Annotated in this window: 88 protein-coding genes, 1 tRNA gene, 3 pseudogenes, 1 CRISPR repeat array and 1 riboswitch; of the genes and pseudogenes, 73 read left to right on the top strand and 19 right to left on the bottom strand. The window is 46.3% G+C overall.

Annotation, left to right across the window (positions count from 1 at the left end; genetic code table 11):
• The 7 genes from DWY63_RS14900 to DWY63_RS14865 all read left to right on the top strand — a co-directional run.
• A partial coding sequence (locus DWY63_RS14900) for a PucR family transcriptional regulator (protein WP_199607232.1) occupies positions 1-857 on the top strand: 857 nt, incomplete at its 5' end.
• Between the two features lie 439 nt (positions 858-1,296).
• Entirely contained in the window at positions 1,297-3,015 is a 1,719-nt protein-coding gene (locus DWY63_RS18520) for an Rrf2 family transcriptional regulator (RefSeq protein WP_243001901.1), read from the top strand.
• Positions 3,016-3,287: 272 nt separating this feature from the next.
• Positions 3,288-4,733: an Rrf2 family transcriptional regulator gene (locus DWY63_RS14885; protein WP_117802527.1), complete on the top strand. Its 1,446-nt coding sequence runs from the start codon at positions 3,288-3,290 to the stop codon at positions 4,731-4,733.
• A 36-nt stretch (positions 4,734-4,769) separates the two neighbouring features.
• Complete coding sequence (locus DWY63_RS14880; protein ID WP_117802526.1) at positions 4,770-12,893, top strand: Cna B-type domain-containing protein; 8,124 nt, start codon at positions 4,770-4,772, stop codon at positions 12,891-12,893.
• A gap of 33 nt (positions 12,894-12,926) precedes the next feature.
• The gene (locus DWY63_RS14875) at positions 12,927-14,504 is read left to right on the top strand and encodes a SpaH/EbpB family LPXTG-anchored major pilin (protein WP_117802525.1); all 1,578 of its coding nucleotides are present in this window, start codon (positions 12,927-12,929) and stop codon (positions 14,502-14,504) included.
• A 101-nt stretch (positions 14,505-14,605) separates the two neighbouring features.
• Positions 14,606-15,475 carry a class C sortase gene (locus tag DWY63_RS14870; protein ID WP_117802524.1) on the top strand — a complete coding sequence of 290 codons (870 nt, stop codon included), beginning with the start codon at positions 14,606-14,608 and terminating at the stop codon, positions 15,473-15,475.
• The gene (locus DWY63_RS14865) at positions 15,472-16,197 is read left to right on the top strand and encodes a hypothetical protein (protein WP_117802523.1); all 726 of its coding nucleotides are present in this window, start codon (positions 15,472-15,474) and stop codon (positions 16,195-16,197) included. Before DWY63_RS14870 ends, DWY63_RS14865 begins: the two co-directional genes overlap by 4 nt.
• Before the next feature lie 81 nt (positions 16,198-16,278).
• On the opposite strand, the gene DWY63_RS14860 is transcribed toward DWY63_RS14865, so the two are convergent.
• Together DWY63_RS14860 and DWY63_RS14855 are read right to left on the bottom strand one after the other, a co-directional pair.
• Positions 16,279-17,649, bottom strand: a complete 1,371-nt coding sequence (locus DWY63_RS14860; protein ID WP_117802522.1) for a relaxase/mobilization nuclease domain-containing protein — start codon at positions 17,647-17,649, stop codon at positions 16,279-16,281.
• Positions 17,616-17,939 (bottom strand): MobC family plasmid mobilization relaxosome protein, encoded by a 324-nt coding sequence (locus DWY63_RS14855; protein ID WP_117761217.1) that lies wholly within the window; start codon positions 17,937-17,939, stop codon positions 17,616-17,618. Before DWY63_RS14855 ends, DWY63_RS14860 begins: the two co-directional genes overlap by 34 nt.
• Before the next feature lie 356 nt (positions 17,940-18,295).
• Here DWY63_RS14855 and DWY63_RS14850 point away from each other — a divergent pair, with 356 nt between their 5' ends.
• The 9 genes from DWY63_RS14850 (at position 18,296) to DWY63_RS14815 (ending at position 26,630) form a co-directional block, all read left to right on the top strand.
• Positions 18,296-18,979 (top strand): 8-oxo-dGTP diphosphatase, encoded by a 684-nt coding sequence (locus tag DWY63_RS14850; RefSeq protein WP_243001900.1) that lies wholly within the window; start codon positions 18,296-18,298, stop codon positions 18,977-18,979.
• A gap of 23 nt (positions 18,980-19,002) precedes the next feature.
• Positions 19,003-19,176, top strand: a complete 174-nt coding sequence (locus DWY63_RS18060; protein ID WP_158565955.1) for a hypothetical protein — start codon at positions 19,003-19,005, stop codon at positions 19,174-19,176.
• Between the two features lie 139 nt (positions 19,177-19,315).
• Positions 19,316-19,699: an AlbA family DNA-binding domain-containing protein gene (locus DWY63_RS18515; protein ID WP_243001899.1), complete on the top strand. Its 384-nt coding sequence runs from the start codon at positions 19,316-19,318 to the stop codon at positions 19,697-19,699.
• Between the two features lie 30 nt (positions 19,700-19,729).
• Entirely contained in the window at positions 19,730-20,530 is an 801-nt protein-coding gene (locus tag DWY63_RS18510) for an ATP-binding protein (protein WP_243001903.1), read from the top strand.
• Positions 20,530-20,748, top strand: a complete 219-nt coding sequence (locus DWY63_RS18960) for a winged helix-turn-helix transcriptional regulator (RefSeq protein ID WP_243001898.1) — start codon at positions 20,530-20,532, stop codon at positions 20,746-20,748. Before DWY63_RS18510 ends, DWY63_RS18960 begins: the two co-directional genes overlap by 1 nt.
• Before the next feature lie 124 nt (positions 20,749-20,872).
• Complete coding sequence (locus tag DWY63_RS14830; protein ID WP_028086473.1) at positions 20,873-21,052, top strand: hypothetical protein; 180 nt, start codon at positions 20,873-20,875, stop codon at positions 21,050-21,052.
• A gap of 432 nt (positions 21,053-21,484) precedes the next feature.
• Positions 21,485-24,358: a response regulator gene (locus DWY63_RS14825; RefSeq protein ID WP_117802519.1), complete on the top strand. Its 2,874-nt coding sequence runs from the start codon at positions 21,485-21,487 to the stop codon at positions 24,356-24,358.
• Positions 24,351-24,629 (top strand): hypothetical protein, encoded by a 279-nt coding sequence (locus DWY63_RS14820; protein ID WP_117802518.1) that lies wholly within the window; start codon positions 24,351-24,353, stop codon positions 24,627-24,629. The genes DWY63_RS14825 and DWY63_RS14820 overlap by 8 nt, the downstream gene beginning before the upstream one ends.
• A gap of 78 nt (positions 24,630-24,707) precedes the next feature.
• Positions 24,708-26,630, top strand: a complete 1,923-nt coding sequence (locus tag DWY63_RS14815; RefSeq protein ID WP_055221365.1) for a hybrid sensor histidine kinase/response regulator — start codon at positions 24,708-24,710, stop codon at positions 26,628-26,630.
• 93 nt (positions 26,631-26,723) lie between these two features.
• Here the strand turns inward: DWY63_RS14815 and DWY63_RS14810 are convergent, their stop codons facing one another.
• Positions 26,724-27,779: a DUF4097 family beta strand repeat-containing protein gene (locus DWY63_RS14810; RefSeq protein WP_082424725.1), complete on the bottom strand. Its 1,056-nt coding sequence runs from the start codon at positions 27,777-27,779 to the stop codon at positions 26,724-26,726.
• A gap of 17 nt (positions 27,780-27,796) precedes the next feature.
• Entirely contained in the window at positions 27,797-28,114 is a 318-nt protein-coding gene (locus DWY63_RS14805) for a PadR family transcriptional regulator (protein ID WP_022463160.1), read from the bottom strand.
• Between the two features lie 213 nt (positions 28,115-28,327).
• On the opposite strand from DWY63_RS14805, the gene pflA reads away from it, so the two are divergent.
• The 3 genes from pflA to DWY63_RS14790 all read left to right on the top strand — a co-directional run bounded on the left by pflA (position 28,328) and on the right by DWY63_RS14790 (position 31,515).
• Positions 28,328-29,107 (top strand): pyruvate formate-lyase-activating protein, encoded by a 780-nt coding sequence (gene pflA, locus DWY63_RS14800; protein ID WP_330415499.1) that lies wholly within the window; start codon positions 28,328-28,330, stop codon positions 29,105-29,107.
• Between the two features lie 235 nt (positions 29,108-29,342).
• Positions 29,343-29,690, top strand: a complete 348-nt coding sequence (locus DWY63_RS14795) for a HEAT repeat domain-containing protein (protein WP_022463162.1) — start codon at positions 29,343-29,345, stop codon at positions 29,688-29,690.
• A gap of 247 nt (positions 29,691-29,937) precedes the next feature.
• Complete coding sequence (locus tag DWY63_RS14790; protein ID WP_226906392.1) at positions 29,938-31,515, top strand: flotillin family protein; 1,578 nt, start codon at positions 29,938-29,940, stop codon at positions 31,513-31,515.
• 93 nt (positions 31,516-31,608) lie between these two features.
• Here DWY63_RS14790 and DWY63_RS14785 read toward each other — a convergent pair whose 3' ends face one another.
• The 4 genes and pseudogenes from DWY63_RS14785 to DWY63_RS18490 all read right to left on the bottom strand — a co-directional run bounded on the left by DWY63_RS14785 (position 31,609) and on the right by DWY63_RS18490 (position 33,232).
• A complete protein-coding gene (locus tag DWY63_RS14785; RefSeq protein ID WP_022463164.1) occupies positions 31,609-32,499 on the bottom strand; it encodes a LysR family transcriptional regulator in 891 nt (296 codons plus the stop codon).
• 147 nt (positions 32,500-32,646) lie between these two features.
• Complete coding sequence (locus tag DWY63_RS18500) at positions 32,647-32,883, bottom strand: response regulator (RefSeq protein WP_242998512.1); 237 nt, start codon at positions 32,881-32,883, stop codon at positions 32,647-32,649.
• A gap of 51 nt (positions 32,884-32,934) precedes the next feature.
• Positions 32,935-33,096 (bottom strand): annotated as a pseudogene (locus tag DWY63_RS19160) (ATP-binding protein); the annotation flags it as partial.
• A complete protein-coding gene (locus tag DWY63_RS18490; protein WP_226906391.1) occupies positions 33,023-33,232 on the bottom strand; it encodes a hypothetical protein in 210 nt (69 codons plus the stop codon). The pseudogene DWY63_RS19160 and the gene DWY63_RS18490, both read right to left, overlap by 74 nt.
• 238 nt (positions 33,233-33,470) lie before the next feature.
• Between DWY63_RS18490 and DWY63_RS14775 the strand changes: the two genes are divergently transcribed.
• The 3 genes from DWY63_RS14775 to DWY63_RS14765 all read left to right on the top strand — a co-directional run bounded on the left by DWY63_RS14775 (position 33,471) and on the right by DWY63_RS14765 (position 39,773).
• The gene (locus tag DWY63_RS14775) at positions 33,471-35,342 is read left to right on the top strand and encodes a beta-N-acetylhexosaminidase (protein ID WP_117802545.1); all 1,872 of its coding nucleotides are present in this window, start codon (positions 33,471-33,473) and stop codon (positions 35,340-35,342) included.
• Positions 35,343-35,557: 215 nt separating this feature from the next.
• Complete coding sequence (locus tag DWY63_RS14770) at positions 35,558-36,547, top strand: glycoside hydrolase family 130 protein (protein WP_055221374.1); 990 nt, start codon at positions 35,558-35,560, stop codon at positions 36,545-36,547.
• A gap of 115 nt (positions 36,548-36,662) precedes the next feature.
• Positions 36,663-39,773 carry an alpha-mannosidase gene (locus DWY63_RS14765; RefSeq protein ID WP_117802517.1) on the top strand — a complete coding sequence of 1,037 codons (3,111 nt, stop codon included), beginning with the start codon at positions 36,663-36,665 and terminating at the stop codon, positions 39,771-39,773.
• Positions 39,774-39,905: 132 nt separating this feature from the next.
• Here DWY63_RS14765 and DWY63_RS14760 read toward each other — a convergent pair whose 3' ends face one another.
• Both DWY63_RS14760 and DWY63_RS14755 read right to left on the bottom strand, forming a co-directional pair.
• A complete protein-coding gene (locus tag DWY63_RS14760) occupies positions 39,906-40,928 on the bottom strand; it encodes a LacI family DNA-binding transcriptional regulator (protein ID WP_022463170.1) in 1,023 nt (340 codons plus the stop codon).
• A gap of 51 nt (positions 40,929-40,979) precedes the next feature.
• Positions 40,980-42,047 carry a carbohydrate-binding family 9-like protein gene (locus DWY63_RS14755; RefSeq protein WP_022463171.1) on the bottom strand — a complete coding sequence of 356 codons (1,068 nt, stop codon included), beginning with the start codon at positions 42,045-42,047 and terminating at the stop codon, positions 40,980-40,982.
• Positions 42,048-42,264: 217 nt separating this feature from the next.
• On the opposite strand from DWY63_RS14755, the gene DWY63_RS14750 reads away from it, so the two are divergent.
• From DWY63_RS14750 to DWY63_RS14715, 7 genes are all read left to right on the top strand, one after another.
• On the top strand, positions 42,265-44,505 hold the full coding sequence (locus tag DWY63_RS14750; RefSeq protein WP_022463172.1) for a glycoside hydrolase family 3 N-terminal domain-containing protein: 2,241 nt from the start codon (positions 42,265-42,267) through the stop codon (positions 44,503-44,505).
• A gap of 455 nt (positions 44,506-44,960) precedes the next feature.
• Positions 44,961-45,896 (top strand): ABC transporter permease, encoded by a 936-nt coding sequence (locus DWY63_RS14740; RefSeq protein ID WP_022463174.1) that lies wholly within the window; start codon positions 44,961-44,963, stop codon positions 45,894-45,896.
• A 14-nt stretch (positions 45,897-45,910) separates the two neighbouring features.
• Entirely contained in the window at positions 45,911-46,840 is a 930-nt protein-coding gene (locus tag DWY63_RS14735; protein WP_022463175.1) for a carbohydrate ABC transporter permease, read from the top strand.
• Positions 46,841-46,978: 138 nt separating this feature from the next.
• A complete protein-coding gene (locus DWY63_RS14730) occupies positions 46,979-48,619 on the top strand; it encodes an extracellular solute-binding protein (protein WP_055264780.1) in 1,641 nt (546 codons plus the stop codon).
• Between the two features lie 130 nt (positions 48,620-48,749).
• The gene (locus tag DWY63_RS14725; protein WP_330376962.1) at positions 48,750-50,102 is read left to right on the top strand and encodes an alpha-L-fucosidase; all 1,353 of its coding nucleotides are present in this window, start codon (positions 48,750-48,752) and stop codon (positions 50,100-50,102) included.
• A 27-nt stretch (positions 50,103-50,129) separates the two neighbouring features.
• Positions 50,130-51,143 carry a glycoside hydrolase family 18 protein gene (locus DWY63_RS14720; RefSeq protein WP_117510263.1) on the top strand — a complete coding sequence of 338 codons (1,014 nt, stop codon included), beginning with the start codon at positions 50,130-50,132 and terminating at the stop codon, positions 51,141-51,143.
• A gap of 153 nt (positions 51,144-51,296) precedes the next feature.
• Complete coding sequence (locus DWY63_RS14715) at positions 51,297-53,834, top strand: transglutaminase domain-containing protein (protein ID WP_117802544.1); 2,538 nt, start codon at positions 51,297-51,299, stop codon at positions 53,832-53,834.
• Between the two features lie 48 nt (positions 53,835-53,882).
• Here the strand turns inward: DWY63_RS14715 and DWY63_RS14710 are convergent, their stop codons facing one another.
• A complete protein-coding gene (locus DWY63_RS14710; RefSeq protein ID WP_117802516.1) occupies positions 53,883-54,485 on the bottom strand; it encodes an HAD family hydrolase in 603 nt (200 codons plus the stop codon).
• Complete coding sequence (locus DWY63_RS14705; protein ID WP_055264772.1) at positions 54,482-54,718, bottom strand: hypothetical protein; 237 nt, start codon at positions 54,716-54,718, stop codon at positions 54,482-54,484. Before DWY63_RS14705 ends, DWY63_RS14710 begins: the two co-directional genes overlap by 4 nt.
• Before the next feature lie 191 nt (positions 54,719-54,909).
• Between DWY63_RS14705 and DWY63_RS14700 the strand changes: the two genes are divergently transcribed.
• From DWY63_RS14700 to DWY63_RS18955, 14 genes and pseudogenes are all read left to right on the top strand, one after another.
• Complete coding sequence (locus DWY63_RS14700; RefSeq protein ID WP_022463182.1) at positions 54,910-55,311, top strand: hypothetical protein; 402 nt, start codon at positions 54,910-54,912, stop codon at positions 55,309-55,311.
• A gap of 21 nt (positions 55,312-55,332) precedes the next feature.
• On the top strand, positions 55,333-56,172 hold the full coding sequence (locus DWY63_RS14695; RefSeq protein WP_055228501.1) for a DUF5685 family protein: 840 nt from the start codon (positions 55,333-55,335) through the stop codon (positions 56,170-56,172).
• A gap of 6 nt (positions 56,173-56,178) precedes the next feature.
• Positions 56,179-56,886, top strand: a complete 708-nt coding sequence (locus DWY63_RS14690; RefSeq protein ID WP_117510260.1) for a DnaJ domain-containing protein — start codon at positions 56,179-56,181, stop codon at positions 56,884-56,886.
• Between the two features lie 305 nt (positions 56,887-57,191).
• Positions 57,192-58,571: an aminopeptidase gene (locus tag DWY63_RS14685; protein WP_117802515.1), complete on the top strand. Its 1,380-nt coding sequence runs from the start codon at positions 57,192-57,194 to the stop codon at positions 58,569-58,571.
• A gap of 25 nt (positions 58,572-58,596) precedes the next feature.
• Entirely contained in the window at positions 58,597-59,946 is a 1,350-nt protein-coding gene (locus tag DWY63_RS14680; RefSeq protein ID WP_022463186.1) for a hemolysin family protein, read from the top strand.
• Positions 59,947-59,954: 8 nt separating this feature from the next.
• A complete protein-coding gene (locus DWY63_RS14675; protein WP_055221452.1) occupies positions 59,955-60,431 on the top strand; it encodes an Lrp/AsnC family transcriptional regulator in 477 nt (158 codons plus the stop codon).
• A gap of 110 nt (positions 60,432-60,541) precedes the next feature.
• Positions 60,542-61,048, top strand: coding sequence for an SEC-C metal-binding domain-containing protein (locus tag DWY63_RS14670; RefSeq protein WP_055221393.1), 507 nt, complete (start codon positions 60,542-60,544; stop codon positions 61,046-61,048).
• An 82-nt stretch (positions 61,049-61,130) separates the two neighbouring features.
• Entirely contained in the window at positions 61,131-61,682 is a 552-nt protein-coding gene (locus DWY63_RS14665; RefSeq protein WP_117802514.1) for a 4'-phosphopantetheinyl transferase family protein, read from the top strand.
• A 57-nt stretch (positions 61,683-61,739) separates the two neighbouring features.
• On the top strand, positions 61,740-62,747 hold the full coding sequence (spoIIIAA, locus tag DWY63_RS14660; RefSeq protein ID WP_055228503.1) for a stage III sporulation protein AA: 1,008 nt from the start codon (positions 61,740-61,742) through the stop codon (positions 62,745-62,747).
• Complete coding sequence (locus DWY63_RS14655; RefSeq protein ID WP_055221399.1) at positions 62,747-63,262, top strand: stage III sporulation protein AB; 516 nt, start codon at positions 62,747-62,749, stop codon at positions 63,260-63,262. Before spoIIIAA ends, DWY63_RS14655 begins: the two co-directional genes overlap by 1 nt.
• A 27-nt stretch (positions 63,263-63,289) precedes the next feature.
• The gene (spoIIIAC, locus tag DWY63_RS14650; RefSeq protein WP_022463192.1) at positions 63,290-63,484 is read left to right on the top strand and encodes a stage III sporulation protein AC; all 195 of its coding nucleotides are present in this window, start codon (positions 63,290-63,292) and stop codon (positions 63,482-63,484) included.
• Positions 63,485-63,513: 29 nt separating this feature from the next.
• Positions 63,514-63,897 carry a SpoIIIAC/SpoIIIAD family protein gene (locus DWY63_RS14645; RefSeq protein WP_055221401.1) on the top strand — a complete coding sequence of 128 codons (384 nt, stop codon included), beginning with the start codon at positions 63,514-63,516 and terminating at the stop codon, positions 63,895-63,897.
• A complete protein-coding gene (locus DWY63_RS14640) occupies positions 63,884-65,050 on the top strand; it encodes a stage III sporulation protein AE (protein ID WP_055221402.1) in 1,167 nt (388 codons plus the stop codon). The genes DWY63_RS14645 and DWY63_RS14640 overlap by 14 nt, the downstream gene beginning before the upstream one ends.
• Positions 65,022-65,153: pseudogene (locus tag DWY63_RS18955) on the top strand (DUF6783 domain-containing protein); the annotation flags it as partial. The gene DWY63_RS14640 and the pseudogene DWY63_RS18955, both read left to right, overlap by 29 nt.
• Here DWY63_RS18955 and DWY63_RS18950 read toward each other — a convergent pair.
• Positions 65,103-65,231: pseudogene (locus DWY63_RS18950) on the bottom strand (DUF6783 domain-containing protein); the annotation flags it as partial. The pseudogenes DWY63_RS18955 and DWY63_RS18950 overlap by 51 nt on opposite strands.
• A gap of 14 nt (positions 65,232-65,245) precedes the next feature.
• Between DWY63_RS18950 and DWY63_RS14630 the strand changes: the two are divergent.
• From DWY63_RS14630 to DWY63_RS14620, 3 genes are read left to right on the top strand one after another with little or no spacing between them, the layout of a single operon-like run.
• Positions 65,246-65,800 (top strand): stage III sporulation protein AF, encoded by a 555-nt coding sequence (locus DWY63_RS14630; protein WP_022463195.1) that lies wholly within the window; start codon positions 65,246-65,248, stop codon positions 65,798-65,800.
• Positions 65,801-65,804: 4 nt separating this feature from the next.
• Entirely contained in the window at positions 65,805-66,374 is a 570-nt protein-coding gene (locus tag DWY63_RS14625; protein ID WP_055228505.1) for a hypothetical protein, read from the top strand.
• 13 nt (positions 66,375-66,387) lie between these two features.
• Positions 66,388-67,107, top strand: coding sequence for a SpoIIIAH-like family protein (locus tag DWY63_RS14620; RefSeq protein ID WP_238033485.1), 720 nt, complete (start codon positions 66,388-66,390; stop codon positions 67,105-67,107).
• Positions 67,108-67,178: 71 nt separating this feature from the next.
• Here the strand turns inward: DWY63_RS14620 and DWY63_RS14615 are convergent, their stop codons facing one another.
• Entirely contained in the window at positions 67,179-67,847 is a 669-nt protein-coding gene (locus DWY63_RS14615) for an energy-coupled thiamine transporter ThiT (RefSeq protein ID WP_055221407.1), read from the bottom strand.
• A gap of 65 nt (positions 67,848-67,912) precedes the next feature.
• A riboswitch (TPP riboswitch) is annotated at positions 67,913-68,022 on the bottom strand.
• 152 nt (positions 68,023-68,174) lie between these two features.
• On the opposite strand from DWY63_RS14615, the gene DWY63_RS14610 reads away from it, so the two are divergent.
• The 5 genes from DWY63_RS14610 to DWY63_RS14590 all read left to right on the top strand — a co-directional run bounded on the left by DWY63_RS14610 (position 68,175) and on the right by DWY63_RS14590 (position 73,267).
• Positions 68,175-68,792, top strand: coding sequence for a DUF4867 family protein (locus DWY63_RS14610; RefSeq protein ID WP_055221409.1), 618 nt, complete (start codon positions 68,175-68,177; stop codon positions 68,790-68,792).
• A 109-nt stretch (positions 68,793-68,901) separates the two neighbouring features.
• On the top strand, positions 68,902-70,368 hold the full coding sequence (locus DWY63_RS14605) for an L-fucose/L-arabinose isomerase family protein (protein ID WP_117802543.1): 1,467 nt from the start codon (positions 68,902-68,904) through the stop codon (positions 70,366-70,368).
• 124 nt (positions 70,369-70,492) lie between these two features.
• Positions 70,493-71,962 carry a xylulokinase gene (xylB, locus tag DWY63_RS14600; protein WP_117802512.1) on the top strand — a complete coding sequence of 490 codons (1,470 nt, stop codon included), beginning with the start codon at positions 70,493-70,495 and terminating at the stop codon, positions 71,960-71,962.
• Between the two features lie 21 nt (positions 71,963-71,983).
• On the top strand, positions 71,984-72,871 hold the full coding sequence (locus DWY63_RS14595; protein WP_117510257.1) for an AraC family transcriptional regulator: 888 nt from the start codon (positions 71,984-71,986) through the stop codon (positions 72,869-72,871).
• A gap of 96 nt (positions 72,872-72,967) precedes the next feature.
• Positions 72,968-73,267 carry a YerC/YecD family TrpR-related protein gene (locus DWY63_RS14590; RefSeq protein WP_022463203.1) on the top strand — a complete coding sequence of 100 codons (300 nt, stop codon included), beginning with the start codon at positions 72,968-72,970 and terminating at the stop codon, positions 73,265-73,267.
• A 60-nt stretch (positions 73,268-73,327) separates the two neighbouring features.
• Here the strand turns inward: DWY63_RS14590 and DWY63_RS14585 are convergent, their stop codons facing one another.
• A complete protein-coding gene (locus DWY63_RS14585; protein WP_117510256.1) occupies positions 73,328-73,948 on the bottom strand; it encodes a DUF1836 domain-containing protein in 621 nt (206 codons plus the stop codon).
• Between the two features lie 179 nt (positions 73,949-74,127).
• Between DWY63_RS14585 and pcrA the strand changes: the two genes are divergently transcribed.
• Positions 74,128-76,356: a DNA helicase PcrA gene (pcrA, locus tag DWY63_RS14580; RefSeq protein ID WP_117802511.1), complete on the top strand. Its 2,229-nt coding sequence runs from the start codon at positions 74,128-74,130 to the stop codon at positions 76,354-76,356.
• Between the two features lie 67 nt (positions 76,357-76,423).
• On the opposite strand, the gene DWY63_RS14575 is transcribed toward pcrA, so the two are convergent.
• Positions 76,424-77,308: an N-acetylmuramoyl-L-alanine amidase gene (locus DWY63_RS14575; RefSeq protein WP_117802510.1), complete on the bottom strand. Its 885-nt coding sequence runs from the start codon at positions 77,306-77,308 to the stop codon at positions 76,424-76,426.
• A gap of 190 nt (positions 77,309-77,498) precedes the next feature.
• On the opposite strand from DWY63_RS14575, the gene DWY63_RS14570 reads away from it, so the two are divergent.
• Both DWY63_RS14570 and DWY63_RS14565 read left to right on the top strand, forming a co-directional pair.
• Positions 77,499-78,155, top strand: a complete 657-nt coding sequence (locus DWY63_RS14570) for an NAD(P)-dependent oxidoreductase (protein ID WP_147343081.1) — start codon at positions 77,499-77,501, stop codon at positions 78,153-78,155.
• Between the two features lie 2 nt (positions 78,156-78,157).
• On the top strand, positions 78,158-78,679 hold the full coding sequence (locus DWY63_RS14565; RefSeq protein ID WP_055221420.1) for a phosphatase PAP2 family protein: 522 nt from the start codon (positions 78,158-78,160) through the stop codon (positions 78,677-78,679).
• On the opposite strand, the gene DWY63_RS14560 is transcribed toward DWY63_RS14565, so the two are convergent.
• Entirely contained in the window at positions 78,615-80,177 is a 1,563-nt protein-coding gene (locus DWY63_RS14560; RefSeq protein ID WP_117510252.1) for a PucR family transcriptional regulator, read from the bottom strand. The genes DWY63_RS14565 and DWY63_RS14560 overlap by 65 nt on opposite strands.
• A 335-nt stretch (positions 80,178-80,512) precedes the next feature.
• On the opposite strand from DWY63_RS14560, the gene DWY63_RS14555 reads away from it, so the two are divergent.
• From DWY63_RS14555 to DWY63_RS14530, 6 genes are all read left to right on the top strand, one after another.
• Positions 80,513-81,460 carry a diacylglycerol/lipid kinase family protein gene (locus DWY63_RS14555; RefSeq protein ID WP_158568382.1) on the top strand — a complete coding sequence of 316 codons (948 nt, stop codon included), beginning with the start codon at positions 80,513-80,515 and terminating at the stop codon, positions 81,458-81,460.
• Complete coding sequence (locus DWY63_RS14550; RefSeq protein WP_022463211.1) at positions 81,457-82,329, top strand: glycerophosphodiester phosphodiesterase family protein; 873 nt, start codon at positions 81,457-81,459, stop codon at positions 82,327-82,329. The genes DWY63_RS14555 and DWY63_RS14550 overlap by 4 nt, the downstream gene beginning before the upstream one ends.
• 72 nt (positions 82,330-82,401) lie before the next feature.
• The gene (locus DWY63_RS14545; RefSeq protein ID WP_117802507.1) at positions 82,402-83,073 is read left to right on the top strand and encodes a phosphatase PAP2 family protein; all 672 of its coding nucleotides are present in this window, start codon (positions 82,402-82,404) and stop codon (positions 83,071-83,073) included.
• Between the two features lie 246 nt (positions 83,074-83,319).
• On the top strand, positions 83,320-87,117 hold the full coding sequence (locus tag DWY63_RS14540) for a phosphoribosylformylglycinamidine synthase (protein ID WP_117802506.1): 3,798 nt from the start codon (positions 83,320-83,322) through the stop codon (positions 87,115-87,117).
• Positions 87,118-87,396: 279 nt separating this feature from the next.
• On the top strand, positions 87,397-87,924 hold the full coding sequence (locus DWY63_RS14535; protein WP_158568381.1) for an RNA polymerase sigma factor: 528 nt from the start codon (positions 87,397-87,399) through the stop codon (positions 87,922-87,924).
• Positions 87,925-88,147: 223 nt separating this feature from the next.
• Complete coding sequence (locus DWY63_RS14530; RefSeq protein ID WP_117802504.1) at positions 88,148-89,206, top strand: lactonase family protein; 1,059 nt, start codon at positions 88,148-88,150, stop codon at positions 89,204-89,206.
• A gap of 84 nt (positions 89,207-89,290) precedes the next feature.
• On the opposite strand, the gene aroC is transcribed toward DWY63_RS14530, so the two are convergent.
• Positions 89,291-90,397: a chorismate synthase gene (aroC, locus tag DWY63_RS14525; protein WP_117802503.1), complete on the bottom strand. Its 1,107-nt coding sequence runs from the start codon at positions 90,395-90,397 to the stop codon at positions 89,291-89,293.
• A gap of 218 nt (positions 90,398-90,615) precedes the next feature.
• Between aroC and DWY63_RS14520 the strand changes: the two genes are divergently transcribed.
• From DWY63_RS14520 to DWY63_RS14510, 3 genes are read left to right on the top strand one after another with little or no spacing between them, the layout of a single operon-like run.
• Positions 90,616-91,479 carry a hypothetical protein gene (locus DWY63_RS14520; protein ID WP_117802502.1) on the top strand — a complete coding sequence of 288 codons (864 nt, stop codon included), beginning with the start codon at positions 90,616-90,618 and terminating at the stop codon, positions 91,477-91,479.
• Positions 91,480-91,494: 15 nt separating this feature from the next.
• The gene (pyk, locus tag DWY63_RS14515) at positions 91,495-92,931 is read left to right on the top strand and encodes a pyruvate kinase (protein WP_117802501.1); all 1,437 of its coding nucleotides are present in this window, start codon (positions 91,495-91,497) and stop codon (positions 92,929-92,931) included.
• 23 nt (positions 92,932-92,954) lie between these two features.
• The gene (locus DWY63_RS14510) at positions 92,955-94,232 is read left to right on the top strand and encodes a diaminopimelate decarboxylase (protein WP_117510246.1); all 1,278 of its coding nucleotides are present in this window, start codon (positions 92,955-92,957) and stop codon (positions 94,230-94,232) included.
• A gap of 157 nt (positions 94,233-94,389) precedes the next feature.
• On the opposite strand, the gene DWY63_RS14505 is transcribed toward DWY63_RS14510, so the two are convergent.
• Positions 94,390-94,472: transfer RNA gene (locus DWY63_RS14505), tRNA-Leu, on the bottom strand.
• A gap of 413 nt (positions 94,473-94,885) precedes the next feature.
• On the opposite strand from DWY63_RS14505, the gene cas9 reads away from it, so the two are divergent.
• The 10 genes from cas9 (at position 94,886) to DWY63_RS18205 (ending at position 107,773) form a co-directional block, all read left to right on the top strand.
• Positions 94,886-98,863 carry a type II CRISPR RNA-guided endonuclease Cas9 gene (cas9, locus tag DWY63_RS14500; protein ID WP_117802500.1) on the top strand — a complete coding sequence of 1,326 codons (3,978 nt, stop codon included), beginning with the start codon at positions 94,886-94,888 and terminating at the stop codon, positions 98,861-98,863.
• Positions 98,864-98,874: 11 nt separating this feature from the next.
• Entirely contained in the window at positions 98,875-99,726 is an 852-nt protein-coding gene (gene cas1, locus DWY63_RS14495; RefSeq protein ID WP_243001897.1) for a type II CRISPR-associated endonuclease Cas1, read from the top strand.
• Positions 99,727-99,737: 11 nt separating this feature from the next.
• Positions 99,738-100,043: a CRISPR-associated endonuclease Cas2 gene (gene cas2, locus DWY63_RS14490; protein WP_117510243.1), complete on the top strand. Its 306-nt coding sequence runs from the start codon at positions 99,738-99,740 to the stop codon at positions 100,041-100,043.
• Positions 100,040-100,714, top strand: a complete 675-nt coding sequence (csn2, locus tag DWY63_RS14485) for a type II-A CRISPR-associated protein Csn2 (protein ID WP_117802498.1) — start codon at positions 100,040-100,042, stop codon at positions 100,712-100,714. The genes cas2 and csn2 overlap by 4 nt, the downstream gene beginning before the upstream one ends.
• A 63-nt stretch (positions 100,715-100,777) precedes the next feature.
• Positions 100,778-101,407: a CRISPR direct-repeat array (repeat unit 36 nt; unit sequence GTTTGAGAATGATGTAAAAATGTATGGTACTCAAAC).
• A 225-nt stretch (positions 101,408-101,632) separates the two neighbouring features.
• Positions 101,633-102,397 carry a type III pantothenate kinase gene (locus DWY63_RS14480; RefSeq protein WP_117510241.1) on the top strand — a complete coding sequence of 255 codons (765 nt, stop codon included), beginning with the start codon at positions 101,633-101,635 and terminating at the stop codon, positions 102,395-102,397.
• A gap of 79 nt (positions 102,398-102,476) precedes the next feature.
• Positions 102,477-102,863, top strand: a complete 387-nt coding sequence (locus DWY63_RS14475) for a GntR family transcriptional regulator (protein ID WP_117510240.1) — start codon at positions 102,477-102,479, stop codon at positions 102,861-102,863.
• 16 nt (positions 102,864-102,879) lie between these two features.
• Positions 102,880-105,354, top strand: coding sequence for an ATP-dependent Clp protease ATP-binding subunit (locus DWY63_RS14470; protein WP_117802497.1), 2,475 nt, complete (start codon positions 102,880-102,882; stop codon positions 105,352-105,354).
• A 103-nt stretch (positions 105,355-105,457) separates the two neighbouring features.
• Entirely contained in the window at positions 105,458-105,871 is a 414-nt protein-coding gene (locus DWY63_RS14465; RefSeq protein ID WP_055221437.1) for a hypothetical protein, read from the top strand.
• Positions 105,872-105,944: 73 nt separating this feature from the next.
• Positions 105,945-107,324 (top strand): DNA repair protein RadA, encoded by a 1,380-nt coding sequence (gene radA, locus DWY63_RS14460; RefSeq protein ID WP_117510238.1) that lies wholly within the window; start codon positions 105,945-105,947, stop codon positions 107,322-107,324.
• Positions 107,325-107,626: 302 nt separating this feature from the next.
• A complete protein-coding gene (locus tag DWY63_RS18205; RefSeq protein WP_199607231.1) occupies positions 107,627-107,773 on the top strand; it encodes a hypothetical protein in 147 nt (48 codons plus the stop codon).
• Positions 107,774-107,891: the final 118 nt, after the last annotated feature.

Here is a 107,891-nt window from a genome sequence, read left to right as displayed (position 1 = left end):
ATGGATTTTTGAGTGAATTTGCACAGGATGAAGTGAAAAAGAAGTATCAGAGAGATATTATCCATAATATTCTGAATGGATTACTGAGTTCGAAAGAAATGACTGAAGCGGCAGCACAGCTCGGCATGAAAGAAAGCGATACTTACAGGGTTGTTGATTTTCATACCATCAAAAAAAATGTACAAAGAAAATATACAAAAGAACAGCTTCATGAAGTAGGTGTTATCGTGGGTGAATTGACGTATCTTTTGCCGGATGCGCTTATTTACAGAAATATGGATCAGATTGTTATGATTCAACAGGTAGATTCCGATCAGACAGAACTGGAGTATCAGAAAGAGATGGAAGAAGTAAAGGATGTTATCCAGCGAAGCATCCTTTATAGAAAGAAAGATACAGACTTTCAGATTGGTATAGGAAAAAGTGTGGAAGGGTATCAACGATTGAAAGAATCTTATCACGAAGCAAGTCGGGCTATCAAGTATATAGACATTATCCGCCTGGTGACTGGTGATAAGAATAAGTCAGTAGTACATTATTCGAACCTCGGATTTTTCCAGATATTCGGCAAAGTTGATGATGTGACGGAACTGGAAAGATACATTCCGGAAACATTAAAGAAATTATATTTATATGATGAACATAAGGGAGAATTGATTACAACCTTGCAGATGTATCTTAGAAATAAGCAAAGTATCAGGAAAACTGCAAACGCAATGTTTGTTCATTATAGAACGATATCTTACAGGCTTGAAAAAATAAAACAAATTTCTGGAATAGATTTTGACAATGCAAATGAAGTACTGGCAGTCAGTAATGGTCTGATTATTTATAAAATGTTAAAAGAAATAGAATAGAAAAAGAAAGAGAAATCATGTTGAGGCATGGTTTCTTTTTTTGAACGAAGTTCATAAAAAAAGTATTATATGGAAGAGTATCGATACGATGGAACAGATTTTACAAAAAAATAAAAAAACTTTTCCTGTTTGGAACATTACAAAAAAATTAAAATGGTATACAATCTTGGAAATGGTGATGAGAAACAACATTATCTGATCCAAATAGACAATGAGAAAAAATTATATTGAAAACCCATCATCGCATTACTATATGTTGCGATATTATTATTTATAGAATTCTAAATCTTATATCTGATGATAGAGTAGAATGGCCCCCATATCTTGATGAAATTGATGGAAATTTTTGAATAATCAATTTCATCGTCCGACAGGAACCCACTATTTTTTTAAGACGAATTAATACTTAAAATAGTTTAGTTAAGGGAAGGGGAAAGCTATGCAGCTTACAAGTACAACGGATTATGCTATCAGAATCGTATGTTATCTGGCAGCACAAAGGCAGATGATCTCTACATCAGAATTATCTCAGAAACTAAGTGTTCCGTCCAGTTATATTCCCAAAATAACAAAAAAGTTAAAACAAGCAGGAATCATAGAAGCCTGTGAAGGGATAAATGGTGGATATCAGATTGCAAAACAGCCAGAGAAGATATCTTTAAGGGATGTAATATCGTGTACAGAATCCACCATGGCAATTAGCAGGTGCCGGGAAAAAGAGGGAGGCTGCTCCAGAAATTATATAGACTGCTGCAAAGTACATCAGATTCTGCTGGATCTGCAAAATATATACAATAACCGCTTGGAAACCGTAAAGATATCAGACATTATCCGTCCTGGTAAGGATGAATATTTTGGAAGATTTTATGTGGTTATAAAAGTTAATCTGAGAGAAAAAAATTATGAATGTATTTATTCTAATAATCATGATGTCTATGAACAAGTAAAAACAGCAGAATCATATGATGATTTTATAAAAAAATATGCAGAAAAATATATTTGTGAAGCAGACTGGGTGAATGTCCAGAAATGTTTTGCAGGTGAGAATTTAACAGAACGTCTTGTAGATGGATGTGTGGAAGAAGAAATTTTCTATCGCGGAATCATTGAAAATAACGGTACATCGTATGTATGGATGAAAGCTAGAAAGTATGTGGATGTAACGGAAAATACAGCAATTATTACATTTCATAATGCAAAAGTGATTCCGAATACGATTGTAACAATGGAACGGGAGCTAAGAAAAAAAGAGCAGGATGTTTGTATGGAAATCGAAAATGCGGCTATTAACTTGCAGCATAGATTTTTAAGTGAATTTGCACAGGATGAAGAGAAAAAGATGTATCAGAGAGATATTATCCATAATATTCTGAATGGATTACTGAGTTCGAAAGAAATGACTGAAGCGGCAGCACAACTCGGAATGAAAGAAAGCGATACTTACAGGGTTGTTGATTTTCATACCATCACAAAAAATGTACAAAGAAAATATACAAAAGAACAGCTTCACGAAGTAGGTGTTATCGAGGGTGAATTGATGCATCTTTTGCCGGATGCGCTTATTTACAGAAATATGGATCAGATTGTTATGATTCAACAGGTAGATTCCAATCAGACAGAACTGGAATATCAGAAAGAGATGGAAGAAATAGAGGAGGTTATCCAGCGAAGCATCCTTTATAGAAAGAAAGATACAGACTTTCAGATTGGTATAGGAAAAAGTGTGGAAGGGTATCAACGATTGAAAGAATCTTATTACGAAGCAAGTCAGGCTATCAAGTATATTGAGATTATCCGCCTGGTGACTGGTGATAAGAATAAGTCAGTAGTACATTATTCGAACCTCGGATTTTTCCAGATATTCGGCAAAGTTGATGATATGACGGAATTGGAAAGATGCATTCCGGAAACATTAAAGAAATTATATTTATATGATGATGAACATAAGGGAGAATTGATTACAACCTTGCAGATGTATCTTAGAAATAACCAAAGCATCAAGAAAACTGCAGGTGCAATGTTTGTTCATTATAGAACGATATCTTACAGGCTTGAAAAAATAAAACAAATTTCCGGAATTAATTTTGACAATGCAAATGAAGTGCTGGCAGTCAGTAATGGTCTGATTATTTATAAAATGTTAAAAGAAATAGAATAGAAAAAGAAAGAGAAATCGTGTTGAGGCATGGTTTCTTTTTTTTGAACGAAGTTCATAAAAAGATATTAATGGAGAATATCGATACAATGGAACAGATTTTACAAAAAAACGGATAAATATTTTCATTGATTGTACATTATATTAACCGGTTTCAATCTGTATAATTGAGAAACTGATGAGAAAATATTTCAGGAAAAGAATCACTGCTACAGAGGATAGTATTTTTTTGATATAAACTAAGACTTTGCAGGGCTTAGATTAGAGGGATAACGATGCAACTAAAAAATTCAACAGATTACGCAATTAGAATTGTGTGTTACTTAGCAGCACAGGAACGGATGGTATCTACATCAGAATTGTCAAGGAAGCTAAATGTTTCGGCTAATTATGTTCCTAAAATAGCGAAAAAACTGAAAAATGCAAAAATAGTCACTGCCTGTGAAGGTACAAATGGTGGCTATATGCTGGCAAAACAACCGGAGAACATTTCTTTAATGGATATCATATCGTGTGTAGAGGAAACAATGGCAATTAATCGTTGTTTGGAAGAAGATCGTTTTTGTTCCAGAAATTTAGAAGATACCTGCAAGATACATAAAATATTGTTGAGTCTGCAGAATACATACAATAATAAATTAGAGAGCGTAAAAGTTTCAGATGTTATCCGCCCTGGAGAAGATGAATATTTTGGACGATTTTATGTTGTATTAAAACTGAACTTGAAGGAAAAAAGCTACGAGTGTGTATATTCACATATCCGTGAAGTGTATGAGAAAGTAAGGAAAACAGAAAGCTATGAAGAGTTCATAAGCCAATATGTAGAAAGATACGTGTATGCTTCTGACCAAAAAATGGTTCATGACTTCTTATCAAGTGAAGGATTAGAAGAAAGACTAGTTGATGGATGTATGGAAAAAGATCTTCCATATCGCAGAATTACTGGAAAAGATAAGAATGCATATGTTTGGATGGAAGCAAAAAAATATATAGATGCAAATGAGAATACTGCAATTATCACCTTACATAATGAGAAGATTGTCCAGAACACGGTTATAAAGATGGAAAGAGAACTCATAAAAAAAGAACAGGATATGGCAAAGCAGTATTGGGATATGGTATCACTTTTAACCACTGTATTGAATCATAATCAGATAGTTGAATCAGGGTATCAAGATGATATCAGCTTCTATACAAAACAGGTATATCTTCAATTGCAGAAGAATTATCCGGAATATGGGATTACAGATGAAGAAATTTCGTCAGTAGCGCATTTAGCGCCGATTCATGATATTGGAAAGATAAAAGTGCCAATTGAAATTTTAAATAAGAATGGAAAATTGACAGATGAAGAAATGAATGTAGTAAAGCAACATCCATTAGTAGGTGCGGCGATGACCCAGAGATTCCCAAAGGGGGTAACAACGGAAAAGCTGAATCAATATAGCTATGAAATATGCAGACATCACCATGAAAGATATGATGGATCAGGATATCCGGATGGTTTGAAAGGAAATGCGATTCCAATGTGTGCACAGGTCGTTGGGATTGTTGATGCTTACGATGCATTGATCAATGATCGTCCATACAAAAGAAAATATGAACCGGAAGAAGCAATACGGATGATTTCAAATGGTGAATGCGGAGCGTTTTCCAATCAGCTGATGCAATGCTTTCAGGAGGCAGCAAAGCAGCAAAACTGGTTAAAAAGGCAAAATTAAAGTAACAAATGAAGGCAAAAGATTAGAGGTCCAGATATGAAGAAAAAAAGAAGGATAGAGAACAGAATTATCGCAGTAATATTATGTATAGCTATCTTATTTTCTCAAGTGAATATTGCGGATGCGGCAGATCTGAATCCATCAGGTACCAACACGAGTCAAGTGGCCCTTTCTGATGAAACCAATATGAGTAATGATGAAGCATCAACCGAATCCTCAGTTTCAGATGAAATAAATGGCACCACGGAGTCCGAATCTTCGATATCGGAGGAAACAAATGAAAACTCAAAGAATAACGAATCGGAATCTTCCGGTGGAAATGTTAAAGCAGAATCAACAGATAATATAGATGCTTATTATAAGGATAGTAAAATATGCATTTATAATTATGAACAGTTAAAACAGATTGGTTCAGATGCTTATGTTTACACGGGTGATAAGGACGGAAAGATTGGTTCTGGAGATGTAGTAAAGAGTGAAGGCACAGAGCTGAAATACGGTGCAGATGCTCAGTACATTTTGATGAATGACATCCAGATGAACTCGGAACAGATGTGGTTAGTACCGGATTCATTTACCGGAACTATCACAGGTACGGAAGTAGAAGAAAACGAAACACCAACGCTGTATGATAAGGAAACGGACACGATTTACATATATAATCCATATCAGTTAATGGTGCTTGCACAGGAAGAATCTGAAACAGAACCAGTTATGTCGATGGATTATGATGCACCACAGTTTGGTATGGGGCAGATGATTTATCCGGATGGAGAAGATCAGGAGTATCTGACTTATAGTAAGTCTCATAATTATGTGTTATCGCAGAAGTTTAATTCGGATAAGCCGGAACTGGTTGCAGATCAATTGACAGAAAAATCAGCGAATGGAGTTCAGTGGCTAGATGGTGAACATGCAGATGGAAGAACAAAACCAGGGCAGTTATATGTAGAAGTTTCTGGGAAGAAATATATTCTGATCGGAAATGAGTCACAGCTGCGGGCAATTGGAAGCAATAAGAGCGTAACTCCGAGACTGTATGTTTATTACAAACCGGGCTTGGTAAGTGGTCTGTTTGGTGGCGAGCCTTTTTACAGTCCTTATTATCCGGGAGATGCGGACCTTGGTCTGGATGCTGTAGCAAAAGAAGGTGCAACTACTCACGGTCTTATAAATCCAAAGCCGGACAATGTCAAAGGAGAAAACTCATATCTATATTATAAAGATAAAACAAACGGTGTAGAGAACGGTAAATACAAGCTGGCGAATGTAAACCTTTCCGATGATAACATTCTTGCAGGTTTGCTTAAAGGCGTAGGTGGTCTTTTAGGGACATTACTGGGCGGACTTACTGTTGGAACCGGTGAATTTTGTGGAGTCAATGAAAATGGTCTTCCTGATAAAAATATAGATAAATATAAATTAAGGAGTGAATACGGCAATCTTAAATATTCATCCAATGCAAATTACATCATTTTCCGAGATGTTGACTTATCAAAGGATGGTGTGAACTCAAATCAAGAAGATGATCTTTGGACACCGCTTATGGTATCGGGGGATATCAAAGGTGCAAAGTTAGCAGATGGACAGGCGACACTTACGGACGGAAATTCTATTTTGGCAACTGGAAAACCTGTAATTTCTAATGTGAATGTGAACCAGACAGAAGAAATGGATGGTTCTAAGTATATAGGAATTGGTTTTTTTGGAACAATTACGAATGAGGTTAATGTAAACAACATTGGTGTCAGTGCCGGAACGGTCTCTGTATCAAACCTGGAATTACAAAATGTAAATGTACAAAACAATACGAATACGCATAAAAATACACAGACTATAATAAGTGGACTCACATCAGGGCTTGGATGGCTTGTAGGTGGTGTGGTTGATTTATTAGTAGGAGTTTTAACATTTGGAAGCGTAAACCTGAATTTGAGAGATACATTATCAGCACTTTTAAATGCAAGAGCAAAGGATCCGACGATTTATGCAACAGGTGCATTTGCCGGAAGGCTAGTGGGAGATGTTTCCATTGAAAACTGTGATGTGACAGGAACAGTCAGTGTTTCGAATATTAATGATCGTACGGGTGGGTTTGTCGGTTATACAGAAGGTGTAACAGAGTATGACGGATTGTCAAAAGCTCTTGGAGTAACGGTGAATGCATTATCATCATTGTTAAATGCAATTCCGGGACTTGGGCTTGGAGATTTGATCACAATTCTTCTGGACAATGCATTGCCGGTTGGTAGTTTAATCCCTACTGGATACAAAAATGTAAATATCAAATACTGTCATGTAGAGAATCTGGCAGGAACTATCGGAGCTGCGGATAAAGATTATGCAGGTGGTTTTGTAGGACAGCAGGTAGGAACAAGAATCTTTGACTGCTCCGTGAAAAACAGTAGTTATTCTGTAACGGCAAAAGAATACGGCGGAGGATTTGCAGGAATCAGCAGAGATGCAGAAATCCGAGGTTTGTTAAGTGATGTAGGTGTTGAACTTATTCGAGTAATGCAGCCACAGAGTATCTTGTTAAATTGCAATCTGACAGGATGTAATGTCTCAGTATCTGGTGAAAATTATCAAGGTGGTATTGTAGGAGCACAGACAAACAGTTATGCGGTCAACTGCGGAGCGAATGGAAGCATCGCAGTTAAAGCAAGTGGAAGTTATGCCGGTGGTGTGAGTGGTATTTCAACAGTTGGATGGATTACAAACCTTGGAAATAAAGAAGTCAAGGATGCAAGCCTTTTAACAACAGTGAAAGACTTGTTGACAGGTCTTTTGTCGAGTGATCCAGAAAAATCAGGTATGCTCTTGTCACTTGTAGGAATTGCACCATCAGCAATCCTGGGATGTAATATGGATTGTTCATCAGTTTCAGTTGAGGCTGGTAAGAGTTATTCTGGTGGTATTCTTGGTGGCGGTGATGGCGTCTATATTGCAGAATCCAGTTCCGAATATTTAAATAAACTTCCGTATTGGAAACATGGCGGAGGAGATGCGAGCAGTGTAGCCCAAAGAGATAATGTGCTTACAGGATTGAAAACAGTTACGGCAGGTGAAAATCGTGCCGGAGGTATTGCCGGAAGTGTAACAACAGCAAATGTCACAGGACTTTTAAATAATACGCTTGGAATCGGAAACTTCCTTGGATTTACTGTGCATCATGTAACTGTGACAGGAGTAAATGATGGATATACAGTTGAAGCAAAAGAAAATTATGCCGGCGGAGCGCTTGGCGAGGCTGTTGGTGGAGATGTGGATACTGTAACATTAAATCAGGTAAAATCTGTTACAGCAAAAAACAGAGTAGGTGGTTTTGCCGGTTGTGCAGGTCCGGGAGATCTGGCAGGTGGAAACGGGCTGACTTTGAATCTGTTAGGACTGAACAACTTGCTGAAAGTTGAAAATCTGCTTTCTGTGGCAGAAGGTGTCAGAGTTAAAATCAACGAAGCTCATGTAAATGGCATCACAGGAGGCATGACTGTACAAGCAACAGGTACAAATTCCAACGGCGAAGTAGTGGATTATACAGCCGGTGGTTTCATCGGAAAGAGTAACAGCTGTGAGATCATTAAGTCCGATGTGAAAAATTTAAAAGAAGTAACAGCAAATGATACAGATGGTTTTGCAGGAGGATTTGTAGGTTCTTCACAGACCGGAGGGCTTGCAGATGTAGCTGGTGAAGCGGATGTCAAGGCTTTGCTAAATGCAAATAAGTTGTTAGGTGCTGTCAAGTACTTGCTTCCTTCTTATACAGAGTGCACGGTTACTTATGTTGATAAAGGCGGAGTTGCTGCAGATACAGCCGGTGGTTTTGCCGGAAACTTCCAGAGTGGAACGGTTAACAACCAGGATGCAGGAGAAGGTAACTATTATTCTGTGTATAATCTGGATCATGTAAACGGGCAATCTTATGCCGGAGGCTTTGGTGGAAATGTTTACTCCGGAGCATTGGCAGATGCTGGAGGTGGAATCAGCATTCTGGGCGGAATCACAGGTCTGAATATAAATGTTGGAGATCTGCTTAATCTGATCAATGCCTACATTCCATATGTGCAGTATGCCGGAGTTAAGTCAGACAACGGATTTACTGTTACTGCCAACAAAATGAAAACAGACGATAGCAATTCTGGAAGTGCCGGAGGATTTATCGGTTACGGAAGCGGTGTACAGATAAGCTACTGTGATGTTACGAATCTGAAGCATACTACTGTAAAGGAACCGAAGGATCTGGAAGCAAATGAAGCACCAGCATACTATGATGAAAATAAAAGCACATATGCAGTAACCGGTGTCAGATATGCAGGTGGATATATCGGATATATGGATATTGGTTCTGCAGCTTCCATCGGAAAAGGTTTGAGTGTACTTGGCAAGTCGATAGGAATCAATCATGTGCTGGATGCATTGAACGTCGTTGTTTCTACGATAGAACATTCTGATGTTACAGGAAATGTTGGAGGTTTTGCAGTAAAAGCGACCTGGAAAAATACAGCATCCGATGCATCAGCAAATGACATACTTGGTGATGCAGGTGGTTTCGTCGGAAAGATATCTGGTGGACATATTCAGGATTCAAATGCAAATAACTTCTCATATATCATTGGACAGATTACAGCCGGTGGTTATGTGGGAGACTTGCAGCCAGGAAATGTGGCAAATGTCCTTGGCGATACTGGTATCTTAGATGGTCTTGTTAATGTGTCAGATACATTGGCATCATTAGCGGAGGACTTTGTACCGACGATCAGAAACAGCTCTACGACTTGTATTCCTTGTGGTGGTGCAGTTCGTGCAGATGCTGATTCCACAACACAGGTACAACGAGGTATGGCCGGAGGTTATGCAGGACATAATGAAGGTGGTCACATCTGGGGAAACAATACAAAGAAATGGAAAGGTAAAGACTATACCGGACCAACAGGTACTTGTAAAGCAGTAAGAATCCGCTCGGTATACGGAGAAGAAATCGCTGGTGGCTTCACAGGACTTATGGAGTCAGCAGATACGGCAAGTACCGGAAACCTGTCCTTGTTGTGGGGACTGGTAAAAGTAGATAACATCCTGGGAGCACTCAGTGTTGTCTATCCGACGGAAGAAAATACGGCAGTTTACGGTCCACTTGCCTTGATGGATTATAAAACTTGGAATGATTGGGTAGAATTCGTTGGTAAATATAAAGGTTACGGAAGTGATCTTGCAAAGAATGGTAAAGTAAACAGTCAAGAAGAACTTGATGCGATTATTGGGAAATATATATATGGATACAATGTTGTCGCAGGAAGAGAAAATTACCGGGATGAAATAAAACTGGCGAATGGCGGTGCAGCCGGTGGCTATGTTGGTTCGATGCAGACTGGAACCATTACGAATGGACAGGCTTATCAGGCGAAGACAATTAAAGGGCTTCGCTGTGCCGGCGGTTTTGCAGGAGAAATGATAAACGGCGGAGCAGCAAATCTCGGAGGAGTTGATATCCTCGGTCTTAAACTGGAATTAGGACGAATGATAGATGTTCTTAATGTATTTGTACCAGTAATTAAGCAGTCTTCTGTGGAAGGTTATCAGAGTGGATTAATTGTTCAGTCAGAAGGAATCAATGCCAAGGATGCCTGTGGTTATGCAGGAGGTTATGTAGGAAAACTGATTGGTGGACAGATCTGGGGCGAAAATAATGCTCACTGCCAGGTTACAAAGCTGAGACGAGTTGACGGAAGAAGTTATGTCGGTGGATTCGTCGGAAGCTCTAGACCAGGAAGTGTAGCAACACTGAATCCAACTGCAGGAGAAGGATTACTTAGCCAGCTTCTGAATAAACTGTTAAGTACACCGGCAGATTTGATAAAAGTATTAAATGCCACAGTCGCAACGATCCGTTATGCGGATGTGGAATCCTGGGATGACTGGGGAATCATCGTAAATGGTGCTTATGCAAGTGGAAGTAATAACACTTCTTATGCAAAAGCAGCCGGAGGATTTGCCGGAAATCTGGAAGGAACTGTACTCGGTAAGAAGGATACGGAAGAGGCAGGAGTTTCTGTACAGAATATCCGTTCCGTAGTCGCAGGTGAATATGCCGGAGGATGCTTCGGTGTTGCTGACGTAGCCGGAGTTGCCAATATCAGTGCAGGAAATGAGACCTCGCTCCTTGATAAATTATTAAAGCTTGGAAGAACCGATGTGCTGGATGCGTTTAGAAGTTATGTATATTACGGAACTGTAAGCGGAAGCAAGGATGCTGGCTTAAGTGTCAGCGCAAACACGGCGATAAAATCCGGACAGAATAATCAGGTTACCTATAGTGGAACAGCCGGAGGTTTTGGCGGCTCACTGTTAAATGGTTCTGTGAAAAACAGTAAAGTAACAGAATTAAGTAATGTAAGAGGTTTAAATAGTGTCGGAGGATTTGTCGGCTATTCTGGAAAGAGTGGAGTAGTTAAGGCAGACAAGATAGATGTTATTGGAGACAATACAGGACAGTTACTTGGTGGAGCTCTTGGAGTTATGGACGTTTTTGGTTCTCACATTGATGACTGTGCAGTTACAGGAACTGATGAGGGTTACACTGTGCAGAGTACAAATGGAGAAGAGCAGATTGCCGGAGGATTTATCGGATATGCAAATCTTGCAAGAATGTCGAATTGTACAGCAGGTGACAAGACGAACCAGAAAATTGGACTGAAACAGGTAGCGTCAGGTGGGACAGCCGGAGGATTTGCAGGACGAACAAGTTTCGCTTATCTTGCAGATTTGAAGCTGGATTCTGGAGCAGTGAATGTAATATTCTCAGTTGTTAATCAACTTGTAAAAGCACTATATCTGGATAAAATCCAGGATTCCGATTTTCTGAAGATTAATCTTGGAATCATCAAAGTGGATGCGCTGTATGATGGCAAACTGCTTCATGTAAATCTGCTTGGATTGGATATTTCTGTAGGACTTTCAAAAAAGTCAACGGATAACAATCAACAGACAGACCTTGCAATTATTACGATTGGAGATTCATCCATCAAACTTCCATGCGATGAAAATGGACTTTTGAATGATAATGATGCCAAATCCAATATCAGTGTGAGTCTGATCAAGGCGAATCGAACAAAAATCACAGATAGTAATGTCTACGGTGTCAGTCAAGGATATGATGTCTATGCCGGTGGAGCCGGAAATAACAATGATGGTGATGCTAAAGACGGACGAAGTGGTGGCTTTGTTGGATTCAACGATGAAGGACTTTTGAAGAACAACAACATGTATTACTGTGATGTGGTTCGGGGAACAAAAGATCTTGTTGGACCATTTAGTGGAAAAAGTGAACTGGATACGGTATATGACTTCAATAGCCAGGAAAAGGTGGAAGGCGAAAAGAACAATTATCGTATTTATAGAAAACTGGATCAATCATTAGATCAAATTGAAAAGAATAACAGTATCTTGAACAGCAGTCATGAAAAGGATGATGCAAGCGGATGGGATATTTATACAATAGGACACATGAATCCGGTAAAGACCTTTGAGACTTTAAAGAATGCTGTTCTGGCAAGCAAGAGTGATTCAGTGAAAGCAGATCTTAATGCCTATGAATCACCAGCAAAAGCAGTATTGATGGCAGATACTAAAACAACATTGAACACGGGAGATAGTGATACACCGGAACCATCCGAGTCACAGGATCCATGTGATGAGAACATCAAGCTGACGATCAATAAAGTTTGGAAAGATTTAAACAATTTTGATCATTCAAGACCAAACAGTATTACGGTAACAATATCACGTACTTGGAAAGATAAGGCAGGAAATGAAACGACAGAACCAGTACCAGGTTACGAGAGTTACAAAATAGAAGGTTCTATCGATAAATCTAAATGGCAGGAGGTGATAAAGGAACTCCCGGCATACAAGACAGATGGAGATGAAATTTATTATTACACGTATTCCATCACAGAAGCAAAGGTGGATGGTTATACAACAACGATAGATAAATCGCCAGATGGATTTACCTTCACAATAACTAATAGACATTTCCCAGGTCTTCCGGATACCGGAGGATACGGAAGCTATTTGATTTACCTGATAGCTGTTCTGCTTTTCCTGATATATTTCGTAATGAGATATAAAAAATGCAAGGAAAATAAAAAAGCAGAAAAACTATAAAAGAAAAATTCTCAAGAAAAGGAGACAATAGTTATGAAGAGAATGAAAAAAATCATGGCATTAATGCTGGCAGCGATTATGATGATGGCTATGTCTGTCACAGCATTTGCCGCAGAAGGAGCAGCAGGAACACACACACTTACAGTTAATGTGAAAACAGGAGAGGGTGTTCCAGCACAGACACTTAAAGATCAGACAATTTATCTGTATAAATTGTTTGATGTGACAGAGTCTGGTACAACAGGAGCAAAGAACTATGCATATACAGTGAATACTGCAGCTGGTTATAAAGATGTATTGGTAGCTGCATTAAATACTGCAACAATTACAACATCTTCTACAGATGAGGACATTGCAAATGCTGTAAGAAATATTGGTAACAGTGATACTAAAGAAGTACAGGATTTTGCGAACGCTTTTACAACACAGGCATTAACTAAGAACCCTAAATTAGATGCTACAGCAAACTCTGGAAAACTTGAAGATGTAACATCTTATAAATTTACAGGCTTAGAGGCAGGTTACTACTTAGTATATGTAACTGGTGGAAAAGAGATTCAGTCTTCCTTAGTTACAGTAGACGCTGATACAACTCAAGTAAACTTAAAATCAGAAACACCAAGCATTGAGAAAAAAGCTGACAAAGAGACTGTAAGTATCGGACAGGTAGTGAAATATACCGTAACAGCTTCTATTCCGGATACAACAGGATATGCAGAATATGTATACAAAATCCACGATACATTGTCAACAGGTCTTGATTTTGTAAAGAATGCCGACGGAGATGCTCTTGATAATGCAACTGAAGCAAATGTTACAATTGCATTTAAAGATACAGGTGTTACAGCGGTAGGAACAACACCTACAACAGCAGCACTTTCCGGTGAAGGCAACAGAACAATGGCTCTTGACCTGTCTGCATGGGTAAGAGATAACCAGACAAACAAAGGAAAAGCATTCACCGTTACATATTATGCAAAAGTTAATGCTAACGCAGTTGTAACAGAAAAGAACAGTGCTACATTGGAATATGGTAATAAACCAAGTGAAACAACAAAAACAACACCAAGTGAAGCAAAGACACCTACATACCCACTTGATATCTTAAAGAAAAAAGCAGGTACGGGTACAGGAGAGGTTGCATTAGAAAAGTTAGCAGGTGCAAAATTTAAGTTATACAAAGATAGCGTTGATGATACAAATGTAATTAAGGTATCTGAGACAGCAGTTAAAGGGAGCTATGTTGTAGATCCAACCTCTGCTACTACAGAATTTGAATCAGTTGGAAATATTGAGGAACAAGGTTACAACCTCCGTGTCAATGGTCTTGCAGCAGGAACATACTATTTAGTAGAGACACAGGCTCCAGAAGGATTCAACAAGTTGACAGATCCAATTAAAGTTACAATTACAAAAGATGGCGATACAAATTGGACTGTTAAGAAAAACGATACAGCAGAAGATGACAAGATTATTGATGTTGAAAACAGCTCAGGTTCCCTCCTTCCATCCACTGGTGGACGTGGAGCAATCGCATTTGCTGTAATCGCAGCTATCCTTGTATTTGGTGTAGCAGTAAGCTTCATCCGTGATAAAAGAAAAGAAGCATAATAAATAATTTTACTAGAGATACAAGATAATATTTAAGGAATGGGCGGTTATCTTCCACGGAAGATAGCCGCAATTCCAAGTATAACAACAGGGAGAATGAAATGAAGAGTAAGAAGAAAAAAAAGAAGATAACAATAAAAGATATCATTCGTCTGATCGTGCTTTTGGTTGCATTCTCCGTATTGTTATATCCAACGTTTAGTAGTTATCTGAACGAAAAGAATGGTTCCAAAGTTGTATCCTATTATGATGAGGAAAGTGTAAAGTTGAGTAAGGCAGAAAAAGAGCAGATGTTGGAAGAGGCGAGAGCATATAATAAGGAAATGCTGGGAAATATTGATTTGATTGATCCATTTTCGCAAGAAGATGTGGAAATAGATGCTCGTTATGAGGGACTGTTAAACGTAGATGGTTCGGGAATGATGGGATATATCCGTATTCCTAAGATTAATATAGAACTTCCAATCTATCATGGAACAAGTGAAGCAGTTCTGCAGACAGGTGTCGGACATTTCTGGGGTACATCTCTTCCAGTAGGTGGAGAAAGTACACATACAGTTCTGACAGGACATAGAGGTCTTCCGACAAAAACACTATTTACCAATATGGATAAATTGGAAGTAGGAGATATTTTTTACATTAAAGTTTTAGATGAAACACTGGCATATCAGATTGATCAGATATTAACAGTTTTACCGGAAGAGACAGATGGGTTATCTATTGAACCAGGCAAGGATTATGCAACACTTGTTACTTGTACACCATTTGCAATTAATACACACAGACTTTTAGTTCGTGGAGAGAGAATACCTTATGAAGAGGCAACGAAGCAAGAGCCGGATACAAATATAAAACCGGAGTTATCTTTTACTGCTAAAGTGCTGATTGTAACAATTATAGTAATTTTCATAGGACTGATGATTGCTGTAATTTATAGTATACGAGATAGAAAAAGGAGGAAAGTAAGGTGAGAAAGAAGATAAGAAGTATTCACATTATTTTATTCGTTATGCTTTTTCTTGTCGGTAATTTTATAGATATTTCAACAATCCATGCTGAAGCAGGAAGCAGAACAGGAAGCATTCAAATCAGTTACAAGGGGAGAAATAGTTCGGATAAAGAAGTAACTCTTTCCGGAGCAAAGTTCTCGATAATTCCAATTCAATATATGAAAAATAATGAGCTGGTCTGGGAAGATGGTTTTAAAGATTCAGGTATATCATTACAAGATACCAGTGCAGAAGCAAGAGAAAAACAGGCAAAACGATTGTTTGCATTTGCGAAGGAAAATGATATTTCCGGCTTAATGCAAGAAACGGATAGTTCGGGACGCACGAGTTTTGGAGAATTGGATGAAGGAATTTATCTGATTGCACAGATTGGAAATGTGGAAAGTGGTACAGATAAATTTGAATCTGCTCCATTCCTTGTTAATATTCCATCTGAAATCAATGGGAATGTAGAATATAACGTAACGATAGAACCTAAAGCTGAATGGGTTTCACCAGAAATACCACCGAGCAATCCAGATAAGCCAAAGGATCCGACACCTTCAAAACCAGATAAGCCAAATACTATTCAGAAAATAATAAATACGGTAAAAACCGGAGATACAACAAATATAGTTGCATGGTTTTTAATAGCGATTGTTAGTCTTGGTTTGATTGTAGGACTCTATAAAAAGAGAAAATGAAGTAGCCATTATTTAAAGAAAACTGATCCATTGCGGTGGAATCAGTTTTCTTGTTTTATATGGTTTAAAACGTTTCTGATATTAATGTTGAAGTGGTGGTGCGACGGTACGATGGATATCGTTGTTTGAAATTTGAGGAGCATTGAGCAGTGCTGTGAAATTCTGTTGGATAATATCTAGTATCTTCTGTTTTTTCTGCAATTCCTGTTTTTCCCGGACAGTAGCTGCCTGTTCAGATTCAAGATTTTCAATCCGTTTCTGGATTTTATTAGAGCTTGGGATTTTGGTGACACCCAGATCCTGGAGCTCTTTTTTTAGTGAATCGTGGAGTTGGTATTCTGCCTGATGTTTGGTCCGGTATGCTTTTGGATTTTTAGCAGATTTGCAATCTTCAATCACTTTTCGGCAGAGACGGTAAGAATCACAGTGCTTTTGAATGATTTTTTGTGTGCTCAGCTCACTGTTGATTTGTGTTATTCTCTGATCAGCCGCTTTAACAGAAGCATCAACATCAGAAACATGCTGTTGGAAATCGTCATAATTAAGTAGATTGTTTTCGGAAAGATAGTTGAAGGTGCGGGCCGCTTCTTTCAGGTTATTAAGTTTTGCCCACCGTTCAAATCCTTCTCGATTTCCGGTTGTGACATAAGTGGAGATATTGATATACAAGCGAGCTTCTCTGGTCAGATGTCTTGGAGTTTTTACTTTGCTACGATTTTTAGCCAGACGGATGCGGACATTTTCTTCGCTATAATAACTTCCAAGAGATTTCATATAAGTGAAATTCTTCTGCTCCGGTGCACGGAAGGATAGGTGCTTTCCTTGGCGGACTTCGTATCCGGCTAACTGCATTTTTTGTAGAAATTCCTCATAGTTGATGGAAGTCCAGATTGCTTTGTCAACTGCGACACGTAGTTTGGCTTTCCAGCTGGTGCCACGATGATACTCCATGTTCTCTTTATAGCTTTTACCTTTTTCTCCGGTTGGCATACTGGTGGCAAGTCCATTTTCATGGCAGATACGATTACTGATTCTGCAGAGTTTATGGTAGCTCCGCTTATTGGAAACATACTTGTGATGATCAACAAAGCTTGCAGCGTTGAAGATGATATGGTTATGGATATGATTTTTGTCAACATGGGTACTGATCACATATTCATATTTTCCTTTCAATACTTCGTCTGCAAATTGCTGACCTAAGCGATGGGCATTTTCGGCATCAACTTCTCCAGGTTTGAAGGACTGGATCAGATGAAATGCCAGGTTATCACCTTTGTCCATTCCATTCTTTTTTGCCATTTCTCTTGTCATAGAAAATTCAAGATCTGCAGTTTCAGGGGAACAGCCAAAACTGGAAACTAACAGTTTTTCATCTGTCTTATCTGGATTTGTAATATAGTCCAGAGCTTTCTTGTCTGTTACTTTAATGGGGAAGATTTTAAGATATGCCATATTTCTTTTACCATCTCTTTCAATTCTTGCATTTCTTCCGGATATAGATCTCCGGTGGTATTTACCTTTTTTGCAATCTGGTTGATATTTACACCAATCTTGTGCATTTCCTCATACTGTTTCTTCAGTGGAGTGGTATCGGTGTTGACGATGTAACCGTCGATTGCCATTTTTCGCAGATAAGCTCCCATGTTTTTAGTTTTTGACTCTATCATCTTTCTGCGGATAAGCTTCCTTTCTTCTTCGGTGACATAAAAATGAATTTCTTTGTTTCTTTTTCTTTCAGCCATTAGCAGTTTCTCCTTTCTGAGAGGGCAGTAGTATCGTTGCTTTCAGCGTTTTTCAATTTAGGGCAGGGTACCCTAAATTGGGATTTCCCGGAAGTGTATCCTCACTTCCTGTCCTTGCTATTTACCGGTGGCACAGCCGCCGGAAGAGAGTCCTTAAAAAGATTCCTCTATAAATAAGGTACTGAGAGAAGAAAAAGAGGACATCGAAGCTCAGAAGTATGACGCAGGCATGATTCTGTGGTATAGTAAAATCTGAATGAAAAAGAAGAAAAGAGGTCAAACCGATGTCACGGAAAAACCATAAGATGATAGATGGGAGACTACTGCAAACGAATAAGAAGTATTCCCAATTAAAAATGAAGCAGAAAGAAAAGATTGCAGAATGGATGTTTCAGGTAACCAGAGATTATTATATGAAAAAATGTACTTTTCCGAGTGACAAACATCTGGAAGAAGTGGTGGATTCTGTTTATGAAAAAATTGAAGATGCAGAAATTTGGATTCCGTATGGAGAGGTCTTCAAGCATTATAAATCCAAACGATCGGATATCAACAAACGTGTCAGAAAATCTCTGAATGAAAAAGAAGAGAGTCGGATTGAGAAGGTCTGTTTTATGAATATGTGTATGATTCAGGATCATAAAGGGAATGTACTGGCTCTGGATAAAGTAAATGATAGCTATACCGGTACAACTTTTCCAGGCGGTCACGTAGAAGCAAATGAGATTTTTCAGAAATCTATGATTCGGGAAGTCTGGGAAGAAACAGGACTTACGGTTGAAGCACCGAAGCTTGGAGGATTATATCATTGGCATAAGAGTGGAGTGCACTATGTTATTACCTTGTATAAAGCGGATAAGTTTACCGGAGAATTAAAGAGTTCTGAGGAAGGAAGAGTTTATTGGATTCCGCTGGAAGAGTTAAAAACAAAAGAACTTGCTACAGGTATGGAACACGTTTTGCGTATTCTGGAATCAGAGAAGGTGGATGAGTGCTATATGCATCTGGAAGCAGATGGATATGTGGGAGACTTGTATTAAAGAATTACATGAGAAATGTGTGCTTGGGTAATGATGAGCCAAGTGAATATTCTGGTGCTAAACAGGCAAGGAAGATTCTTGAACAGGCAGCTGCTTTATTTGCCAGTGGAACTATGAACAATGAGGACAAAACTACTTTCATGGATGAGATGACGAGACTTTATCTGGCATCTAAAAAGAACAGAAGAAAATGGTAAGAAAAAATGAACTGTTTTGTTTTCTTGCTTGCTAGAAAAGAAGGATAGAATGTATAATAGTGTTAATGATCCAGAGAGGTTTACTCTGGAAATAGAATTATTCGCACCAATGGTGCGAGTATAGATTAGGAGTGAAAGAATGGTAGAAGATACTATGTTTTCCGGGGAATCGAAAAATATTGAGTACAAGGTATCCTTACCTGATAAAAGTGAAAAGTACATGAAGACAATCGTAGCTTTTGCCAATACACAAGGTGGCAAGCTGATTTTTGGAGTAGATGATAAAACACACCAGATTGTTGGTGTGGAAAATGATGTGTTGTTTCAGCTGATGGATGGAATTGCCAATGCAGTTTCTGATTCCTGTGTGCCACAGATCATTCCTGATATTGAGCCGCAGACGGTAAACGGGAAAACAGTTATTGTTGTATCAGTAGAAGCAGGAAAGAATAGACCATATTATCTAAAATCAAAGGGAAAAGATAATGGTACTTATATCCGTGTTGCAGGTACATCAAGGTAGGCATTTTCAGAGAAAATAAAAGAATTGGAGATGGAAGGAGACAGAATCTCCTGGGATGAACTTACCTGTGTAGGATATCCAGTTTCAGAAGAAGCTACAGAGAAACTTTGCCAGGATATTGAAAAGTTCCGGAAAAAAGCAGGAATGTCAGATCATTCTGTGAAGAAAGAGCAGCTGATAAACTGGAAGATCTTAAAGCAGAGTGAGGGACAGCTTCTGGCAACGAATGCCTATGCGTTGCTGACATCAGATTATTTCTCATTTTCTAAAACCCAATGTGCGGTATTCAAGGGAATAGATCGTGCAGTATTTCTTGATAAGAGAGAATTTATAGGACCAATCTATACACAAATCGAAGAAGCAGTAGATTTTGTATTGAGAAATATTCGACTTGGAGCAACAATTGACGGATTGGTGCGAAAAGAGAAATATGAGCTACCACCGGAAGCAATCAGGGAAATGATCATTAACGCCCATTGTCACCGTAACCTGTTGGATGAATCTTGTATTCAGGTCGCAGTTTATGATGAAAGACTGGAGGTGACTTCTCCGGGTGGATTATATAACGGATTAACTTATGAGGAAGTCATGAATGGTCATTCGAAGATCCGGAATAAAGGCATTGCTAATATATTCAGTCAGATGGGACTTGTAGAAGCATGGGGAAGCGGAATAAAAAGAATCCTTAATGCTGCAGAAGAGTATGGACTTTCGAAGCCGAGATTTCAGGAATTCGATAATATGTTTCGGGTAGAGTTGTTCCGTAGTTCATTTCCGATGACAAATGGAAAAGAAAACATCGGAGAAACATCGGAGAAGCATCGGAGGTAGTGTGGAGAACAGACCTCAACGATACACAGAAAAAGATTATAAAGTTACTTTCAGAAGATCATCAATTATCAGCAGTTAAGTTAGCTAAAAAAATTGGGGTTGCCAGTCGAAATATTGAGAACAATATTAAGAAGTTAAAAGAGTATAGTATTCTTATAAGACATGGATCTCCAAAGAATGGTTACTGGGAGATTGTAGATAAAGATCTACAGGAGTGAGAAGTAAATTAGTCCAAGATAGCTCAAGATTAGTCCAAGAGAATATATATATAAATAACAAAAATAGATTGACATTTTGTAGTAATCAGTAGTAAACTGTACTTGTGGAAGGGAAGTGATATGTTTGGCTAGAAAAACACCAAAAGATGGCAAAGAAGAAAACATACGAGTACGGGTGACTCCAGAACAAAAACAGAGACTTGTTGAGTATGCAGAAAGACACTATCAGAGCATGAGTGGTGTTGTATGTCAGGCATTGGATCTCCTGTACGCAAGAGAAGAACAACAAAATAATAAAGAGTAAAATGGAGTTATTTTGGAGTTTATTTCTTCATAAGCGGTGCGAAAAACGCAAAATCAGAACGCATGTTCGAAATATAAACCTCTAATAACAGCCTTTGCGTGTCATGAAACGCAGTCCGCAAAGGAGTTCGAGTAACGGACTAAAATGCCGAAAGCCTGTATTTATGCGGGTTTTCGGCATTTGTTTTATCGAATGACTCTAGTTTGGCTCTATTTGTGGGGAGAGTAATAGCAAGATTAAGGAGTAAAAGAATGTAATTACTCTGTTAGTAAATTGACACAAGTTGGCTGTAGAGTATAATTATAGTAAAAGTACAGCAGAAGCTGTCGCAAAGATATTTATAAAAATGTTGTGGAGGTATTGAACATTAATGAATGTAAAATTAAAATCTGCAAGCAAGCAAGCGACTGTAGCCTGGAGGGTGGGAGAAAGATGAAGAAGTGCAAATTAGTACAGAATATAAGAAATTTCAAATTTTGTTATTTTATATTTTGCATAATGATATGTTTGGTTGTTTTTCCTGTTTCCACATCTGCCCAAGAAAATTCTGATCATGTTATCCGGGTAGGATCTTTTGAGGAAACTTATAATGTAGTCAATGAAAAGGGAGAAAGAAGCGGCTATGGTTATGAGTATCTTCAAGATATTGCAGGTTATGCAGGATGGACATATAAATACATAACAAGTGATTGGAAAAACTGCTTTACACAGTTGGAAAATGGAGAGATTGATATTCTTGGTGGCATTTCCTATACAGACGAACGTGCTGAAAATATGCTTTTTTCCGATATGCCTATGGGGGAAGAGAAATACTACATCTATACGGATGCATCCAATATGGATCTTACGGCAGGAAATTTGGATTCTTTTGAGGGAAAAAATATTGGTGTGTCTAAAGATAATATAGTGGAGGATGTGCTTAATGAATGGGAATCAAAATATGGTCTGCATACGAAGCATATCAATGTTTCTACAACCACAGAAATTATGGACAAACTGTCGAAACATGAAATTGACTGCTTCGTTTCGGTAGAAGAATCCCGTTGGGAAGAATCGGATATTTCACCGCTTACAAGTATTGGAGAGACAGAAATCTATTTCGCTATAAATCCAGAACGTCCGGATATCAAAGAAGCATTGGATAGTGCTATGCGCAGAATCAAGGATGACAACCCATTTTACACAGATGATCTCTACAGGCGTTATCTTTCTGCACAGAGCAGCTCGTTTCTTTCAAAAGAAGAAAGTGAGTGGATCGGGCAGCATGGTGCAATCCGGATAGGGTATCTGAATCAGGATGGAGGTATCAGCAGTGTAGATCCATCAACAGGTAAACTGACAGGTGTTATTACAGATTATGTGGATCTTGCAGAAAATTGTCTGCAAGGTCAGACTCTGGAATTTGAATTAAATGGATATGAGACAAGAAGTGAACTGCTTCAGGCATTGCAGGATGGAAAAATAGACCTGATTTTTCATGCAAACCAGAATCCATACTTTGCAGAAACAAATGGATTTGCTTTGTCGGATACGCTATTGACTCTCGATATGGCAGCAATTACGGCAAAGGATTCTTTTGATGAAAATAAAGAGAATATAGCTGCCGTTGAAGAAGATGATTTTGCATTGAAAGCATATCTTTCATACAATTATCCGCAATGGAAGGTTGTGGAATATGAAACATCAGATGCAGCAGTAAAAGCAATGCAGAAAGGGGAGACGGATTGTATTGTAAGCAATTCAGGTACTGTTTCAGACTATTTGAAAAATAATAAGCTTCATAGTGTTTTCCTGACAAAAGAAGCTGATGTTCCATTTGCTGTTCAGCAGGGAGAACCGGTTCTTTTGTCCATTCTGAATAAAACACTGACATCTATGCCTACAACTCAATTTTCAGGTGCAGTAGTTTCGTATAATGCTTCCTCACGAAAAGTTACAGCGAAGGATTTTATTCAGGACAATTTACTGACAGTATCACTTATCGCTGGAATTTCTTTTTTCGTTGTTCTGTGTATAATTCTTGATTCTTTGAAAAAATCAAAACGTGCGGAAGAAAAATCCAAGAAGTCTGCTGAGCAGGCATTGAAGCTGAATCAGGAGCTTGAAGAAAAACAGCAGGAATTACAAAATGCACTTGTAGAAGCACAGAGTGCCAATAAGGCTAAGACTTCCTTTTTAAATAACATGTCTCATGACATCAGGACACCGATCAATGGCATTATGGGCATGCTTACAATTCTTGAAAAAAGCGGAAATGATGGTGAGCGGGCAAAAGATTGCCTGAATAAAATAAATGAGTCTTCGAAATTGCTATTATCATTGGTAAATGATGTTTTGGATATGGCAAAGTTAGAATCGGATACCGTGGTTTTTAGTGATGAATCCATCAATCTGGATCAGGTATGTAAAGAAATCACGGAGTCGCTATACTTTCAGGCAGAAGAAAAAGGACTTCATGTTATAGGAGAACATGATGATTACAGTGGTATATATGTTTGGAGCAATGCAGTTCATCTGAAAAAAATATTGATGAATCTGTTTACAAACAGTATGAAGTACAATAAGGTGAATGGTTTTATTTACATGAGTATGAGAACGATTGAAAGATCAGAAGATCATATGACATGTGAATTTAAAATAAGAGATAATGGAATTGGAATGTCAGAAGGATTTATAAAAAATGAATTGTTTACTCCATTTGTACAGGCAGATAATTCCCCACGTTCTGATTATAATGGGACAGGTCTGGGAATGCCTATTGTGAAACAACTTGTAGAAAAGATGGGCGGAACCATAACAGTTGAAAGCAAGCTTGGTGAAGGAAGCTGTTTTACTGTAATACTTCCATTTAAAATTGATACGAATGCACGGCCAGAAGAAAAAGAAGATTTTGATGCAGATATATCAGATATCCGGGTATTGCTGGTTGAAGATAATGAGCTGAATGTGGAAATAGCAGAATTTATGCTGACGGAAAATGGAGCTAAAGTAGAAACAGTGAACAATGGGTTAGAAGCTGTTCAGCATTTTGAAGCTTCCGAACCGGGAACATACGATGTTATTTTAATGGGTGTTATGATGCCGGTGATGGATGGTCTTACTGCTACAAGAACAATAAGAGCTCTGGATCGGCAGGATGCAAAAACAATTCCTATCATTGCTATGACTGCAAATGCATTCAGGGAAGATGCCGAAAGGTGTATGGAAGCAGGAATGAACGCACATCTTGCAAAGCCGTTGGATGATGAAAAAATTAAGCAGACCATAAGCGAAGAGTTGAGAAAGCAAAATGCCTGTCATGAATGATTATGAGGCAACCGCAGCAATCAGGAGCCTTCCAGGTGCATGGGATAAGCAGACAGGAAACAGAGGATGTGCATCGGAGAAACTGTATCAGTTTTGTGATACAATGGCTGCATCTGAATACCGCTCGCTGATCCGTCCATTTCTGGATATCTCTACACTTTCAGCAAGATTAAAGGCGGAAGAATGCATTTCCACAGAATACCGTATGTGTGATGGCAGTTGGCACAGGATGCTTTTTACTGTAAAAAAAGGGATGAGTCTGGAAATGTAACCCATGTTTGTAAAATACGTGAAGAGTTGAGACGTTTTTGTATTAAATTAAAATTAGATAAAAGGCATGTGAAATACGATGATGAAAAATAACTATATAAAACAAAAAAGAAAAGATCAAAATCCGGTAAATCATTGGAAAATTTTTGAGGGACGGTTGGTATTCCTTCTGGCAATGGTGATTTTGGCTGTTGTTGCATATACTTTTATTTTACAACAAGCATATACCAAAACTGCTCTGAAAACAGAAATTGAACGAGATATTTCCAGTGCAGATGCGGTTCATAAGCTGGTAAATGACAGACTGGGACGAAAAGATTTTAATGAAATAAAAAGTAAAGCTGATGAGAATACAGAACTATTCAAGAATATGTCGACATATATGAATGAAATCAGAACGCTGAATTCTACGAGATATATTTACACAGCAACCAGAAATGAAGACGGTAGATTGATTTACGTTGTAGACGGACTGGATCCATCGGCTGGTGACGTCAGACATCCGGGAGATCCGATTGAAAAGGAGATGGTTCCTTATATAGAAAAAGCACTTTCTGGAAAAACAGTATATTCTCAGGATATTGTTGATACAACATGGGGACCTATTTTTACAGCCTGTTATCCTGTGACAGCGGAAGATGAATCTAATGAAGTGATAGGTGCTTTCTGCATAGAAATGGATATGCAGAAAGCGTATGGAATGGTTGAGAAGACGAATAAGTTAAGTATTGTACTGGGATGCATTACAGCGTGTATTTTGGTAATATTATGTACCTGTGGATATTCTGTATATAAGAAGCAAAAAGAAAATGAGCAGAAACAGCAAAAACTGTTGCAGGAAGCTGCAAGACTGGCCGATTCAGCTAATAAAGCAAAATCAACATTTCTATTTAATATGTCTCATGATATTCGTACCCCTATGAATGCAATCATTGGATATGCAGAATTGGGAGAGAAACATTTAAAGGAGCCAACTATATTAGAGGATTACTTTGAAAAAATATTATTGTGCGGAAAGAAAATGCTGCATTTGATTGATAACATTCTTGAATTAGCACGAATCGAAAACAACCAAGCAACGCTGGATGAAACAATAACAGATGTTTCTAAAAACTTTGATTTATGTATTGATATGTTTAGAAAACCGATAGAAGAAAAACATCAAACACTGAAAGTCAATAAGAACATTCGATATCCATACCTGCATATGGATGATGCAAGATCATCTGAAATTACGATTAACATTTTGAGTAATGCTGTGAAATACACGGGTGAAGGCGGTAACATAAGCTGTACATTGAACCAATATCCCGGCGAAAAAGAAGGTTGGAGTGTATTAGAGCTTATCATAGCAGACAACGGAATCGGAATGTCAGAAGAATTCCAAAAACATATTTTTGAATCATTTTCACAGGAACGATCTTCGTCAGACAGCGGAATAGAAGGTAGCGGACTTGGCATGGGAATCGTGAAGAAACTGGTGGATTTAATGAATGGCAAGATCACAGTTCAGAGCAAACCGGGAGCAGGTTCTACTTTTACAATCACGCTTCCATTAAAAATAGCAAATGCGGAAGAAAGGAATCCGAAACATGCAGACGGTCAGTTGAATATCAAAAAACTGGAAGGAAAAAGGGTTCTTCTGGTAGAAGATAATGACTTGAACGCAGAAATTGCAACGGAACTTTTGACGGAAGAGGGAATCATGATAGAAAGAGCGGAGAACGGCGTTGCATGTATTGATATGTTTAACAAAGCAAAGCAAAATTACTACAGTCTGATTCTGATGGATATTCAGATGCCGATTATGAACGGATATGAAGCATCCAGGAGAATTCGAGAACTGAAAGACGGTAACAAATCGCAGATTCCAATTGTTGCAATGACAGCAAATGCGTTTGAAGAAGATAAGAAGATGGCTTTGGCAAGTGGCATGAATGATCATGTTGCAAAACCAATAGATATGAATGTATTATTGCCGACTATTATGAAATATATGTAAAGGAAGAAAGAAGGACACTGATTTTGTAGTCAGTGTTCTTCTTACATATCAGTCGACTAAAGAAAAACATTTTATCCAGTCCATTCTTTTTTGTCAGTTTTCTGCCGGCAAGTCAGAGAGCAGGACATTTCCGTTGACGGTACTTGCCTGAATGGTGAAGGCAGAAATACCGGAGCGGGTGAATGTTTTTGTGTAGGATTCCGTTCTTCCATTGGAGACGAGGCGGATTTTTCCGGTTGTCGTGGATGCATGAATGGACGCATCGGCAAGGTCGTGCGGGAGATGGAGTTTCACGGAACCGTTGACGGATTTTGCTGTCAGGGACTCGGAACAGGTTCCCTCGAAGAGGACTTTGCCGTTGACACCGTTTAAAGCTGCGCGGGAGCAGTCGCCGGTGATTTCAAGTCTGCCGTTTGTGGCGGAAACATCGAGGCTGTCTGTGCGCAGACGGGTCAGGACGATCTTTCCGTTCGCAGCCTGTATGCGGCAGCTGGATGCGGAAAGGGAATCGCCGGTGATTTTGCCGTTTGTGGCGGAAATTTCGAGCGTAGTAAGGGAGAGGGTATCAAGCCCGGTCGCGCCGTTCAAAGAGCGGAGCGTCAGCTTCTGTACGGTGGACGGCACCTGGAAGGAGAACACCTCTTTCTGGTGATTATTGCAGAAAAGATGTTTCCAGAATACGGAAGGGATGAGCTTTTTCTCTCGCAGACAGAACGTATTGCCCTCAATGCCTGCTTCGAAGCGGTCCGGATCGAAGTCGCCGGAAAAGTCAAACTCAACCGAAGCGGAAGTGCCCGGAGCAAAGTCGGCAGAAGCGTTCCGCAGGGAGATTTCCATAGCGGTGATGGCGGTGGAAGGGGCGTACGGGTAGTTCGGATGTGTTTCTTCAGAATTGGAGTGGGTTTTCTCCTGTGGCAGCACGTTTGCAACAGGCTGCTCCGTTGTGGCATATTCCTGACGGAAAAATTCGAGGACATCGTCGACATTGCCGAGTTCCGCACAGATTTCCTCATCGGAGAGACCCTGGCTGCGGGCGTCGGCGAAATGGGATTCGAAATCGTTTAAAATTTCCTCTGCGGCGGCAGAATCAAAGGATGCAAGGCCCTGTTTCAATGCATTCATATAAGTTTCATACGTTGTATTCATCATGATTTTCCTTTCTATCGTCAGATCGTTTCATCTGAAATCAGTCGGTTGATCTGCTGGGTGAAATCCAGCCATTCCTGTTTTTTCTCCTGCTGATAAGCTGTTCCTGCTTCAGTCAGATGGTAATATTTCCGGGCAGGGCCGGATGCGGATTCCTGTAGATACGTTTCCACGTAACCGGCTTCCTTGAGTCGTTTTAAAATCATATAGAGCGTTCCTGCGGCGATGGACATTTCGCGGGAAATGGCGTCTGTCAGCTCATAGCCGTATTTGTCCTCTTTTGTCAGCTGGGAGAGGACACAGAGCTCTAGGACGCCCTTTTTGAGTTGTGGATTCATATGAACACCTCCTTGTTGAGTAGATCATAACACACACTATATCATAATGCAATATAGCAAACCAAATTTTTATCCTGCCATGTGTTCGATTTTGTACATGGAAAAGCCTTGAAAAGAACCGCGGATTTCCGTATAATCAAGCAGAACCCTGAAATTTGACCGGAAAATACAGAAAAATAGAAAGATAGTAAGTTGGAAAGAAGAGGAAAAAATATGAGTGAAATGAATCAGAATAACAATGGCCCGGTAAAGGGCGCGATCCATTCGATCGAGAGCTTCGGATCCGTCGACGGACCTGGCGTACGCTACGTGATTTTCGTGAAGGGCTGCAACATGCGCTGCCAGTTCTGCCACAACCCGGATACCTGGACGATGAAAGATGCCGACTGGCAGACCGCAGATGAGGTGCTGAAAAAGGCGCTCCGCTACAAAAATTACTGGGGCGAAAAGGGCGGCATTACTGTAAGCGGCGGAGAACCGCTGCTGCAGATCGACTTCCTGATCGAGCTGTTCCGCAAGGCAAAAAAGAACGGCGTTCACACAACGCTGGATACCAGTGGAAATCCGTTCACAAGAGAGGAGCCGTATTTCAGCAAATTTAATGAGTTGATGAAATACACCGACCTGCTGCTGCTCGATATCAAGTTGATTGACGACAAGGCGCACAGAGAGCTGACCGGCTGCACCAACGAGAACATCCTCGACCTGGCGCGCTACCTTGACGAGATCGGCAAACCAGTCTGGATCCGCCACGTCCTCGTCCCGGAACGCAGCGACTACGACAAATATCTGATTCGCCTCGATGAGTTTTTACACAGCCTGCACAACGTACAGCGCGTAGAGGTTCTCCCATACCACACCCTCGGCGTATTCAAATGGGAAACCTTAGGAATCCCATACAAACTCGAAGGCATCAATCCGCCGACCAAAGAGCGCGTGGAAAACGCCAATAAACTGCTGCATACGGCGGAATATACGGGATATCTGAAATAAAAAGCAGAACAACAAGAAAAAAATGTGAAAAAGTAACAATTTTTATAAAAACTTTATAGTATTTCTGTTCAAAAACCAGAAGAAAAGGAGTATAATTTCTGTTATGGACGAGAGCATGGTTACAATGTGGCGGACATGACAGGGACGACAGCAAAAACACTACGAACCTTTTTGATTCGCCGCGGCAGTTGCTGCATCCACCAAAAATAAGAGCAAAAAGAAAGAAGGATTTACAATGTTTGGTTCAAAAGAGGCATCGGAAGACAAGCTGAAAAAAATGGTGGAAAAAGGAAAATGGGACAAATTAAGAAAACAGTATCTGGATTCGGACAAGACAACGCAGGTAGCGCTTGCAAAAGCCTGTGCAGCTTCGAGAAATGATGGTTCTGTTAATATTCTGACTTCTCTTCTGGAAGTAGACGATGTAGACGTAAAAATCGCGGCCGTTACGAGCCTTGGTGAGGTTGGAGACGATCACGTAACAGCACTGATCCGTCAGCTGGCCGTCAAGACACCGGCAGATCAGACGGAGCTGAAAGCAGCGATCACAAAAGCGCTGGAGAAGATTGTCGAAAGAGCATAAGAGCAGGATCAGTGAAAAAAAGGAAAGGCGAAGAAGTTTCTGTAAAAAGAAGCTCCTTCGTTTTTTTGTTGCAAGGCATATCAGAATCTGCTCCAGCGGATTGTTTTTGCCCGAACAGAAATCTTACAAAATCGTAATAATAATGCAGTTGTATCTATCCCGCAAAAAATGCTATAGTGAAAATAACACAGACACAAAAGCAGAACGCGGAGCGAAAAGCATCCGCAGAAAAAAGGGAGGAAACAAGATGGAATTTGTATTCGAACATGCAACCATGATTGCCGTGATCGCCGTTGTGGTGATCATTCTTGCCATTCTGGCGAGCGGTTATGTGAAGGCGCCGCCGGATACCGCATTTATTATTTCCGGTTTCCAAAAAGGCCAGCGGATCCTGATCGGTAAAGCCGGCATCAAGCTCCCATTCTTTGAGCGGCTGGACAAGCTGAGTCTGAAGCTGGTAGCGATTGATGTGAAGACGAGCGACGCCGTGCCGACCGCTGACTACATCAATATTCAGGTGGATGCAGCCGTCAACATCAAAGTCGGGGACGAACCGCAGAAGCTCCAGAAAGCATCCCAGAACTTCCTGAACCGCGACAGCGAATATATTGCCAAGGTTGCAAGAGAAGTCCTTGAAGGAAACATGCGTGAGATCGTTGGAAAGATGCGTCTGGAAGAGATGGTTTCCGACCGTCAGAAGTTTGCGGAGCTGGTCAAAGAAAATGCAGAACCGGACCTGGCTGCGATGGGACTTGACATCATCAGCTTCAACGTACAGAATTTCGTTGATTCCAATCAGGTCATTGAAAACCTCGGTATCGACAATATCGTAAAAATCAAGAAATCCGCGGCGATCGCCCGTGCCAATTCCGAGAAAGAAATCAAAATTGCCCAGGCGCGTGCAAATAAAGAGGCGAACGATGAGCGCGTTCTTGCCGAGACTGAGATCGCAAAGAAAAACAACGATCTGGCAATCAAGTCGGCAGAGCTGAAAAAAGAGTCCGATATCAAAAAGGCAGAGGCAGATGCAGCGTACAAGATTCAGGAAGAGCAGCAGAGAAAAGAGCTGGAAATCACTTCCGCGAATGCGAACATCGCCCGTCAGGAGCGCGAGGTTGAGCTCCGTGCCAGAGAAGTAGAAGTAACCGAGAAATCCCTCGAGGCAGAAGTCAAGAAGAAAGCCGAGGCCGAGCGTTACGCAAAACAGCAGCAGGCAGAGGCAGATTTGTACCGCCGTCAGAAAGACGCAGAGGCAGACCAGTTCGAAAAAATCCGCGAGGCGGAGGCAAAGAAAGCCCAGGCAGAAGCCCAGCGCTATGCGATGGAGCAGGAAGCACTCGGTATCAAGGCAAAAGGTGAGGCGGAAGCCGCATCCATCCGTGCCCAGGCACTTGCAGAGGCCGAAGGTATGGAGAAGAAAGCTGAGGCTTACCAGCGCTACAACAAAGCCGCAATGGCAGAGATGATGATCAAGGTTCTGCCGGAGATCGCCGGAAAGATCGCAGAGCCGCTCAGCCAGATCGACAAGATTACGATCATCGGCGGCGGAAGCGAAGACAACGGCATCGGCTCCGTAGCGGGCAATGTGCCGGTGGTGATGGCAAAGCTGTTTGAGTCGATGAAAGAGGCGACCGGTGTCGATCTCTCCGAAATCATGAGAGCCGATACATACGATGCAAAAGTAAACCGCAACATTCAGATCTCCAGCCCGGAAGAGCTCAAAGAGTATCTGAAAGCAGAAGCCGGAAAGGCAGCAGCGGATGCAGAAAGCCCGGAAAAAGCGGAAGCATCCGAACCGGTGCAGAAAGACGGCAGCGAGCAGTAAATCCAGAACGGATCATAAAAACAGAAAAAGAGGCAGGGATCCAGAAAAATTTCTTGAGGATCCTGCCTCTTTTGACGTATAGATCGGAAAAAGTTATTCGGCGCCTTTTTCCAGCATGCTCATGAACTCTTTTGCCGCCTGCGGGATCGGCAGATGGGAGCTGTGGGCAACGACAAGCTGGCGCGGCGGAAGCTCCTCCACGAGGTCGAGCTGGAAGGCCGCCGTCTCTTTTACAAGGCAGTAGTCCGGCACAAACGCGATGCCAAGGCCGATACTCGCCAGGTCGATCAGAAGATCGTTGCTGCCAAGCTCAATTTCCGGCACGAGGTCGAGCTGGAACCGCTGAAACTGGCTGTGCAGGAACTCACTCGTCGTACTCTTGCGGTCGAGCATCAGAATCGGGTACTGCAGCAGCTCTTTTAAGTGAACCGGCCTGTTTTCCAGTTCCGGGTAATATTCGCCGTTCGCGATGAAGATATCGTGGAACGAATGAATCGGAATCGTGTGAAGACGGCTGGAAAGATGCGAGTTTGGATAATTGGTCACGATGAAATCCACCTGGCCGGATTCCAGCAGATCGACACACTGGGTCGAAGTCTGGTTTGTCACCTTGATGTGGACATTCGGAAAGGAGCGGTGGAAACGGTTCAGGTACGGAACAAGGAAATAGCGGCAGATTGTGTCGCTCGCGCCGATGCGGAGCTGGCCGCCGCCAAGCGTTCCCGCTTCCATAATCTGTGCTTCACCGCGCGCAATCAGGTTGATCGCAGGCTCTACGTGGCGCAGCAGCGTTTCTCCCTCCGGCGTTAACTGCACGCGCTTTGTACTGCGGATAAAGAGCGTGATTCCAAGCTTTTTCTCCAGAACCTTGATCGACTGGCTGACCGCCGACTGCGAGATAAAAAGCAGCTTGGAGGCCTCGGAAAAACTGAGTGTGGTGGCAACGTAATAGAAAACCTTATATAACTCGTAATTAATATCCAAAATAAGCACCTCTTATAAAATATGATATCTTCACTCTAGCACACTTCCCCGAAAGAATGCAAGAAAAAATCTGCCGGAACCGTGAACTTTTTCTCCTCTTTTTCGAGTAAGAGAAAATTCACGGTTCCGGCAGATAAGAAAGGGGAATCAGCCAAGCACTTTGGCAATGGCGCCGTCCGGCGTGCGGATCTGGCGCGTTGCAGAGTATCCGTCGAGTTTCGGCATCTGAATATCCATCAGCACCAGATCGAACTGATCCGGCGCTGCGGTGCGGAGCGTCTCAACGGCAACATCGCCGTCGTCTGCAAGGCTGACGGAAAATCCGGCGTTCGAAAGGAGCTCCATCGCGATTTCCTGTACCATATGGCTGACGTTGATCGCCATGCCAAGTCCCGTACCCTGAATGCCGCTGACCGTAGAAGTCTCCTCGCGTGTAAACGATTCAAAGAGGTGCTCCTGGAATTCCCGGCTTATGCCGATGCCGTTGTCGCGGACGTGGAATTCGTAGAGCGCATACCCTTTTTTATAGTACGGTTTCTGAATAATACGGACAATGATGGTGCTGCCGTTCTGTGTGAATTTCGTGGCATTGCTCAGCAGATTCAGCAGAATCTGGTTCAGGCGGAAAAAGGTGCTGGCCGGAGGTGGAAATCTTGTTCAGGTATTCCTGCACCTGGTCCGGCTGATTGACGTGGGCGGCAGCCAGAGCGGTAAAGCCGATGATCGCATTCATCCGAAAAAACAGATTTTGTTCCGGAATGAAAATGGGAAACAAAAGTTACTTTACATATAAAAGAGCAGAACAGGAAGAAATTTTGAAAAAAATTGAAGAAAATTACAAATTATTGTGGAATATGTGGAAAAAATATGGTAGGATGGGGGAGAAGAGAAAAGTGGTTTCAAAATGTTACTTAACGTTCAGTGAAAGTTCTATGGTTACAAAGAAAACAAAAAACAAGAGGAGAAGGAAAATGAAATTTTTACCAAAACCAAAAGAGGTAAAACTCCTGACGGGGGAACATGCACTCTGCTATGACGGCAGAATTGTACTGGATGGCAGACTGCTGGGAAATGGGGATACGTATGCGAAAGTGCTGCAGAAGGGAATCAAAAAGGAAACCGGAATGCAGTACGATATCGGATACGGCGTTCCGGGAAGAAAAGAGACCGGCGCGATTGTGCTGGAACTGGATGAGACAAGGAAAAGCCAGCAGTATGTGCTGCAGGTGACAGAGGAGGAAATCCGCATCCAGGGCGGAGACGGAGCCGGCGTGCTCTACGGTGTGCAGACGCTGTGCCAGATGATGCACGAATACGGTGCACTGCTTCCTGCCGTGCGGATCGAGGATGAGCCGGATCTGCCGGTGCGCGGCTATTATCTCGATGAGACGAGAGGCCGTGTGCTGACACTTTCCTATTTAAAACAGGTGGCAGACCGCATGGCGTACTACAAGCTGAACCAGCTGCAGCTCTATGTGGAGCACACGTATCTGTTCTCCGGACTTTCCGAGATGTGGCGCGATGAGACGCCGCTTACGGCAGAGGAAATCCGCGAGCTGGATGCGTACTGCGCAAAGCTTCATATCGAATTGGTGCCGTCGATCGCAACGTTCGGCCATCTGTACATGCTGCTCTCCACAAAGAGCTATGGCGACCTCTGTGAATTCCCAGACAGCTGGAAAGAGCCGTTTTCCTTCTGGGACCGGATGCAGCATCACACGGTGGATGTCTCCGGCGGCAGAGCGATCGAGCTGATCAAGGCCATGATCGAGGAGTACATGGCGCTTTTTGCCACGGATAAATTCAACATCTGCGCGGACGAAACGTTCGACCTTGGAAAAGGAAAATCGAAACCGCTGGCAGACGAGAAAGGCGTTCACCGCCTGTATATCGACTATGTAAAAGAGCTCTGCGAGTTTCTCGTGGCAAAAGGCAAAAAGCCGATGTTCTGGGGCGATATCATCTGCGCACAGCCGGAGCTGATCAAAGAGCTGCCAGAGGAAACCGTCTGCCTGACCTGGGGCTATGCAGCCGAGCAGAGAGAGCATGAGGCAAAAGTGATGGCGGAAGCTGGTGCAAGACAGTATCTCTGTCCTGGGGTCGGCGGCTGGAACCAGTGGATGAACCTGGTGGAGAACAGCTACAAAAATATCGCACGGATGTGCGGCTATGCGAGAAAATACCATGCGGAAGGTGTTCTGAACACAGACTGGGGTGACTGCGGCCACATCAATCAGCCGGACTTTTCCCTTCCTGGCATGATCTATGGAGCCGTCTTCTCCTGGGGAGACGATACCGACAGCTTTGAGGAGCTGAATGAACAGATTTCCCGTCTGGCCTACGGCGACCGGAGCGGAAAATTCGTTTCCTATATGGCAAAAACGGCAGAATGCTCCATCTTTGACTGGTGGGATGCCAACGTCGTTTACGAGGAAAAAGTGCTCGGTCATCCGAACAACCGGAATGCGCTGTTTGACGCGAGAATCCAGGATGAGGCGAAGCGTGCAGCTGCAAAGGAAACAATTGCGGCTCTGAAAAAAGAACTGAAAAAGACAGCCGGTGCTCTGGAAGAATCCTGCCGTCCAATGGTTCCGGTGCTGGAACTCACGATGGAAGCGATTGACATCTGGAATGAGACGGGTGCGAGACTGTGTGATATCGAGCTTGGAAAAGAAAAAGATGAGGCAGCCTGCGCGGCACTTGCGGGACGGCTGGAAACCTGGTTTATGAAGTATAAAGCGTCCTGGAGAAGCATCAGCAAAGAAGGCGATCTGCACCACATTGCGGAAATTGTATTCTGGTATGCCGATATTCTGCGGGGAAGAAAACCGTACGAAAAATAAAAAAATCTGTTTGTAAACAAAATGAACAGAAAAAGAGAATAAATGAACGATAAAAAGTAACAAAGAAAACGAAAATTTACATAAAAGTGAACAAAAACACTTGACTTTTGCGCAGAAATGGACGAAGATAGAAGTATCGGATCGAAAGATCAAAAATGTCCGTATGGCGTGACAAGAGAGAAAGAAAAAAATAATTTTCACAGAGGGAAACAATCATGAGTAAAATCATCGGAAACAATCTGCCGGATATGCCTTGGCAGGAAAAACCAGCAGGAGAGCACATGCCGGTATGGCGCTATGATCAGAACCCGATCATCGGCCGTTACGAGCAGAAACGTTCCAACAGTATCTTCAACAGCGCAGTCGTACCGTTCGAGGACGGATACGTAGGTGTATTCCGCTGCGACAGCCGTTCCATCAGCATGGACATCTTCGTTGGAAGAAGTAAAGACGGTATCCACTGGGAGATCGAGGATGAACCGATCAAATTTGAGGGCGCTGACGAGGAGATTCTGACAAGAGAGTACCGTTATGACCCGCGTGTCTGCAAAATCGACGACAAATACTATGTAACCTGGTGCAACGGCTATCACGGCCCGACCATCGGTGTTGCTTACACCTATGACTTCAAGAAATTCGTTCAGCTTGAGAACGCATTCCTTCCATTCAACCGTAACGGCGTGCTGTTCCCGAGAAAGATCAACGGCTACTACATGATGATGAGCCGTCCAAGCGACAACGGCCATACACCGTTCGGCGATATCTTTGTCAGCCAGAGTAAAGATATGGAATTCTGGGGAAGACACCGTCACATGATGAGCCCGGTCCGCGGCGATGAGTCTGCATGGCAGTGCACCAAGATCGGTGCCGGCCCGGTTCCGATCGAAACAGATGAGGGATGGCTGCTGATCTACCACGGCGTTATCACAACCTGCAACGGATACGTATATCGTATGGGATGCGCACTGCTTGATATCGACGAGCCGTGGAAAGTAAAATACAGAACGAAAGACTATATTATGGCTCCGATCACCCAGTACGAGTGCATGGGTGATGTTCCGAACGTAGTATTCCCGTGCGCAACCTTAAGCGATGCAGCAACCGGAAGAATCACTATCTACTACGGATGCGCAGATACTGTAACCGGTATGGCATTCACAACCGTAGATGAGCTGCTGAACTATGTGAAAGAGAATAGCCTTTGATTTATAAGATAACTTAAAAAGCGACAAGTCCGCCGGGCTTACGGGTGAAAGAAGCCTGCAGGTCCGGCGGACTTTCTTTTTAAAAATGACCCCATGGAAAGCATAAGGAGGCACTATGAAATTTGTAAAAGAGCGTGTGAACGTGATCTGCCAGGAACTGGCAAGACTTTCGATTTCACAGAAAATCAAAATCACCGATATGCAGGTGAAAAACGGATGCTATATCACACCGGCAGAGGCCGATGCATCAAAAGAGCCGTGGACATCGTTTGATACGGTCAATGACCGCTGGTACGGACCGGACAAACATTACTGGTTCCGCACCACCATCACCATTCCGGAGAGTTTCGATGGAAAAAATCTCTGGATGAGAGTCCATGCAGGACTGGACGACTGGGATGACGGAAGAAACCCGCAGTTCCTGCTGTTTGCAAACGGCGAAGTGATCCAGGGTATGGATATCAACCACCGCGAAGTACTTGTAAGAGAAAACGCAAAGGCCGGTGAAAAAATCCAGCTTGACCTGCAGTCCTACACCGGAACGCTGCACAGCGAGTTCCGTCTGCTGGCAGACCTTGAGGAGCATGATGCGAAAATCGAGGAGATCTATTACGACCTTATCGTTCCGATGCAGGGCCTGAACCGTATGGACGAGGATAATAAAACGCGTCTGGATCTCGAAACCGCACTGACCAACACGATCAATCTGCTGGACCTGCGCAAGCCGTACAGTAAAGAGTTCTACGCTTCCATCGAAGAGGCAGAAAAATGCATCCAGGAAGAGATCTATGAAAAAATGGGCGGCTGGGACGAAGTTGTGGCAACGTGCATCGGCCACACCCACATTGATGTGGCATGGCTGTGGACGATTGACCAGGTTCGCCAGAAATCCTGCCGAAGCTTTGCAACGGTATTAAAACTGATGGAGGAGTATCCGAACTATCACTTCATGTCGAGCCAGCCGAAGCTCTACAGCTTTGTCAAAGAAAGACACCCGGAAGTGTACGAGAAAATCCGCCAGAGAGTCAAAGAAGGACGCTGGGAGCCGGAAGGCGGCATGTGGGTTGAGGCAGACTGCAACCTGACTTCAGGAGAGTCCCTCGTGCGCCAGTTCCTGTTCGGAAAACGCTTTTTCAAAGAAGAGTTTGGCGTGGACAACAAGATCCTGTGGCTGCCGGATGTCTTCGGATACAGCGCAGCGATGCCGCAGATTCTGAAAAAATGCGGAATTGACTACTTCATGACGACCAAACTGGCATGGAACGAGTTCAACAAAGTGCCGTACGATACGATGAACTGGGAAGGCATCGACGGAAGTGAAGTATTCACTCATATGATCACAACGCTCGGCGTCGGACAGCCGGAGACGAGCTTCTTTACCACATACAACGGAATGCTGCACCCGGATGCCATCATGGGCGGATGGGACCGCTACCAGAACAAGGACATCAACAACGATATCCTGATCAGCTACGGCTACGGAGACGGCGGCGGCGGCCCGACCAGAAGAATGCTGGAGACATCCAAACGTATGGAAAAAGGCATCAAAGGTGTGCCGAAAGTACGCCAGGCATTTGCGAGAACGTATTTCGACGAGCTGCATGAGAAGGTAAAAGACAGCAAACGCCTCCCAACCTGGATCGGCGAACTGTATTTTGAGTTCCACCGCGGAACATACACCTCGATGGCACGCAACAAACGCGGCAACCGTAAGAGCGAGTACGCGATGATGGAATTAGAGCTTCTGTCCGTTCTGGCCGAAAACGCCGGAAAAGCATACCCGACCGAAGAACTGAACCGCATGTGGGAGATGATCCTGACCAACCAGTTCCACGATATTCTGCCGGGCTCCTCGATCCATGAGGTATATGAGCAGACGAAGAAAGAATATGCAGAGATTGCGGAGACATCAGCAAAACTGATCGGCGAGCGCATGGAAGCACTCTGCGGAACAAAAGACGAGAGCGTGACCGTATGGAACACTCTCGGCCACAGAAGAAACGACGTTGTTGTACTCGGTGAGACCGCGGCAGAAGCCATGACCGACGGAACCACCGTATATCCGGTACAGCAGACGAAAGACGGAGCCATTGTCTATGCAGAAAACCTGCCGTCCAAAGGATATCAGGTTCTGCGCCCGACGAGCGGAGCCGCTGCGGAAACGCCATTTGCTGTAACAGAAGCTGGAGAGGGCTATACCCTTGAGACTCCGTTCTACACGATCCAGATCGATGCAAACGGTGAATTCACTTCCTTGTTTGATAAAGAGAATGACCGCGAAGTGCTTCAGAGCGGAACAACCGGCAACGAGCTGCGTATCTATGAGGACAAACCTCTGCAGTACAGCGCATGGAACCTGGATATCTTCCATACCGAGAAATCCTGGAAGGTGGAGGGTGTACGCCGCATGGAGTGGACAGAAAACGGTCCGGTCCGCGCAACACTGGAAATTGAGCGCGAAGTGATGGACACCGTCATCCGCCAGCAGATCCATTTCTATGCAAAAGACCGCAGAATCGACTTCGAAACCTACGTTGACTGGAAGTTCGCCGAGCATGTACTGAAAGTTCACTTCCCGGTAGACGTTCACAGCGACGAGGCAACTTTCGATATCCAGTTCGGTAATGTGACAAGAAAACTGCACACCAACACAAGCTGGGATCAGGCAAGATTCGAAGTATGCGGCCACAAATGGGCTGATATCTCAGAGGGAAGCTACGGCGTCAGCCTGATGAACGACTGCAAGTACGGCTATTCCATGAAGAACCGTGTGATGACGCAGACTCTGATCAAATCCGGAACTGAGCCGAACCTGACCGCAGACCAGGAAGAGCATTTCTTTACTTACTCTCTGTATCCGCACGCAGGAACATGGCGTGAGGCAGGCACCGAGCAGGAAGCTCTGAACCTGAACGTACCGGCAAAAGCAGTTGCAGGTGCAGCAGAGAAAGACCGCATGGAATTCCTGTCTGTAGACAAACGCGACGTAGTGCTTGAGACTGTGAAGAAGGCAGAGGACGGCGACGGCGTAATCGTTCGTCTGTACGAGGTGGAGAATGCAAGAACGAAAGTGACCCTGCACTGCGCAGAGGCAATTGCATCCGCTGAGGAGACCGACCTTCTCGAGAACCCGATCGAGGGCGCGCTTGGTGTGAAGGAGAACGAGATTGAGCTTACGATCAAGCCGTATGAGATCCGTACGATCCGCATCCGCACCGCGAAGTAAGAAAACAGAAATAAAATATAGAAATCACAATTGGTCCACTGGACCAATTGTTGATATGCCGAGCAACAGAAAAAGACACCGTGTCCCGGAAGGGAAGACGGTGTCTTTTTTGAAAACAGATGAAAAATAAAATCAGTCACCGGTGGAATCGCGGTACAGCACGTTGGTGCCGAGATACGTAATTTCATGCGGCGTGTTCGGATATTTGATCCGGTACAGAATCTGGAGTGCCAGACGTGCGCCGAGTTCTTCGTTGAAGACCTGAACGGTCGTCAGATGTTCTGCCAGAAGATCCTCTGTATTGTTGTCGAAGCCGGATACTGCAACGTCCTCCGGTACGCGTAAGCCCCGTTTTTCGAGAAGCTGCATCAGAATGCAGGCAACGTAGTCGCTGGCGCAGACGAAAGCGTCCGGCATGCGGGACAGGGAAGAAAGGAAGGTATCGATTTCTTCACGGTACGTATCGATGCCGAGCGGTGTCGTCAGGCAGAGAGAAGAATCCACCTTTTTACCGGCATCCGCCAGAGCCTGGCAGAAACCTTCATATCGTTCGCGGTTGGACTGTGCGTAGCTGATATCACCGATGAAGCCCGGAAGGGTGCGTCCCTGCTCGAGCAGATGGCAGGTGATGCGGCGGACACTGGTGCGGCTCTCCATGAGAAGCAGGTCGCCGTTCAGCTCATCCGGGGCAACAAGAGAGGAAGTGTCCAGGAACACTTTCGGAATCTGTGTCTCTGCGAGCAGGCGCAGAAGACGCTCGTTGTACACATTCAGAACGATGATGCCGTGAACATTTCCGTTTGTAAGAGTCGGCGGGAGAAAATACGTTTTATCCGCCGAAGTCGGAAGATACGTGTAAACGAGATTGACATTGTGTGTCGAAAATACTTTTGCAATTTGGTGGATGATGGTCATCCAGAAAAGTGAGGTTTCCGGTCTGCAGACGGCAACTGCAATGTTGACCGGCGTGGTCTCCTCTGCGCTCTGCGGATACTGAAAATCCTCCGGGATGGCATAGCCGAGTTCCTGGGCTTTGGCGATGACCTTGGTGCGCAGGGAATCGGAGACGCCTTCGTGTCCGCTGAACACCTTCCAGACCGTAGTCCGGGAGATGCCCAGGGAGTTCGCGATTTCCTGTAACGTTACTTTTTTCATAGTTTAAACCGATCCTGTTACAAATTTTGAGTGCTAACACATATTATACACTTAACGTGTAACTTTTTCAACCTTTCCATTGGAAGACAGAAGGAGTAAATGTGCTCCGTCGGCACTCGGGCAGGTGATCAGGTAAGAGTGGCTTGTGGTCTCAATGGTGTAGTCAAGAGCTTTGACGGTTTTGTTGAAGTCATTTGGAGCGTAAGCGGCAAGGGTCTCCTGTAAGACGGTAAGACTGTCGCTGTAGGAACCGGTTGTCTCAAACAGAATGTTTTCTGCGTAATACAGCTTGCGGAGTTCCCATTTGCGGTATTCGTCCTCCGGAATCGTGATGTCACACGGTGCGTCGTCGCGGTCGTCAGAGAAGAAAACGAAAGACCAGAGTTCCGGGTAATGAATGTTGATGACACCGGTCGGAGCCCATACCCAGTTGTCCTCCGGGAGAACGTTTCCGGCTTCATTGGTACGTTTTACATAAGTGTTGTCCTTGATGTCCACTTTCCACTGAACACGGGAGAAGTTCATACGGTAGAATTCTCCGTTTTTCGGTGCGCGGCGTTCTTTCTGATACTCATAGAGAGCAGCGAACGGAATGACAACCTCAACGCTCCAGCACTTGTTTTCTGCGGATGGATCGTTGATGGAGCCATCTACATGAACAGCGGTGCGCAGACCGTGCATGTCGTAGCCATTGAGGCCGCTTCCGCCGTCACGGTATGGCTCGGAAAGAAACAGATCCCATACCGTGTTCAGAACGTTCATTTCGAACTCATAGTAATGGTACGTATCAGAATCCGGGTCAACGAAGATTTCAAAATCGTTGTCGAGGAAAATGACGGAGTCGCGCTCGGTCTGGTGTCCCCAGATTTCATCGCCGTCAAGCACGGCTGCTACGTAAAGGTTCTCGTCATCCCAGAGCATTTTTGCACGGGTGACAAAGCGCGGAAGCGGCATGTGGCTTCCTTCGATATCGAGAAATTCGTCGGTATACGGGGCATCTTCCCAGAATGGTTTGTTGATGTTTCCGTCTAACTCGAACGGCTTTTTTGCGCGGTGGCAGGTGTAAACCGGCGGTGCGAACGGGACTGCCGGAACCGGAATTGTGATGTTTGTACTCATAGTAAAAATCTCCCTTTCAAATATTTACTGTTAAGCTTTTTTAGAAAACACGCGGAAAACGTGTCGACAAAAGGTATCATAACACCAGAAGTAATAAAATTCAACATTAAAATGAACAAAAATGAACGAAAGATAACTTACTGTGGACAAAATGAAAAGAATGCGGTACAATAAAGCCACTTGAAATAAGGAGAAGGACAAGGAGGAAACAAAAACAATGGAAGCATATCAGAATGCGGCCCTTTCCCCGGAAGAGCGCGCAAAAGACCTGCTCGGAAAAATGACGCTGCAGGAAAAAGTAGGACAGTTAAATCAGCGTCTGTACGGATTCCGGATTTACGAGAGACAGGGTGAGGAGTTTACACTGACAGAGGAATTTAAAGAGGAAGTAGAGCGCATGGGAGGGCTTGGCGTCCTGTACGGCCTGTACCGTGCCGATCCGTGGGCAGATAAAGATGAGAAGACCGGCATTGTGCTGGAACTTTCCGCAAAAGCCTATAATATAGTACAGAAATATGTGATCGATCATTCCCGCCTCGGCATCCCGATGATGATGAGCACCGAGTGCCCGCACGGCCATCAGGCGCTCGGCGGCGGTCTGCTTCCGGTCAACCTGGCAGCAGGCGCAACATTCGACCCGGAACTTCTTTCCGAAGGCTACAAGGCATGCGGAAAACAGTTAAAGAGCGGTCATGTGGATCTGGCGCTGATGTCGGCGCTCGATATGGCGCGCGACCCGAGATGGGGAAGAAGTGAGGAGTGCTACTCTGAAGACCCGTGCCTTGCCGCATCCATGGCAAAAGCGGCAGTCACCGGTATGCAGTCCACCGGTGTCGGCAGTGTGGCAAAACACTTCTGCGCACAGGGCGAGACAACCGGAGGTGTGAACGCGAGTGCTGCAAGAATCGGCGAGCGGGAGCTGCGGGAAATCCATTTTCCATCGGCAAAAGCGTGCTGTGAAGCAGGCGTGGAAGGCATCATGGCGGCATACAACGAGATCGACGGCGTGTACTGCCACAGAAACGCATGGCTGCTCCGCGATGTTCTGCGCGGTGAAATGGGCTTTGACGGCATTGTGATGGCAGATGGTTTGGCTGTAGATTTCCTTAAGAATACCGAGGGTGATACTCTGCATGCAGGCGTTGCAGCGAGAAAAGCCGGTGTGGATGTGAGCCTCTGGGATGAAGCGTTCAGCCGTCTCGGCGAGGCCGTAGAGCAGGGACTTCTCGATGAGAGCGAGATCGACGAGTCTGTTCTCAAAGTTCTGAAGCTGAAATTTGAAAAGGGTCTGTTTGAACATCCTTATATGGAAGAAAACATGCTCACCCCGGAAGAAGCCGGGATCCCGGAAGTATCTCTTTCCCTGGCACGGGAGTCCGCTGTTCTTCTGAAAAACGAGGAGAGTGTGCTGCCGCTTGCTAAGAAGTACAAAAAAGTAGCTGTGATCGGCTATCACGCAGCAGACCGTTATTGCATGCTCGGCGACTACACCCCGCCGGTTCCGGAAAGCGAGTGCGTCACCGTCCTTCAGGGCATGAAACAGGAAGCACCGGAGGGCGTGGAAGTTTCCTATGCAATGGGAAGTGAATTTTCAGAGGCTGACGAGGACGAGAAAGCAAAAGCACTGGCACTTGCAGCAAAGAGCGATGTGATCGTAGCTGTTGTCGGCGGTTCTTCTTCCCGTTTCGGCGGAGCTGTGTTCGATGCAAACGGTGCAGCATCCAAGGGAACCGGCAGCCGTTCGATGGACTGCGGCGAGGGAATGGACACCGCAAAGGTTCACATCCCGGCAGCACAGGAAGAACTGGTTGCAGAGCTTGCCCGCCTTGGCAAGCCGATGGTAACCGTTGTGATCGCAGGAAGAGCATACTGCATCGAGGATATCGAAAATGCTTCGAATGCCCTTCTGTATGCGTTTTATCCGGGTCCGATGGGCGGCAAGGCCGTTGCAGAGATGCTCTACGGAACCACGAATCCGTCCGGCCGTCTCCCGGTATCCATGCCGCGCCACGCCGGTCAGATTCCGGTGTGCTACAATTACCGTACCTCCGTCGTTCCGGCATACTGCGATATGACGAGCCAGCCGCTGCATACGTTCGGTGAGGGAAAATCCTACACGACGTTTGCGTGCAGCGATGTTTCCGTGAACAAAGAAGAAAACGGTGCTGCCGTTTCGTTTACCGTAGAGAACACCGGTGCCATGGCAGGAACCTCCGTTCCGTGTCTGTATGTGCGGAAACGTTCCGGCGGTGTGGTAGCGAGAATCAAAGAGCTGAAAGCTTTTACCAGAATTTCTCTTGCACCGGGTGAGAAAAAAGAAGTTTCGTTCCAGCTTTCCAAAGAGGAGATGAACTTTGTCCAGATTCCGGGAAAACCGGAAGTGATCTGCCATGACTATGAGCTGATGCTCGAGGATGGAGCAGAGAAATGGTGGAGCGGAAATGTAACTGAAATGTAAGGCTTGACGGAAGATAATATAAAAAGTAATAAAACTGAACAAAGGGAGAAAATATGTTGCGAAACAAAACGACGTATTTTCTCCCTTTTTGTTTCTTTGAAATGGACGAAAATACGAAAAAAGATAACATGGATCACGGCCGCAAGGGACAGAAAAACCGAAAAACGCGTCGAAATATAGGAAAAGTGCCTAAAAAACGCCTGCTTAAATTGCGTAAAAGTAACAAACTGGTATATATGTTCAATTAATGCTTGACAAATAAGGTAACAAAAGGTAAAATAAATTCAACAAAACAGTGTTGGATAAATCTTAAATCACAGATTTGATTGTAGCAGTTGCACAAAAAAGAAGGAACACGCGAGGATGATGCGAAAGCAAAATGTTCAAAATGTTTACGACCGGAAATGCGACAATCAAGGAAAACACGAAACCTTTAAAAGGGAGGAAAGAGAGAAATGAAAGAGAAACCAACAAAAGCAAAGAAAAAAGGCCGTACCATCCGCGCCTTTAAGAGAGACATCTCGCTTTGGCTTTTCTGTGTTCCGGGCGTGATCCTGACATTCATCTTCAGCTACATTCCGATGTATGGTGTACAGATCGCGTTCCGCCGCTTCAATGCGACGGCCGGAATCACTAAGAGCCCGTGGGTAGGCATGTACTACTTTGAGAGATTCTTCAACTCTCCATACTTTGCATCCACCATCAAGAACACGTTGATCCTGAGTCTGTACGGACTGGTCGTATCATTCCCGATTCCGATCATCCTGGCACTGATGCTGAACTCCTTCCGCCATAAGAGATACCGGAAAGTGATCCAGACCGTCACCTACGCGCCGAACTTCATTTCTACCGTAGTTATGTGCGGTATGATCATTCTGTTCCTGTCTCCGTCCGTCGGTGTTATCAACCACGTACTGGAAGCAATCGGAATTCCGGCGGTCAACTTCATGGCGAAGAAAGCGTACTGGAGACACATTTATGTGTGGACCGGCGTATGGCAGAGTACAGGATGGAGCTCTGTTATCTACTTCGCAGCACTCGCCGGCATCAGCCCGGAGCTGCATGAAGCGGCAAAGGTAGACGGCGCGACGAAATTACAGCTGATCCGTCACATCGACCTTCCGCTGATCATGCCGACCGCGACCATTCTTCTGATTATGAACTGCGGAAGCATTCTTTCCGTCGGCTTTGAAAAAGCCTTCCTTCTGCAGAACAACCTGAATGCCAGTGTATCCGAGATCATTTCCACCTACGTCTATAAGGTCGGTCTGATCAACAACGATATGTCGTATTCTTCAGCAATCGGTCTGTTCAACACCATCGTAAACATGGTTATGCTGATCATTGTCAATACGATATCTGATAAACTTTCGGGCAACAGCCTGTGGTAGGAGGAAACAAAAACATGAGTAAAGAAAATACCGCAGTGACAAAAAAGAAAATAAAACGCTGCAAAGAGGACGTCGTTTTTGACGCAGCCTGCTTCATTATCCTGACGCTGGTTCTGTTTGTTGTGGCATATCCGCTGTACTGGGTTATCATTTCATCCATCAGTGCGCCAAGCGCCGTATCGAGTGGTAAAGTACTGCTTCACCCGATCGGATTTACCCTGAAGGGCTACGCAGAAGTATTTAAAAACGACCAGGTTATGAGAGGCTTTTTAAACTCCCTGATCATCACCTTCTGCGGTGTCATGGTCAACCTGATCGTAACGCTTCCGACATCATATGCACTTTCCAGAAGCAATTTCTCCGGAAAGAAACCGATCACCATTTTTTACCTGATCACCATGTTCTTCGGCGGCGGTCTGATCCCTACCTATCTGGTTATTCAGAGACTGCAGATGCTGAACACGATCTGGGCACTGATTCTTCCGGGATGCTTAAGCGTATACAACATGATCGTGGCAAGAACCTTCTTCAAGTCGAACATTTCGGAAGAGCTGTATGAGGCAGCTGAAATTGACGGCTGCACCCAGGCGAGATTCTTTTTCCAGATTGCACTTCCGCTTTCCAAAGCGATCATCGCAATTCTGGTTCTGTACTATGGTGTCGGTCACTGGAACTCATACTTCTCAGCACTCGTTTATATTTCGGACAAAGCAAAGTATCCGTTGCAGCTGGTTCTGCGTAACATCCTGATCACGAACCAGACCGCGCTGTCCCAGACAGCAACAACTGCGGCAGCAAGAGCAGCACTGCAGGAAAAACAGCAGCTGATCGACGTTATGAAATACTCGCTGATCATCATCAGCAGTATCCCGGTTCTGGTTATGTACCCACTGGTGCAGAAGCACTTTGTAAAGGGTGTTATGATCGGATCCATGAAGGGTTGATTTACAAGAAGAAGTTTTTTTAACGATTTATCTGCCGCACGGGAAACGGCGGTATGTAAATAAAGAGTCCGGACAACGGACAGGCAAAAGCGCTTCCGGCGGGAAAATGCCGCCGGAACAACACAGGAGGGAAAAATCATGAAAAGAAAAGCAGTCGCAGCAGTTTTAACTGCAGTAATGGTGGCATCTATGTTTACCGGATGTGGAAGTGATAATGGAAGCAGCTCGGCAAAGAGTGCTTCTGCAGCATCCGCAGCATCCGCAGCAAACGACACCGTGGATGAGGACGGAAAAGTAAACGGCATTATGTATCAGGAAGGTCTTCCGCTGGTAGACGAGGGAGATTACACCTTCTCCATCTTCTGCGATGATTCCAGCGAATCCGGCGAGTTTATCATGCTCGATGAGTTCAAAAAACAGACCAATGTAGACGTTGACCTGAAAATTTATCCATACGAAACAGCAACGGAGAGACTGAATCTGGATCTGAACTCCGGAGATTACGCGGATGTGATCGGCGGATGGACCTTAAGCGATAATGCAATCCTCACCTATGGTGTAAACCAGGGCGTATTCATTCCGCTGGAAGATTATTTTGAGAAATATTGCCCGAACATTTCTGCGATCCTGGATCTGCCGGGTGTAAGAGAAAAAATGACAGCACCGGACGGACACATCTACACAATTCCGTACGTATGTACCGATACAACCGTTGGATACAGCCCATACATCAATACGAAATGGCTGGAGAATGTTGGCATGAGCATGCCGACCACTACAGACGAGTTTGAGGCAGTCTTGAAAGCCTTCAAAGAGCAGGATGCAAACGGCAACGGTGACGCTTCCGATGAAATCCCGTTCTCTACCGACCCGAACAACAAACATATCGAGGCTATGGCCGGTTACTTCGGACTTCCGATGAACAAACTTGGTATTGCAATCCAGAATGAAAAGGTTGTTTACGGCGGTGTCAGCGATACATACCGTGAGTTCCTTTCCTGGTTCCACAAACTGTATGCAGAAGGACTCGTAGACGTAGAGCTTTACACACAGGACAGCTCCACATGGGAAGGTAAAGGAAATCAGGACCTGTACGGCGTTTCCATCGCATACGGAAGCAACGAGTTTACCGGAATCCCGGCTGCAGAGGAAAGAGGCGATTTCGACTCCATGCCTGTTCTGAACACAGACAAAGACGGAATCTGGCTGCGCGATACGGAAGGCTTCAGCGTATACAGAACCCAGGCTGTCATCACAAACAAGGCAGAGCATCCGGAAATCATCTGCCGCTGGTTTGACAATGCATTCGCACTGGAGAACGGCATCGGCTGCAACAGAGGACCGGTTGGTGTGATTGTAAACAAAGAGGATGACGGATACCATGCGATTGACACCACCACACTGTCTGAGGAAGATCAGGAAAAATATTCCTGGGGCAATCTGTGGCCGCAGTCTCTGCCGAAATATCTGCCGGTAGACTTCGAGTTTGTAGAAGAGCATCCGATGTATGATGAGAAAAAAGCAACAGAGGAAGCTTATGAGGCAAATCTGACCAAAGAAATTATTCCGTCCTACTGGATTGACTTGGATAAAATTGATACCTTCTCTGATACGAACACAGCAATCAAAGATTTCTTTGAGCAGCAGCAGGCGCAGTTCGTATGCGGCGAGCTTGACATTGACAACGATGCTGACTGGCAGGCTTATGTAGATGGTATGTACTCTCTGGGACTTGAGGACTGGGTAGCAACTCAGGGTATCGAGGAAATCGCGAAATAAACAGGAAAAGGTAACGATATTTCCTGTGGCGTGAAAAAAGGCATATTACAGTGTAAAACGGTAATATGCCTTTCTTTTTGGGCAAGAACTGATATAATGGGAAGAAACAATAAAGGGGTAATTAGATCGGATAAAAAAGCTATGCCCGGAGTCTTTTAATCCGGGAGTACAAAAAAAGGAGGAGCTGGAAGAGATGATGCAGGACTGGTTTCGGAACGCGAAGCTGGGCATTTTTATCCATTATGGGATTTATGCGGTGGGTGATGTGTCAGAGTCATGGTCGTTCCACAACGGAAATATTTCTTATGAAGATTACATGAAACAGTGTGAAGGCTTTACAGCATCGAAGTTTGATGCGAAAAAATGGGCGGAGCTGTTTCAAAAAGCAGGTGCGCAGTACGTGGTTATGACAGCGAAGCACCATGACGGCGTGGCACTGTTTGATACCGGATACAGTGATTTAAGTGTTGTGAAGAAAACACCGGCAGCGCGCGACCTGGTAAAAGAGTATACAGCTGCCATGCGTGAGGCAGGTCTGAAGGTCGGTCTTTATTATTCACTGATCGACTGGTCGGATCCGCGGTATCGCACGGTTTACCCGGAAGGAATGAAAAAAGAAGACTGTTTGAACGATATCTATGGTTCCCCGGCCGGAAAAGAGGAGGAGCCGGAGAAATGGCAGGAGTTTCTGGAATTCAACAACCATCAGCTAAAAGAACTGATGTCGAATTACGGAACGGTGGACCTTTTATGGTTTGATGGTGACTGGGAACGGAGCGCGGCACAGTGGAAGATGCCGGAATTCAGGGAATATCTGCATACCCTGAATCCGAACGTTGTATTGAATTCGAGAATGCAGGGCTATGGAGATTATGAGACACCGGAGCAGGGAATCCCGCTGTACGGACCGAAAGGCGAGTGGGAATTCTGTACGACAATCAACGATTCCTGGGGATATCGTCCATCGGACAATGATTACAAGAGCAGCGGTCAGATTGTGCGCATGTTCTGTGACTGTATTACCCTCGGCGGAAGAATGCTGCTGGATATCGGACCGAAGGAGGACGGAACGCTGGATGAACGCCAGGAGAAAGTTCTTCTGGATCTGGGCGGATGGATTCATGACCATAAGGAAGCGGTATTTGGAACAGAAAAAGGACTGGATTACAATCATTTCCTCGGCGGAAGCACGATTTCGGCGGATAAGAAGACGATGTATCTTTTCGTCTATGATAAGCCGCAGGAGACACTGTGTGTGAAAGGCATTAAAACACCGGTAAAAAGGGTGACGGTTCTGCATACGGGAGAGGAGCTCCGGTTCTCCTACACAGGTTCACTTCCATGGAGCGGTATTCCGGGAACGCTCTGGATCTGGGCCGGAGAGATGAGTATTCATCCGTTTGCAACGGTTGTGAAGGTAGAGCTTGAGGATGAGATCACCTACAATCTGGGACACGGGGAAGTCGTAACCTTTAATGAGTAAAACGATTCGGACAGAGGAGCTTATGAGATGAAGAGAATAATTGGCTATGTAAATACGGCGGACTTAAATCATATGCGAGAAGAGGATGTGCGGGCACTTACCGTGATCAATATTGCATTTGGTCTGATCCGGGACGGAGAAGTTGTATGGGATGCAAAGGATGCACGGGATGGAATAGTATCCATTCGGAAAAGCAACCCGGAGCTGAAGATTGTATTGTCCGTAGGCGGCTGGGGAGCAGACGGCTTTTCCCAGGCTGCAAGAACAAAAGAGGGAAGAGAGCGGTTTGCTGCGAGTGCACTTGCAATTGTGAAGGAGTATGGTCTGGACGGCATTGACATTGACTGGGAGTATCCGGGCACATCGCTGGCAGGAATTGCGTCGGACAGATCGGATAAAGAGAATTATACGCTGCTTCTGGCGGAGCTTCGGAAGACACTGGACGCGTACAGAGAAGGCATGCTTGTAACGACAGCAGTCGGCGGAGATGTTTACTTTGCACTGCAGACAGATATGAAGGAGGCCTCCCGGTATCTGGATTATGTGCAGCTGATGACGTATGATCTGCAGGGCGGTTTCCAGAAGGTGACGGGACATCATGCGGCGCTGTATCACAGTGAGGGAAATTTGTTTGATGCATGTGTGCAGAAGGCAGTGAACGGTTTTGTAAATGCAGGCGTTCCAATGGAGAAGCTGATTCTTGGCGTACCGTTTTATTCCAGAAAATGGGATGGAGTAAAAGGCGCCGGATGCCGCAACGGGCTTGGAATGGAAGCAGAGACGGTCGGAGGATATGGCGGTGACTATGGCGAGCTCAAAGAGAGCTGGATCGGAAAGAGGGGATTTATCCGGTATTGGGATGAGCAGGCAAAGGTTCCGTATCTGTTTGACGGGGAAACATTTATCAGCTATGAGGACTGCGAGTCACTTGGGGTGAAAATTGCGTACCTGAAAGAAAAGGGCATGGGGGGCATTATGTTCTGGGAGTATAAATGCGATCCCAGCGGAGAATTACTTTCATTTATAAAGAAAAATATGTAGCGTAGTGACCCACAGCCGGTATGTGAAAAGGCTCCTCGCTCCGGTGTTCCTGAAAAATCGCAAGGAATCCTTTTTCACATGGCGTCTGCCGCCGGTGGGCGGATGTACGTTGTGGAGACGGATAGGAAAAAAGAGAAAGGGATAGATAGAATCATGATCTCAGAAAATTTGAAAAAATATGCAACGGAAAAATTTGAGGGACGGAGAGAGCTTCTGGCTCCGGTGATGCCTGTTATCGAAGAAAAATTGAAACAGTGCAGTGAAGAAGAGGTTGTGCTGATGAAGTTTCTGTATGGTACGATGCCGGTAAGGGATGCGGGAGAATATGGATTTAACCTTTTTCTTTCGTACGTGAAGCATGCGCTGATGCTGCGGGAGAAGGTGGCATGGTGTAAGGAACTGCCGGAGGATGTGTTTGTAAATTATGTGCTGTATGACCGGATCAATTCCGAGGATATTACGGACTGCAGACCGTTTTTTTACGAGCAGATTATGGGGCGTGTAGCCGGAATGAGTCTTTGGGAGGCAATTCTGGAGATTAATTACTGGTGTGCGGAGCATGCAACGTATGAGGCGACGGACAGCAGAACGGCATCTCCGATGACGATGTATCGGAGCGGAAAGGGACGCTGCGGCGAGGAGTCAACGTTTGCAGTTACGGCGTATCGGAGTGTCGGTATTGCGGCGCGGCAGGTCTATACACCAAGATGGGCGCACTGTGATGACAATCATGCGTGGGTTGAGGTGTTTGTGGACGGCGAGTGGCATTTTCTCGGTGCCTGTGAGCCGGAAGAAGTGCTGGATACCGGCTGGTTCTCGGGTCCGGCGAATCGGGCAATTCTGATTCATACGCGGAACTTCTCGGATTATGTGAAGGAAAGTAACGAGGAGTATCTTGGAAAAGAAGGAGCGCTGTACTACTTTAACCATACAGATTTTTATGGCAGAACGAAGCTGGTGAAGATTCTTGTGAAGGATGAGAATGGAAAACCGGCTGCAGGAGCGCATATTGCGGTTGAAATCCTGAATATGGCAGAGTTTTTCCCGGCTGCAGTGATGATTGCGGATGCGGACGGAGAAGTTCGGATGACACTTGGCCTTGGCGATATCCGGGTACGGGCATTTGACGGAATACGCCGGGCAGAGGCAATGATGCGGATTGAGGAGGAGGATTCGCTGGAACTGGTGCTTCGTGAAGAGGCGGTTCCGGAAGCGGATGACAGGTGGCAGACGCTGGAAATCCGGGCACCGAAGGAGGTGCCGGTACGGAATGTCGTTGCCACAAAGGAGCAGAAGGAGCGCAATGCGGCACGGATGGCAGAGGCGGAACGGCTTCGGAAGGCACGGTTTGCAGCATGCTTTGATGAGAAAAAGGCTGCTGCGTATCCGGAAGCGGAAGAGATTTTCCACCGGGCAGGAGAGAATTTTGAGGAGGTTTATACATTCCTTTCCAAAGATGAAAATCCGAACCGGAAGAAGCTGCTGTTTTCGCTGGCTTTAAAGGATGCGAAGGACTTGAAGGCATCCGTTTTAGAGGATCATCTCGACTGCGAGCAGGGGGATCTGCCGGAGGAGATTTTCAGGAAGGATCTTCTTTGCCCGCGTATTTTCCTCGAGGAGCTGACGCCGTATCGGAGCATGATCCGCGGATTTTTTGAAGAGGAGACAAAACGTAGCTTTGTGGAGCAGCCGGAACGGATTCTGGATTATCTTAAGAAGAATATTACCTTCCATGCAGAAGAAGAGTATGACACGATCATGGCAACACCGGTCGGCGTCCTTACGATGAAACAGGGAAGTCCTCTGGCGCAGAAGATTCTGTTTGTGGCAATCTGCCGGAGTCTCAATGTAGCGGCAAGACTGAATCCGGTGACCCTGGAGCCGGAGTATTACCGTGATGGGGCATTCCACAGTGTGGAAACAGAAGCTGCTGTTTTGAAGGATGAAACGGAAAGTGCGGTTCTGACACTGAATGCGGAGGATGGAAGCGCATGGAAGTATTATCAGACGTGGACCATCGGAAAGTGGAACGGAACAGTGTTTGAGACGCTGAATTACGAAGAAACCGCATTCAATGGCAAAACACTGGCTCTGACCCTGGAGCCGGGCTGCTATCGTCTGATTACAAGTATGCGTATGCCGAACGGTGACCAGCATGCTGCATACCGCGTGTTTGAACTGAAGGCGGGAGAAGCAAAAGAGATTTATCTGGAAGCCGTGAAAAAAGAGCTGGATGAGCTGTTAGAGCACATCGAACTGCCGGAGATCACGCTGGAGGATCTGGATGGAAAGGCGCATACCCTGAACGATCTCACCAAAGACGGCCCGATCCTTCTGGCCTTCCTCGGAACCGGAGAGGAGCCGACCGAGCATGTTCTGAATGAGCTGATCGAAATCGCAGAGAAGTGGAACGCAAAAGACGCTGCCATGGCAGCCGTGCTCCGCACGAAAGCCGACCTGGAAAACACGACTTTCCAGAAAGCCCGCGCAGCAATCCACAATATGTCCCTCTACCTCGACCCATCCGACGACGCCCCGGCGATCGCCGAAAAAATGGGAATCGACGCAGAAAAACTCCCACTGCTGATACTCGCATTGCCGGGAAACATCGGCGGACGCGCTTATGCCGGATATAACGTCGGCAGCGTCGGACTGATGCTGCGGCTGATGGAAGAGGCGGCGAAAGCGTAAGTTAATACTAAAAAAACAGGCTGACGCATGAATGCGGCAGCCTGTTTTTTAAAGAACGCCCAGTTTTTTCAACTGTGACACGCCATCTTCATATCCCGTAAAATGAATTCCATGAATCCCTGCCTGCTCTGCGGCCTCGACGTTTGCTTTGGTGTCGTCGAGGAATACGCAGCGGTCCGGGGTGAGGGAGAATTTCTGGATCAGGTGCTGGTAGATCTCCGGTTCCGGTTTTGTTAAATGGCAGGTGTAGGAGAAGAGGGTTCCGTCCATGTAGGGGAGGAAGGGCATTTTCTCTTTGGTGCGCTCGAAGAGGTCTCCGGAGTAGTTGGAGAGGATGTAGAGGCGGTAGCCTTTTTCTTTTAAGGAGCGTACCCAGCTTTCTGCATACGGCAGCGGGGTGATGGTTTCCTCGCAGTGGGCGAAAACCTCTTTGATTTCTTCGGTGTATTCCGGGGCGAGGGAGCAGAATCCTTTTACAATCTCCTCCGGCGCGAGAATTCCGCGGTCGAACTGGCGCCAGTAAGGGCCTTCGAAGGTTGCGGCGGCGATTGCTTTCGTCTTTTCCGGACCGAAAGCAAAGCGTTTCAGATAGGACTCGTAGTCCCAGTTGACGAGTACGCGGCCTACATCAAAAATAATGGTATCAATCATGACTGTTTTTCTCCTTTGTCTGATTTGTCGTTCTCATCGCGGTGCGACAGAACCTTGGCAACCAGCATCATGGCATAGATGAGCACTGGTGCGGTAATTGCACAGTAGAGGCAGACCGTCAGCGCCTTGTGTGCAAACGGCGTGTCGATAAACGCAAAAATCATGGCGCCAAGCCCGAATCCGATCAGGACCGCGATGGAGAGAAGGGCGCCGATCTGTTTGAGTCGTTTCATAAAAATCTCCGATCGTTTACTGAAAATAAAATATAAAGAAACATAACCAAGTGTAGCACAGTTGAAAAGAAACATCCACCGCAAGTTTTAAGAATTTTTTAGAAAAAATTAATGGCGCTTTCGATTGCTTTTTTCCCTCAAAAGGGATAGAGTATTGGCATATACTTTGAAAAAGGAGAAACGAGAACAAAATGGATAAACTGAAAGAAAAACTTTCCCGCCTGATGTACGGCCGCTACGGCATCGATCAGCTGGGCAATTTTATGATGTGGGCGGCAGTTGCCATGATGATTTTCGGAGCGGTTGTACGGAGCTCCCTTATCTACACCCTGGCACTCGTCCTGATCGTCTGGGCGGATGTGCGCATCATGTCCAAGAACCATTCCAAACGGTATGCGGAAAACCAGAAATTCCTGGAACTGAAAAACCGCGTCGTCGGATTCTTCCGAGGCGGAACCCGTGCATTCAAGGATAAAGAGCACTGCTACTTCCGCTGCCCGTCCTGCCATCAGCAGGTGCGTGTGCCGAAAGGAAAAGGCCACATCGAGATCCGCTGCCCGAAATGCGGAACAAAATTCATCAAAAACACCTGATAAAAAGGAGCAGTGCGATTCATGTTTGGTTATGTGACCATCCGAAAGGATGACCTGAAAGTCAAAGATTACAACAAATATCAGGCATACTACTGCGGTCTGTGTCAGGATATCAAAGAGGCGTATGGAAAAAAGGGTCAGGCGATGCTGACGTTTGATATGACATTTCTTTCCATCCTGCTGACCGGGCTTTATGAATGTGAGACAAAAGAAGAGGAGCATTACTGCTTTCTTCATCCCGGCAAAAAACATAAATGCCTGCGGAACAAATACACAAAATACTGCGCAGACATGAACGTGCTGCTCGCCTATTACAATCTGCTGGATGACTGGGAGGACGAGAAAAACTACGCGGCGTTTACAGCGGCAAAGGCTTTGAAAAAATCTGTGACACGCATCGAGGCATCGTATCCGCGCCAGACGAAAGCAGTGCAGGATTACCTCGAAAAGCTGCATGCATGCGAGAAGGAAAACAATCCAGACCTCGATCTTGCGGCGGGCTATACCGGAGAGGTGATGGCGGAGATCTATATTCCGGAGGAGGACATCTGGAGCGATGATCTGCGCCAGGTCGGCTTTTACATCGGAAAATTCATTTACCTGATGGATGCGCTTGATGACGTGGAAAAAGATAAAAAGAGCGGAAACTACAACCCGTTTCTGTCCATCGCAGATCAGCCGGACTTCGAGGAAACCGCAGAAAAAATCCTGCTGATGATGACGGCGGAAGCGTCGCGTGCATTTGAAAAACTTCCGATCCTGGAAAATGTAGACATTCTGCGAAATATATTGTATGCTGGTATCTGGGAAAAATACGAAATGCGAAAAAGCGCAAAAGAGCGCCAAAAAGAGGAGAAATAAAGACTGATGACAGATCCATATGAGGTGCTGGGCGTGTCCCGCGGGGCTTCGGACGATGAAATCAAAAAAGCATACCGAAAACTCAGCCGGACGTATCACCCGGATGCCAATATCAATAATCCGAATAAAGCAGAAGCAGAAGAAAAATTCAAACAGGTGCAGCAGGCGTACAAACAGATCATGGATGAACGCGAGCACGGCACCACGTACCAGAGCGGAGGTTCGTCGTATGGCGGAGATGCTTACGGCGGCTATGGCCCGTTCGGCGGCTTCGACCCATTCGGCGGCGCGTACGGAAACGGCGGCTCCGCACGGAATGATTATGGAAATTCCGAGCAGGAAATGCGGCTGCAGGCGGCAGCTAACTACATCAACAGCGGCCACTTCCGCGAGGCGATGAACGTGCTGAACGACATTTCCGACCGCAGCGGAAAATGGTATTTCCTGCATGCGATCGCAAATTCGCGCCTCGGCAACAACATCAATGCCGTGCAGGATGCCGAGATGGCAGTCAAATTAGAACCGCAGAATCTGCAGTACCAGCAGCTTTTAAACCAGCTCCAGGGCAGCGGCCAGTGGTATTCCGACATGGGAAGCGGCTACGGCTACGAGAGAAGTGCAGGTGATCTCGGAAAATGGTGCTGTGAATGTATGGCAATCAATGCCATCTGCAATTGCTGTTGCTGCGGCGGAAGAGGATTTTTCTGCTGTTGATGAAAACGAAGTGTATAAAAACAAAAATACCGGGGAGAATAGGACTATCATCGAAATTCCCCTGTTCGATGAGACAGACAAAAGAAGAATAAGGAAATACTTATCCTCCCCTTAAAGACCCCGCTGCGGCCGCAAAAAACGGTCCGCCGCGGGGTCTTCCTTGTCTTTTCCGTACATCGAAAGTCCTTGTGTTTCCTGTCAAAACAGATTATAATGAAAGAGATCGCAATCATGACCGGAAGCCCGATTAGATTCAGAAAAATACGGCACGGATCAGATAAAGAAAACAGAAAGAGAGAAAAGCTATGGAACGAAAAACAGCATGGAATGAGTACAAGAAAAAAGATATGAAAAAGCTGGAAAAATTAAACGCCAGCTACCGCGCATTCCTGGACAACGGAAAAACAGAGCGCGAGTGCGTAAAAGAGAGCGTGCGCCAGGCGGAAGAGGCTGGATACGTAAACCTTGACACTTACGTAAAAGAAAACCGTGCATTAAAACCAGGCGACAAAGTTTACGCCGTATGCATGAAAAAAGCCATCGCACTGTTTCAGATCGGAACAAGACCGCTGACCGAAGGTATGAATATCCTCGGCGCACACATCGATTCCCCGCGTCTCGATGTAAAACAGAACCCGCTGTATGAGGACAACGGATTTACATATCTCGATACCCACTACTACGGCGGTATCAAAAAATGGCAGTGGGTAACCCTTCCACTTGCCATCCACGGTGTGGTAGCGAAAAAGAACGGCGAAGTCGTTGATGTTGTGATCGGTGAGGATGACAACGATCCGGTATTCTGCGTGACAGACCTTCTGATCCACCTCTCCAGAGAGCAGCAGACAAAACCGGCAAACACTGTTGTAGAGGGCGAAAACCTTGACCTTCTGATCGGAAGCCAGCCGCTCGAAGGAACTGAGAAAGAGGCAGTCAAAGCCATGACCTTAAAACTCTTAAACGACAAATACGGCATCGAAGAAGAGGATTTCCTCTCCGCAGAGCTTGAGATCGTACCGGCCGGAAAAGCACGCGAGCTTGGTATGGATGCCAGCATGATTCTTGCATACGGCCAGGATGACCGTGTATGCGCATACACTTCTCTTGTCGCAATGCTCGAGGTGGAAGCACCGGAGAAGACATCCTGCTGCCTGCTCGTAGACAAAGAGGAGATCGGAAGCGTCGGCGCAACCGGTATGCAGTCTCATTTCTTCGAGAACACCATGGCAGAGCTGCTTGCACTTGCAGGCGAGGGAACAGAACTGGCCCTTCGAAGATGCCTTGCTTCCTCCAGAATGCTCTCTTCTGATGTCAGCGCAGCATTTGATCCGCTGTATGCAGCAGCATTTGAGAAGAAAAACGCTGCATTTTTCGGAAAAGGTATCGTAATTAACAAATTTACAGGAGCAGGCGGAAAGAGCGGCTCAAACGATGCCAATGCAGAGTACGTCGGAGCTCTTCGCGCTATCTTTGATGATGCAAAAGTAAATTGGCAGACAGCAGAGCTTGGTAAAGTTGATGTTGGAGGCGGCGGAACCATCGCCTACATCATGTCTCTGTACGGTATGGAAGTGATTGATTCCGGTGTACCGGTTCTCAGCATGCATGCTCCATGGGAAGTAACCAGCAAAGCAGATGTTTACGAGGCCAAGAAGGCCTATGTGGCATTTTTGAAAAACGCATAAATAATATTGAGGAGGTTTGAAACGTTTGGACAGTGACATAGTCGGCAGTATTCTTTTGCAGGTCGTATTGATAGCGGTCAATGCGGTATTTGCCTGCGCGGAGATCGCTGTGGTCTCCTGCAACGACGCTAAACTGGAAAAAATGGCACAGGAGGGAAACAAAAGAGCGGCGAAGCTGTTTCATCTGACGGAACAGCCATCCCGTTTTCTTGCAACGATACAGGTGGTCATCACTCTGTCCGGTTTTCTTGGAAGTGCCTTTGCAGCAGAAAATTTTTCGGATCGAATCGTTTCTGCTCTTGTGGACGCGGGTATGAAGATTCCGGAAAAGACACTGGATGCGATTGCCGTTGTGCTGATTACGCTGCTTTTATCTTACATCACCCTGATCTTTGGCGAACTGGTGCCGAAAAGGATTGCAATGCAGAAGGCTGAGCAGATTGCGCTCGGGATTTCCGGTCTTGTAAGCGGTGCTTCGAAAGTGTTTGCACCGCTTGTGTGGCTGCTGACTGCATCGACAAACGGTATCCTGCGCCTTCTGGGGATCGATCCGGATGAGGACGACGATCAGGTGACGGAGGAAGAAATCCGGATGATGGTAGATGCCGGCAGCGAAAAAGGCGCGATCGACAATGAAGAAAAAGATATGATTCAGAACGTATTTGAGTTCGATGATCTGACCATTGATGAAATCTGCGTCCACAGAACCGATGTAGATCTTCTGTGGCTGGAAGACTCGATGGAGGAGTGGGAGCAGCTGATCCATGAAAGCCGCCATTCTTATTACCCGGTCTGTGGTGAAAATGTGGACGATATCATCGGCGTTCTGGACGCCAAGGATTATTTCCGGCTTCGCACCAAGGACCGCGATCATGTCATGAAAGAAGCAATCAAACAGCCTTATTTTGTTCCTGAAAACATCAAGGCTGCCACGCTGTTCCAGAACATGAAAAAGACCGGCAACTATTTTGCCGTGGTTCTGGATGAGTACGGCGGCATGGATGGAATTATCACCGTGCGTAACCTGATCGAGCAGCTTGTCGGGGACTTGAATGATGAGGCGGAGATCGGGCAGCCATCGGAAATTGAGCTGATTTCCACAGACACCTGGAAAATCATGGGAAGTGCCTCGTTGGATGATGTGGCGGAGGAACTGAAGATCAAACTGCCGGTCGATGAATATGAAACGTTCGGCGGCTACATTTTCGGCGAACTCGGTGCGGTTCCGGATGACGGCAGCCAGTTTGAACTCGAGACCGACGATCTCTGGATCAAGGTCATGCGGGTCAAAGAACACCGCGTGGAAAATACGGTGGTAAAGAAACTGCCTCCGAAAGAAAAAGGAGAGCAGGAGGAACGTAAGGAGAGGGAATGAAACGTGAACTGGATACAGCAGACCGGAAAATTGTGGAACTGCTGCAGGAAGATGCAAGGCTTCCGCTCAAAAGTATTGCAGACAAGGTAAGTCTCACTTCGCCGACGGTTTCGGCGAGAATCGACCGCCTGGAAAAGGACGGGGTGATCACCGGCTACCGTGCGAGTGTGAACCCGGAGGTTTTCGACTATCGGATCAAGGCATTCATCAATCTGGAGGTTGAGCCGGTGCGGAAAAAGGAATTCTATCCGTACATCACTGACTGCCCGAATGTGATCGAGTGCAACTGCGTGACCGGCGACTATTCGATGCTGATGGAGGTTGTGTTCCACACGACATCTGAGCTGGATCAGTTTATTGGCCAGCTTCAGCATTTTGGAAGAACGAAGACGCAGATCGTGTTCTCTACATCGGTGGAACACAGAGGAATTCCGCTCGGCGATACCAGAATCCCGATTCTGGAGCAGGAAGAAGAAAAAGGTTGATTTTCTGCGGACTTTCCGATATACTAAAGCGTGTTACAAAAACCGGAATCCCGCTAGGGGACGGCGCGAAAAAACGCGCTCAGAGAAACAGATAAAGGATGGATAATAACATGAGTTTATTACAGAATTGGCGTGATATCGCCTATAATCAGGAAGCAGACAAAAAACAGCTCCAGCAGTTCTGGACCAATTATTTCCTGATTGAGAAAAACATTTACGAGCAGCTTCTTTCCAACCCGGATGAAGTGGTAAAAGGAACCGTAAAAGAGCTGGCAGAGAAATACAAAGTGGACGTTATGACCATGGTTGGTTTCTTGGACGGCATCAACGACAGCCTTGTGATCCCGAACCCGATCGAGGAGATGGAAGAGGATACCGTTGTTACACTGGCTTACGATAAAGAGCTTCTGTACAAAAACATGGTAGACGCAAAAGCAGACTGGCTGTACAACCTGCCGATGTGGGATGAGATCTTCACAGAAGAGCAGAAGAAAACGCTTTACATGGAGCAGAAAAAATCCGGCACTGTAATCAAAGGCAAAAAAATCGGAAGAAACGATCCATGCCCGTGCGGAAGCGGAAAGAAATACAAATACTGCTGCGGTAAAAACGCATAAGAAAGAATTTTCGAGAAGAGACCGGGGAGCCGAAAGTTGAAAGGCTTCGCGGTCTCTTTTTCTATGAAGAGGGAGAAGCAGAATGCAGGAGACGGTAGTTTATCTGAAAAAAATTACGCAGCCGGAGGGCGAAAAAAAAGAGCTGGAACGGGAACTCTCGCAGTGCGGATGGGAGCTGTTCCGGATGGGAATGAAGGAACAGTATGGGCTGGATGGAGAAAAGATAACGATCGAACGGAATGCGCACGGAAAACCGTACCTGCCGGGGCATCCGCAGATCTGTTTTAATATTTCTCATTCGGGGGAATACGCTGCCTGCGCTTTTGCTTCCATTCCGATCGGCATGGATCTGCAGCAGCACCGCCGCGCTGCCTGGGAGCGCATGGCAGAACGGTATTTTTCCGCCGAAGACCAGAAACGCCTTGCCGCAGTGGAGAATGCTGAAACGCTGTTTTTCCGGATCTGGACCGAGGAGGAGAGCTACGGCAAGTGGAGGGGAACCGGTCTTTCGGGTTCTCTTGGAACGGAAAAGAAAGAGGGCCTCTGCACGCATTTCAGTCCGGAGAAAGGATATGAAGGCGCCGTCTGGGCAGCGGAGCCCGTGAAAATCTGCATGAAAAGAATAGAACCATAAAAACCGTGCATAACCTGTCCCGCCATCTCATATATATAACGATAAGAGGTGGTGAAGATGAAAAGGACAGGAAGACAAAAGGATATTGTTACGCCAGAGAAAAAACAGGAGCAAAGGGAACTTTTGCGCCTGTTTTCTGCGAATATACGGAAAATTCTGAAAAACACAGATCTGCTGGCCGATGACCTGCAGGAAATCCGTCTGCGGACCGGCGCGCCGCTTCTGGTGGTCGCAAAGGATCAGGAGTACTTTCTGACCCCGGACGGAGCACTGACCGGGGAGTGGGAGAAAGGTTATCCCGTCTCACCGACGGATATCCGCGATACGATGGATTACATAGGAAGTTTTTCCCTCTACGCCTACGAGGATGAACTGCGGCAGGGTTTTCTGACCGTGGAGGGCGGCCACCGGATCGGCATTGCCGGAAAGACGGTAATCGAAGGGGAAAAGGTGAAAGGCATCAGCCATATATCCTGCATCAACGTGCGGGTTGCTCATGAGAAAAAGGGCTGCGCGGACCGAGTGATGCCGTACCTTTGGGAAGACGGCCGTTTCCTGCACACCCTGATTGTCTCCGCACCCGGCTGCGGCAAAACGACGATGCTGCGCGATATCATCCGCCAGATTTCGGACGGGGAGTCGCCGTATCCGGGGCTGACCGTCGGTGTGGTCGATGAACGGAGCGAGATCGCAGGCTGCTATCTCGGCGTTGCGCAGAATGATGTCGGCATCCGCACCGATGTGCTCGACTGCTGTCCGAAGGCGGAGGGCATGATGATGCTGATCCGCGCCATGTCGCCCGATGTGGTGGCAGTCGATGAGATCGGAACGGGCGAGGACATCCGTGCGATCGAGTCCGTCGTTAACTGCGGGTGCAAGCTGCTCGCGACCGTGCATGGCAATTCCATGGAGGATATGAAGCAGAAGCCTCTCCTGAACCGCCTCGTGGAATCCCACGTTTTCGAGCGGTACATCGTGCTGGATGCGAAACCCCACGCCGGAAGCGTACAGGCTATTTTTGACGGAAGAGGAACGACACTGTACCGAAGGGAGGCGTTTCTGTGATGCGGCTTGCAGTTTTACTGGCGGCTTCTCTTGCCTGCGTCGGGATCGGCTTTGCAAAGAGTGCGGCGCTGTCGGCCCATGTGAAAGATCTGGAAACACTGCAGAAAATTATCCAGTATCTGCGTGGAGAGATTGTGACGGCGGCTTCCCCGCTGCCGGATGCGTTCTGGGAGACGGGAAGGCGGATGCGGGATCCGTACCGGGATTTTTTACAGGATATTTCCGAGGATATGCGCCGCCCGGACGGAAAGACACTGCCGGCGATTCTGGAAGAGAATACGGCAGTCCACCTGGCGGACACACGCCTTACAAAAGAAGAAAAAGAAGAGCTGCAGGAGGCCGGATGCAGCCTTGGCACCGGGGACCGCGCCATGCAGAAGGCGAATCTGGACCGGTATGAGGCACGCCTTGTGCAGCGGATCGCGGAACTGCAGAAAGGATTGCCGGAAAGGAAGAGGCTCTGTCAGAGTCTTGGAATCATGGGAGGCCTTTTTTTATTTTTGATTCTGGTTTAGGGCGTGTCTGAAAACGGAGGAGCAGGCGTGGAGGTCGGGATTCTATTTAAAATCGGGGCAGTCGGGATTCTGGTATCGGTCCTGTGCCAGGTATTAAAACACAGCGGCCGGGAAGAACAGGCATTTCTTGCAAGCCTTGCCGGTCTTGTGCTGGTGCTGTTCTGGATTCTTCCCTATATTTCCGCGCTGTTTGAGGACATCAAACAACTGTTTACAATTTAAGAGCAGGGAGAAAAAACGGAGGGGATCATATGGATATACTTCGGATCGCTGCGCTTGGTACGGCGGGCGTGCTGCTTGGAATCACAGTAAAGGGAGCAAAGCCGGAATTTGCCCTTCTTGTGACGGTCGGTGCCGGCCTCTGCATTCTTGCCGGGACCGTCGGAAAAATGCAGTATCTGCTCGGCATGCTCGCACAAATGAAATCGTATCTCCCGGTGGACTCATCGTATCTGAATACGCTGCTGAAAATGCTTGGGATCACGTATGTGGGGCAGTTTTCCGCCGGGATCTGTAAGGATGCGGGCTATTCTTCCATTGCAGGGCAGATTGAACTGTTCGCCCGCCTGGCGGTCCTTGCCGTCAGTATGCCAGTGCTGCTCGCTCTGCTGGAAACGGTTCATGATTTTCTGTAAAAAAGCCGGATGGGGCATGGCGCTGCTTTTTCTGTGTCTCATTTTCGGAACGGGAAGAACGCAGAAAATCGAAGCAGCGGATACCGAAACGGATCAGGCAGCAGCAGCGCAGGACGAACTTCTTGCAGAACTCGACTTCGATGCAATCCAGCAGGAAGTGGACAGCCTGCTGTCCAGCCAGCAGTTTTCTTTTGCCGGTACGGTGCGTTCTCTTTTGCAGGATGGCGATCCCTTCCGCACCTTCCGTGCCGGAAATGCCGTTCTCTCCTGTGCCAAAACAGCATTCCTTGCGCAGAAGGGGCTGATGAAGGAGCTGTTTCTCCTCGTTCTGGCAGGCGCGGTGCTCGGCAGTTTTTCCTCTCTCTTTGAAGGAAAACAGGTCAGGGACGCCAGTTTTTATATGGTCTATCTGCTTGCGCTTGCACTGATTCTGAAAAATTTCCAGTCGAGCGGGGAAAACCTGAAAGCTGTCATCACATCGCTGGTCGCTTTTATGCGGATTCTGACGCCATCCTACTATCTGGCGGCCGCGGCCGCCGGTGGTGCATCATCAGCCGTGATGTTTTATCAGATGCTCCTTCTAGTGATTCTGGCTGTCGAAAAGCTTCTGCTCGCCCTCGTCCTCCCGATGATCCATATCTATCTGCTCATCGCCCTTGTAAACGATCTTTCCGGCGAGGAGATTTTGTCCCATATGACAGAGCTGCTGGAAACCTGCGTGAACGGCCTTTTAAAATCGTCGCTCGGCGTACTTGTGGGAATGCAGATGATCCGGAATCTGATCGCACCGGCGCTCGATTCCCTGCGGCAGATGGCACTCTGGCGGACTGCCGGAATGATTCCCGGCATCGGAAATGCGGTGAATGCTGTAACCGAGTTGGTGGCAGGCTCCGCGGTGCTGATCCGCAACTGCTTTGGCGTGACGGCAATGCTGGTACTGCTCGCAGCAGGCATGGTCCCCGCCGTCCAGCTTCTCGTTTCGGGTCTTTCCTTCCGCCTTCTCGCCGCGGCGGCGCAGCCCGTCTCGGACAAGCGGATCGCGGGATGTCTTGCGGCGGCAGGAAAAGGATATGCGATGCTTCTGCGTCTCCTTCTGACCGTAGAAGTCCTGTTTCTGCTGACGATTGCAATCCTGGCGGGAACTTTTTCCTAGAGCTTGTCTGAAAAAGGCTTTTCGCAAGCTGCGAGTCCCAGTTTGTGGGAGATTTTATCCGAATGAGGGCGGCGTAGCGGGCTACGGCAACCGAATGAGGGTAAAATATACCGCAAAGTGGGGCTTGCAGCTTGCGGAAATGGTTTTTCAGACACGCTCTAGCGTGTAGTTGGGCATGCAGCGGCGGGAGGCGGCATGGTAGAAGAGATTCTGCAGTGGCTTAAGAATATTTCAATTTTTCTGATTTTTATGACAACTGTGCTGAACCTGATCCCGGAGAAGGAGGACAAGAAGCCGGTTCAGTTTTTTCTTGGAATTGTGATGGTACTGATTTTTTTTCAGCCCGTGCTAAAAGCGGGAGGTTTGGAGCAGAAAATGGCGCAGACGCTCGACCGTCTGACGCTGGAAGAGGAGGCAGCAGCAATGGAAAATGTACAGATTCGTGCAGAAAGCTTTGAAAAACAGTATTACGTGGGCGCCTGGGAAAAAGAGACGGAGCGCCAGATCCGGATGTATCTGTCAGAGAGCGGCATTCCGGGGGCAGCCGTTTCGGTAACGCTGGAGCCGGGAAACACCGGTGAGGCAAAAGAGATCCGCATTGAAGCGCCGATGCGGCAGACGAGCATTTACCGCGAAGAACAGAAAAAACAGCGGGAAATGCTCGATGAAAAGCTGACAGAGATCAAAAGTGTTTTAAGTGAGGTCTACGGAACCGATCCGGCGCATATTATGGTAGAGATTTCGGAATAGGCCTATGAGGGAAAAGGCAGCGGCGTTTTTCCGGAAACAGAAAAAGGAGCAGTGGATGCTGTACTTCCTGCTGGCGGCAATCGGCGTTGTCCTGCTGCTGCCGACGGGAACAAAAAAGACCAGTGAGGAGACAGAACAGCCGCAGGAGACGGCTGCGCGTCCGGCGGGGGATGCGGGACTTTCGGTGCAGGAGGAGATGGAACAGCGCCTTTGCGACGCACTTTCCCAGATGGACGGTGTGGGCGCAGTGCACGTCGTGGTGACGCTGGAATCCACAGGAAAAAAGATTGTGGAAAAAGATGTCCCAACGCGGAGCACAACGGAGGAAAACAAGAAGGGAGAGGAGACCGGAAGCGTTACATCCTCGTCGCAGGATGAGGCAACTGTCTATGAAAAGACACAGAACGGAGCCGAGACACCGTATGTGGTTTCCGAGGAGTACCCGGCGGTGCGCGGCGTGCTCGTTATCGCAGAAGGCGGGGGAAACCCGGTGACGATACAGGAGATTCAGGAGGCCGTGATGGCATTATTTCAGGTGGGCGCAAATAAGATTAAAGTAGTCAAAATGAAGTAAAGGAGTCAAATGCGTGGAAAAATTAGAACAGGAAATGAATGCACCTGAGAAAATGGCAGAGACACCATCGCCGAAAAAGACGGCCGGGAAAAAGAAAAAATTCCGGAAAAACCAGGTCATCATCACCGCCCTTGCGATCATGATTGCCGTCGCCGGATACATCAACTATGCTGACAGTACCCTGTCCACGAAGGAGAAGGCAGACGGAACCACGGCGGATGCCAGCACCGTTTTAAAAGACATCTCCAGCCTGGACACCGACATCACCGACGAGGTGGATGCCGGCACAGCAGGGGACTCGTCGCGGACCGTCACCGAAACGCCGGGAGAGGCAGTCCTTGCCGGGGCATCTACATACATGGCCCAGGCCAGAATTGACCGCGAACAGATCCGTTCCCAGAACAAAGACACCTTAAATGAAATCATCAACAACACCAACCTCTCCGAAACCGAGCGCCAGAGCGCTGTCCAGAGCATGGTGGAAATGACGGAACTCGTAGAAAAAGAGTCAGCAACTGAACTCCTCCTCGAAGCCAAAGGCTTCACCGACGTCGTTGTAAACCTGACCGGCGAAACCGCCGACATCGTCGTTCCGATGAAAGAAGTAACCGAGGAACAGCGTGCCCAGATCGAAGACATCGTAACCCGTAAAACCGGAATCGGCGTAGAAAACATCGTCATCACCCCCATGAGCTCCGCCGCCGACACAGCCGCAGAGGAGAGTGCTCAGTAAATTTTGATATCCACGTAAAAAATCCGGAAACGCAAAATCATGCGTTCCCGGATTTTTTCACGTAATTCTATTTAATTTGCACCATGTGCTGTTCTTGCAACCGTCTGCAGTGCTTTCTTCACCGGCGGCAGCGAGATCAGAATCACCGTCAGCACACCTTCAGCCAGCAGATAGCTGTAGTTGTAAATAATCGGATACAGCGCCTTTAAAGACTGCGGGAAATTCTCCGGCATATAATCCATCCAGTACAGATACCCGCCTAACGTATGGAAAAATCCCCTCGCCAGCACAGCTACAATATACCCGATCAGCAGCCCGTTTTTCTTCTTTCCAAAGAATCCGGCCACACCCAGCGCCGCAAACGCAAACACATAATCACAGCACACCTGGAACAGCGACAGCACATACGGCCCCTGGATAAACTGCAGCAGTCCATAAGCAAAACCAACGAGAATACCCGTCTTCGCCCCATACCAGTTCGCAATCAGCACAATAAACAGCATCGAAAACAACGTAACCGATCCCCCGTACGGCAGCTCAAACACCTTCACATACGAAGTCACAAACGCCAGCGCCATCCCCATCGCACAAAACGCCAGCTTCCTTGCATCCATTCCCGTCCCCTTACTCTTCTGAGCAGAAAGAACCGAAGCAATCACCACCAGCGCCACCATCAGCACCACGCATCCAACATAACCGGCCGTCGTCAGTCCGCCGTCAGCAGTAACAAAAAAACTCATAAAAAAACCTCCTTCGCATTCCGCTTGGAGGGGCTCACATAAAAACGCAGTCCCGAATCACCTCCGAAACCACGTTCCAGCTTCCCTACGCAGGAATTATCCCGTTCAGGTAGTGAGGGTCCGTGAGCTTATCCTTGTCCCACGTTCTCAGCCAAAGGCTCCCCTAGCGTCTTATTATTTTAACGTATCAAAGTATACCAACCTCCCCCTTATTTGTCAACCCGCCCGTTTTTTCACCCAAATACATGTTGACAAGAAGTACATACAAGTGCTATATTACAATTAGTTCAATCATTAAACTAATTGTACGAAAGGAGCACCAAAACAATGCAGATTCTGAAAGTAACAGACGAAGCATTCCGCCAGTACGGCAAAGTCATCAAAGACCTCGACGTCAGCGACATCATCACCGCCATGTCCGAGACCCCATGTCCCGACGACGTAGTCTACGAGCCTTCCATTGAAAGCCTCGAAGCCTGCAAAAGCGCCCAGTCCGTATCCGACAGCCTCTACGGCGGCATGCCGATCCAGATCGGCTACTGCAACGGCCACAACCATTTACTGAACGCCGTAGAATACCACCGCGACAGCGAAATCAACATCGCCGTAACCGACCTGATCCTGATCCTCGGAAAAGAACAGGACATCACCGAAGACCACACCTACGACTCATCCAAAATGGAGGCCTTCTTAATCCCGGCCGGAACCACCATTGAAGTCTACGCAACCACCCTCCACTACGCACCATGCAACGTGGCAGCCAGCGGCTTCAAATGTGTCGTAGTCCTTCCAAAAGGAACCAATACCGACATCACCCTGGAAGAAAAACACACCCCGGAAGACGACCTGCTCTTCGCCAGAAACAAATGGCTCTTAAGCCACCCGGATGCAAACATCGCTGGAAGCGTAGCAGGCATCAAAGGAGAAAACCTCTCGGTAAAATAAAACCAGAGACAAAACCAGAAATCAGAAACACTGCCCCAAAAGAGCAGTTCTGAACATAAAAAGAAACCAAAAACCAAGAAAACCAAAAAAAGGAGGATCTTCAAAAATGATCAACAATACACCGGAAATCAAATTAGGTATCGTTGCAGTAAGCCGTGACTGCTTCCCGAACAGCCTTTCCGAGAACAGAAGAAAAGCAGTCGTAAAAGCATACGACGGAGAAATCTACGAATGTCCAATCATCGTCGAGAATGAAATCGACATGATGAACGCACTCGAAGACCTGAAAAAAGCAGAGTGTGATGCACTTGTTGTATACCTTGGAAACTTCGGACCGGAGACCGAGGAAACCCTGCTTGTAAAATACTTCGACGGACCTTGCATGGTAGTAGCAGCAGCAGAAGAGACCGGCGACGACCTTGTAGGCGGACGCGGCGATGCATACTGCGGCGTTCTGAACGCAAGCTACAACCTGAAACTGCGCAACCTGGACGCATACATTCCGGAGTACCCGGTTGGCGATGCAGAAGACGTAGCAGCCATGATCAAAGATTTCGTACCGGTTGCAACTGCAGTTGTAGCTGTTAAGAACCTGAAAATCATCAGCTTCGGACCGCGTCCGGCCAACTTCCTGGCATGTAACGCACCGATCAAACAGCTGTACAACCTCGGCGTAGAAATCGAAGAGAACTCCGAGCTTGACCTGTTTGAAGCATTCAACAAACACGCAGGCGACGAGAGAATCCCGGCAGTCGTAGAAGATATGGCAAAAGAGCTCGGCGAAGGAAACCTGAAACCGGAAATCCTGCCGAAACTGGCTCAGTACGAGATCACCCTGTTAGACTGGATCGAAGCACACAAAGGCTCCAGAAAATACGTAACCCTGACCGGAAAATGCTGGCCGGCATTCCAGACACAGTTCGGATTCGTTCCCTGCTATGTCAACAGCCGTCTGACCAAGATGGGCATCCCGGTATCCTGTGAGGTAGATATCTACGGAACACTGTCCGAGTTCATCGGAACCGTTGTATCCAAAGACACCGTAACACTCCTCGACATCAACAACACCGTTCCGAAGGATATGTATGAGAGCGAAATCAAAGGCAAATTTGATTACACCTTAAAAGATACCTTCATGGGATTCCACTGCGGAAATACCGCTTCCACCAAACTGGCATTCTGCTCTATGAAATATCAGATGATCATGGCAAGAACCCTTCCGGAAGAAGTAACACAGGGTACCCTCGAGGGAGATATCGTTCCTGGAGACATCACCTTCTATCGTCTGCAGAGCACATCTGACGCAAAACTGCGCGGATACATCGCAGAGGGCGAGGTTCTTCCTGTAGCAACACGTTCCTTCGGAAGCATCGGTATCTTCGCTATTCCGGAGATGGGCAGATTCTACCGTCACGTACTGGTAGAGAAAAACTATCCGCATCACGGCGCAGTAGCATTCGGACACTTCGGAAAACCGTTATTCGAAGTATTCAAAATGCTCGGTGTTGAAGTAGATGAGATCGGCTACAACCAGCCGAAGGGTGTTCGTTACCCGACAGAGAATCCGTGGGGCTAATCCGTTCCGGAAGATTCACTGAAAAATAAGAAAGATATGCAGTAACGCATAAGCAAAAGGGCGGAGCAGAGATCTAGGTCTGCTGCCGCCCTTTTTGAAAAAGAGTAGAAAAAGGAGATTCGACATGTATTTTATTGGTGTTGACCTTGGTACTTCCGCTGTCAAACTGCTTCTGATGGACGAGGAAGGCAAAATTGTAAATATTGTATCGAGAGAGTATCCGCTGTATTTCCCGCATCCAGGCTGGTCTGAGCAGAAACCGGAAGACTGGTGGGAGCAGAGCAAAGAGGGAATCCGCGAGCTGGTAAAAGACGTAGACAAATCCCAGGTAGCCGGCATCAGCTTCGGCGGCCAGATGCATGGCCTTGTCATCCTGGATGAGAACGATAACGTCATCCGCCCGGCGATCCTCTGGAACGACGGCCGTACCGCAAAACAGACCGATTATCTGAACACCGTAATCGGAAAAGAAAAACTCTCCGAGTACACCGCAAACATTGCATTTGCAGGCTTTACCGCACCGAAGATTCTCTGGGTGAAAGAAAATGAGCCGGATAACTTCGAAAAAATCTGCAAAATCATGCTTCCAAAAGATTACCTGGCATACCGTCTCTCCGGCGCATTCGTAAGCGACTACTCCGATGCATCGGGCATGCTTCTAATGGATGTCAAGAACAAATGCTGGTCCAAAGAGATGGCAGAAATCTGCGGTATTTCCCTGGAGATGCTGCCGGAGCTCCATGAGAGCTTTGACGCTGTCGGAACCTTAAAACCGGAAGTAGCAGCAGAACTTGGACTGCCGGAGACCTGTAAAGTTGTAGCAGGAGCCGGAGACAACGCAGCAGCCGCAGTCGGAACCGGAACCGTAGGCGACGGCATGTGCAACGTTTCCCTTGGTACAAGCGGAACCGTATTCATTTCCAGCAACAAATTCGGCGTAGACAGCCACAATGCCCTGCACGCATTCGCACACGCAGACGGCCACTATCACCTGATGGGATGCATGCTGAGTGCAGCTTCCTGCAACAAATGGTGGATGGATGAAATCATCCGCACAAAAGAATATACAAAAGAGCAGGAGAACATCACAAAACTTGGCGAGAATAATGTCTTCTTCCTGCCGTATCTGATGGGCGAGCGTTCCCCGCACAACAACCCGGATGCAAGAGGAACCTTCATCGGCCTGACCATGGACACCACAAGAGAGGATATGACCCAGGCTGTTCTCGAGGGCGTTGCCTTTGCGATCCGCGATTCCTTTGAGGTAGCAAAATCCCTCGGCATCCAGATCGAGAGAACGAAAATCTGCGGAGGCGGTGCAAAGAGCCCGCTGTGGAGACGCATGATCGCAAACGTGCTGAACATCAAAGTGGACCGTATCGAGTCCGAGGAAGGCCCGGCACTTGGCGGAGCCATGCTGGCAGCCGTTGCCTGCGGTGTCTTTTCATCCGTAGAAGAGGCGGCAGAAAAAATTGTTCGTGTGACAGAGACCATCGAGCCGGAACCGGAACTGGTTGAGAAATATGAGCGCCAGTATCAGAAATTTGCAAAGATTTATCCGACCGTAAAAGATCTGTTTACAGAGCTGCTGTAATAAAAAGAGGTAAGAAATAAGATGAAGAAAGTGGAACATGGGAAAACATTTGACCGGAATGCAGCAAACCCGCCGGCGTTTGAAATCTTTCACAACACCGTGACAGAAGGCTATCCGAAGCACTGGCATACCGCAATTGAAATTATCATGCCGACCAGAGGCGAATATGAGGTTGTTGTCGGAAAAGACAGCTATAATCTCAAAGAGGGCGACATCATTATGATCAATTCCGGCGTTGTACACGGAATGAGATTCGTATCCCAGGGAGAACGGATTGTCATGCTGGTGGAACCGGGCTGTGTGGAGAATCAGGAAGAAATGGAAACGATTTTCCTGCGGCTTCCGGCCATCTACTTCAAAAAAGAGGATGAGGAAGATCCCTTCTATCTGTTTCTACGCAGCCAGATTCTGGAACTGGTGCGGGAATACGATAATGAGGGCGCAGTGATGACGCACAGAATCTGCACCGGCCTCAAAGAGCTTTTTTCAGAGTTTGGCCGCAAGGGCTTTTCGGATGCCAACGCGCAGAATACGTTCGGGGCAATGAAGCAGCAGGAATATATAGAGGCTGTTTTAAGCGTCTGCCGTTATATCAATGTCCATTACATGGAGAATCTTTCTCTCGAGGAAGTAGCTGCGGTCAGCGGATTTTCCAAGTTCCACTTTACCAGAATTTTCAAGCAGTACATGAACATGACATTCTATGAGTACCTCAATTCTAAACGCGTCAAACGCGCAGAGGAGCTTCTGTATGACAAAAAGATGAGTATCACGGATGTGGCGATGAATTCCGGATTCTCTTCTTTAAGTGCCTTCAACCGTACCTTCAAGACGGTAAAGGCCTGTTCGCCGAGCGATTACCGCAGACAGCGGGAGTCGATGGTACAGGCTTTGCTGATGCAGGGATAAAAGGACTTGTATTTCACACTTTACTGTGCTAAAATGGTAGTATTCCAAGTTATAAGAATGAGATGGGGACTTAATTTTCGTACAGGAGGGCTTGAAATGAACAAGAAACTTCATTCAGAAGCAGTAGACCAGCTTTTTGAGGCAATTTTGTGTCTGAAGAATAAGGAAGAATGCTATACTTTTTTTGAGGATGTATGCACCATCAATGAACTGCTTTCGCTGTCGCAGCGGTTTGAAGTGGCGAAAATGCTGCGGGAGAAGAGAACGTATCTGGAAATCTCCGAAAAGACGGGAGCATCCACGGCGACGATCAGCCGCGTGAACCGTTCCTTAAGCTATGGAAACGACGGATATGAGATGGTGTTTGAACGGATGGAAAAGAAAGAAAATGTGTAAAATCAAAAAAGACGGTGCGATTCCAACGCAGCCGTCTTTTTTGATTTTACACGTTTGTTCTTAATTTTTCTTTTTCGGATCAGAAGGCGCCGCGAGGGATGCCAGTTCATCCACCATGTGCTCGATCATCTGTTTTTTCAGATAGACATCGAAACTCAGCAGACAGATAAACGAAAAGAGCTGGAGAAATTCCCGGTCCTCCTCCGGTGAGCTGCCGAACATGGACTTGGATACATCCGCTTTTTTCAGAAGATCTTCTTTTACGGATGCAATTTCTTCTTTTTCCATCTGGAAAATTTCGTCGTAGATATCTTGGATGGAAAAGCCGCTCTCCGTGCCGAAATACCGATCGGTGATCGGGGCGAGCAGTGTCTGGATATCCGTGATCGAGAGGATGTTTTTAAAGTAGTAAATAAAAACCAGAAGCATCATGTGCTCCGGCGAATATTTCTTTTTGACCGGCGGCGGGAGCAGCTTGTTTTTTGCATAGTTGTTGATCATTGTTTTTGTCAGAACCTTATCGGACTCGAAACGGCGCGAAGAAGCGAGCTGTGCGTCCATAAAGGTCGTGACCTGGTCCATATATAAAGCAATGTTCGGGATTTCCCCCGGGCGGATGCCTTCGAGAGAATCCAGTGAATTCAGTAAATCATGAAGAATTTTATCTGAGTCTATCGTCATTTGTTATCACCTCACGGTTCCCATTATATAGTTTTTAATACCAGATAGCAAGGACTTTGCGAAAAAAAGTTTCCATGATAAAAATGCAACGTATGTTCGTTCTTACTTGTAACCGGGGCGGATTTGTTATATACTGAGATGCATGTGAAAAGATTCGAAGCAGATGAAGGAGAAAGAACATGAATCAGACAGAAACAGGATTAAACCCGATGCAGATGGAAGCTGTGGAGCACACCGAAGGGCCGCTTCTGATCCTTGCAGGTGCCGGTTCGGGAAAGACGAGGGTACTGACGCACCGCATCGCCTCCCTGATCCGGGACAAAGGCGTCAATCTATGGAATATTATGGCGATCACCTTTACGAATAAGGCCGCCGGAGAAATGCGTGAGCGTGTCGATAAAATCGTGGGATACGGATCGGAGCGGATCTGGGTCAGCACCTTCCATTCCAGCTGCGTGCGGATTCTGCGCCGCCATGCTGAACGTCTGGGATACGCCAACAATTTTGCAATTTACGATACCGATGACCAGAAATCGCTGATCAAGGACATCATGAAACGGCTCCAGATGGATCCGAAACTGTACCGCGACCGTGCGATCATGGCGGCAATTTCGTCCGCAAAGGATGAGATGATCGAGCCGGACCAGTACCGGATTGACGCGGGAATCGACTGGAAGCTGCAGAAGTATGCGGCAGTTTATGCGGAGTATCAGGCAGAGTTAAAGAAAAACAATGCGATGGACTTCGATGATCTGCTGGTACAGACCGTAAAATTATTCCAGCAGTTCCCGGAAGTGCTCGATTATTATCAGGAGCAGTTCCGCTATATCATGGTCGATGAGTATCAGGATACCAACACGGTTCAGTTCCGCTTTGTGAGCCTTCTGGCGGCAAAATACCGCAATCTCTGCGTTGTCGGCGATGATGACCAGTCGATCTACAAATTCCGCGGGGCGAATATTGAAAATATTCTGAGCTTTGAGCATGTATTCCCGGATGCGAAGGTCATTAAACTGGAGCAGAATTACCGTTCCACGCAGAATATTCTGAATGCGGCAAATGAAGTGATTGCGAATAACCAGGGACGAAAAGCAAAACGCCTGTGGACAGAGAATCCGGAGGGTGACCTGATCGATCTGCGGCAGTTCCAGAGCGGTTTTGAGGAGGCGGAGTACGTGGCAGGAGAAATCACGCGCGGCGTCCGCACGGAGGGAAAGAAGTACCGTGATTATGCAATTCTCTACCGTACCAACGCACAGTCCCGTCTTTTTGAGGAGAAACTGCTGCTTGCAAATGTTCCATATAAAATCGTGGGCGGTGTTAACTTCTATGCGAGACGCGAGATCAAGGATCTGCTGGCGTATCTGCGTGTGATCGAGAACCCGGAGGATGACCTTGCGGTACTGCGTATCATCAACGTTCCGCGGCGCGGTATCGGAGCGGCGACGATCAACAAAGTGCAGGACTGGGAGGCAGAGCAGGGCATCCGTTTCTACGATGCGCTTCTCGAGGCCGAGTATGTGCCGGGGCTGATGCGGTCTTTAAATAAGATTAAATCCTTCACGTCCTTTTTACAGGTACTCCGCGCGAAAGCAGATTATCTGTCGGTCAAAGAGCTGCTGAATGAAATCATCGAGGAGACCGGCTATGTAGCAGATCTGCAGGCGGAGGGAACCGAAGAAGCGGCAGCCCGCATCGAGAACATCGACGAGCTGATTTCAAAGATTGCGGATTATGAGGAGAGCGCCGAACAGCCATCTCTCGGTGGTTTTCTGCAGGAGGTTGCGCTGGTGTCTGATATCGACTCGGTGGATGAGGAGAGCGATTACGTGTTGTTGATGACACTGCATTCCGCAAAAGGACTGGAGTTCCCGAACGTATTCCTTGCCGGCATGGAGGATGGTATTTTCCCAAGCTACATGACGATCACCGGGGATGATCCGTCGGAGCTGGAGGAGGAGCGCCGTCTCTGCTACGTGGGCATCACGCGTGCGATGCAGCATCTGACATTGACATGTGCGCGCCAGAGAATGATCCGCGGCGAAGTGCAGTACAACAAGATGTCCCGTTTTGTCAAAGAGATTCCGCGGGAGCTGATTTCCCTGGAGCGGGAGCGCGGGGAGATCGAAGACCGGAAACCGAAGATGGACATTCCGACGAGAGGCAGCGTCTATGCGGCGATGAAGCAGGCATTCCGCGAGAAGCCGCAGCAGGCGAAAACCTTCAGCGCGCAGAAGGCGACGAAACTCGATTACGAAATCGGGGATACGGTGCGCCATATCAAGTTCGGTGTCGGCATTGTCACGGATATCGTGGACGGCGGAAGAGATTATGAAGTTACCGTCAACTTCGACCAGGCTGGTACGAAGAAAATGTTTGCTTCGTTTGCAAAACTGAAAAAGTTATAAGGAGAACGAGAGCGTGCCGGAAAATAAAATTCCGGCACGCTCTTTTTTCGACTGATGCGTCAGACGCTCAGGTGGTAATCAGGGTGGAATAGCCGTCGCGGCGCAGGCGGCGTTCCATCAGAATGGCATTTCCGAGCTGGCGGTAAGCGCCGACCTGGACTTTGAAAAAGCCGTCCTCGGCGAGAAGAAAAGCGGGATAGCCCTGGTCGAGAAGGTCGTAAAGCATACGGTCGGCATTCTGGCGGATGCGGAAAAGGCCGGTCTGGACACGGTAGAAGGTTTCCGGTGTATCGGAAGGATTTTCCTGTTCCGGCGGCGTGGGATGGGGCGAAGCGGAAGCAGTGACGGTATCCGCTGTTGAAACGGACGGACGGGCGGCCTCCGTTTCCGCAGCGCGCCGGTCAGCCTCCGTGACCGTCTCGAGATCCAGCGTTCCAAGCACTGCATCCGCGATGGCGCGGGCGATTTCTTCCTGCTTTTCATCGTAGAGCGTATTGTCCTGCTCATTGTTCAGAAAGCCGGTTTCAATCAGAAGAGCCGGCATTTTCGTCCGCCGCAGAACAACAAGCCCTGGCCGTGCCTTGACACCGAGATTCCGGAATCCCAGCTCCGAGAGCGCGCCGTTAATGTTTTCTGCCATTGTCTGTTTGATGCCGGAGTTGTCATAGACAAGCGTTTCCACGCCGGTATACTGGTTCGGTTCCTCCGAAGAATTCCGGTGAAAAGAAATAAAAAAGTCGGCATCCGCCTGATTGGCCATCTGCGCCTTTTCAAACGGCGTCTGATAAACATCGGTTGTGCGGGTATAAATGACAGAGACACCCTGCCGGGAAAGAAGCTCGCCGACCGCGATGGCGAGGGAAAGATTGTCATCCTTTTCCCTGCGTCCCTCATAGACAGCGCCCGGATCACTTCCCCCGTGTCCGGCATCGATTACGATAGTATAGGGCATAAGATCAAAGCTCCTGAAAATACGGTTCTACTTACGATATGAAGAAAGGACGAAAAAGGTTATACTTTTTTTAGTTTTATTTCATTGTATCGTATACGGGCGGTGTGTTAGAATAGGAGATAACATTAGGAAAGTGTGTCAAAAAATCTGCGGAGGATACAAAAGACACACAGATGAGAGTGAGGATTTCATGAGAATTACAATATTCAGTCTGGGGGGACTGCTTGGGCAGTATGTGACCAACACGGCGCTTCTTCACGGCGCACAGGTGACCGCCTACGTGCCGGATGCAAAAGCGATCTGGCCGAGAAAAAATCTGACCGTGATTGAGGGAAGCCTTCAGAACCGGGAACGCGTGCTGGAGGCACTGCTGGAAGCGGATGCAGTCATCAGCGTGCTGACTCCGATGCGTGTGAAACATGTAAAAGAAGAGGAGACACCGCTGGCTGATGGAAACGCAATGATTCTCTCGGCCATGAAGCAGCTTGGAAAAACGCGGTTTGTGACGGTAGGCCATGTCTGCATTCATGCGTTTGGAGACTGCGAGGACAAATACCAGAGAATGAGTACGAAATTCATGCAGATTTTCTGGCCATGTGTCTATAAAGATATGCAGAAGATGGGACAGGTTCTGGCACGGAGCGATCTGAACTGGACACTGGTGCGGACGTGTCCGGGAAGAGACGGGAAAGTGAAAAAGGTAGGGCAGAACTGCAGTATTTCGCTGGACGGCAGCCAGTTCCGGCCTGGATACTCGAGAGAGGCCCTGGCGGAATTTCTGTACGAGGCGGCCGCCGATCAGCAGATGTACAGTAGAAAAATGCCCATTTTTTACAGAGAGGGGTAAGAATGGATTTTTCAATTTTATATGCACTGCAGCATCTTCACAATGCAGTGCTCGATCGGGTGATGGTGGGAATTACTTCGCTTGGAAATGCGGGATGGATCTGGATTGCGCTGACTGCCGTTTTCTTAATCCTTCCGAAATACCGGAAATGCGGTGTAAGAATGGCGATCGCGCTGATTTTAGATTTGATTTTATGTAATCTGGTGTTAAAGCCGCTGGCAGCGCGCCCGCGTCCGTGCTGGATTGACGAGCAGGTAAAGCTGCTGGTTGCCGCTCCGAAGGACTATTCCTTCCCATCGGGCCATTCGGCAGCCTCGTTTGCGGCGGCAGTCTCTATTTTTGTGATGCACAAAAAAGAAGGAGCTGCCGCACTGATTCTGGCCTGCTTGATTGCATTTTCCAGACTGTATCTGTTTGTGCATTTCCCGACCGATGTCCTGGCGGGAATTGCGGTTGGTTTTATCTGTGCTTTTCTGGCTGCGAAGATCCAGAACGGTTTTCTTCTTCATTCTCGAGGTCGATAAAACGGAACGAAAGCATCAGATACAGAATTTCATCCGGGCTGGAAAGATCAGATTCTAAAATTTCCTTGATCTTTTCCAGGCGGTAGAGCAGGGTACTGCGGTGGATAAAAAGCTCACGAGCCGTCTGGACGACATTGCAGTGGTTGTCCAGATAGCAGCGGAGCGTCCGCATATAGTCACTGCCGGAGCTGTCGTCGTGCTCCTGCAGAAAGAGAAGTCTCTCATGGCACAGCATGTAGCCTGGGAGCTTTTTTGTTGCCTGATCGAGGATGTAGTCAAACGAGATATCGTTGAACGGATGCATCCGCTTGTCCGGGTATTTTCGCGTGCCGAACTGCAGGGCGATTTTTGCCTGGATATACTGGCGGCGCAGATTCATGTGGCCGTTCATGCAGCGCGAAAAGCCGGCATTTAAGGAGCTGTCCTCCACAAAGTGCACCATGCGTTCCATCAGATCGGTCATGGAAAAATCGGACAGCGTGAGGTTAAAGAACGCAACGATACCGCCGCCGTGCGGAAACGCGGAGCAGCCGGTCAGAATATTTTCCAGATAGGCGCAGACCGAGTTTGCCGTCAGGTTTTTCTGATCCATATCGGAGAGCTGCAGATAGAGGCAGCAGTAGGTGTGGCGGGAATGCCAGCCGAGCGCATCGAGAGCCTGGCTGACCGCAATATAGTCGGCCATCCGGTCGTCGAGGGCACGGAGCAGCACAGTGTGAAGCGACTGCGCCGGCGAGGTTTTCTGCATCACATTGTGCAGGAAGGCGTGATGGATCATTTCTGCAAGAAATTCAAGAAGAAAGCCTTCGGAATCAGAAAGATCCTTTTTCGTGTCGAGGAGCAGCAGGCGGTAGGCGCTCTGACCATGCTGCGTGATGTTGACGCAGAGGGAACCAAGTCCCGTTACGTGATCCGGAAAGCGGAACCATCCATCGAGATCGCGGACGGACGCGTATTCGCTGCTTTCTGTCAAGGAGAGCAGAAGCGGGCGCGTTGCATCGAGGGAGCCAAACACCTTCTCGGGAAAAAAGGAAGGTTCTTCGGACGCTGCGGCGATGATGGAAAAATCCATGCCGACCACCATCAGGGGGTGGGCAAAAACAGGCAGGGAGAGATTTAAAAGATGCTGGATCGATTTTCCGTCGAGCCGTGCCTGCATCAGCTCCTTCTGCCAGGAATCGTACGTCCAGAAAAGCTCCTGCAGGAACGAAAAAACAGCGGATACGCTGCTCTTAACGGCGATCGAAACCGGAGCCGGAAGTTCCTCCGGCAGTTCTTCGGTACAGAGAAGAAAAAGGGAGCTGCTTTCTTCCGGGAGGGAGGAAAGAGAGCCGATCTGTTCTTCTGTGCAGAGAAAGACACGGTGCGCAGTGGCTGCGGAGCCTGTCTGATAAAGAACAGGCAGCTCCAGTGTGCCGGAGAGCGGCAGGTTTTCCGGTGCAAGAACCGAAAAAGCGCTGCTTAGTTTATAAGCGAGAAATGCGGGGGAGAGCTTCATCTTATCATCCTCCCTGCGCGTGTCATATCGTAAAAATTCATAAAAACCTCCTCAGAAATGAGTGACGTTCTGCGGACGAAACCGCGGTACTTTTTATTTTAGCAGAACAAAAAGGTCTGTCAAGAAAGAAAAGACAGGGGTGCGGGAATTTTTACGGCGGCAACAAGTTAAGATTTTGTGAAGATAGTTGTGGTTTGCGGGGAAAACTGCTACAATATGGCTGATTTGGTTACTGTTCACTCAGCAGTGAAACACTTGTTGTTTCGCTGCGTAAGAACATGATTCAGGTGATTTGAAGTGGTTTTTTACAGAAGAAAAAGGAAGGTATGACTTTGATGTATCATATTATAGTAAATAAAAAATCGCGGTCGGGGCGCGGCGAGAAGCTGTGGCCGGTGATTGAGGGCGAGCTTGAGCGGCGCAGGACGGAATTTCGTGTATATCCGACAAAGTATCACGGAAGCGCACGGGAGACGGCAGCACGGCTGACCGCGAAAGGGGTATGGAATCCCGATGATGTCCTTCTGGTGATCGGCGGAGACGGTACGGCGAATGAGGCGGTCGATGGAATCACCAGCCTGTCGGATGTAAAGTTCGGTTATATTCCAACGGGAAGCGGCAACGATTTTGCGCGCGGTGCCGGAATTCCCTCCGATCCGCTGCAGGCGCTGGAAGCTGTGCTGAAAGGGGAGGAAAAGGAGATCAACATTGGAACGGCGCTTCTTGGCAGCCAAAAGCGGAGATTTCTCGTCAGCACCGGCATCGGTTTTGATGCAGGCATCTGCCACGAGGCGCTGGCATCAAAAATCAAGAATACGCTGAACCGGCTGCATCTGGGAAAACTTACGTATGTGATGATTGCACTGCGGCAGCTCTTTTATCTCGAACCGTTCACGCTGGATGCAGCTCTGGAAAACGGAGAACACCGTTCGTTTGAAAATGTTCTTTTTGCAGTGGCAATGAATTTTCCGTACGAAGGCGGCGGCTTCTGCTTCTGCCCGGAGGCGGACGGGACGGATGATCTGCTCGACGTGATGGTGGTTTCCAATCTTGCCAAATGGAAAGTCAGCTATCTTCTGCCGATGGCGCTGTTTGGACGCCACACGGGATTTCCTGAGGTACATATGGAGCGGTGCAGCAGCCTTTCCTTTCAGACAGACCGCGCGGAACCGGTCCACCTGGACGGAGAATCGGGCGGACACCGCACGGAGGAAAGGATCGGACTGGAAACGGAGCGTCTCCGCCTTTTGGGCGGCTGGGTGAAAGAAGGGATGGAAAGATGATGTTCTGGATCATATTTTTTGCAGTGCTTGCCGTCCTGGCAGCAGGTTATTTCTTTTCCATTCTGCCGGCTACATCGAGACGGCAGGAATGTCTGAAATTTGCGGAATGGAATTATGCGCACCGCGGTCTGTGGAACGCGGCGGAGGGAGTTCCGGAGAATTCTCTTCCGGCTTTTGCCCGCGCGGCAGAGCAGGGATATGCCATCGAGCTGGATATTCAGATCACAAAGGATGGCCGGATTGTGGTGTTCCACGACGACACGATGAAGCGGATGTGTGGAAACGAGGGAAAAATCAGCGATTATACGTATGAGGAACTCCAGCAGTTCCATCTGGGCGACAGCACGGAAAAGATTCCGCTGCTTCGTGAGGTACTGCAGACGGTAGACGGCCGCGTGCCGCTTTTAATCGAAATCAAGATGCCGGGACTTTCCACGGCGGTCTGTGCGGGATTTCAGAAGGAGATGGAGGGGTACACCGGTATGTTCTGCATGGAATCCTTCAACAGCCTGGCCCTCCGCTGGTGCCGCCGCCACATGCCGCAGACGTTGCGCGGCCAGCTTTCCGGCCGTTTTTCAAAGGATGATAAGGTGCATCTGATCCTGCGGATAATGGCGCGTCATCTGATGCTGAATTTTATCGGGAAACCGGATTTTATCGCCTACGACCACCGCTATGCCGACTGCCCGGGCTTCCTGATCGACCGTATGCTGTTTCGGACACCGGCATTTGCATGGACGGTAAAAGATGAGCATGTATATAACCGGACACGGAAAAAATTCGACGCGGCGATCTTTGAACATTTCCATCCCAAGGACGGTTTTCAGAAACCGATGAATTGTTTCTTAAAAAATAATAAAGCTTATTGACTTCGGTTTTCGGTGTGCTATAATTTCAGCAGGTTGAAGAGAAAAACCTCGTCAGAAAAGTGGAGGGAAACTATGAAGATAATAAAAAAATATAAGCATTTTCTTCCGGTAGTGGTTTATGGTATTTTCTATCTGAAATGTTTTCAATATCTGGAAACTCACATTACGAAAGGTTATCATCTGATTCATACTCCGTTTGATGATATGATTCCGTTCTGTGAGTTTTTTGTGATTCCTTATTTTATGTGGTTTGGATATATTGCATGGTCTGTCCTTTATTTCGGCTTCTGCAACAAGAACCGCAGAGAATATTATCAGCTGATTATCAACCTGGGAATCGGAATGACGGCGTTCCTCGTGATCTCCTATCTGTACCCGAACGGCCAGAACCTGCGCCCGACGGTATTCCCACGGGAGAACATTTTCACGGATCTGGTCAGAGGCCTTTACCTGACAGACACACCGACCAACGTATTCCCAAGTATTCACGTATATAATTCCGTAGCCGTAGCTGTTGCCGTAGAACACAGCGAGCAGCTCAAAAACCGCCCGGTATTCCGAAACGTCTGCCTGGGCCTGACGGTGCTGATTGTGTTTTCGACCATGTTTTTAAAACAGCACTCCGTATCGGATGTGTGCTGTGCGCTTGTTATGAATGCGGGAACCTGTATGCTGCTGTACCGGCCGGCAAAGGCGGGAAATGCATTGCGGACACGGGAGAAAAAAGCGAAATATAGAATGTAAAAACGGAAACGGACGGCCCGCGCACCAGAAAGTGCGCGGGCCTGACGGTTTAGGACGGGAGAGAATGGGTGATGAGTGGGATGGTAGTGCAGGAAAAATGAAATGCGTCCGTCTATTAAGAAACAAAACTTATAAAACATATAAGATATATTAATTTCATTTATAAAGATAAATATGCTATTCTGTAAGTAACGAAAGATTGTCCCGTTTTTGGGGGACTATGATTCAGACAAATGGAGGATAAAAATGAGTACAGTCAGACGCGTTTATGTGGAGAAAAAGCCGGAATTTGCGATTAAGGCGAAAGATCTGAAGCATGAAATCAAGCACTATCTGAACATCCAGACCGTAACCAACGTACGGGAGCTGATCCGGTACGATGTAGAAAATATCAGTGATGAGACATATGAGAAAGCATGTAAAGTAGTCTTTGCAGAGCCGCCGGTTGATATCTGCTATCAGGAAGATTTCCCGCGTGCAGAAGGTGCGAGAGTATTTTCCGTAGAATTCCTTCCGGGACAGTTTGATCAGAGAGCCGATTCTGCCGTACAGTGCGTGCAGTTCTTAAAAGAAGACGAGCAGCCGATCATCCGCTCCGCCGTTACGTATGTTATCGAAGGAGAGATGACTGATGAGCAGTTTGACGCAGTCAAAGCACACTGCATCAATCCAGTAGACTCCAGAGAGACAGGACTTGAAAAACCGGAAACCCTCGTGACAAAATTTGAAGAGCCGGCAGACGTCAAAATCTTCGACGGATTCATCGACATGCCGGAGGCAGAATTAAAAGCCCTGTACGATTCCCTCGGCCTTGCCATGACCTTCAAAGACTTCCTGCATATCCAGAACTACTTCCGCGGCGAAGAAAAACGCAATCCATCCATGACCGAGATCCGCGTACTCGATACCTACTGGTCCGATCACTGCCGCCATACCACCTTCTCCACCGAGCTTACCAACGTGACCTTCGGCGAAGGCGACTACTACGAGCCGATGAAAAAAAGCTACGACCGCTACTTAAGCGACCGTGAGGTACTCTACAAAGGCCGTGACGACAAATTCATCTGCCTTATGGACCTTGCCCTTCTGGCAATGAAAAAACTGAAATCCGAAGGAAAACTCGCAGATCAGGAAGAGTCTGATGAAATCAACGCATGCTCCATCGTCGTACCGGTAGATGTAGACGGAAAAGACGAAGAGTGGCTGATCAACTTCAAAAACGAGACCCACAACCACCCGACCGAGATCGAGCCGTTCGGTGGTGCAGCAACCTGCCTTGGCGGTGCAATCCGTGATCCGCTTTCTGGCAGAACCTATGTATATCAGGCAATGCGTGTGACCGGAGCCGCAGATCCGACCCGTCCGCAGAGCGAGACACTCGAAGGAAAACTTCCGCAGAAAAAACTCGTAAGAGAAGCAGCACACGGCTACAGCTCCTATGGAAACCAGATCGGTCTTGCAACCGGCTATGTCAAAGAAGTTTACCATCCGGACTACGTGGCAAAACGTATGGAGATCGGAGCTGTCCTTGGAGCAGCACCGCGCCGTGCCGTTGTCCGTGAAAATTCCGATCCGGGCGATATCATCATCCTGCTCGGCGGCCGTACTGGAAGAGACGGCTGCGGCGGTGCAACCGGTTCCTCCAAAGTACATACGACAGAATCCATCGAGACCTGCGGTGCAGAGGTACAGAAAGGAAACGCACCGACTGAGCGTAAACTGCAGAGACTGTTCCGCCGCGAGGAAGTCAGCCTTCTGATTAAAAAATGCAACGACTTCGGTGCAGGCGGAGTTTCCGTTGCCATCGGCGAGCTGGCACCGGGCCTTAAGATCAATCTGGACAAAGTACCGAAAAAATATGCCGGCCTCGACGGAACCGAGATCGCCATCTCCGAGTCCCAGGAGCGTATGGCCGTTGTCATCGACCCGAAAGACCGTGAGCAGTTCCTGAAATATGCCGCAGAAGAGAACCTGGAGGCAACCGAAGTTGCAGTCGTAACCGAGGACCCGCGTCTGGTACTCTCCTGGAGAGGAAAAGAGATTGTCAATATTTCCCGTGCATTCCTGGATACCAACGGAGCACACCAGGAGAATGATGTCTTCGTAGAGATTCCAAAAGCAGAGGACACCCCGTTAAAAAGAAGCGGTGACATTGCCGACGTGAAAGAAAAATGGCTGTCCACCCTGTCAGACCTCAACGCATGCTCCCAGAAAGGTCTTGTCGAGATGTTTGACTCCTCCATCGGAGCAGCCAGCGTGCTGATGCCGTACGGTGGAAAATATCAGCTGACTGAAACTCAGGCCATGGTTGCAAAAGTGCCGGTTCCGGATGGAAAAACCAACACCGTTACCATGATGAGCTACGGCTTTGATCCATACGTATCGAGCTGGAGCCCGTATCACGGAGCAGTCTATGCCGTAACCGAGTCCCTGTCCCGCATCGTGGCAGTCGGCGGCGATTACAGCAAAGTCCGCTTCACCTTCCAGGAATATTTCCGCAGAATGACTGAGGATCCGCACCGCTGGAGCCAGCCGTTCGCAGCACTTCTTGGTGCATACGACGCACAGATGGGCTACGGCCTGCCGTCTATCGGAGGAAAAGACAGTATGTCCGGTACCTTCAACCATATCGATGTACCGCCGACACTCGTATCCTTCGCGGTTGACGTTGCAAAATTAAAAGATGTAGTATCTCCGGAGCTGAAAAACACAGGAGACAAACTCGTGTGGATCCACCTTCCAGTCGATGCACATCTGCTTCCAGAGTACGAAGGCGTCATGGAAACCTACAGAAAACTGCATGAGGATATGCAGAACGGCCGTGTGAAAGCCGCTTATGTCGTAGACCGTCAGGGTATCGTAGCAGCCGTATCCAAGATGGCATTCGGTAATGCTCTCGGCGTAACCATCGAGCACAATGTAGACGAGAGAGATCTCTTTACTCCATATATTGCAGATCTGATCTGCGAAGTTCCGGCTGAAAAAGTCGGAGAGCTGGCAAGCACCTACACCGTCATCGGTGAAGTGACAGACAAACCGGTTCTTTCCTATAAAGACACCGAAATCACCATCCGCGAGGCCGTTTCCGCATGGAACAAACCGCTGGAAAAAGTATTCAAGACCGTATCCGGTGCAGAGCTTCCGGATGTAGATGCCCTGAATGTGGCAGCAGCAGACGAAAACGGAATTGTTGCAGACAGCTGCTATCAGGCAAAGAGCATCCACGTATGCTCCCACAAGCTGGCACAGCCGACCGTATTCATTCCGGTCTTCCCGGGAACGAACTGTGAGTATGACAGCACCAGAGCTTTCGAGCGTGCCGGTGCAAAAGTTATCACTCAGGTATTCAGCAACCTTTCCGCAGAAGACATCCGCGGTTCTGTCGATGCCTTTGAAAAAGCCATCAACCAGGCGCAGATCATCATGTTCCCTGGCGGATTCTCCGCAGGTGATGAGCCGGATGGATCAGCAAAATTCTTTGCAACCGCATTCCAGAATGCGAAGATCAAAGAAGCTGTTACCAAACTGCTGAATGAGAGAGACGGACTTGCCCTTGGTATCTGCAACGGATTCCAGGCACTGATCAAATTGGGACTCGTTCCGTACGGTGAGATTCTCGGACAGACGGAAGATTCCCCGACTCTGACCTTCAACACCATCGGACGCCATATTTCCAAGATGGTTTACACGAAGGTTGTGACCAACAAATCCCCATGGCTGGCAGGCGCCGAGCTTGGCGGTGTTTACACCAACCCGGCATCCCACGGAGAGGGACGTTTCGTAGCATCGAAAGAGTGGATCGACAAGCTGATGGCAAACGGCCAGATTGCAACCCGCTACTGCGATGTCAACGGAAACCTGACCAACGACGAGTACTGGAATGTCAACGGTTCCTACTGCGGAATCGAGGGTATCACCAGCCCGGACGGCCGTGTCTTTGGTAAGATGGCACACGCAGAGCGCCGCGACAACGGCGTAGCAGTCAACATCTACGGAGAGCAGGATCTGAAGATCTTTGAGTCCGGTGTTGCTTACTTTAAATAAAATAAAACCAAAATAGAAGATTCCCGCAGAGAGGAAGAAAGCTCCTTTCTGCGGGAATTTTTTTGTCAGAAACAGTAATTTCTGATTTCGAAAGAAAAAATTTGATTATGCGCCGCGGTGCAGTTATAACGCAATATTTTGCTTTATTAACAAAAGTAATAAGGTCAAATAGTAGAAATATTCTGAAAAAATGAAAGATTTCGATAGTCTCAACACATTACATATATGACGGGCCCGGAAGAGAAGGACAGCGAAATAACAGGAGGGAGAAAGAAGTGTATGAGACAAGAGGAGGAACGATTTTTTCAGATCATATTCGAGAAAAACAGTCATGTGCTGTTCCGTTATATCTGCGGTCAGTTGAACAATGACCGGGAGACGGCGAAGGATGTGCTGAACGATGTATGGGAGGTATTGGTGGTAAAATTTGAAACCGTTGCCGATCTCGAAGGAGAAGAGATGACGAAATGGCTGTTCTGTGTGGCAAAAAACAAGATCAAGAATCAGCGCAGAAAACATTATTATCAGAATGAAGTTTCCTATACACAGTATCAGAAAGAGAACAGAAATGAAGGGGAGGCGGCCGCGACAGCCGAGATTGAGGAACGAATGGTGATGCAGAACTGCATCCAGAACCTGAATCCGATGGATCAGCGCATTTTCTGGGGGAGAGCATATGGATTCAGCTACAAAGAGCTCAGCGGATTCTGCAAGAAAAGCGAGCAGGCGCTGCAGTGTCAGTACAGCCGCGCAATCAAGAAACTGCAGGGAATGATGAGTCAGGAAATCAGTCTGACGAGAGCGTAGAAAATGGAAATGGTATGCAGCGGAAACCTCAACTCTTACAATCTAAAAACAATAGAAATATCTAAAAAATTCTCAGCAGGAGAATATCCTGTGTCTAAAAATAAAGTGTTACCGTTTACATATCAAAAATCCGTTTTCCTCGTTGTCGTGGCGCGGAAATTGTGTTAAAATATTTTTAGAAAATTCACACGATGTGCGAGAAGGCAGAAAGGATGAAAACAACATGAAGGATGAGTACGTAGCCTATGTAGGCACTTATACCCATGGAAGCAGCATTGGTATTCATTTATATGATGTAAATGTAGAAGAAGGCACTCTGACAGAGCGAAAAGTCATACCGGTCAACAACTCTTCCCACATTGCCCGTTCCTTAAACGGCAAATACCTGTATTCGATTGCAGATGAAGGCGTTGCAGTGTTTGCAGTGGAGGATGACGGAGACCTGACCCCGATCAACAAAGTAGACATCGACGGCATGCGCGGCTGCTATCTGTCGGTGGACAAAACCGGAAGATACCTGTTCGTGGCAGGCTATCATGACGGAAAAGTAACCGTTGTACATACCCATAAGGACGGCCGCCTCGGAAGTCTGATGGACGGCGTGTTCCACAAGGGCCTTGGCAGTGTGGCAGAGCGTAACTTCCGCCCGCATGTCAGCTGTGTCGTTCCTACACCGGACAACAAATATGTCTGCGCAGTCGACAACGGCATTGACCAGATCAAAATGTACAAGCTGAACACACAGCGTGACCGCCTGAAACTGGTGGATATCCTGCGCTGTGAGCGTGAATCCGGTCCGAGAGAGATCGTTTTCAGTGAATCCGGAAAATACGCGTATGTCATTTACGAGCTGATGAACAAAGTCGATGTATTCAGCTACCGTGATACGGGAAACGGACCGGAATTTGAAAAACTGCAGTCGATCAGCACCACATCCGCGAACGTGGACCAGGCGCACGACGCTGCATCCGGCATGTGCCTTTCCCCGGATCACCACTACCTGTTTACTTCTACAGCCGGAGACAATACCGTAGCAATGTTCCATATCGACCCGGAGACCGGCTGCCTGGAGAAGAAGTTTGCACTTCCGATCAGCGGCGAATATCCAAAGGATATTGCAATGTTCCCGGACGGAAAACATATCGCAGTGGCAAACCATGAGTCCAACACGATCACAACATTTACCGTTGATTATGAGAAAAACGTGCTGGTTCAGAAAGGCCGCCCGATGGAAGTGGAGACGCCGAACTGTATTCTGATTACGAAAAAAGGCGTTCACTAAAAAAATAACGCAAAAATGCCTGCAGGAAGAACTGTATCCCGCAGGCATTTTTTGTGTTGAAGCCAGAAAGAAGCAGTCCGGCCTTTATTTCTCGTCCAGAGCCCAGACTTTCTTTACATTGTCCAGTTTGGCGCTCATGCCGACGAGCAGTGCGTCCGCCAGGACAAGAGCGGTCATGCATTCCACGACAACAACGGCGCGTGCAACGACGATCGGGTCGTGGCGGCCTTTGATTTCGATGGCAATGTTTTCACCATCTTTGTTGATGGTCTGCTGGGAAGCAGCAACGGACGGGGTCGGTTTGAAACCAGCCCGGACAACGATATCGCTTCCGTCGCTGATACCGCCTAAAATACCGCCGGCGTGGTTGGTCAGCTTGACAATGGAGCCGTCCGCATTTACATGGAAGGCATCGTTATTGGTAAGCCCGGTAGCTGTGCAGACCGAGAAACCGTCTCCGATTTCCACGCCTTTTACGGCGCCGATGGAGACGAGTGCTTTTGCAAGGTTGGCATCGAGCTTTTCAAACACCGGATCGCCGACACCGGCCGGCATATGGTGAACGACACATTCGACCACACCGCCGACGGAATTTTTTTCTGCCATGGCTTTTGTTAAAAGCTCGGAAGCCTTTTCGGCAGCCTCTGCATCCGGCATATTCAGGGCGTTATTCGCGATTTCAGCGGCATCAAAAGACTGGATTTCCACGTCACCGATGGAGCGGGTGTAGGCGGAAACGGTGATGCCAAGCTCAGAGAGCATTTTTAAGGCAATGGCACCTGCAGCCACGCGTGCGATCGTCTCGCGTCCTGAGGAGCGTCCGCCGCCGCGGTAGTCGCGGAAACCGTATTTTGCATCAAACGTATAGTCGGCGTGGCCCGGTCTGTAATAGGAAGCAATGTCGCTGTAATCTTTGGAATGCTGATCCTCATTCCATACCACCATGGAAATCGGGGTACCGGTCGTTTTTCCTTCGAAAGTGCCGGATAAAATCTGAACGGTATCGGATTCTTTCCGTTTTGTGGTAAAGCGGTTCTGTCCCGGCTTCCTGCGGTCGAGGTAAACCTGAATATCCTCCTCGGAAAGCGAAAGGCCGGCCGGCACTCCGTCCACAACAACGCCCACGCCTTTTCCATGAGACTCTCCCCAGGTGGTCGGTCTGAAGATGGTACCAAATGATGATCCTGCCATATATAAAGTCCTCCTGAATTTTTTCGTATATTTATAAAATAACTGGAAAAGATTTCTAATAAATTATACCGGAAAGTAAAACATTCGTAAAGCTCTTTTTCAGAGACGAAATTCACCGTTATACCGTTTGACAAACGAAAAGGCAGCACGTATAATGAGAATGTATTTTCGGGCAGTGAAAGCCGGTGAAATAAAACAAACAAAAAGGAAGAGTGTGCATGAATTTTTTAGACAAAATGGAGCGAAAATATGGGAGATATGCGTTAAGCCATCTGACGATGTACATTATCGTAACGTACATTGCGGGATATATCATTGCGCTTGCGGCTCCCATCATGAGACAGTATCTGACGCTGGAACCATACTATATTCTGCATGGCCAGATCTGGCGTCTGGTGAGCTGGATTCTGATTCCGCCGAGCAGTCTCGACATCTTTACGATTATTATGCTGTTTTTCTACTACTCAATCGGAACGAGTCTTGAAAGAGCCTGGGGAGATTTCAAATATAACGTTTATATCTTTTCGGGTATTCTGATGACGATCCTCGGTTCCTTCCTGCTGTATGGAATCGAGTACGCAGTGAAGGGGTATCCGGCGCTGATGGGAACTGCATTCAGCACCTATTATATCAGCCTTTCTATTTTTCTTGGCTTTGCGATCAGTTTTCCGGATATGCAGGTGCTTTTGTACTTTATTATCCCGATCAAGATCAAATGGCTGGCGTATCTTGACGTAGCACTTCTTGCTTATAGCATGATTACCAGCATTCTGAGCGGGAACTGGGCAGGATGTGTTGTTATTTTGTGTTCCCTGGCAAACGTCCTGGTGTTTTTCCTGATGACAAGAAAGGGAAAACATAACTCTTTCCGGCAGAACAGACGCAGGAAAGAATTTAAAAAAGCCGTATCAAGAGGAGAAGCCGAATACCGCAATCCAAATGGAATCACAAAACACAAATGTGCGATTTGCGGGCGGACTGAAAAGGATGATCCGAATCTGGAGTTCCGTTTCTGCTCCAGATGCAACGGAAATTATGAATACTGCCAGGATCACCTGTTTACGCATGAACATGTAAAATAAAGAAGGAGAGAAAGTATGAGAAGAACGAAAATTGTCTGCACCATGGGGCCAAATACCAACTCCCGTGACCTGATGAAAAAACTGATTGAAACCGGAATGGATGTTGCTCGTTTTAATTTTTCTCATGGAGACCACGATGAGCAGAAAATGCGTATGGATATGCTGAAAGAGCTTCGAAAAGAGCTGAAAACTCCTGTGGCAATCCTTCTGGATACCAAAGGACCGGAAATCCGTACCGGCGTTTTGAAAGATGGCAAAAAAGTAAATCTGGTAACCGGACAGACCTTCACCCTGACAACCGTTCAGGAGACCGGAGATGAAAATCACTGTTCTGTCAGCTACACAGGCCTTACGGAAGATATCAAAGAGGGAGACACAATACTGATCGATGATGGTCTGATCGGCCTGCGCGTAGAAAAAGTAAATGCACCGGAAATTGTCTGTACCGTAGTAAACGGCGGCGAGCTCGGAGAAAAAAAGGGTGTGAATGTACCAAACGTTTCGATCAATCTTCCGAACCTCACGGAGAAAGACAAAGGAGATCTTCTCTTTGGTATTGAACAGGATATTGATTTTGTAGCGGCTTCTTTTATCCGAAATGCAGAGGCAATTAACGAAATCCGTGAGTTTCTTGTGGCAAACGGAGGAGAGCATATTGATATCATTGCCAAAATCGAAAATGCGGAAGGTGTGCAGAACATCGACAGCATCATCGATGCGGCAGATGGTGTGATGGTTGCAAGGGGAGACCTTGGTGTAGAGATTCCGGCGTGCCAGGTACCGCATGTACAGAAAATCATCATTGAAAAATGCAATCATAAATACAAACCGGTTATCACAGCAACCCAGATGCTGGATTCCATGATCCGGAATCCGCGTCCGACCCGTGCAGAGGTAGCCGATGTTGCGAATGCAATTTATGATGGAACGGATGCGATCATGCTCTCCGGCGAAACAGCAGCCGGAAAATATCCGGTCGAGGCAGTTACCATGATGGGAGAGATTGCCGAGCAGACAGAGCGCTATCTGAAATTCGAAGATTACCGCGATGGAAAAGCGCTGGAAGGGAAACTGAATGTTTCCGCGGCAGTCGGAAGTGCAGCCGTTTCTATGGTAGAACACATCAAAGCAGCCTGCATTGTGACCCCGACGATGTCCGGTCAGACCGCAAGACTGATCTCAAACCTTCGTCCGAGCGTACCGATTTACGGCGTTACCCCATATGAATGGGCAAGAAGAAAAATGCAGCTCTACTGGGGCGTTCGTCCGGTGACCGGATACGAGGAAGATTCTACGGAGAACATCATTTCCCATGCTATGTATATGGTGCGCCGTGAGGAGCTTGTAGAACGCGGTGATATGGTTATTTTTACGGCCGGAGACCCTGCCACCAACGAGGTAACGGGTGAAGGATATATGACAAACATGCTTCACATTATTCAGGCAAAATAAGCAGAAGAAGGAGACAAAAGAGAATGACGAAGAAGCCTTTTGTAACAAAAGAAAAACTGGAAGAAATCGCAGCAGCAGTACCAACTCCGTTTCACATTTACGATGAAAAAGGAATTCGTGAGAATGCGAAAGCGGTAAAGGAAGCTTTTTCCTGGAATCCGGGATTTCGTGAGTATTTTGCTGTGAAAGCGAACCCAAACCCGACACTGATCAAAATGCTGGGTGAATATGACTGCGGATGCGACTGCTCTTCTTACACGGAGCTGATGCTTTCCGATGCGATGGGATTTGAGAAAGATAAAATCATGTTTTCATCCAACGTAACACCGGCTGCAGAGTATCAACTGGCTGCAGAGCTTGGTGCGATCATTAACCTTGATGATATTACACATATTGATTTTCTTGAGAAAACATTAGGCTACATTCCGAAGAAAATCTGCTGCCGTTATAACCCGGGCGGACTGTTTAAAATCAGCACCGATATTATGGACAATCCGGGAGATGCCAAATACGGTATGACAACCGAGCAGATTTTTGAGGCATTCCGCATTCTGAAGGCAAAAGGGGCAGAAGAGTTCGGCATCCATTCCTTCCTTGCAAGTAATACCGTAACCAACGATTACTACCCGGTTCTGGCAAAAACACTGTTTGAGCTGGCTGTAAAGCTGCAGAAAGAGACAGGCGTAAAAATCAAATTCATCAATCTTTCCGGCGGTGTCGGAATCCCGTACAAACCAGGTCAGGAAGGCAATGACATCCGCGTGATTGGTGAGGGTGTACATAAAGTGTACGATGAAGTCCTCGTTCCGGCCGGCATGGGCGATGTTGCAATTTATACGGAAATGGGCCGTTTCATGATGGGACCGTACGGCGGACTCGTTACGCGCGCAATCCATCAGAAACACATTTACAAAGAGTATATCGGCTGTGATGCATGCGCGGTCAATCTGATGCGGCCGGCAATGTACGGCGCTTACCACCACATCACGGTGATGGGAAAAGAAGATCAGCCGTGCGACCACAAATATGACGTAACAGGTTCCCTGTGCGAAAACAACGATAAATTCGCGATCGACCGCATGCTTCCGGAAGTGGAAGTCGGAGACCTCCTCTTCATCCACGACACCGGCGCACATGGATTTTCCATGGGATACAACTACAACGGAAAATTAAAATCTGCAGAGGTTCTGTTAAAAGAGGACGGCAGCTTTGAAGTCATCCGCCGCGCAGAAACCCCGAAAGACTATTTCGCTACACTGGATGGAACACCGGAGTATGAAAAGATGTTTGGAAATAAATAAGAGATAACAACAGTAAAACCCCTTTCAAAAAGAACCATGCGGCAGATGGCCGGTTCTTCGAAAGGGGTTTTCTTTCTTTTAAAAGCTGTTTTTTTGAAGGGAAGACAATAAAAAAAGATCTGCATCAACGTTCGTTTTTGCAGATCTTTTTTAGCTATGCCGCTGGCCGGACTCGAACCGGCACGGTTATTCACCGCTTGATTTTGAGTCAAGTGCGTCTACCAATTCCGCCACAGCGGCAGTGTTCGTAATCAGAACAAGATATATTTTACCATAAAAACAAGAAGGACGCAAGAGAAAAAAATGGAATAATTATCATAAAAACTTTCTAAAAAAGATTGACGAAAGGAAAAAATAGAAGTATAGTGTAGATAGTTTAGTACCATACTAAATTTTACATCATAAGTTCAAATAACGATTTATCGAAAACGCCATCGTTAGATGGTCCACAGTGTGTGGAACGAAAACTGTTGTCTTCATAGACAGCAGTTTTTTTGTTGTCTAAAATTAGAAATGAAACATGGTTATGATTCAGTACTGTGAGAACAGCAAGAACCAGGAAGTAGAATTGTTGAAAATAGGAAAGAAAAGATGTAAAAAATCAAAATATATGGTAAAATTAGATAAAATGTAGAAAATGGAGGAAAGAACAGATGAAAGGGGAATATTATCTCGGACTTGATATGGGAAGCAGTTCGGTTGGATGGGCTGTGACAAATGAGAAGTACGAAATTTTGCGCGCACATGGAAAAACACTTTGGGGTGTACGGCTATTTGACAGTGCACAGACTGCAGAAGAGAGAAGAGGGTTTCGGACAGCAAAACGAAGATTGGATCGTCGTAATTGGAGAATAGAATTGCTGCAGAAAATTTTTGCGGAAGAAGTAGAAAAGATAGATGATGGATTTTTTCGCAGAATGAAAGAGAGTCGTTACTGGCCAGAGGATAAGCGTGACAGGCAGGGAAAGTGTCCAGAACTTCCCTATGCATTGTTTGCGGATGATGATTACACAGACAAAGAATATCATAAACAGTTTCCAACCATCTATCATCTGAGAAAATGGTTAATGGAAACTGACGAAACGCCTGATATTCGCCTGATATATCTTGCTCTGCATCATATGATGAAACACAGAGGCCATTTTCTATTAAACGGAAATATCGAACAGGTAAGAGAATTTCAGACAACATTTGAACAGTTCCTTGAAGCAGTGAGGGCAGAAGAACTTGGCTTTTCTTCCGAGATTGGAGTGGAAAGAAGCAAGGAAATAGAGGCAATTTTAAAAGACCGAACATTGACCAAATCTGCGAAAAAGACAAAAGCAGTAAAAGCAATGCGGGCAGAAACATCCTGTGAAAAAGAGTGGCTGGGATTGATTACCGGTGGAACAGCAAAACTGGGAAATCTGTTTGGGGAAAAACAGATGGATACACTGGAACGGCCAAAACTTTGCTTCGCAGATGCAGGTTATGAAGAATACGCTGGAGAGATCGAAGCAGAGCTGGGAGAAAAATATGTATTAATTGAACACGCAAAAGCAGTGTACGATTGGGCTGTTCTGGCTGATATTTTGCAGAACTATTCTTCTCTTTCAGAGGCAAAAGTGGCACTTTATGAAAAGCATAAAAAGGATCTGAAAAATCTGAAAAAGCTGGTCAGAGAGAATCTTTCAAGGGAAGAATATCAGAGACTGTTTGCAAAAAAGGATGAAAAAGCTAATTATTATGCGTATATCAAGGCACCAAAACAATGTAGTCAGGAAGACTTTTACAGTTATCTGAAAAAGAATATTCTGGGCAAGATATCAGATGTGACGAAAGCATCCTGCATGCAGAAGGAAATGGAAATGGGAACGTTTCTTCCGAAACAGACTGTAAAAGACAACAGTGTCATTCCATATCAGATTCATTTATATGAATTAAATGCAATCCTGAAAAATCTGGAAGATAAAGTTCCGCTACTGAAAGAGAATGGAGAGAAGATTCAAAAGATTTTCACATTCCGCATTCCGTACTACGTAGGACCCTTAAACGGAATTCGAAAAAAAGGGGAGAAGAGTAACTGGGCGGTACGAAAAGAAGGCAAAATATATCCATGGAACTTCGATGAGATGGTAGATTTGGAAGCAAGTGCAGAGCAGTTTATTCGAAGAATGACGAATAAATGTACTTATCTGCCAAGTGAAGATGTTTTACCAAAGTATTCTCTGCTGTACAGCAAATACGAAGTTTTAAATGAATTAAATAATCTGCGTTTGGATGGAGAAAAGATATCTGTAGAGCAGAAACAGAAAATATATGAAGAAGTATTCCAGAAAAGCAGAAAAGTTACACAGAAAAAACTGAAAAACTATTTAGTGAAAGAAGGAATTACCGGAAAAGAAGTTGAAATTACCGGAATTGATGGTGATTTCAAGAGTTCTCTTACGGCATACCATGACTTTAAAGAGAAATTAACAAATTTGTCACTGAACCAGGCGGAAAAAGAATGCATCATCCTGAACGTAACGCTGTTTGGAGATGATAAAGCGATACTGAAACAGAGATTAAAGAAACTGTTTCCGGAGTTGACAGAAAAACAAAGAGACAGCATAAGTAAACTGCCGTATCGTGCTTGGGGAAGACTCTCAAAAGTGTTTTTGGAAGAGACGGAAGCACCGGCACCGGAAACGGGAGAGGCATGGTCTATTATTCGGGCTTTGTGGGAGACGAATGACAATCTGATGCAACTGCTTAGCGAAAAATATTTGTTTGCATCGGCAATCGAAGAAAAGAATGGAAACGAACAGAAAAAACGGGATATTTCGTATGAATTAGTCGAGGAACTTTACGTATCACCGGCAGTGAAGCGGCAGATTTGGCAGAGCCTTTTGATTGTAAAGGAAATCTGTAAAGTGATGGGAAACCCACCGAAACGTGTTTTTATAGAAATGGCAAGAGAGAAAACCGATCAGGGAAGAACCACTTCAAGAAAAAAGAAACTGCTGGAACTCTATAAAAAATGTAAAGCGGAAGAAAAAGACTGGATAGATGAGATTGAAAAGCGTTCCGATGCGGAAATGAGAAGAGACAAGCTGTATTTGTATTATACGCAAAAAGGAAAATGCATGTATTCCGGTGAAACAATTGAACTGGAGGAATTGTGGGATAATCAGAAGTATGACATTGATCATATTTTTCCACAGTCCAAAGTGATGGATGATAGCCTGGATAACCGGGTACTTGTAAAGAAAAAGTGTAATCAGATGAAAGAGGATAAATATCCGATCGATGAAACAGTTCGGAAAAAAATGCAGCCATTCTGGAAATCTTTAGTGGATGCCGGATTGATCAGTGAAGAAAAATATAAACGGCTGATAAGAGGAAATGGATTTGAACCGTCTGAATTGGCTGGATTTATTTCCAGGCAGCTGGTGGAAACTCGTCAGAGTACAAAAGCGGCAGCAAGTATTCTGCAGCAGGTGATCCCGGATACACAGATTGTTTATGTGAAAGCGCCAACCGTTTCAAAGTTCCATAAGGATTTTAAATTTCTGAAGGTACGGGAGATGAATGATTATCATCATGCGAAGGATGCTTATTTGAATATTGTCGTTGGCAACGCATATTTTGTAAAATTCACATCAAATCCGATTCACTTCATTAAGGAAAATCCGGGAAGAAGTTATAATCTGAAGAAGATGTTTGAACAGGAAAGAATTGAACGAAACGGAGAAATTGCCTGGGAAGGCGGGAACGGAACCATTGTGACAGTCCGAAAGTTTATGGAAAAGAACAACATTCTTGTGACGCGAAGATCGTATGAGGCAACAGGTGCATTGTTTGACCAGCAGATTGTCAAAAAAGGAAAAGGCCAGGTTCCGATCAAGAGCAGTGATGAACGGCTTTGTGATATACAGAAGTATGGAGGATATAACAAAGAGGCGGGAGCTTACTTTGTACTGGCAGAATCGGAGGGCAAAAAGGGAAAGAAAATACGAACAATCGAGTATGTGCCGATTCGTCTGAAAAAGGAAATTCAGAAGTCAGAAGAAAATATAATTCGGTATCTGGAAGAGGAAAGACAGTTAAAGAATCCGCGAGTGCTGGTGCCGGAAATCAAAATAGATACTCTGTTTTGTGTGGACGGATTTTATATGTGGGTTTCCGGAAGATCAGGGGATCAGCTATTGATGCAAGGTGCAAATCAGCTGGTACTTTCCCAGGAAGAAACAGAAATACTGAAAAAAATAGTACAGTACGTGGAACGTAAAAAACAGAATAAAGAACTGAAAATTTACGATTCCGACCATTTAGAAGAAAAGAAGGTGGTGATGCTGTATGAAACCTTTTTAAATAAATTAACAAATACGGTATATGCAAAAAAACTTGGAGCACAGGCAAAGACATTAACGGAAAAAAGAGAAAAATTTAAAGAATTATGCATAGAAGAAAAGTGTATCGTTTTGTATGAAATTTTACATTTTTTCCAGTGCCAGAGTGTTACCGCTGATTTGAAATTAATTGGAGGATCTGGAAGAGCAGGAATTTTGTATCTCAACAAAAATATAACCGATTGCAGTCGAATCGAAATGATTCATCAATCGCCAACCGGTATTTACGAGCAGGCAGTAGACCTGAATGCATTATGAGCTGGCGGATTGTGGTTATTTCCAAACGGGCAAAGCTGGACTATCAGCTTGGTTATCTTGTGGTACGAAATGAAGAAGTAACAAAAATACATTTAAGTGAAATCTCAACCATTCTGATTGAGTCAACAGCAGCAACAGTCACAACAAGTCTGCTGGCAGAGCTGACCAAAAAGAAAATAAAAGTGATTTTTTGCGATGAAAAGAGAAATCCATCGTCGGAACTGGTTGGGTATTACGGAAGTCATGATACCAGCAATAAAATCAGAAAGCAGATTCAGTGGAGCCGGCACAGTAAAGAAGCGATCTGGACAGAGATTGTGACGGAAAAAATACGAAAACAGAAGGAACTATTAAAAAATCTGGGAAAGGAAGAAGCGGGTCTGTTAGAATCATATTTACAGGAGATTGGCTGGAACGATGAGACAAACCGGGAAGGGCATGCGGCAAAGGTATATTTCAATGCGTTGTTCGGCATGACATTTACCAGAACTGCGGATTGTCCGGAAAATGCAGCGCTGAATTACGGATATAGCATTTTGTTGTCTGCGTTTGCGAGAGAAATTGTAGCGAGCGGTTATATTACACAGCTCGGACTCTTTCATGATAATATGTTTAATCAGTTTAATCTGGCGTCCGATTTGATGGAACCGTTCCGTGTTCTGATTGACCGGGAAGTAATCCAAATGCAGAGGAAAGAATTTACGCATGAGGAAAAAATACAGTTGGTCAATGTATTAAACAACGAAGTCATGATAGACGGGAAAACACAGTATGTGAATAATGCCATAAAAATTTACTGTAAAAGTGTATTTGATGCCTTAAATGAGAATGACAGTGCATTGATCCGGTTTTATGGCCTATGAGTTATCGTTTTATGAGAGTATTGGTACTGTTTGATCTTCCGGTGCTGACGGGCGATCAGAGAAGAGAATATGCGAGATTTCGAAAGTTTTTATTGAAAAGCGGATTCCTGATGCTCCAGGAATCCGTATACTGTAAGCTTGCGTTAAATACAACTGCAGTGAATGGAATCGTGGATCAGATTCATAAAAATAAGCCGGAAGAAGGTTTGGTACAGCTTTTAACGGTGACTGAGAAGCAGTATGCGAAAATGGATCTGATTGTTGGGAACGTAAAGAGTGAAGTGTTGAATACGGATGAAAGGCTGGTGATTTTATGAAACTGGTACATGTGGACTTGGAAAAACCTATTGCGATTCATCGGAACTGTCCCACGGAATGGATTATAGAATCACCGGAGCTGTTTTTAAAATATGTGGAGCAGCTGCAAAAACAAAATCAGGGAGAGGAGGGAAATTTCGTACTTTCTAAAGCTGACACAGAGCTGAATATGAAAAGAGATGTGGAATTAATATTAACGCCATTTTCTCTTGATTTTGCGGATCACAGAATACAAAAACGGTTATTTACAGAGCTGGTCAAAAGTGCGCAAAATGAAGAAATGTTTCTTGAAACACAGAGAATTATTGCGGAACTGAAGAAATACATCTATCAATTGGAAGCTGTCAGTTGGTACGAATTGGAACAAAATGAGGAAATCGATTTGAGCGCACTCCTAAAATTGATGGGAGTTCAGACAGAAACCGAAAAAGAGATGGGGCTTCTGGAAAAATTGACGCAATATATCAAAGTTATGGCCGAACTTCTCCAAAAAGAACTGGTGATTCTGATAAATATTCGGTCCTATCTGAACGAAACACAAATAAACAAACTCTCCCAAATGGCATGCTACTATGAAATATCCTTGCTTTTCATAGAAAATATACAAAGGGACTTTTCGAATCAGAGAGAATATTATATAATTGACAAAGATGGATGTGATGTCTATTAATATCCATCGGATGTTTGAGTATCTGTTTTGTGCAGATGAAAGCAGTTCATTTTTAAATTTGAGGTTTGAGAATGATGTAAAAATGTATGGTACTCAAACAGGTTCTAATATTATTCCGCTTGCAGGAAAGTTTGAGAATGATGTAAAAATGTATGGTACTCAAACGAAAAAGCGCTTCACGAAAGAGTTAAGCGTGTTTGAGAATGATGTAAAAATGTATGGTACTCAAACGTAAGCACTGGCGGCTCCTACGGAATACCAGTTTGAGAATGATGTAAAAATGTATGGTACTCAAACGGTAAAAAGTCTTCATACCGTCACCTTCACGTTTGAGAATGATGTAAAAATGTATGGTACTCAAACCGATGATGCGTCGATTCCTCCTGCCAGTGAGTTTGAGAATGATGTAAAAATGTATGGTACTCAAACTTCAGTGTCACGGCGTCGTGCGTCTGCTGGGTTTGAGAATGATGTAAAAATGTATGGTACTCAAACTTATACATCTGTTATACATTGTTAGTGTTAGTTTGAGAATGATGTAAAAATGTATGGTACTCAAACACTGTAAGCGCACCTGGTACCGGACTGAGCGTTTGAGAATGATGTAAAAATGTATGGTACTCAAACTTTCCACCTCCCCTAAATCTGTAAGTAATGGTTTGAGAATGATGTAAAAATGTATAGTACTCAAACATTTTCAGGGCAAATTCTGCTAAATCGTACGTTTGAGAATGATGCAAAATTTATTTTTGTGAACAACAAGAATAGATAATTCAAAATGAAATATTCAGAAGACAGTATGAAATCGACTTAATTGTCTTTTTCTTGCTGTCTTTTTCCTTGTCTCAAAGCGCCGCACCATGTATAATAAAACCACAAGAATTTCATTTCATAGTTTTTACAGGAGGAACCTGAATCATGATCCTTGCAATAGACATCGGCAACACGAACATCGTCCTTGGGTGTGTGGAAGGGAAAAAAACATACTTCATCGAAAGACTCTCCACGGACAAGGCAAAAACAGAGCTGGAATACGCAGTCAGCCTGAAAAATGTACTGGAACTGTATGAGATTCCGGTGGAGCAGATCGAAGGAGGTATCATCTCTTCCGTTGTTCCGCAGGTGACAGAGCTCTGCCGGAGTGCGGCAGAAAAAGTGATTAAAAAGCCGGTCAAAGTTGTCGGCCCCGGTGTGAAGACCGGACTTAATATCAAACTGGACGACCCCGCAACGGCAGGAAGCGATCTTGTTGTTGTAGCAGTAGCAGCGCTGAATGAATACACATGTCCGCAGATTGTTATCGATATGGGAACTGCCACGACGATGAGTGTACTTGATCAGAAAGGAAGCTTCATCGGAGGCGTGATTCTTCCGGGACTTCGTACTTCGCTGGATGCTCTCGTATCAAATGCCGCGCAGCTTAGCCAGACCAGTCTGACAGCACCGAAAAAAGTCATTGGCAAAAATACGCTGGACTGTATGAAAGGCGGTATGATTTATGGAAACGCTGCCAGCATCGACGGCATGATCGAACGGATGGAAGAAGAACTTGGCTGCAAATGCACGATTGTGGCTACCGGAGGTCTGGCGAAAGCTGTGATTCCGCACTGCAGACATGACATCATCATCGATGAGAATCTGCTCCTGAAAGGTCTTCAGATCATCTACGAGAAAAACAGGTAGGGAAACCGTTTGTTGACAAAGTTTGCGAATTGTTATAACATATGTATAACAAAACGATACGAGAAAGCAGGGTGTAACTATGTATTATGAGACAATACAGATCGATTTCAACAGCGATGAAGCGATCTATATCCAGCTGAGAAATCAGATTATTCTGGGTATTGCCACTTCCAGAATTCAGGAAGGAGATACTCTACCTTCGGTAAGACAGCTCGCAGACAATATCGGAATCAACATGCATACCGTAAATAAGGCCTACAGCGTACTCCGGCAGGAGGGGCTTCTTTCGATTGACCGAAGAAAAGGAGCCGTTATCTCTATCGATGCGGATAAACTGTATGCCATGCAGGAACTGCGCGAAGATCTGCAGGTGATTCTTGCAAAAGCCGTCTGCAAAAATATATCAAAAGAAGAAGTACATCAGCTTGTAGATGAAATTTACAGCAATTACGCAGACGAAACATGAAGGAGACAATAGTATTATGAGAGAAGGATATACCAGTCAGGCAAAAAAAGCACTGGCATATGCGGTTAGGACAGCTGAAAAATGTGGACATAATTACGTAGGAACCGAACACCTTCTGATCGGACTTCTGAACGTGGAGGATGGCACAGCAGGCATGGTGCTTTCTGAGTTTCACGTAGATGCCGGACAGCTTACCGAACTGATTGACCGTCTGATTGCACCAGGCGGAAACACCGTGACCGAATCCCGACCGGGCTATACTCCGCGGGTACGCAGAGTGCTTGAAAATGCAGAAGCGGAGGCAGCGCGTTTTAAGAGCAGAGCTGTGGGAACCGAGCATTTGCTGATCGCAATCTTAAAAGAAAGTGACTGTGTTGCTACCCGTTTGCTTTTTACCATGGGGATCAACATTCAGAAACTATATGGAGCAATCCTTACTGCCATGGGCGAGGCACCGCTGCAGGGCGGTGCAAGCGGAAATGCAAATACCGGCCGCGGATCGCAGACAAGAGGTGGAGCGCAGACCAGCGAAACGCCGGCACTGGACCAGTACAGCCGGGATCTGACTGAGCTTGCGCGCGAAGGAAAACTCGATCCGGTTGTCGGCCGTGGGCAGGAAATTGAGCGTGTCATTCAGATCTTAAGTCGCCGGACAAAAAACAACCCGTGTCTGATCGGAGAGCCGGGTGTCGGAAAAACGGCGATTGCGGAAGGTCTGGCGCAGCGGATTGCCCTTGGCATTGTGCCGGAAACGATCCGCGATAAGCGAGTTGTTGTCCTTGACCTTTCCGGAATGGTAGCCGGAAGCAAATACCGCGGTGAGTTCGAAGAGCGTATCAAACGTGTCGTCAAAGAAGTGACGGACAATGAAAATATTCTGCTGTTCATCGATGAACTTCACACCATCATCGGGGCCGGCGGTGCAGAGGGAGCACTCGATGCATCCAATATCTTAAAACCGTCCCTTTCCCGCGGAGAAATTCAGCTCATCGGTGCAACCACGCTCGAAGAATACCGTAAATACATCGAAAAAGATGCCGCATTGGAGCGCCGTTTCCAGCCGGTCAAAGTAGAAGAACCGACGGAAAGCGAAGCACTTGATATCTTAAAAGGCCTGCGCCCATACTACGAACGCCACCACGGCGTGGAAATCACCGATGAAGCACTGGAAGCAGCCGTAAAAATGAGCGTCCGCTACATCAACGACCGTTTCCTGCCGGATAAAGCCATCGATCTGATCGATGAGGCATCCGCAGGCGTACAGCTCGCCGGCTACCAGGTGCCGGACAACATGGCAAAAGAGGAGCAGACACTGTTCGAAGTACAGAAAGAAAAAGAATCCGCGATCAGTGCCGGCGATTTTGAGCAGGCAAAAGAACTGCAGGCGCGCCAGCAGGAGCTCGAAAAAGATCTGGAGCAGATCCGAAAACGCTTTGAACGCCGTTGCAAAAACAAAAAACTGCAGGTAACAGAAGAAGAAATCGCAAAAACCGTATCCACCTGGACGAAAATTCCGGTACAGCGTCTCGCGGAAGGAGAATCGAAACGTCTGGCAAGACTGGAGCAGACACTCCATAAACGCGTTGTCGGCCAGGAAGAAGCCGTGACAGCTGTGGCAAAAGCCGTAAAACGAGGCAGAGTCGGATTAAAAGACCCGAACCGTCCGACAGGATCCTTCCTGTTTCTTGGACCGACCGGTGTCGGAAAAACAGAACTTTCCAAAGCACTCGCCGAGGCAGTTTTCGGTACAGAGCAGGCCCTGATCCGCGTCGACATGTCGGAGTACATGGAGAAACACAGCGTCTCCAAACTGATCGGATCCCCTCCGGGATACGTCGGCTACGAGGAAGGCGGCCAGCTCTCCGAAAAAGTGCGCCGCAACCCGTACAGTGTGATCCTGTTTGACGAGATCGAAAAAGCGCACCCGGATGTCTTCAACATTCTGCTGCAGGTGCTTGATGATGGCCATATCACCGACGCGCAGGGCAGAAAAGTTGATTTCAAACAGACCTGCATTATCATGACATCCAATGCCGGAGCACAGAACATTGTAGCGCCGAAACGCCTTGGATTCCTTTCGACAGAAGATGAGCGGAAAGACTACGAATACATGAAGGGCCAGGTGATGGAAGAAGTCAAACGGATGTTTAAGCCGGAATTCCTGAACCGAATCGACGAGATTATTGTATTCCATCAGCTTACCAAGGCGGATATGAAGAAGATTCTGCAGATTCTGCTCAAAGATCTGGAGCGCCGCTGCAAGGAGCAGATGGACATTGAATTGAAAGTCCGTGACACCGTGAAAGAATATCTCGTGGAAAACAGCTTCGACAGCAAGTACGGTGCCCGCCCGTTAAAACGCGCGATCCAGAGCAAAATTGAGGATCCGCTCGCAGAAGCCATCCTGAACGGAGAAGTGAAAAAAGGCGATACCGTTGCGGCTGGAATGAATAAGAAAGAGATTACATTTAAGGTTCTTGAGAAAAAATAATATAAAATTCCATAAATTATATGGTAAAATCTTTTTGATTATGGTATGATTTTCACAAAGAAACGAAACACCACAAAAGACAAGACCAGGAGGGCATTTACAAATGTCAGTAGTAAAAGAATTAATCCGCACAGAGGCAGACGGAGGCATCAGCTTCGGAGATTATGAGCTTGCGGCAAAGGCAAAAAAATCTGATTTTGAGCACAGAGGAGATCTGTATAAAGTAAAAACCTTTAAGGAAATCACAAAGCTGGAGAGAAACGGACTGTTCGTATACGAATCCGTTCCGGGAACCGCAGTTACCGATCTGAACGTATTCGACGACGGCATGACCTTCAAAGTAGAAGGACCGGAGGATGCACAGATCACCGTTGAAATGGAAGCAGAGACCGAATACAAGGTGCTGCTCGACGGCGTAAACGTTGGCCACATGACCACAAACCTCGGCGGAAAACTTTCCTTCAGCGTAGAGCTGGAAAAAGCAGAGGATGTAGCAGTAGAAATCGTAAAAGCATGATGAAATAAGAAAAGAAGGCTGTCGCAGAACGTGTGCGGCAGCTTTTTTTGACAATTATAAGGGAGACACAACTATGGCAAAAGCAAAAAAAACCGCCTTTTTCTGCCAGAACTGCGGATATGAGTCAGCAAAATGGATGGGCCAGTGTCCGGCGTGCAGAGAATGGAACACGTTTGTGGAGGAACCGACAGCGGCCAAAACACCGGCGGGAACGCAGGGGATCGGAAACCACAGCGCGGCGGGCAGAAAGCCGGTTCATCTGACGGAAATTTCAACAGGAAAAGAGGAGCGCATCCCGACGGGAATCGGAGAACTCGACCGGGTGCTCGGCGGAGGAATCGTGCCGGGTTCCCTGACACTGGTCGGCGGCGATCCGGGAATTGGAAAATCCACACTCCTTCTGCAGGTGTGCCGCATGCTGTCCACAGCAGGACATCAGGTTTTATATATTTCCGGTGAGGAGTCCCTGCGTCAGATCAAACTGCGCGCTGTGCGGATCGGAGAATTTAACGAAAATCTGTCCCTGCTCTGCGAGACGAATCTTGATATCATCCGCGCCGTCATGGAAAAAGAGAAGCCGGAGATGGCCGTCATCGACTCGATCCAGACCATGTACAACGAGGAGGTCAGCTCCGCGCCGGGCAGTGTATCCCAGGTCCGGGAATCGACGAATGTGCTGATGCAGATTGCAAAGGGAATGGGGATTTCGATCTTTATCGTCGGTCATGTGACAAAAGACGGTAATGTGGCCGGCCCGCGTGTGCTGGAACACATGGTAGATACCGTGCTGTACTTCGAGGGCGACCGTCATGCGTCTTACCGGATTCTGCGCGGCGTCAAAAACCGTTTTGGTTCTACAAATGAGATCGGCGTCTTCGAAATGCAGACAGAGGGACTCGTGGAAGTGAAAAATCCATCGGAGTACATGCTGAACGGACGGCCGGAGGGAGCTTCCGGTTCGGTTGTCGCATGCTCCATGGAGGGAACGCGCCCGATCCTGATCGAGATTCAGGCACTGGTCTGCCACAGTAATTTCGGAATCCCGCGCCGCACCGCAGCAGGATGCGATTTCAACCGTGTGAACCTGCTGATGGCAGTGCTGGAAAAACGCGCAAGAGTCAATCTTTCGACAAGCGATGCCTACGTCAACATCGCAGGCGGAATCAAGATGAATGAGCCGGCGATCGATCTTGGCATCGCACTTGCCGTCGTATCGAGCTACAAAGATCAGGTGATCGATGAGAAAACGGTCGTATTTGGCGAGGTCGGCTTAAGCGGTGAGGTCCGCGCCGTCAGCATGGCGGAACAGCGTGTACTGGAAGCAAAAAAACTGGGCTTCGAGCGGGTGATTTTACCTGCTGTCTGCATGAAGTCCGTGGAGAAAATCGGTGGAATCGCACTGATTCCGGTGGAAAATATTCAGGATGCGATTCTGCGCGTGGGGAAAAATTAGAAGGAAGTTGTGGAAAAAGGACCGGCGTGTGATGCGTACGGTCTTTTTTAAAAAATTCAGATAAAATATAAAATATGCAGAATTAACTATATTTTTCTAAAAATAAGAAAATTCGAAAAAGGGTGTTGACTTTTGCTTTGGGCGGTGTTATTATAACTAAGCTGTCAGCGAGAGCTGATGCGAATGAGTTCCTTTGAAACAGAAAAACCTAGTTCGGAGCCGGGTGGCTGCCGCGGGTTACAAAAACTGCTTCAAAAAAACTTGAAAAAAAGTTCTTGACAAAAGCGAATGAGTTTGATAAAATGAACGAGTTGCTGATCGAGAGAACAGCAAAGAAGTTCGAAAGAGCTTTAAAAAATAAATTAAAAAAGTTCTTGACAAACGAAAAGTTCTGTGATAAAATAAACGAGCTGATCCGAGTCGGGACAGCAGAGATCCTTGATAATTAAACAGTGAAACACATCCTCGAAAGTTCTGAATAAGTAATTCAAAACGATCGAAAGATCCTTTAAAACAGTAAAAGGGATAAATTAGCTAGTATGTTGATTTTGAACTTGGAACAAATCT

This window comes from Blautia sp. AF26-2 (assembly GCF_003460955.1).
Classification (GTDB): domain Bacteria; phylum Bacillota; class Clostridia; order Lachnospirales; family Lachnospiraceae; genus Fusicatenibacter; species Fusicatenibacter saccharivorans.
This window is presented reverse-complemented; position numbering and strand designations above follow the sequence as displayed.

Coding starts and splice junctions, on each gene's coding strand:
- DWY63_RS14825 (WP_117802519.1), top strand. CDS start 21,485: ATGAAGAAGTGCAAATTAGTACAGAATATAAGAAATTTCAAATTTTGT.
- pcrA (WP_117802511.1), top strand. CDS start 74,128: ATGAATCAGACAGAAACAGGATTAAACCCGATGCAGATGGAAGCTGTG.
- DWY63_RS14710 (WP_117802516.1), bottom strand. CDS start 54,485: ATGATTGATACCATTATTTTTGATGTAGGCCGCGTACTCGTCAACTGG.
- DWY63_RS14750 (WP_022463172.1), top strand. CDS start 42,265: ATGGAAGCATATCAGAATGCGGCCCTTTCCCCGGAAGAGCGCGCAAAA.
- radA (WP_117510238.1), top strand. CDS start 105,945: ATGGCAAAAGCAAAAAAAACCGCCTTTTTCTGCCAGAACTGCGGATAT.
- DWY63_RS18500 (WP_242998512.1), bottom strand. CDS start 32,883: ATGGCGATCAACGTCAGCCATATGGTACAGGAAATCGCGATGGAGCTC.
- DWY63_RS14795 (WP_022463162.1), top strand. CDS start 29,343: ATGTTTGGTTCAAAAGAGGCATCGGAAGACAAGCTGAAAAAAATGGTG.
- DWY63_RS14550 (WP_022463211.1), top strand. CDS start 81,457: ATGATGTTCTGGATCATATTTTTTGCAGTGCTTGCCGTCCTGGCAGCA.
- DWY63_RS18205 (WP_199607231.1), top strand. CDS start 107,627: ATGAACGAGTTGCTGATCGAGAGAACAGCAAAGAAGTTCGAAAGAGCT.
- DWY63_RS14730 (WP_055264780.1), top strand. CDS start 46,979: ATGAAAAGAAAAGCAGTCGCAGCAGTTTTAACTGCAGTAATGGTGGCA.
- xylB (WP_117802512.1), top strand. CDS start 70,493: ATGTATTTTATTGGTGTTGACCTTGGTACTTCCGCTGTCAAACTGCTT.
- DWY63_RS14610 (WP_055221409.1), top strand. CDS start 68,175: ATGCAGATTCTGAAAGTAACAGACGAAGCATTCCGCCAGTACGGCAAA.
- csn2 (WP_117802498.1), top strand. CDS start 100,040: ATGAAACTGGTACATGTGGACTTGGAAAAACCTATTGCGATTCATCGG.
- DWY63_RS14720 (WP_117510263.1), top strand. CDS start 50,130: ATGAAGAGAATAATTGGCTATGTAAATACGGCGGACTTAAATCATATG.
- pflA (WP_330415499.1), top strand. CDS start 28,328: ATGAGTGAAATGAATCAGAATAACAATGGCCCGGTAAAGGGCGCGATC.
- DWY63_RS14735 (WP_022463175.1), top strand. CDS start 45,911: ATGAGTAAAGAAAATACCGCAGTGACAAAAAAGAAAATAAAACGCTGC.
- DWY63_RS14765 (WP_117802517.1), top strand. CDS start 36,663: ATGAAATTTGTAAAAGAGCGTGTGAACGTGATCTGCCAGGAACTGGCA.
- DWY63_RS14855 (WP_117761217.1), bottom strand. CDS start 17,939: ATGGCTGAAAGAAAAAGAAACAAAGAAATTCATTTTTATGTCACCGAA.
- DWY63_RS14820 (WP_117802518.1), top strand. CDS start 24,351: ATGAATGATTATGAGGCAACCGCAGCAATCAGGAGCCTTCCAGGTGCA.
- pyk (WP_117802501.1), top strand. CDS start 91,495: ATGAGAAGAACGAAAATTGTCTGCACCATGGGGCCAAATACCAACTCC.
- DWY63_RS14880 (WP_117802526.1), top strand. CDS start 4,770: ATGAAGAAAAAAAGAAGGATAGAGAACAGAATTATCGCAGTAATATTA.
- DWY63_RS14570 (WP_147343081.1), top strand. CDS start 77,499: ATGAGAATTACAATATTCAGTCTGGGGGGACTGCTTGGGCAGTATGTG.
- DWY63_RS14700 (WP_022463182.1), top strand. CDS start 54,910: ATGGATAAACTGAAAGAAAAACTTTCCCGCCTGATGTACGGCCGCTAC.
- DWY63_RS14790 (WP_226906392.1), top strand. CDS start 29,938: ATGGAATTTGTATTCGAACATGCAACCATGATTGCCGTGATCGCCGTT.
- aroC (WP_117802503.1), bottom strand. CDS start 90,397: ATGGCAGGATCATCATTTGGTACCATCTTCAGACCGACCACCTGGGGA.
- DWY63_RS14860 (WP_117802522.1), bottom strand. CDS start 17,649: ATGGCATATCTTAAAATCTTCCCCATTAAAGTAACAGACAAGAAAGCT.
- DWY63_RS14565 (WP_055221420.1), top strand. CDS start 78,158: ATGGATTTTTCAATTTTATATGCACTGCAGCATCTTCACAATGCAGTG.
- DWY63_RS14870 (WP_117802524.1), top strand. CDS start 14,606: ATGAAGAGTAAGAAGAAAAAAAAGAAGATAACAATAAAAGATATCATT.
- DWY63_RS14590 (WP_022463203.1), top strand. CDS start 72,968: ATGAACAAGAAACTTCATTCAGAAGCAGTAGACCAGCTTTTTGAGGCA.
- DWY63_RS14545 (WP_117802507.1), top strand. CDS start 82,402: ATGAAGATAATAAAAAAATATAAGCATTTTCTTCCGGTAGTGGTTTAT.
- DWY63_RS14715 (WP_117802544.1), top strand. CDS start 51,297: ATGATCTCAGAAAATTTGAAAAAATATGCAACGGAAAAATTTGAGGGA.
- DWY63_RS14520 (WP_117802502.1), top strand. CDS start 90,616: ATGAATTTTTTAGACAAAATGGAGCGAAAATATGGGAGATATGCGTTA.
- DWY63_RS14875 (WP_117802525.1), top strand. CDS start 12,927: ATGAAGAGAATGAAAAAAATCATGGCATTAATGCTGGCAGCGATTATG.
- DWY63_RS14510 (WP_117510246.1), top strand. CDS start 92,955: ATGACGAAGAAGCCTTTTGTAACAAAAGAAAAACTGGAAGAAATCGCA.
- DWY63_RS14775 (WP_117802545.1), top strand. CDS start 33,471: ATGAAATTTTTACCAAAACCAAAAGAGGTAAAACTCCTGACGGGGGAA.
- DWY63_RS14640 (WP_055221402.1), top strand. CDS start 63,884: ATGATTTTCTGTAAAAAAGCCGGATGGGGCATGGCGCTGCTTTTTCTG.
- DWY63_RS14850 (WP_243001900.1), top strand. CDS start 18,296: ATGAAGCAGAAAGAAAAGATTGCAGAATGGATGTTTCAGGTAACCAGA.
- DWY63_RS14465 (WP_055221437.1), top strand. CDS start 105,458: ATGTCAGTAGTAAAAGAATTAATCCGCACAGAGGCAGACGGAGGCATC.
- DWY63_RS14560 (WP_117510252.1), bottom strand. CDS start 80,177: ATGAAGCTCTCCCCCGCATTTCTCGCTTATAAACTAAGCAGCGCTTTT.
- DWY63_RS18510 (WP_243001903.1), top strand. CDS start 19,730: ATGGAAGGAGACAGAATCTCCTGGGATGAACTTACCTGTGTAGGATAT.
- DWY63_RS18490 (WP_226906391.1), bottom strand. CDS start 33,232: ATGAATGCGATCATCGGCTTTACCGCTCTGGCTGCCGCCCACGTCAAT.
- DWY63_RS14555 (WP_158568382.1), top strand. CDS start 80,513: ATGTATCATATTATAGTAAATAAAAAATCGCGGTCGGGGCGCGGCGAG.
- DWY63_RS14585 (WP_117510256.1), bottom strand. CDS start 73,948: ATGACGATAGACTCAGATAAAATTCTTCATGATTTACTGAATTCACTG.
- DWY63_RS14705 (WP_055264772.1), bottom strand. CDS start 54,718: ATGAAACGACTCAAACAGATCGGCGCCCTTCTCTCCATCGCGGTCCTG.
- DWY63_RS14755 (WP_022463171.1), bottom strand. CDS start 42,047: ATGAGTACAAACATCACAATTCCGGTTCCGGCAGTCCCGTTCGCACCG.
- cas9 (WP_117802500.1), top strand. CDS start 94,886: ATGAAAGGGGAATATTATCTCGGACTTGATATGGGAAGCAGTTCGGTT.
- DWY63_RS18515 (WP_243001899.1), top strand. CDS start 19,316: ATGGTAGAAGATACTATGTTTTCCGGGGAATCGAAAAATATTGAGTAC.
- DWY63_RS14540 (WP_117802506.1), top strand. CDS start 83,320: ATGAGTACAGTCAGACGCGTTTATGTGGAGAAAAAGCCGGAATTTGCG.
- DWY63_RS14670 (WP_055221393.1), top strand. CDS start 60,542: ATGAGTTTATTACAGAATTGGCGTGATATCGCCTATAATCAGGAAGCA.
- DWY63_RS14815 (WP_055221365.1), top strand. CDS start 24,708: ATGATGAAAAATAACTATATAAAACAAAAAAGAAAAGATCAAAATCCG.
- DWY63_RS14470 (WP_117802497.1), top strand. CDS start 102,880: ATGAGAGAAGGATATACCAGTCAGGCAAAAAAAGCACTGGCATATGCG.
- DWY63_RS14695 (WP_055228501.1), top strand. CDS start 55,333: ATGTTTGGTTATGTGACCATCCGAAAGGATGACCTGAAAGTCAAAGAT.
- DWY63_RS14625 (WP_055228505.1), top strand. CDS start 65,805: ATGAGGGAAAAGGCAGCGGCGTTTTTCCGGAAACAGAAAAAGGAGCAG.
- DWY63_RS18520 (WP_243001901.1), top strand. CDS start 1,297: ATGCAGCTTACAAGTACAACGGATTATGCTATCAGAATCGTATGTTAT.
- DWY63_RS14530 (WP_117802504.1), top strand. CDS start 88,148: ATGAAGGATGAGTACGTAGCCTATGTAGGCACTTATACCCATGGAAGC.
- DWY63_RS14805 (WP_022463160.1), bottom strand. CDS start 28,114: ATGAATCCACAACTCAAAAAGGGCGTCCTAGAGCTCTGTGTCCTCTCC.
- DWY63_RS14810 (WP_082424725.1), bottom strand. CDS start 27,779: ATGATGAATACAACGTATGAAACTTATATGAATGCATTGAAACAGGGC.
- DWY63_RS14535 (WP_158568381.1), top strand. CDS start 87,397: ATGAGACAAGAGGAGGAACGATTTTTTCAGATCATATTCGAGAAAAAC.
- DWY63_RS14690 (WP_117510260.1), top strand. CDS start 56,179: ATGACAGATCCATATGAGGTGCTGGGCGTGTCCCGCGGGGCTTCGGAC.
- DWY63_RS14615 (WP_055221407.1), bottom strand. CDS start 67,847: ATGAGTTTTTTTGTTACTGCTGACGGCGGACTGACGACGGCCGGTTAT.
- DWY63_RS14480 (WP_117510241.1), top strand. CDS start 101,633: ATGATCCTTGCAATAGACATCGGCAACACGAACATCGTCCTTGGGTGT.
- DWY63_RS14770 (WP_055221374.1), top strand. CDS start 35,558: ATGAGTAAAATCATCGGAAACAATCTGCCGGATATGCCTTGGCAGGAA.
- cas2 (WP_117510243.1), top strand. CDS start 99,738: ATGAGAGTATTGGTACTGTTTGATCTTCCGGTGCTGACGGGCGATCAG.
- DWY63_RS14595 (WP_117510257.1), top strand. CDS start 71,984: ATGAAGAAAGTGGAACATGGGAAAACATTTGACCGGAATGCAGCAAAC.
- spoIIIAA (WP_055228503.1), top strand. CDS start 61,740: ATGAAAAGGACAGGAAGACAAAAGGATATTGTTACGCCAGAGAAAAAA.
- DWY63_RS14760 (WP_022463170.1), bottom strand. CDS start 40,928: ATGAAAAAAGTAACGTTACAGGAAATCGCGAACTCCCTGGGCATCTCC.
- DWY63_RS14885 (WP_117802527.1), top strand. CDS start 3,288: ATGCAACTAAAAAATTCAACAGATTACGCAATTAGAATTGTGTGTTAC.
- DWY63_RS14740 (WP_022463174.1), top strand. CDS start 44,961: ATGAAAGAGAAACCAACAAAAGCAAAGAAAAAAGGCCGTACCATCCGC.
- DWY63_RS14475 (WP_117510240.1), top strand. CDS start 102,477: ATGTATTATGAGACAATACAGATCGATTTCAACAGCGATGAAGCGATC.
- DWY63_RS14645 (WP_055221401.1), top strand. CDS start 63,514: ATGGATATACTTCGGATCGCTGCGCTTGGTACGGCGGGCGTGCTGCTT.
- DWY63_RS14655 (WP_055221399.1), top strand. CDS start 62,747: ATGCGGCTTGCAGTTTTACTGGCGGCTTCTCTTGCCTGCGTCGGGATC.
- DWY63_RS14665 (WP_117802514.1), top strand. CDS start 61,131: ATGCAGGAGACGGTAGTTTATCTGAAAAAAATTACGCAGCCGGAGGGC.
- DWY63_RS14685 (WP_117802515.1), top strand. CDS start 57,192: ATGGAACGAAAAACAGCATGGAATGAGTACAAGAAAAAAGATATGAAA.
- DWY63_RS14575 (WP_117802510.1), bottom strand. CDS start 77,308: ATGCCCTATACTATCGTAATCGATGCCGGACACGGGGGAAGTGATCCG.
- DWY63_RS14630 (WP_022463195.1), top strand. CDS start 65,246: ATGGTAGAAGAGATTCTGCAGTGGCTTAAGAATATTTCAATTTTTCTG.